Annotated in this window: 97 protein-coding genes, 1 tRNA gene and 2 pseudogenes (1 of these 100 only partly in view); 39 read left to right on the top strand and 61 right to left on the bottom strand. The window is 62.2% G+C overall.

The genetic code is table 11. The features are described from left to right. The 3 genes in view from xth to ACXYN8_RS01150 are tightly spaced (each overlapping or abutting the next) and all read left to right on the top strand, a layout consistent with a single transcriptional unit that may run on beyond the window. Positions 1-387, top strand: partial view of an exodeoxyribonuclease III gene (gene xth, locus ACXYN8_RS01160; protein WP_458887437.1) — the final stretch only. Its footprint begins 405 nt before the window's first position; 387 of the gene's 792 nt are visible here — the last part of the coding sequence; its start codon lies off the left edge, out of view; it ends in the stop codon at positions 385-387. After that, positions 336-1,445, top strand: a complete 1,110-nt coding sequence (gene ribA / locus ACXYN8_RS01155; RefSeq protein ID WP_458888877.1) for a GTP cyclohydrolase II — start codon at positions 336-338, stop codon at positions 1,443-1,445. The genes xth and ribA overlap by 52 nt, the downstream gene beginning before the upstream one ends. Beyond that, on the top strand, positions 1,442-1,942 hold the full coding sequence (locus tag ACXYN8_RS01150; protein ID WP_458887436.1) for a GNAT family N-acetyltransferase: 501 nt from the start codon (positions 1,442-1,444) through the stop codon (positions 1,940-1,942). The genes ribA and ACXYN8_RS01150 overlap by 4 nt, the downstream gene beginning before the upstream one ends. Here the strand turns inward: ACXYN8_RS01150 and ACXYN8_RS01145 are convergent, their stop codons facing one another. The 10 genes from ACXYN8_RS01145 to ACXYN8_RS01100 all read right to left on the bottom strand — a co-directional run bounded on the left by ACXYN8_RS01145 (position 1,943) and on the right by ACXYN8_RS01100 (position 12,556). Continuing rightward, positions 1,943-2,923, bottom strand: coding sequence for a right-handed parallel beta-helix repeat-containing protein (locus ACXYN8_RS01145; protein ID WP_458887435.1), 981 nt, complete (start codon positions 2,921-2,923; stop codon positions 1,943-1,945). It abuts the gene before it with no gap. 45 nt (positions 2,924-2,968) lie between these two features. Next, a complete protein-coding gene (gene fahA, locus ACXYN8_RS01140) occupies positions 2,969-4,234 on the bottom strand; it encodes a fumarylacetoacetase (RefSeq protein WP_458887434.1) in 1,266 nt (421 codons plus the stop codon). After that, the gene (hmgA, locus tag ACXYN8_RS01135; RefSeq protein WP_458887433.1) at positions 4,231-5,571 is read right to left on the bottom strand and encodes a homogentisate 1,2-dioxygenase; all 1,341 of its coding nucleotides are present in this window, start codon (positions 5,569-5,571) and stop codon (positions 4,231-4,233) included. Before hmgA ends, fahA begins: the two co-directional genes overlap by 4 nt. Positions 5,572-5,639: 68 nt before the next feature. After that, on the bottom strand, positions 5,640-5,972 hold the full coding sequence (locus ACXYN8_RS01130; RefSeq protein ID WP_458887432.1) for a hypothetical protein: 333 nt from the start codon (positions 5,970-5,972) through the stop codon (positions 5,640-5,642). Next, complete coding sequence (locus tag ACXYN8_RS01125; protein WP_458887431.1) at positions 5,917-6,501, bottom strand: DUF1989 domain-containing protein; 585 nt, start codon at positions 6,499-6,501, stop codon at positions 5,917-5,919. Before ACXYN8_RS01125 ends, ACXYN8_RS01130 begins: the two co-directional genes overlap by 56 nt. Next, positions 6,498-7,202 (bottom strand): guanitoxin biosynthesis heme-dependent pre-guanitoxin N-hydroxylase GntA, encoded by a 705-nt coding sequence (gntA, locus tag ACXYN8_RS01120; RefSeq protein ID WP_458887430.1) that lies wholly within the window; start codon positions 7,200-7,202, stop codon positions 6,498-6,500. The genes ACXYN8_RS01125 and gntA overlap by 4 nt, the downstream gene beginning before the upstream one ends. A gap of 84 nt (positions 7,203-7,286) precedes the next feature. Then, a complete protein-coding gene (locus tag ACXYN8_RS01115) occupies positions 7,287-8,840 on the bottom strand; it encodes a putative bifunctional diguanylate cyclase/phosphodiesterase (protein ID WP_458887429.1) in 1,554 nt (517 codons plus the stop codon). 7 nt (positions 8,841-8,847) lie between these two features. Beyond that, entirely contained in the window at positions 8,848-9,327 is a 480-nt protein-coding gene (locus ACXYN8_RS01110) for a response regulator transcription factor (protein WP_458887428.1), read from the bottom strand. Then, the gene (locus ACXYN8_RS01105) at positions 9,324-11,150 is read right to left on the bottom strand and encodes an ATP-binding response regulator (protein WP_458887426.1); all 1,827 of its coding nucleotides are present in this window, start codon (positions 11,148-11,150) and stop codon (positions 9,324-9,326) included. Before ACXYN8_RS01105 ends, ACXYN8_RS01110 begins: the two co-directional genes overlap by 4 nt. Beyond that, positions 11,147-12,556 (bottom strand): sensor histidine kinase, encoded by a 1,410-nt coding sequence (locus tag ACXYN8_RS01100; protein ID WP_458887425.1) that lies wholly within the window; start codon positions 12,554-12,556, stop codon positions 11,147-11,149. Before ACXYN8_RS01100 ends, ACXYN8_RS01105 begins: the two co-directional genes overlap by 4 nt. 133 nt (positions 12,557-12,689) lie before the next feature. Here ACXYN8_RS01100 and ACXYN8_RS01095 point away from each other — a divergent pair, with 133 nt between their 5' ends. From ACXYN8_RS01095 to ACXYN8_RS01080, 4 genes are all read left to right on the top strand, one after another. After that, on the top strand, positions 12,690-14,120 hold the full coding sequence (locus tag ACXYN8_RS01095) for a sensor histidine kinase (protein ID WP_458887424.1): 1,431 nt from the start codon (positions 12,690-12,692) through the stop codon (positions 14,118-14,120). 27 nt (positions 14,121-14,147) lie between these two features. Then, the gene (locus tag ACXYN8_RS01090) at positions 14,148-14,510 is read left to right on the top strand and encodes a response regulator (RefSeq protein WP_458887423.1); all 363 of its coding nucleotides are present in this window, start codon (positions 14,148-14,150) and stop codon (positions 14,508-14,510) included. 71 nt (positions 14,511-14,581) lie between these two features. Then, the gene (locus ACXYN8_RS01085; protein WP_458887422.1) at positions 14,582-16,006 is read left to right on the top strand and encodes an aminotransferase class I/II-fold pyridoxal phosphate-dependent enzyme; all 1,425 of its coding nucleotides are present in this window, start codon (positions 14,582-14,584) and stop codon (positions 16,004-16,006) included. A gap of 106 nt (positions 16,007-16,112) precedes the next feature. After that, entirely contained in the window at positions 16,113-17,342 is a 1,230-nt protein-coding gene (locus ACXYN8_RS01080; RefSeq protein WP_458887421.1) for an OmpW family outer membrane protein, read from the top strand. Positions 17,343-18,375: 1,033 nt separating this feature from the next. On the opposite strand, the gene ACXYN8_RS01075 is transcribed toward ACXYN8_RS01080, so the two are convergent. Both ACXYN8_RS01075 and ACXYN8_RS01070 read right to left on the bottom strand, forming a co-directional pair. Then, on the bottom strand, positions 18,376-18,516 hold the full coding sequence (locus ACXYN8_RS01075; protein ID WP_458887420.1) for a hypothetical protein: 141 nt from the start codon (positions 18,514-18,516) through the stop codon (positions 18,376-18,378). 519 nt (positions 18,517-19,035) lie between these two features. Beyond that, positions 19,036-21,072: a type I secretion system permease/ATPase gene (locus ACXYN8_RS01070; RefSeq protein ID WP_458887419.1), complete on the bottom strand. Its 2,037-nt coding sequence runs from the start codon at positions 21,070-21,072 to the stop codon at positions 19,036-19,038. A 777-nt stretch (positions 21,073-21,849) separates the two neighbouring features. Between ACXYN8_RS01070 and ACXYN8_RS01065 the strand changes: the two genes are divergently transcribed. From ACXYN8_RS01065 to ACXYN8_RS01020, 10 genes and pseudogenes are all read left to right on the top strand, one after another. Next, complete coding sequence (locus tag ACXYN8_RS01065) at positions 21,850-22,362, top strand: hypothetical protein (protein WP_458887418.1); 513 nt, start codon at positions 21,850-21,852, stop codon at positions 22,360-22,362. Between the two features lie 416 nt (positions 22,363-22,778). Then, the gene (locus tag ACXYN8_RS01060; protein WP_458887417.1) at positions 22,779-23,024 is read left to right on the top strand and encodes an ABC transporter transmembrane domain-containing protein; all 246 of its coding nucleotides are present in this window, start codon (positions 22,779-22,781) and stop codon (positions 23,022-23,024) included. Between the two features lie 366 nt (positions 23,025-23,390). After that, a pseudogene (locus ACXYN8_RS01055) lies at positions 23,391-23,699 on the top strand (ATP-binding cassette domain-containing protein); the annotation flags it as partial. A 49-nt stretch (positions 23,700-23,748) separates the two neighbouring features. Continuing rightward, on the top strand, positions 23,749-24,039 hold the full coding sequence (locus tag ACXYN8_RS01050) for a P-loop NTPase family protein (protein WP_458888930.1): 291 nt from the start codon (positions 23,749-23,751) through the stop codon (positions 24,037-24,039). Further along, positions 24,036-24,857 carry a hypothetical protein gene (locus ACXYN8_RS01045; RefSeq protein WP_458888929.1) on the top strand — a complete coding sequence of 274 codons (822 nt, stop codon included), beginning with the start codon at positions 24,036-24,038 and terminating at the stop codon, positions 24,855-24,857. The genes ACXYN8_RS01050 and ACXYN8_RS01045 overlap by 4 nt, the downstream gene beginning before the upstream one ends. Before the next feature lie 108 nt (positions 24,858-24,965). Beyond that, the gene (locus ACXYN8_RS01040; protein ID WP_458887416.1) at positions 24,966-25,532 is read left to right on the top strand and encodes an HlyD family efflux transporter periplasmic adaptor subunit; all 567 of its coding nucleotides are present in this window, start codon (positions 24,966-24,968) and stop codon (positions 25,530-25,532) included. Positions 25,533-25,712: 180 nt separating this feature from the next. After that, a complete protein-coding gene (locus tag ACXYN8_RS01035) occupies positions 25,713-26,324 on the top strand; it encodes a hypothetical protein (protein ID WP_458887415.1) in 612 nt (203 codons plus the stop codon). Between the two features lie 21 nt (positions 26,325-26,345). Beyond that, positions 26,346-38,774 carry a tandem-95 repeat protein gene (locus ACXYN8_RS01030; protein WP_458887414.1) on the top strand — a complete coding sequence of 4,143 codons (12,429 nt, stop codon included), beginning with the start codon at positions 26,346-26,348 and terminating at the stop codon, positions 38,772-38,774. Between the two features lie 567 nt (positions 38,775-39,341). Further along, positions 39,342-39,521, top strand: a pseudogene (locus ACXYN8_RS01025) (transposase); the annotation flags it as partial. A 94-nt stretch (positions 39,522-39,615) separates the two neighbouring features. After that, a complete protein-coding gene (locus ACXYN8_RS01020; protein ID WP_458887413.1) occupies positions 39,616-40,320 on the top strand; it encodes a hypothetical protein in 705 nt (234 codons plus the stop codon). 2 nt (positions 40,321-40,322) lie between these two features. Here ACXYN8_RS01020 and ACXYN8_RS01015 read toward each other — a convergent pair whose 3' ends face one another. The 6 genes from ACXYN8_RS01015 to ACXYN8_RS00990 all read right to left on the bottom strand — a co-directional run bounded on the left by ACXYN8_RS01015 (position 40,323) and on the right by ACXYN8_RS00990 (position 45,918). Beyond that, complete coding sequence (locus ACXYN8_RS01015; protein WP_458887412.1) at positions 40,323-41,429, bottom strand: hypothetical protein; 1,107 nt, start codon at positions 41,427-41,429, stop codon at positions 40,323-40,325. Between the two features lie 448 nt (positions 41,430-41,877). After that, a complete protein-coding gene (locus ACXYN8_RS01010; protein WP_458887411.1) occupies positions 41,878-42,942 on the bottom strand; it encodes a hypothetical protein in 1,065 nt (354 codons plus the stop codon). A gap of 485 nt (positions 42,943-43,427) precedes the next feature. Continuing rightward, a complete protein-coding gene (locus ACXYN8_RS01005; RefSeq protein ID WP_458887410.1) occupies positions 43,428-44,099 on the bottom strand; it encodes an RES family NAD+ phosphorylase in 672 nt (223 codons plus the stop codon). Next, positions 44,096-44,962 (bottom strand): hypothetical protein, encoded by an 867-nt coding sequence (locus ACXYN8_RS01000; protein WP_458887409.1) that lies wholly within the window; start codon positions 44,960-44,962, stop codon positions 44,096-44,098. Before ACXYN8_RS01000 ends, ACXYN8_RS01005 begins: the two co-directional genes overlap by 4 nt. A gap of 256 nt (positions 44,963-45,218) precedes the next feature. Further along, complete coding sequence (locus ACXYN8_RS00995; protein WP_458887408.1) at positions 45,219-45,434, bottom strand: helix-turn-helix transcriptional regulator; 216 nt, start codon at positions 45,432-45,434, stop codon at positions 45,219-45,221. Then, the gene (locus tag ACXYN8_RS00990) at positions 45,427-45,918 is read right to left on the bottom strand and encodes a hypothetical protein (RefSeq protein ID WP_458887407.1); all 492 of its coding nucleotides are present in this window, start codon (positions 45,916-45,918) and stop codon (positions 45,427-45,429) included. Before ACXYN8_RS00990 ends, ACXYN8_RS00995 begins: the two co-directional genes overlap by 8 nt. Before the next feature lie 346 nt (positions 45,919-46,264). Between ACXYN8_RS00990 and ACXYN8_RS00985 the strand changes: the two genes are divergently transcribed. From ACXYN8_RS00985 to ACXYN8_RS00975, 3 genes are all read left to right on the top strand, one after another. After that, a complete protein-coding gene (locus ACXYN8_RS00985; RefSeq protein WP_458888876.1) occupies positions 46,265-46,849 on the top strand; it encodes a lytic transglycosylase domain-containing protein in 585 nt (194 codons plus the stop codon). Between the two features lie 64 nt (positions 46,850-46,913). Continuing rightward, a complete protein-coding gene (locus tag ACXYN8_RS00980) occupies positions 46,914-47,465 on the top strand; it encodes a thermonuclease family protein (RefSeq protein ID WP_458887406.1) in 552 nt (183 codons plus the stop codon). Beyond that, complete coding sequence (locus ACXYN8_RS00975) at positions 47,456-47,650, top strand: DUF6961 family protein (protein WP_458887405.1); 195 nt, start codon at positions 47,456-47,458, stop codon at positions 47,648-47,650. The genes ACXYN8_RS00980 and ACXYN8_RS00975 overlap by 10 nt, the downstream gene beginning before the upstream one ends. Positions 47,651-47,786: 136 nt before the next feature. Here ACXYN8_RS00975 and ACXYN8_RS00970 read toward each other — a convergent pair whose 3' ends face one another. Both ACXYN8_RS00970 and ACXYN8_RS00965 read right to left on the bottom strand, forming a co-directional pair. Further along, positions 47,787-49,010, bottom strand: coding sequence for a tyrosine-type recombinase/integrase (locus tag ACXYN8_RS00970; protein WP_458887404.1), 1,224 nt, complete (start codon positions 49,008-49,010; stop codon positions 47,787-47,789). Positions 49,011-49,175: 165 nt separating this feature from the next. Continuing rightward, positions 49,176-49,262 (bottom strand) — tRNA-Leu (locus tag ACXYN8_RS00965). 191 nt (positions 49,263-49,453) lie between these two features. On the opposite strand from ACXYN8_RS00965, the gene ACXYN8_RS00960 reads away from it, so the two are divergent. Further along, the gene (locus tag ACXYN8_RS00960) at positions 49,454-50,389 is read left to right on the top strand and encodes a complex I NDUFA9 subunit family protein (RefSeq protein WP_458887403.1); all 936 of its coding nucleotides are present in this window, start codon (positions 49,454-49,456) and stop codon (positions 50,387-50,389) included. A 9-nt stretch (positions 50,390-50,398) separates the two neighbouring features. On the opposite strand, the gene ACXYN8_RS00955 is transcribed toward ACXYN8_RS00960, so the two are convergent. The 5 genes from ACXYN8_RS00955 to ACXYN8_RS00935 form a co-directional block, all read right to left on the bottom strand. Next, positions 50,399-50,854: an NfeD family protein gene (locus ACXYN8_RS00955; protein ID WP_458887402.1), complete on the bottom strand. Its 456-nt coding sequence runs from the start codon at positions 50,852-50,854 to the stop codon at positions 50,399-50,401. Then, positions 50,851-51,867 carry an SPFH domain-containing protein gene (locus tag ACXYN8_RS00950; protein ID WP_458887401.1) on the bottom strand — a complete coding sequence of 339 codons (1,017 nt, stop codon included), beginning with the start codon at positions 51,865-51,867 and terminating at the stop codon, positions 50,851-50,853. Before ACXYN8_RS00950 ends, ACXYN8_RS00955 begins: the two co-directional genes overlap by 4 nt. A 110-nt stretch (positions 51,868-51,977) precedes the next feature. Continuing rightward, the gene (locus ACXYN8_RS00945; protein ID WP_458887400.1) at positions 51,978-52,856 is read right to left on the bottom strand and encodes a dienelactone hydrolase family protein; all 879 of its coding nucleotides are present in this window, start codon (positions 52,854-52,856) and stop codon (positions 51,978-51,980) included. A gap of 96 nt (positions 52,857-52,952) precedes the next feature. Then, positions 52,953-53,807 (bottom strand): formyltetrahydrofolate deformylase, encoded by an 855-nt coding sequence (gene purU / locus ACXYN8_RS00940; protein WP_458887399.1) that lies wholly within the window; start codon positions 53,805-53,807, stop codon positions 52,953-52,955. Between the two features lies 1 nt (position 53,808). Beyond that, complete coding sequence (locus tag ACXYN8_RS00935) at positions 53,809-54,816, bottom strand: NAD(P)H-dependent flavin oxidoreductase (RefSeq protein WP_458887398.1); 1,008 nt, start codon at positions 54,814-54,816, stop codon at positions 53,809-53,811. Positions 54,817-54,957: 141 nt separating this feature from the next. Between ACXYN8_RS00935 and typA the strand changes: the two genes are divergently transcribed. From typA to ACXYN8_RS00915, 4 genes are all read left to right on the top strand, one after another. Then, positions 54,958-56,808, top strand: coding sequence for a translational GTPase TypA (typA, locus tag ACXYN8_RS00930; RefSeq protein ID WP_458887396.1), 1,851 nt, complete (start codon positions 54,958-54,960; stop codon positions 56,806-56,808). 219 nt (positions 56,809-57,027) lie between these two features. Beyond that, positions 57,028-59,247 (top strand): catalase/peroxidase HPI, encoded by a 2,220-nt coding sequence (katG, locus tag ACXYN8_RS00925; RefSeq protein WP_458887395.1) that lies wholly within the window; start codon positions 57,028-57,030, stop codon positions 59,245-59,247. A gap of 123 nt (positions 59,248-59,370) precedes the next feature. After that, positions 59,371-60,855, top strand: coding sequence for an aldehyde dehydrogenase family protein (locus tag ACXYN8_RS00920; protein WP_458887394.1), 1,485 nt, complete (start codon positions 59,371-59,373; stop codon positions 60,853-60,855). 91 nt (positions 60,856-60,946) lie between these two features. Next, the gene (locus ACXYN8_RS00915) at positions 60,947-62,494 is read left to right on the top strand and encodes a catalase (protein ID WP_458887393.1); all 1,548 of its coding nucleotides are present in this window, start codon (positions 60,947-60,949) and stop codon (positions 62,492-62,494) included. A 4-nt stretch (positions 62,495-62,498) separates the two neighbouring features. Here ACXYN8_RS00915 and ACXYN8_RS00910 read toward each other — a convergent pair whose 3' ends face one another. The 3 genes from ACXYN8_RS00910 to ACXYN8_RS00900 form a co-directional block, all read right to left on the bottom strand. Next, positions 62,499-63,419, bottom strand: coding sequence for a sensor domain-containing diguanylate cyclase (locus ACXYN8_RS00910; protein ID WP_458887392.1), 921 nt, complete (start codon positions 63,417-63,419; stop codon positions 62,499-62,501). A gap of 164 nt (positions 63,420-63,583) precedes the next feature. Then, positions 63,584-64,174 carry a helix-turn-helix domain-containing protein gene (locus ACXYN8_RS00905; RefSeq protein WP_458888875.1) on the bottom strand — a complete coding sequence of 197 codons (591 nt, stop codon included), beginning with the start codon at positions 64,172-64,174 and terminating at the stop codon, positions 63,584-63,586. A gap of 158 nt (positions 64,175-64,332) precedes the next feature. Further along, a complete protein-coding gene (locus ACXYN8_RS00900) occupies positions 64,333-65,613 on the bottom strand; it encodes an aspartate kinase (RefSeq protein ID WP_458887391.1) in 1,281 nt (426 codons plus the stop codon). Positions 65,614-65,666: 53 nt separating this feature from the next. Here ACXYN8_RS00900 and ubiG point away from each other — a divergent pair, with 53 nt between their 5' ends. Continuing rightward, positions 65,667-66,428, top strand: coding sequence for a bifunctional 2-polyprenyl-6-hydroxyphenol methylase/3-demethylubiquinol 3-O-methyltransferase UbiG (ubiG, locus tag ACXYN8_RS00895; RefSeq protein ID WP_458887390.1), 762 nt, complete (start codon positions 65,667-65,669; stop codon positions 66,426-66,428). On the opposite strand, the gene ACXYN8_RS00890 is transcribed toward ubiG, so the two are convergent. The 8 genes from ACXYN8_RS00890 to ACXYN8_RS00855 all read right to left on the bottom strand — a co-directional run bounded on the left by ACXYN8_RS00890 (position 66,425) and on the right by ACXYN8_RS00855 (position 70,613). Next, positions 66,425-66,940, bottom strand: coding sequence for a nucleoside deaminase (locus ACXYN8_RS00890; protein ID WP_458887389.1), 516 nt, complete (start codon positions 66,938-66,940; stop codon positions 66,425-66,427). The two genes, ubiG and ACXYN8_RS00890, sit on opposite strands and share 4 nt — an antisense overlap. Beyond that, positions 66,927-67,271: an ArsC family reductase gene (locus tag ACXYN8_RS00885; protein WP_458887387.1), complete on the bottom strand. Its 345-nt coding sequence runs from the start codon at positions 67,269-67,271 to the stop codon at positions 66,927-66,929. The genes ACXYN8_RS00890 and ACXYN8_RS00885 overlap by 14 nt, the downstream gene beginning before the upstream one ends. Before the next feature lie 131 nt (positions 67,272-67,402). Then, positions 67,403-67,867, bottom strand: coding sequence for a crossover junction endodeoxyribonuclease RuvC (ruvC, locus tag ACXYN8_RS00880; RefSeq protein WP_458887386.1), 465 nt, complete (start codon positions 67,865-67,867; stop codon positions 67,403-67,405). Positions 67,868-67,888: 21 nt separating this feature from the next. After that, positions 67,889-68,239, bottom strand: a complete 351-nt coding sequence (locus ACXYN8_RS00875) for a DUF3147 family protein (RefSeq protein ID WP_458887385.1) — start codon at positions 68,237-68,239, stop codon at positions 67,889-67,891. Beyond that, positions 68,239-68,982: a YebC/PmpR family DNA-binding transcriptional regulator gene (locus ACXYN8_RS00870; RefSeq protein WP_458887384.1), complete on the bottom strand. Its 744-nt coding sequence runs from the start codon at positions 68,980-68,982 to the stop codon at positions 68,239-68,241. Before ACXYN8_RS00870 ends, ACXYN8_RS00875 begins: the two co-directional genes overlap by 1 nt. 92 nt (positions 68,983-69,074) lie before the next feature. Continuing rightward, positions 69,075-69,941, bottom strand: a complete 867-nt coding sequence (locus ACXYN8_RS00865) for an alpha/beta fold hydrolase (RefSeq protein WP_458887383.1) — start codon at positions 69,939-69,941, stop codon at positions 69,075-69,077. Between the two features lie 17 nt (positions 69,942-69,958). Continuing rightward, entirely contained in the window at positions 69,959-70,207 is a 249-nt protein-coding gene (locus ACXYN8_RS00860; RefSeq protein ID WP_458887382.1) for a DUF2312 domain-containing protein, read from the bottom strand. A 91-nt stretch (positions 70,208-70,298) separates the two neighbouring features. Further along, positions 70,299-70,613 carry a DUF1244 domain-containing protein gene (locus ACXYN8_RS00855; RefSeq protein ID WP_458887381.1) on the bottom strand — a complete coding sequence of 105 codons (315 nt, stop codon included), beginning with the start codon at positions 70,611-70,613 and terminating at the stop codon, positions 70,299-70,301. 71 nt (positions 70,614-70,684) lie between these two features. On the opposite strand from ACXYN8_RS00855, the gene pyk reads away from it, so the two are divergent. Further along, positions 70,685-72,139 carry a pyruvate kinase gene (gene pyk, locus ACXYN8_RS00850; protein ID WP_458887380.1) on the top strand — a complete coding sequence of 485 codons (1,455 nt, stop codon included), beginning with the start codon at positions 70,685-70,687 and terminating at the stop codon, positions 72,137-72,139. 3 nt (positions 72,140-72,142) lie between these two features. Here the strand turns inward: pyk and ACXYN8_RS00845 are convergent, their stop codons facing one another. From ACXYN8_RS00845 to ACXYN8_RS00835, 3 genes are all read right to left on the bottom strand, one after another. Continuing rightward, entirely contained in the window at positions 72,143-72,664 is a 522-nt protein-coding gene (locus tag ACXYN8_RS00845; RefSeq protein WP_458887379.1) for a PAS domain-containing protein, read from the bottom strand. A gap of 69 nt (positions 72,665-72,733) precedes the next feature. Beyond that, on the bottom strand, positions 72,734-73,096 hold the full coding sequence (locus tag ACXYN8_RS00840; RefSeq protein WP_458887378.1) for a response regulator: 363 nt from the start codon (positions 73,094-73,096) through the stop codon (positions 72,734-72,736). An 11-nt stretch (positions 73,097-73,107) separates the two neighbouring features. After that, entirely contained in the window at positions 73,108-76,533 is a 3,426-nt protein-coding gene (locus ACXYN8_RS00835; protein ID WP_458887377.1) for a CheR family methyltransferase, read from the bottom strand. A gap of 250 nt (positions 76,534-76,783) precedes the next feature. On the opposite strand from ACXYN8_RS00835, the gene ACXYN8_RS00830 reads away from it, so the two are divergent. Further along, the gene (locus tag ACXYN8_RS00830; protein ID WP_458887376.1) at positions 76,784-79,093 is read left to right on the top strand and encodes a TonB-dependent receptor; all 2,310 of its coding nucleotides are present in this window, start codon (positions 76,784-76,786) and stop codon (positions 79,091-79,093) included. Positions 79,094-79,161: 68 nt separating this feature from the next. Here ACXYN8_RS00830 and gltX read toward each other — a convergent pair whose 3' ends face one another. From gltX to rpoB, 6 genes are all read right to left on the bottom strand, one after another. After that, complete coding sequence (gene gltX / locus ACXYN8_RS00825; RefSeq protein ID WP_458887375.1) at positions 79,162-80,514, bottom strand: glutamate--tRNA ligase; 1,353 nt, start codon at positions 80,512-80,514, stop codon at positions 79,162-79,164. 20 nt (positions 80,515-80,534) lie between these two features. Next, a complete protein-coding gene (locus ACXYN8_RS00820; protein WP_458887374.1) occupies positions 80,535-81,260 on the bottom strand; it encodes a hypothetical protein in 726 nt (241 codons plus the stop codon). Between the two features lie 7 nt (positions 81,261-81,267). After that, a complete protein-coding gene (locus ACXYN8_RS00815) occupies positions 81,268-82,923 on the bottom strand; it encodes an NAD+ synthase (protein ID WP_458887373.1) in 1,656 nt (551 codons plus the stop codon). A gap of 61 nt (positions 82,924-82,984) precedes the next feature. Beyond that, complete coding sequence (locus ACXYN8_RS00810; protein ID WP_458887372.1) at positions 82,985-83,773, bottom strand: hypothetical protein; 789 nt, start codon at positions 83,771-83,773, stop codon at positions 82,985-82,987. Between the two features lie 86 nt (positions 83,774-83,859). Then, entirely contained in the window at positions 83,860-88,173 is a 4,314-nt protein-coding gene (gene rpoC, locus ACXYN8_RS00805; protein WP_458887371.1) for a DNA-directed RNA polymerase subunit beta', read from the bottom strand. Positions 88,174-88,233: 60 nt separating this feature from the next. Beyond that, positions 88,234-92,418 carry a DNA-directed RNA polymerase subunit beta gene (rpoB, locus tag ACXYN8_RS00800; protein ID WP_458887370.1) on the bottom strand — a complete coding sequence of 1,395 codons (4,185 nt, stop codon included), beginning with the start codon at positions 92,416-92,418 and terminating at the stop codon, positions 88,234-88,236. A 364-nt stretch (positions 92,419-92,782) separates the two neighbouring features. Between rpoB and ACXYN8_RS00795 the strand changes: the two genes are divergently transcribed. From ACXYN8_RS00795 to rplL, 6 genes are all read left to right on the top strand, one after another. Beyond that, the gene (locus tag ACXYN8_RS00795) at positions 92,783-92,914 is read left to right on the top strand and encodes a hypothetical protein (RefSeq protein ID WP_458887369.1); all 132 of its coding nucleotides are present in this window, start codon (positions 92,783-92,785) and stop codon (positions 92,912-92,914) included. A gap of 18 nt (positions 92,915-92,932) precedes the next feature. After that, positions 92,933-93,478, top strand: a complete 546-nt coding sequence (locus tag ACXYN8_RS00790) for a DUF2975 domain-containing protein (protein WP_458887368.1) — start codon at positions 92,933-92,935, stop codon at positions 93,476-93,478. Then, positions 93,478-93,699, top strand: a complete 222-nt coding sequence (locus tag ACXYN8_RS00785; protein ID WP_458887367.1) for a helix-turn-helix domain-containing protein — start codon at positions 93,478-93,480, stop codon at positions 93,697-93,699. Before ACXYN8_RS00790 ends, ACXYN8_RS00785 begins: the two co-directional genes overlap by 1 nt. 83 nt (positions 93,700-93,782) lie before the next feature. Further along, positions 93,783-94,112, top strand: coding sequence for a hypothetical protein (locus tag ACXYN8_RS00780; RefSeq protein ID WP_458887366.1), 330 nt, complete (start codon positions 93,783-93,785; stop codon positions 94,110-94,112). A gap of 318 nt (positions 94,113-94,430) precedes the next feature. Continuing rightward, the gene (gene rplJ / locus ACXYN8_RS00775) at positions 94,431-94,946 is read left to right on the top strand and encodes a 50S ribosomal protein L10 (protein ID WP_458887365.1); all 516 of its coding nucleotides are present in this window, start codon (positions 94,431-94,433) and stop codon (positions 94,944-94,946) included. Between the two features lie 83 nt (positions 94,947-95,029). Beyond that, positions 95,030-95,407, top strand: a complete 378-nt coding sequence (rplL, locus tag ACXYN8_RS00770; protein ID WP_458887363.1) for a 50S ribosomal protein L7/L12 — start codon at positions 95,030-95,032, stop codon at positions 95,405-95,407. Positions 95,408-95,519: 112 nt separating this feature from the next. Here rplL and ACXYN8_RS00765 read toward each other — a convergent pair whose 3' ends face one another. The 4 genes from ACXYN8_RS00765 to ACXYN8_RS00750 form a co-directional block, all read right to left on the bottom strand. After that, positions 95,520-96,683 carry a DUF6683 family protein gene (locus ACXYN8_RS00765; protein ID WP_458888874.1) on the bottom strand — a complete coding sequence of 388 codons (1,164 nt, stop codon included), beginning with the start codon at positions 96,681-96,683 and terminating at the stop codon, positions 95,520-95,522. After that, the gene (locus ACXYN8_RS00760) at positions 96,683-97,030 is read right to left on the bottom strand and encodes a hypothetical protein (protein ID WP_458887361.1); all 348 of its coding nucleotides are present in this window, start codon (positions 97,028-97,030) and stop codon (positions 96,683-96,685) included. The genes ACXYN8_RS00765 and ACXYN8_RS00760 overlap by 1 nt, the downstream gene beginning before the upstream one ends. Further along, complete coding sequence (locus ACXYN8_RS00755; RefSeq protein ID WP_458887360.1) at positions 97,030-97,896, bottom strand: DUF6683 family protein; 867 nt, start codon at positions 97,894-97,896, stop codon at positions 97,030-97,032. Before ACXYN8_RS00755 ends, ACXYN8_RS00760 begins: the two co-directional genes overlap by 1 nt. A gap of 79 nt (positions 97,897-97,975) precedes the next feature. Next, the gene (locus tag ACXYN8_RS00750) at positions 97,976-98,605 is read right to left on the bottom strand and encodes a hypothetical protein (RefSeq protein WP_458887358.1); all 630 of its coding nucleotides are present in this window, start codon (positions 98,603-98,605) and stop codon (positions 97,976-97,978) included. Between the two features lie 234 nt (positions 98,606-98,839). Here ACXYN8_RS00750 and ACXYN8_RS00745 point away from each other — a divergent pair, with 234 nt between their 5' ends. From ACXYN8_RS00745 to ACXYN8_RS00730, 4 genes are all read left to right on the top strand, one after another. After that, positions 98,840-100,462 (top strand): pentapeptide repeat-containing protein, encoded by a 1,623-nt coding sequence (locus ACXYN8_RS00745; protein WP_458887357.1) that lies wholly within the window; start codon positions 98,840-98,842, stop codon positions 100,460-100,462. A gap of 127 nt (positions 100,463-100,589) precedes the next feature. Continuing rightward, on the top strand, positions 100,590-101,534 hold the full coding sequence (locus ACXYN8_RS00740; protein WP_458887356.1) for a hypothetical protein: 945 nt from the start codon (positions 100,590-100,592) through the stop codon (positions 101,532-101,534). A 102-nt stretch (positions 101,535-101,636) separates the two neighbouring features. Continuing rightward, on the top strand, positions 101,637-102,530 hold the full coding sequence (locus ACXYN8_RS00735; RefSeq protein ID WP_458887354.1) for an ankyrin repeat domain-containing protein: 894 nt from the start codon (positions 101,637-101,639) through the stop codon (positions 102,528-102,530). A gap of 109 nt (positions 102,531-102,639) precedes the next feature. After that, on the top strand, positions 102,640-103,017 hold the full coding sequence (locus ACXYN8_RS00730; RefSeq protein ID WP_458887353.1) for a hypothetical protein: 378 nt from the start codon (positions 102,640-102,642) through the stop codon (positions 103,015-103,017). On the opposite strand, the gene ACXYN8_RS00725 is transcribed toward ACXYN8_RS00730, so the two are convergent. The 12 genes from ACXYN8_RS00725 to ACXYN8_RS00670 form a co-directional block, all read right to left on the bottom strand. Further along, positions 102,978-103,628, bottom strand: a complete 651-nt coding sequence (locus ACXYN8_RS00725) for a hypothetical protein (protein WP_458887352.1) — start codon at positions 103,626-103,628, stop codon at positions 102,978-102,980. The genes ACXYN8_RS00730 and ACXYN8_RS00725 overlap by 40 nt on opposite strands. After that, the gene (locus ACXYN8_RS00720) at positions 103,625-104,020 is read right to left on the bottom strand and encodes a hypothetical protein (RefSeq protein WP_458887351.1); all 396 of its coding nucleotides are present in this window, start codon (positions 104,018-104,020) and stop codon (positions 103,625-103,627) included. The genes ACXYN8_RS00725 and ACXYN8_RS00720 overlap by 4 nt, the downstream gene beginning before the upstream one ends. 17 nt (positions 104,021-104,037) lie before the next feature. Next, positions 104,038-105,348: a FliI/YscN family ATPase gene (locus ACXYN8_RS00715; RefSeq protein ID WP_458887350.1), complete on the bottom strand. Its 1,311-nt coding sequence runs from the start codon at positions 105,346-105,348 to the stop codon at positions 104,038-104,040. Then, positions 105,341-105,934 (bottom strand): FliH/SctL family protein, encoded by a 594-nt coding sequence (locus ACXYN8_RS00710; RefSeq protein ID WP_458887349.1) that lies wholly within the window; start codon positions 105,932-105,934, stop codon positions 105,341-105,343. Before ACXYN8_RS00710 ends, ACXYN8_RS00715 begins: the two co-directional genes overlap by 8 nt. Then, the gene (locus tag ACXYN8_RS00705; RefSeq protein WP_458887348.1) at positions 105,931-106,314 is read right to left on the bottom strand and encodes a hypothetical protein; all 384 of its coding nucleotides are present in this window, start codon (positions 106,312-106,314) and stop codon (positions 105,931-105,933) included. The genes ACXYN8_RS00710 and ACXYN8_RS00705 overlap by 4 nt, the downstream gene beginning before the upstream one ends. Before the next feature lie 43 nt (positions 106,315-106,357). Further along, the gene (gene sctJ, locus ACXYN8_RS00700) at positions 106,358-107,146 is read right to left on the bottom strand and encodes a type III secretion system inner membrane ring lipoprotein SctJ (RefSeq protein WP_458887347.1); all 789 of its coding nucleotides are present in this window, start codon (positions 107,144-107,146) and stop codon (positions 106,358-106,360) included. 20 nt (positions 107,147-107,166) lie between these two features. Next, on the bottom strand, positions 107,167-107,583 hold the full coding sequence (locus ACXYN8_RS00695) for a hypothetical protein (RefSeq protein ID WP_458887345.1): 417 nt from the start codon (positions 107,581-107,583) through the stop codon (positions 107,167-107,169). A 1-nt stretch (position 107,584) separates the two neighbouring features. Next, on the bottom strand, positions 107,585-107,887 hold the full coding sequence (locus tag ACXYN8_RS00690; protein ID WP_458887344.1) for a hypothetical protein: 303 nt from the start codon (positions 107,885-107,887) through the stop codon (positions 107,585-107,587). A gap of 58 nt (positions 107,888-107,945) precedes the next feature. After that, complete coding sequence (locus ACXYN8_RS00685) at positions 107,946-109,118, bottom strand: SctD/MshK family protein (RefSeq protein WP_458887343.1); 1,173 nt, start codon at positions 109,116-109,118, stop codon at positions 107,946-107,948. Next, entirely contained in the window at positions 109,115-110,797 is a 1,683-nt protein-coding gene (locus ACXYN8_RS00680; RefSeq protein WP_458887342.1) for a secretin N-terminal domain-containing protein, read from the bottom strand. Before ACXYN8_RS00680 ends, ACXYN8_RS00685 begins: the two co-directional genes overlap by 4 nt. Before the next feature lie 125 nt (positions 110,798-110,922). After that, positions 110,923-112,905 carry an FHIPEP family type III secretion protein gene (locus ACXYN8_RS00675; RefSeq protein WP_458887341.1) on the bottom strand — a complete coding sequence of 661 codons (1,983 nt, stop codon included), beginning with the start codon at positions 112,903-112,905 and terminating at the stop codon, positions 110,923-110,925. Beyond that, on the bottom strand, positions 112,905-113,729 hold the full coding sequence (locus ACXYN8_RS00670) for a lytic transglycosylase domain-containing protein (protein ID WP_458887340.1): 825 nt from the start codon (positions 113,727-113,729) through the stop codon (positions 112,905-112,907). The genes ACXYN8_RS00675 and ACXYN8_RS00670 overlap by 1 nt, the downstream gene beginning before the upstream one ends. Before the next feature lie 632 nt (positions 113,730-114,361). Between ACXYN8_RS00670 and ACXYN8_RS00665 the strand changes: the two genes are divergently transcribed. After that, a partial coding sequence (locus ACXYN8_RS00665; protein ID WP_458887339.1) for an EscU/YscU/HrcU family type III secretion system export apparatus switch protein occupies positions 114,362-115,343 on the top strand: 982 nt, incomplete at its 3' end.

Here is a 115,343-nt window from a genome sequence, read left to right as displayed (position 1 = left end):
CGCTGGGCCGACGCGATCGACCGGCCCACGCTGATCGTGGGGGATTTCAACATCGCCCCGCTCGAAAGCGACGTGTGGAACCACAAGCAACTGCTGAAGGTCGTCAGCCATACGCCGGTCGAGGTGGAGAGCCTGCAACGCTTCATGGACGCGCATGGCTGGGCCGATATCGGGCGACAGCACATTCCCGATCCGGCGCGCTACTACAGCTGGTGGAGCTACCGCGCGAAGGACTGGAAGGCGAACGATCGCGGGCGGCGGCTCGACCATATGTGGGCCAGCCCGGAACTCGGCGCGCAGACCACCGGCCACCGGGTGATCGAACACGCACGCAGCTGGGACAAGCCGAGCGACCATGTGCCGCTGATCACGGATTTCGCACTCTGAACGAGGCTTCGCCCTCGCGGCGCGCGGCGCAGGCGGTCGATGCACTGCGCCACGGATGGCCCCTTGCCATAGAAGGCGCGCCGCTGCTGCAGCCGGTGGAAACCGCGTTCGGCGACATGGCCGCCGACACGATGCTGCTTTCCGCCAGCCGTGCCGCCACGCTGAAGCTGGCGAACCAGCGCGCTGCCGCCGTGCCGCGCCAGCCTGTGCTGATGCGCGCGGCAGAGCCGTTCGACCTGCAAGCGGCGCTCGCCGTGGCGGACCCCGCGCTCGACCTCACTGCCCCGATGAAAGGGCCGTTCAAGGCACTGGAGTGCCCTTGGGAGGAGCAGGCGCGCGCCGCGCTCGAACTGGCGCGCATGGCCGGGGTGCTCCCGGCGTTTCTCGTCGATCCGAAAGGCGCGGGCGAGCCGGTTGAGCTATCCGCCGGCGACGTTGCCGCCTTTGCCGATGCCGGAAGGCTGCAAATCGCCACCCGCGCCAAGCTGCCCGTCGCTGCGGCGGAAGGCGCGCGCATCGTGGCCTTTCGCAGTCCCGACGACACGCGCGAACACGTCGCACTGGTGATCGGGGAACAGCGCAGCGATGCCCCTCCGCTGGTGCGGCTCCATTCCGAATGCCTTACCGGCGACATTCTCGGCAGCCTGAAGTGCGACTGCGGACCGCAGCTCGATGCAGCGCTCCATGCCATGGCGGAGGAAGCCGGGAGGGGCGGCTGGGGCGTGCTGCTGTACATGCGGCAGGAAGGGCGCGGCATCGGCCTCGTCAACAAACTGCGCGCCTACCGGCTGCAGGACCAGGGCTTCGACACGGTGGACGCCAACACACGGCTGGGCCTGCCCGACGAAGCCCGCGATTTCCCCACGGCGGCGCGGATGCTCGAACTGCTCGGCGTGCCTGCGATCCGGCTGATGACCAACAACCCGGCCAAAGTCGCGGCACTCGAAGCGCACGGCGTGACCGTGGCCGAGCGCGTGCCGCATTCCCTGCCCGACAACCCGCACAATGCCCGCTATCTCGCGACCAAGCGCGACCGGGCCGGCCACCTGCTGCCGTGAGCGCGGTGCTTGTCCGCCCTGAGGCGCGCGGGGACGCATCCGCCGTCCGGGCGGTCCACGAGGCGGCTTTTGCCGGAGCGCCCCACGCCAGCGGGACGGAAGCGGAGATCGTCGACCATCTGCGCGCCCATGGCGATCTCGCGCTGTCGCTTGTCGCGGAAAGCGAAAGCGGCGTGGTCGGCCATGTCGCGTTCTCGCCGATCGACATCGCGCAAGGCCCGCCGGACTGGTTCGGCCTGGGCCCGGTGGGCGTGCTGCCGAAATGGCAGCGGCAGGGCATCGGCTCCGCTCTGATCGGACGCGGGATTGCAGATTTGAGAGAGCGCGGCGCGGGCGGCATCGTCCTGCTTGGCGATCCGGAATACTACGCCCGCTTCGGCTTCGCGCACGATCCGCAGCTGCAATATCCCGGTGCTCCGCCAGCCTATTTCCAGCGGCTGGTGCTCAACGGTTCCCCGCCCGCAGGCGTGGTCGCTTACGCCCGCGGATTTCGCTGATCAGCGACGGTCGCTGACCTTGATGCCGGACCCCAGTTCGTTCGGGCCGATCGCCACGCGGTCGTCGGTCCAATTGGCTATGAAGGTGCTGTTTCGCGAGACACCGGGTGCGAAGCGGGCGTCGTTGCCTGCGATCAGCAGACCTGTCGAATCGGTCTGCCGCCCTTCCGGCGCGATGGTGATGAAGGCGGAGTAATTCTCCTTCTCGCGCCCCTGCACGAACCAGTTGTTGCTGATCTGCCCCTGTGACCCGCCGGGCAGATCGATCATGTAGTTTGTCGCGCGACCCTTGCTGTCGTCGAAGCTGCTGGAAGCGATTTCGACCCGCTTTGCGCGAGCCTTCACATAATGTCCGCCGCGCCCCTGTTCGAACCGGCTGCGAGTGACGCGCAGCAGGCCGTATTCACCGACGTAGATCGAATGCGCGCAGCCGCCGGCTCCCTCGCAGGTGCCGAGGCGCGAGAAGGTCGACTTGTCGATGACGATGCGCGACTGTGGCGCGTTGTGGGTCAGAATGCCCTGCTGGCTATCCTGGAACCAGCTCTGCGCGACGGTCAGGTCTCCCTGTTCCAGCCGGATGCCGGAACCGTTGAAATCGGGCACTGCCATGTTGCGGAAGGTCATGCCGGAAACGCTCGCGCTGCGGCCGCGCAGCACAAGGGCCGCCTTGCCTTCGCACGTCACGCCGTCGAAAATCACCTTGCCCGGCTCGCTCGCCAGATAGCTGATTTCACCGCCCTGCTGAACCGCGCACTGACGGTAGGTGCCGGGCGCGATGGCGATGCTGGCGCTGCCATTGCCAACGGCGTTCACCGCGTCCTGCAACCGTGCGAAGCTACGCCCGCTTTCGACCACGGTAAACGGCCCCTGCGAGCCCTGCGCCAGCAGCGCGCCGGCGGGAATGGCCGCGATGGCCGCTGCGGCGATGAGCCACAGGGCCGGAGCAGGTGCGCGGGGCGCGGGATAGACAGAACTCGCCATCCCGCCAGAGTTAACCGGGATGGGTTAACGGCGCGCTAAGCGTGCTCAGCCCGCGATGAGGGCACGGCATTCGCCAAAGCCGATGCGGGCGAAGCCATCCTTTTCGGCGTAGGCAGACATTACCAGTTCGTCGCCGTCCTGCAGGAAGGTCCGCGTTTCGCCGCCCGGCAATTCGATAGCCCTCTTCCCGCCGCCGGTTATCTCGATCAGACTGCCGAGGCTGTCCTCGCTCGCGCCGGAAAGCGTGCCGGTTCCGTAGAGATCGCCCGCGTTGAGGTCGCAGCCGTTGGATGCGTGATGGGTGATCAGCTGCGCGGCGGTCCAGTACATCGCTTCTCCCATGGTGCCCTTGCTGAGGCGATGGGGCGCTTGCCCGGCCTCGCGCATGGCGCGGGTGGAAAGATGCACTTCCATCGTCACGTCGAAGCCGCCTTTTGCGCCGTCCCGCGGATCGTCGAGGTGGGGCAGAGGTGCCGGGTCGCCGGCGGGACGCTCCATCAGCGCGGTGCGGAACGGGGCGAGCGCGTCCGCCGTCACCACGAAGGGCGATACGGTGCTCGCGAAACTCTTGGCGAGGAAGGGGCCGAGCGGTTGATATTCCCATGCCTGGATGTCGCGGGCCGACCAGTCGTTGAGGATGCAAAGTCCCGCGATACGCTTGCCCGCCTCAGCGATTGGCACTGGCTGGCTGAGCGGATTATGACCTGCAACCCAGATGCCCATTTCCATCTCGTAATCAAGGCGCTGGCACGGGCCGAAGCTCGGCTCCTCCGCATCCGGGGCCTTTGTCTGGCCGCTGGGCCGCGCGACCGGCGTGCCGGAAACACGGATGGAGCTGGCCCTGCCGTGATAGCCGATGGGCACGTATTTGTAGTTCGGCAGCAGCGGGTTGTCGGGCCGGAACAGCGATCCGATGTTGGTGGCGTGTTCGATGCCGGTGTAGAAATCGGTGTAGTCGCCGACCACGAAAGGTACGTGGAAGGTACACTCGCCCATCGGCACGAGCGCCGGCGACAAGACATCGCGCTGCATTTCGTCGGTCAGTTTGCGGAACAGGTCCCGGCGCAATTCGCCAGCCTTTGCGGTGCCCCCGGCGAACAGGCGATTGAGCACGTCCGCGCCCGATGCGCCCTCCAGATGGTCGGTGAGGTCGAGCACGAAGTCCCCGATTGCCGCGCCCGCCACCGGCCCGCCGCCGCTGTGCGAGAACACGCACAGGGGCAGGTTCTGCACCGGGAAGTCATGGTGGCCGTCGGCCCCCTCTACCCAGCAGCGTGCATCGATGTCGTGAGTAAAATCGGTATCGGTCATTCGGTAATCTGTCCTTTCGGGAAGCCCTGCCAGCAGTCGTCGTAGTCCGATTGCAGCAGTCGCTCTGCCAGCGCCGAGGCAGCAGGGCGCAGGACCCACCGGCTCTCGAACATGAAGGCGAGCGTGTCGTCGAGTTTCTGGGGCTGGAGGTCTGCCTCCATCGCGCGGCGCGTCGAGGCCACGTCGGGCCCGTGCGCGCCCATCTGGTTGTGGAGGGATGAACCCCCGGGCGCAAAGCCGCCGCCCTCTTTCGCGTCGTATTCCCCGCGTACCAGCCCCATGAATTCGCTCATGATATTGCGGTGGAACCACGGCGGGCGGAAAGTGTCCTCGCCCACCAGCCAGCGAGGCGGGAAGATCACGAAGTCGCAATTGGCGGTGCCCGCAATCTCGCTCGCGCTGGTCAGCACGGTGAAGATCGAGGGGTCGGGATGGTCGAAACTGATCGAGCCGATCGTGTTGAAACGCGCAAGATCGTAGCGATAAGGCGCGGAATTGCCGTGCCATGCCACCACGTCGAACGGGCTGCGATCGAGCGTGGTGCAGAAGAACCGCCCCTGGAATTTCTGGATGACGAGGTGCGGTTCCTCGCGATCCTCGAACCACGCGACCGGTGCTTCGAAGTCCCGTTCGTTGGCGAGCGAGTTTGCGCCGATCGGCCCGCGTTCAGGCAAGGCGAACGGCGCCCCGTAATTTTCACAGACATATCCGCGCGACGGGCCGGCCACCGCCACGGCGAACTTCATTCCGCGCGGAATGACCGCGATGTGGCCGGGCGGCACTTCGAGACGGCCGAGCTCGGTCGTGATCGACAGCGCGCCTTGCTGCGGCACGATCAGCATCTCGCCATCCGAGTTCTGCATGACGCGCCGCTGCCGGTCGGGATAAAGCGTATCGGAGTTCCGCTCCTTCGCGCCTTGCTCGGCCCAGTCCATCGCGGTGTTGCACGCGTACAGATGCACGGCGATGCCGCTCATCGTCGCGACATCGCCATTGGCGGCCCAGGTCGTCATCCCGTCGATGAAATCGGTCGGTTCGCTCGGGAACGGAACGGGGTCCCAGCGGAGGCGATTGGGTTCAGGAAATTGCGGGATCGGTCCTGAAAGCCATTCGCGCACATCGCGGTAGGGCGAATAGGGCCGATGATCCGCACTCGGCCGCAAGCGGTAGAGCCAGCTGCGGCGGTTCTCGCCCTTCGGTGCCGTGAAGGCCGAGGTCGAGAATTGTTCAGCGTAAAGGCCGTGCGCGGGCCGCTGCGGCGAATTGCGCCCTTCTGGCAGCGCGCCTGCCACCGCCTCGCTGGCGAAATGGTTTCCGAAACCGGTTTGGTATCTCATGAAACTAGTTTTAGCATGGCCTTCCCGCCTAAGGAACGGGCAAGTTCACCATTCGGTCCCACGAGGACTTAGGCCGCGTCGGCGGCTGGCTTGCCGTCTTCCGGTTTCGGATGGATGAGGTAGCGATAGACGCCCCACAGATTGATCGCGAGCAGGCACAGGTTCTGCCAGCCGATCCCGCTCGCATCCTCGCTCAAGAATCCCCACCCGACCAGCGCCAGCGAAGCGGTGACGAACAGGACGAACGCCCATCCCGTCACGCGGCAGCTGACGTCGGAGGCGACCACGGCGGCTGCTATGACCGCGGCAATCGCGCCGTACCATTGGAGCAGGTCGAGCACTGCGTCAGCCCGCCTCCACGCGATAGTCGATCGGCTTGAAGCTGCCGCCGTTGGAGGCATAGGCGCTGCAGGCCGTCAGTCCGATCACCAGGTCCATCTCCGCCCGCAGGCGAATGAAATCCCCGGCCACACTGGTCGGCGGATCGACGGACAGCGACCCGTCCGCCTTCAGCGGCACATTCATGAAGACGTTGAACGCGGTCGGTATGGCATCGGACGCCACGCCATAGGGCAGCAACGCTTCCGCCAGATTGCCGAAGCAACCGCGATGGAGGGGTTTGTCCGGATAGAAGTGCCGGAACGTGTCGTAGGAACACGGCGTCAGCAGGAAGTCGTGCGTCCCCACCGTGTCCTCCACGATGGTCAGCATGACGCTGGAACGGTTCGACCACAGCCTGGCGCCCGTGGTGAGCTTGACCGTTTCCTCGTAATCGAAGGTCCGCCCGTTGGAGATGATTTCCCGCGGGTCGGAACGTGATACGGCGATCAGATCGCTTACCTGTCCGCCATCGGGATCGATCACGGTGAGTATCTCGCCCTTCGACAGTTCGATGGCGACACCGGTGCGAGGCTCTATGCGTTCGGTCATGAGCCCCTCGGATCGCTGAAGGGGCACGTCCAGTCGTCGCCGACCTGCCGGCCGCTGTACTGGCGCGCCTCGCTGCTCTCGCCGTGGCGCGACAGCATCGGGTTGATCGAGCCATCGAGCCGCTCGTCCCGCGTCAGGATTGTCTTGCGCATCTTCTCGTAACGCTGCTGTTCGCGAAGCTGTTCGAACTGTTCGTGCAGGTTGAACACGAGCGTCGGATAGCGGGTGCGGCGTGCGGTGCGTGAAGCGTTGGGATGCAGGCCCACCACGAAGTAGGCCTGGCTACCGAAGCTGAGGGAGAAATGCGGGTCCGCCGGATCGCTGCTGACATTGGCGCTGTATTCCTGCCCGCGCCAGCCATCCTTTGCGGCAAGCGATTGCAACCTCTCCCACATCGCCGCCTCGAACTGTTCTTCATTGAGGTCGAGCGGTCCTTCGAACACCACGGCGAGGCTGCGAAGACCGCTGGGATCCTTTTCGTACGCGCGGCCCCAGTCGAGCAGGCGGTCGTGTATCTTGATGTCGTTCCACGCGCTGGTCAGCGACCATGCGGTTTCGATCTGGAGATTACCCGTCGCCAGCGCGGACTTCGCGCCGACGCAGGGGAATGCCGCTTCCTCGATATGGGCGGTCAGGGCAGCGGCCAGCCGGGGATCGCGCGCGGACAATGGCCCGTCTCGCAGGGATGTTTCCTCTTCCATGCCGCGTAAGCGCACCAGCGAGTGCTTCGTTTCAACAACAAACAAATCTTAGGCGGGATTTAGCGGGGCCGTATCCGTCGGCTCTCAGCTCGCCTTGCGAAGATTGCCCGGTTCCGGCTTCACATCGTCCTGCGCGCGCTGTTCCTGCATCCGCCGGGCAATCTCGTCCCTCACCATCGGCAGGCCGAGGTAAAAGCCCTGCATGTAGTCGCAGCCCTGCAATTGCAGCATCCGCGCCTGCCATTCGGATTCAACGCCCTCGACCACGGTCTGCATCCCCAGCGTGTGGCCGAAATCGATGATCGAGCGGATGATCCGCGCGGCTTTCTCGCTGCGGCCCAGCTCGTGGATGAAGGAACGGTCCAGCTTCATGCCGTCGAGTTCGAAGTTCTGCAGGTAGCTGAGCGAGGAATAGCCGGTCCCGAAATCGTCGAGCCACACCTTGATGCCCACGGCGCGCAGGTGATCGACCGCTTCGCGCGTGGTGGTGATGTCCGCGATCAGCACGCCTTCGGTTATCTCGAGAATCAGCAGGTCGGGCGAAGCGCCCTTGCTGATCAGCTTGTCGATGACCCTGTCGGCAAAATCCTGGTGGCGGAAGTAGATCGGCGAGACATTGACCGCGACGGGCATCTGCAGCGCCTTCGCCGTGTCGAGCGCCTCGTCGAGCGTCCAGTCGGTCAGCCGCACGATCTGGCCGCTGTCTTCCGCGACCTCGACCATCAGCGCGGGCGAAATGCCGTTGAGCGCGCCGCCGTGCGAACGCAGCAGCGCTTCCACCTTCTCGATCTTGCCGGTGCGCGAATTGATGATCGGCTGGTAGTTGAGCAGGAAACGTCGTTCGAATTCCGACTGGCCAAGTTCCGCGCGGATGGTGTTCTCGCGCATCTGGCGATTGGACAGCAGATCGTCGAAGATATGGTAGCCGCCATTGGCGACGCCCTTCACCTCGTACATGGCGAGGTCGGCACGGCGCAGCAGTTCGTCACCGCCCTGCACCGCCGGATCGCCGATCGCGATGCCGACCGAGGCGCTGACCTGCACGGATTTTCCGGCGAGGTCGTAGGGTTCGCCGATGCCCGCCACCAGGCGGTCGCCAACGCGCCGCGCGTCGAGTTCGTCCTTGTATGGCAGCAGCGCGGCGAATTCGTCACCGCCAAGGCGCGCGAAGCCGAGCGAATCTTCCTCAAGGATCTCCGCCGCGCGCAGAGCGACTTCCTGCAGCAGCAGATCGCCGATGTCATGGCCGAGCGTATCGTTGACTTCCTTGAACCGGTTGAGGTCGAAGAAGATCAGCATGACCATCGTGTTGGCCGAATGGGTTTCGGCCAGGTCCGACAGCGTGCGGTTGAATGCGGAACGGTTGAGCTGCCCGGTCAGCGGGTCGCGGCCCAGCTTGACGACCGATTCCGCGAGGTTGCGCTGCAACTGGCGCTTGTCCTCTTCCAGTCCGCGGATGAAACCCGTCAGGCCGATGCCGCCCGCAGTCAGCGCCAGTGCGCCGCAGACGGCAAAAACGCGCGCGAGCAGCACCTGGTCGAATACCAGTGCCAGCGAACTGCCCGCCAGACCTGCGCCGCCGAGGAGCAGCAGACCCGAACAGTATTCGGTTAATAGGGCTTCCAATCGTTGGAACATGGGGCGCTCAGACGCTTCTCGCTTCCATCAGGCGGCGCAGCTGTTCGGCCGCGCGCTTCTTGGTCAGGTGCGATTCGCTTTCCAGGGTGGTGACCCGCTCCGACTGAGCGAGATGGGTCGACATGCGCGCGCGCAGGATTGGCAGGCTGATCGGCTTCACGACATAGTCGTTCGCCCCGGCCTCGATCGCCTGCACGACGTCGTGTTCCTCACCCATCGCGGTGCACATGATGATCGGGAGCTGCGAAGCGGAGTAGTCCTTGCGTATCTGGATAAGCGTTTCCAGCCCGCTGAGGCCGGGCATCATCCAGTCGAGCAGGATGATGTCGGGCCGTGCGTCGCTGACGATCGCGATCGCGCTGGCGCCGCAGTCGGCGGACTGGACCGCGTAACCGGCGGACCGCAGGGTCCGCTCCAGCAGCACGCGATTGTCCTCGATATCGTCGACGATGAGGACGTTCTTCTGGGACTTGCGCACGTCGCTCACGCCACTGCCTCCCACAGACCTTCTGCAATTTCGCGCGGAGCGGCGCTGCCCTTGAGGTAGTAGCGCGCACCGGCCTCGATCAGGCGGCTGTGTTGCGGGGCGGAAAGGTCCGCGCCCGAAACCACGATCAGCGGGATGGAAGCGAGCGCCTCGTCCTTGGAAAGCAGTTCGATGAACTCGAATCCGTTCAGCTTGGGCATGTTGAGGTCGAGCAGGATGGCCTTGGGCGCGTGAGCGCGCACGGCAGCCAGTCCTTCTTCCCCATTAGAGGCACGGCGCGGCGTGAAGCCAAGGCGGCGGATCGTGCGGTCGAGGATTTCCACCGCGTCCTCGTCATCGTCGATGATCAGGACATCGCCGCTGCGTTCCTCGTCATAGATCGCGATGAGCGAGCGCAGCTGCGATTCGGAGACTGGTTTGCGGACCACATCGGTCGCCCCCGATTCGAGGCCGCGGGCACGGTCGTCATCGACGGTCACGATCAGGATCGGCGTGCATTGCATACCGGGAAGCTGCCGCAGTTCGGGCAGGATCTCGTAACCCGAACGACCCGGCATGAGAGCGTCGAGCAGGATGATGTCCGGCTTGATCCGCCGCGCGATTTCAAGGCCGTCCGCGCCGTTGTCAGCCGACACGACGCGGTAACCTGCCCGCTGGACCCAGCGCGAAAGCAGATCGATGGCCGCAGCGTCGTCGTCTATCACCAGCACGGTGCGGCGACCATCGTCGCTGCGCTGCGGGATGCGGTTGCTGTCGAGGGGATGTGTCACGGGCGAGGCCACTTCATAGCGTTTGTCGATTGGAAAGGTCATTTTGTACTGCACCGTGTCGGGCGAAAGCCGGACACAATCGATGGAACCCTCGACGGACTTCAGCAGCGCGTCGGGAACTTGCGGGATGGATTCCGGCGAAATCTGGTCGCCGCCCGCGGCAATCGGGGCAGCGGTGAAGGCGACACACAGCTTGCCGCGCTCGTCCTGCGGCTCGATCACGTCGATATGCGTCGTTCCGCCGGGTGCCCGGGTGGAGCAATGCTCCACGATACCGGCAAGCAGGCGGGTCACCTTCTCGCGATTCCCGAACACGGTGCGCTGCGTGTCGCGCAGTCGGGGCGCGATCGTGACGGAGCTTCCGTCGCCCACGTCCTTGCGCGCGACCAGATCGATCATGCGGTGCAGGTCGAACGGCAGCGCATCGTGCATCGCGGGCCGGGCGCGCGTATCGCCCTGCGAGAGAAGGTCGTCGATCAGGCTGAGCAGCGTCTGACCGGCATCGCGAATACGGCGCAGGTCGCGGCGGCGAGTCTGCGGGTCTGCATCGAGGTCTTCCAGCAGGATCGACGAATAGCCGAGCACGGCATTGAGCGGCGTACGCAGTTCATGGCTGAGCTTGGCAAAGAACTTCGCCTGCTCGGCTTCCTGCGAATTGAGCAGCGTCTGGGTGTATTTGCGCTCCACACTGGCATTGCGGAAAGCGCGGGTCGCAGCCTTGAGCTGCGCGTCGGCCTCGTCGATCCAGCGGCTCGAATCCCCGGCGCTCGTGGCGCGGTAGTCCATGGCGACAACCAGTTCCTGCAAGCTGATCCTGAGGCGCGAGAATTCGCCCGCGCGCTGGCGTGCGGCGGTCCAGGCCCAGACGGCGATCACGGACAGCATGATCGCCACGCCGAGCGCGAAGGCCGGAACGTCCGCGCCGCTGACGCGGCCAGACATCGCCAGCGGAACGAGGATGGCGGCGGCCCCGCCCCCGAGCGCTCCGGACGCGAGCAGCATCCGGCGCGCGAAGGATCGCAGGACCATCTTCTTGAGGAAGGCGTCGTTCATGCTGCCTGTGCCTCGGTTTGCTGATCGAGAGGGGCCAGCGGCTGCGCCTCGCGCAGCGCCGGGATCCGGATGGTAAAGCTGGTCCCGACGCCGAATTCGCTGCGCACGGTCACCGTGCCGCCCATCATCTCGACAAAGCGCTTCGTCAGGGCAAGGCCAAGTCCGCTGCCGCCGAACTTGGTCGCAGTATCGTCTTCGGCCTGGCTGAAGTTCTTGAACAGGCGCTCCACCCCGTCGGGCCGCATTCCGATGCCGCTGTCGGTCACTTCGAGCGAAAGCCACTCGCCGTCTTCCTCGCGCGCGATCAGCGCGGTCAGCATGATCATGCCCTTGGTTGTGAACTTGGCGGAATTGGACAGGAGGTTGAGCAGCGACTGGCGGACCTTGAGCGCATCGAGCTGCACCACGCCGAGATCTTCGGGAATGTTCAGCACCAGCCGGTTGTCGCGCTTCTTCGCCAGCGGCGTGGTCGTCGCGATCACGTCGGACAGCAGATCCTTCACGTCGACGGGTTCTGCCTTCAGGTCGATGCGATTGCTCTCGATGGAAGACAGATCGATGACGTTGTTCACCAGCGCCAGCAGGTGACGGCCGGCGGCATGGATGCGGCCAAGGTCCTGTGCCTTGCGTTCTGCATCCGCTCGTTCTTCCCAGTTCTCCTTGAGCATCTCGGTGTAACCGATCACCGCGTTCAGCGGCGTGCGCAGCTCGTGGCTCATCTTGGCGAGGAAGATCGACTTGCGCTTGCTGGCCTGCTCCGCCTCGGTCATTGCGGTGCGGAGTTCTTCCACCCGGTGACGCTGATCGATCGTTTCCTGCTCCAGTCGCAGCGAGACGCGCATCACTTCCTCGTAGAAGAGGCACATCATCGTCATGTAGGTCAGCGCCGCGAGGATGGAGAAGGTGTTCGGCAGGACGAGCGCTTCCTGTTCGACCAGTTCAGGGAAATCACCCAGCGCGATTCGCGCGACCGTGAAGGCGAACAGCTGCAGGGCGATGCCTACCAGCGCCTGCGTGATCGAATTCGCGAGGTAGAAGAAACACAGCACCATCGCGATCAGGAACCACGGCAGCAACGGCGAGCTGATGCCGCCGAAATAGAATGACCCGAACAGCGACAGCCCGACCAGCATCTGTACGCTGGCCATCGCCGCGGCTTTCATGCTGCCCGTGTAGCGAAGGATGAAAGGCACGGCGAAGAAGCTGGCAACGCCGAGTTCCGTGACCCAGAACTGCCAGATGTCGTCATGCAGGTTCAGCAGCAGAAAGGCCGTCACCGTGTGGCCCATCAGCGGGCCGACCAGGTGCAGCAGCACGAAGTTGCGAACCATGGCCACGTCGCTGTCCGACGCGCGGATCGACTGGGGAATGAACCAGTCGAGAATTTTCACAACATAGGCGGCCATACGTACCCCTTCCACTCGTCGGGGTCGTAGCTAGGCGCAAAGCCTTAAAAATACCTCAAAAGCCCGTTTACCAATATTCAAAATCTCGCCCCTATCCAGTGCCTCAACGGGGTTAACGAAGGGGCACGGGTACATGAGCGTTCTTGAAACGGGCTCGCGCTGGACGCTGAGCGCCCTTCTCGACCATTTCATTCCGAAGACGATGCTGGCCGATACGGAGCAGCATCGCCGCGCGCGCATGTTCATGCTGAGCCATGCCTTCGGGCCGATCCTGGGCAGTTCGCTGCCGGGCTATCTCTACGTCATGGGCATCGTCACCGATTACCGCGTACTGGTGTTCTTCCTCTCGATCATGGCCTTCTGGCTGTATCCGTTCGCGCTCAAGGCGACCGAGCGGTATCGCCTGCTGGCCTTCCTGTCGGTGCAGAACCTGTCCTTCTGCGTCGTCTGGGCGTGCTATTCCTTCGGTGGTCTGCTTTCGCCATTCCTGCCGTGGACGCTGATCATTCCGCTGCTCTCGTTCCTGTACCTTCCTTCTGTCGGGTGGGTCCGTAACGTGCTGCTGGCGCAGTTGCTGATGAATGTCTCGATCCTGCTTTACCTGTGCCTCGGCCCGGTGACCCTGCCCGCGATCGACGTCGACGAACTGCAGGTGATCGGCCTCATCTCCATGGCCTCGGTCGCCATCTATTTCGCAATGATGGCGCTGTATTTTGCGAAGATGTTCAACGAGCAGCGCGAGTTCGGACGCGAGCTGAACCAGCTGGTGACCTCCTCCGACAACCTGCGCAACATGACGACGCTCGCCGAACAGGCCGGCGCCGCGAAGGCCGACTTCATCGCCAGCATGAGCCACGAGCTGCGCACGCCGTTGAACGCCATCATCGGCTACAGCCAGTTGCTGCTCGAAGAGGCAGAGGACGAAGGCGACCTGGAGGGTTCGGAAGACCTGACCCACATTCACAAGTCGGGCACGCACCTGCTCTACCTGATCGATCACATCCTCGATTATTCGCGGATCGAAGCGGGGCGGATGCCGGTCAACCGGACGGCAGCGTCGTTGCGCTCCGCCTTCCCCGCGTGGCAGGCCGAGATCCACAAGCGCGCCAAGACGGTCAAGCTCCAGCTTGCCGAAGGCGTGGCGCGTGACCAAGTGATCCTGGCCGACTGGGGCGCGCTGAAGGCGATCGTGTGCAACACTGCGCTGGGCGTTGCCGCGACCGATCCGGAAGCCTCCATCACCATCTACCTCGAAGCCTGCCAGGACGAACGCCTGCTGTTGGGCATCGAGCAACGCGACAGCGACGGGCAGCTGATGCCGATCGAGCTTCGCAACGAGATTTTCGAGACGGCGATGGATGTCTCGCCGACGCAATACGGCGGCATGGGCATCGAGCCTGCTCTGGCGCTCAAGTACATCAGCCTGCTGCAGGGCCGCATTCTGGACCCGCGCGAGCGCCAACCAGCCGACGCCCTGTGGATTTCCTTCGCTGCGCCCCCCGCCAGCGAAGATGCGGCCGACGACGGCATGGCTTCGGCCAGCCGTATGCCGCGCGCCGCCTGACCCCTCATTCATACCCGGAGAACCGACGTGCCGAGTGTCCTCATAGTTGAAGACAATGAAATGAACCGCGACATGTTGAGCCGCCGGCTGCAACGCAAGGGCTGGACCGTGCACCTCGCCGTCGACGGGCCGGACGGCATCTCCGCTGCCACCACGCATTTGCCCGATGTCATCCTAATGGACGTCGCGCTGGGCGAAATGGACGGGTGGGAAGCCACCCGCCAGATCAAGGCCGATCCCGCAACCTCGAACATTCCCATCATCGCGCTGACCGCACACGCCCTCGAAAGCGATCGCAAGCGCTCGGTCGAGGCGGGGTGTTCGGAGTTCGAAACCAAGCCCGTCGATATCGTCCGGCTGCTCGAGAAGATGGTTCGGCTAACAAATTAACCAATTTCCTTTTCCAGAATTTCAGTCGCGTCCGTGCAGTGACGCCAGAATTATCAAAGGTGGATTTTGAGATGTCTGATTCGGAACGTTTCGACGCGCTGTCTGGCAGCATGAAGGATTTCCGGCACCTCGCCGGGTCGAACCTGCTGGGCCGGGTAGGCGCATTCTACGACTGGCAGGAAGAACGCCGGAAGCTCGGCGTGTGGCCGCTCGGTCGCTCGACCGAGAACGGGGCTTTCAGCCGCTGCACCGCGCGCACCGACAATGGCGAGCTGTTCGCCGGCGTCAACTTCGCCAGCCAGGACTATCTCAGCCTCAATTCGCACCCCGAAGTGCTCGAAACCGCGATCGCGACCATGCGCGAACATGGCGTGCACTCGGCCGGTTCGCCCGCGCTCGTCGGCAACACCTCCCTGTCGCTCGCGCTGGAGCGCAAGATCGGCGACTTCCTGGGTTATGACAACGTCGCGCTGTTCCCGACCGGTTGGGCCGCGGGCTTCGGCGTGATCAAGGGCTTGGTCCGCGCCAACGACCACATCGTGATGGACGCGCTCAGCCATGCCTGTTTGCAGGAAGGCGCCAATGCCGCCACCCGCAACATCCACCTGTTCCGCCACAACAATCTGGAACACGCCCGCGAGAAGCTGGCGAAGATCCGCGCGAACGACACGCAGAACGGTATCCTCGTGGTGACCGAAAGCCTGTTCTCGATGGATTCCGACACGCCCGACATCGCGGCGATGCAGGAACTGGCGCATGAATTCGACGCCGTGCTGGTGGTCGATGTGGCGCACGATCTCGGCAACCTCGGCCCGACGGGTCGCGGCTTGATCGAAGCGCAGGGCATGATCGGCAAGGTCGACGTGGTCATGGGCAGTTTCTCCAAGACCTTCGCTTCGAACGGCGGCTTCGTCGCCGCGCGGGGCCGGGCGCTGAAGGAATACATGCGCTATTACAGCTCGCCCAACACCTTCTCCAACGCCATGTCGCCGGCCAATGCCGCCATCGTCGGCAAGGCGTTCGACATCGTCGATTCCGCCGAAGGTGCGAAGCTGCGCGAGAAGCTGATGCGCAACATCCTCATGCTGCGCGGAATGCTCGGCGGGTGCGGGATGGAAACCTATGGCGATCCGTCTGCCATCGTGTGCGTCAAGATGGGCAGCGAGGCGCTTGCCCGCCTGACCAGCCGCCAGCTGCCCGCCGCAGGGATGCTCGCCAATCTGGTCGAGTTCCCCGCCGTGCCGAAGGGCCAGGCTCGCTTCCGCCTGCAGGTGATGGCGAACCACACGCAACACGACATCGTCGACGCCGTGCACCGCCTGTCGGCTTCCAGCGACATCGCCGAGAGCGAGCTGACCGCGCTGACCGAAGGTCGCACCACGATCGAGAAACTGTCTCAGGTGCTGCCGAAGTTCAACGTCCCGGCCGACTACGAAGAAAAGAAGGCGGAAGCCGTCGCGGAAAAGCCCGGCAAGTCACGCCGCGCGGCTGCGTAGGGTTTACTCCGAATTAACCAGAAGCTGGTAAGCATTTCCCATACGGAGGAAATCTGAGATGAGGAATACTATCAAACTCGTGTGCTCTGCCGCCATCTGTGCGGCAATGGCCACTCCGGCCATGGCGCAGGAAGCGGGCGAAGTGAATGTCGCCGCGTCCGTCGCCCGCACGAAGCTGATCGACAAGGGTGAAGTCTTCACCAACGGCGTCCAGGATCCCGAAGCGGCCTACGAGACCCGTGAAGCCTATCACTCGGTCGTCACCGTGGAGTATTTCCCGGTCGACAAGATCTCGCTCGTCGGCTCGATCTCGACGCCGCTCACGACCAACAATATTCCGGCCGGCTCGCTCGCCGGACTGCCGAACCTGGGCGATGACGAGTTTGTCATGGCGACGGCGGGCGCCGCATTCTACCCGGTCAAGGGCGCGATCCGCCCCTATGTCGGCGGCGGCATCGCCTTCCAGATCACCACGCAGGAACGCGACGGCCTGGCCGTCGATCTCGACATTCCCAATGCCCATGGTCCCTACGTCAACGCCGGGATCAAGGCTTCGGTGAACCGCAATCTCGACGTCTTCTTCGATGCGCGCAAGGCGTGGTATTCCACCGCGGCGACCGGTCTGCTCCCGCTTGACGAGACCTACACATCGTTCGCAGACGTTCTCGCCAATGCGGAACTCGATCCGTTCACCTTGCAGCTCGGCCTGAACACGCGCTTCGGCCACAGCGGCGAAGACACTGCCGCCCCGGCGCCGCGCCAGGCGGGCGACATCGTGCTGAAGGGTGGCATTACCAATCTGCGCCTGCGCGACGAAGTCGACCTCAGCGTCGGCGGCGCGCCGTTCGCCAATGCCGGTCTCTCGACGTTCGAACACCAGACGGTGTCGGTGCAGGCCGGCTATTTCCTCACCGATGCGCTGGCTCTCAATGCGACGCTCGGCTTCCCGCCGAAGATCAGCGTCTATGGCGCAGGCTCCATCGGCGCGCTGCCGATGCTGGGCAAGGTCCGCTACGGCCCGACCGTATTCACGCTTCAGTATCACTTCCCGACCAGCGGCCGCGTGCGGCCCTATGTCGGGGCGGGCGCTGCCTACATGATCGTCTTCGGCACGAACGACGGCGCCTTCGAAAACCTCGAGATCGAGAACGATCTGAGCCCGGCACTGGAAGCCGGCGTGGACTTCGCGGTCAGCGCGAAGACCGGGATGTTCGTGGAAGTGAAGAAAGCCTTCCTCCGCCCCACCGCCACCGGCAACTTCCTTGGCGCCGACGTGATCGGCGACACGAAGCTCGACCCGCTGGCCGTGACTGCCGGGGTGTCATTTTCTTTCTGAGAGTGAAGTGGTGCCCCATAGACGATAAAGATGGGCACTCAAATCTTTGGAGAATATTCGTCACTCTGCCTCGCTGACGTCCGCTTTGCGCGCTAATCTCGGCCATTCCAGAATCTCGCGCCATGACCCGTAAGCTGCCGTTCGCTCGAGATTGAGCAGTTGGCAGCTATGCGCCCCAATATTAGACGTTCGAGGCCGCTACCGAACAACCCGAAAGCAGAATGTCCGTTTTCAGCATGCAATCGCTGAGGCGCTATCGTCTGAAATTAGGGTGGAAAGCGGACATCCGGTTGAATGACGCGATGCGAAGCTTAACGGTTACGAGAGCGGCGCACTCCTTCGGCAAAAAAGGGTGGGTAAGGGCAAGCCGCACGCCATCGCGCAAGGCTCGGATAAATTGCTAGCACCTGTTCCGACCAATCTGGGGCATTACCTTCTAGAAGGATTGAGCTGCCGACCCGCCGAGTCACCTCTCCTTTAGGGCGATAGGCAAGGATCGCGAGATCGCGACCGTCGAAACGCGTACCTTCCGGCCAGATAACTAGGTTATCGTAACGGGTCGCCCCCGCCCCACGCACGAGAACAAGGCACTCGCCGCGGCGTTCGAGAAAGCCCTCGGCATTTGCTGTCACCGCCCCATCCGCATGATAGAGAGGTAAGTCGACCAACGCGGGAACAGATGCGGGCGAGGGAAGCGTGCCACAGTTGGCGAGAATCAGAAGAAGTAGGAAAGTAGGAGTTCGACGCATGACCGAGAAACGCTTTAGACGCTAATCGGGTTCACCAGAGTCCGATGTTTCACTCTAGAACCAGCCAAGTCATAATTCTGGATCAGAAGGAAAACGAACATCGGTAACGCCCACAGGTGATGTGAGGTCTGAAATGGGGTCGCCTCCAGAATGGCTGCTGGTGGCGAGAAACCCTCGCTAGCACAATGTCCGGTTTCGGCTCAAACCGTGGCAAAGCTGCCAGTCCGGTACTCGGAGGCTCGCCCCTGTCGACGAACGTCAGATTATAGGGTGGTTTTCGGACTCTAGGCAGCACCTACAAATTTGCCGAGAGCGTAAGCCCATTCTCCTCCAAAACGAAGGCACGAATAAATGCCGATGAGCATAAAACCGCCGTAAAGCATACCCTTCGAGCGATCCGCTTTCGATTTACGCTTCATCTCCATGCTGCTCTCCTCGTGCTTCCTAATTCACTGCATATCATCGCTCCAGAACGTCAACAACGGGGTCGTCAGCAGCTAGGCTGCTTTTGCAGCGTTTCCCCGATTAGCAGTCGGTCGACTTTCAGTAAGGTAGAATTGAGCTGGAAGAGCCGCAATTAGGGTGGAAAGCTGACATCGGCCCTGTGTCAGTCCACCTTATCGTATCGAACTGACTTGCTACGGTCGAGGGAGGACAAGTCGACCGTGAGGCCGTGTTGATTGGTGCAGATTGCATGTAACTAGGCTGTGGAACCACAACCAAATCGCATCTTCCGTTGAGGTCCACCCGTGGCGTCGAGGCTGTCGCGAGTATGTTATCGCCCTTTATTCTTATCAGATCGTATGAAGTCTGCCCCTCGGGAGTGAGTAGCGGATTGCCTCTAATGACGATGTCGGGGCAGGATGCAGCACGATACGTGCCCTCAACCTCTTCAACGCTGATGGTTGGCGGGCTCTGCGAACATGAAGCTACGCCTAAAGCCATCAAGATAATGCACGCCCAACCGTGCGCCCTTCGGCGATGGCCAAAAGGTTGTTCTGGATGATTTCCTCGCTCTCAGCGTCGAGCGCGCTGGTCGCTTCATCGAGGATCAGGATACGGGGGTCGGTGATCAGCGCGCGCGCGATCGCAAGCCGCTGGCGTTGCCCTCCCGAGAGGTTCGCCCCGCGTTCTTCGATCACCGTGTCATAACCATGAGGCAAGGTAAGGATGAACTCATGCGCGCCGGCAAGTTCGGCGGCAGCTATTACCTTCTCCATCGCGATGGTCGGATTGGCGAGCGCGATATTTTCGCGCACCGTACGATTGAAGAGGATGTTCTCTTGCAGCACGACGCCGACCTGCCGCCTGAGCCAGGCAGGGTCGACAAGCGCGAGATCGGTTCCGTCGACCAGCACCCGGCCCTGTTCGGGCACATAGAGCCTTTGCACCAATTTGGTCAGCGTCGACTTGCCTGAACCCGATGGTCCAACGATGCCCAGCATCTCGCCCGGTGCCACATCGAGATTGATACCGCGCAGTGCTTCGGGCGCATCGGGGCGATAGCGAAAGCGCACCTTGTCGAACTCGACCCGCCCCTTGATCGGCGGTAGGCTTGCGCGGTTGGGGTTGTGCTCAGGCTCGGCAGGTGCATTCAAGATATCGCCCAAACGGTCGACCGAGATGCGCACCTGCTGGAAGTCCTGCCACAGCTGCGAGAGCCTCAGGATCGGCTGTGCGACGCGGCCAGCCAGCATGTTGAAGGCGACGAGGCTACCCACGGTCAGTTCGCCCGCGATCACCGCTTTAGCGCCGAAGAACAAAATCGCCACCGTGGTCAGCTTGCTCACAAGCTGGATTAAATGGCTGCCCCAGTTGGAGAGCACGGTCACATCAAATCCGGTGTTGATGTAGCCTGCGAACTGCTTCTCCCAGCGGTCGCGCATGCGTGGCTCGACCGCCATCGATTTAAGCGTGCCGATACCGGTGACTGTTTCAACAAGAAACGCCTGATTTTCCGCACCGCGCTTGAATTTCTCGTCGAGCCGGGCGCGCAGCGGCGGAGTAATGAAGACCGAGATTCCAACATAGATCGGGATGGTGAGCGCGACGATCAGCGTCAGCAACGGTGAGTAGAGATACATCACCGCGAAGAAGACGATGGTGAAGAACAGATCGATCACCACCGTGACTGCGTTGCTCGTGAGGAAGTTGCGAATATTCTCCAGCTCACGGACACGCGCCACACTGTCGCCCACGCGTCGCGCCTCGAAATAGCTGAGCGGCAACGCCACCAGATGCCTGAACAACGCAGCCGATAGTTCTGCATCAACCCTGTTCGAGGTATGTGCGAACAGCCAGTTACGCAGGGCCGAGAGCAACGTCTCGAACACCAGTACGGTCGCAAGGCCGATTGCCAGCACTTCGAGCGTGGTCATCGACTGGTGCACCAGCACCTTGTCGATCACCAGCTGAAAGAAGATCGGCGAAGCGAGCCCCACGAGCTGCAGAAAAAAGCTGCCAACCAGCACGTCGCGCAATGGCTTGCGGTATTTTACCAGTGCCGGAATGAACCAGCTGATGTCGAAGGCGCGCTTTTGGCCGGCTATGTGCTCGCGGCTTGTCATCAGCAGCAGAGCGGCTTCGCCGCCTGCCAGCGCAAACTCTGCCTCGACCCGTTCTTCGGACCAGATCTCGGGACGCTGACTGTCAGGTTTCAGCACCATGTGCCGCACCCCATTGTCGCCGCTCTCGTCGACTTTCAGCAAGATAGCGGTACCGCCATCACGCAATTGCACCAGCGCCGGTAGAGGTAGCTTGGGGAACTCGCCTGGAGCTGCGCGCTTGCGCCCGGCAATCAGCCCGAGCTTCTTGGCAACGCGGATCAAATCATTGAAATCGTACGGTCGATCACCCTGCCCACGATCGTGATGGATCTGTGCAGGTTCAGCAGGCACCCCCAGAAACTGCGCGAGCAGCACAAAGCTCGCAAGTGCCGCGTCGGCGGGGACCGCCGATGGTTTATCGTCCGAATCTGCCATGAATCTCTTCGACCCCAGAGCCATGCACTATAGCTTAGCGCCGATGGCGCAAGGTTCTTCTAACGCAAACCTGCTTTAGCGACGATTTCCGATCCTCCTCTAGGATGATCGGTCCAAAGGCGGCTCCCAAGCTTGCGCATACGCACGTAAATCGCCGGTCTAGCAGCCGCTTAGACGATAGGGGGTGCGCGTGAGTGCCGGCGTTGAACCGGAGGGGTGAACGCGCGATGCTGAGGCTTGGCGACCTGCTCTGGTCGAACGAGCGACGCCGGCGCGTTTTGCGGTTCATCACCGGCGTGCCATGGAAGTTTGCGTGCTGCTGGTGCTCTGGCTGACCAGCACTGCCTTGGCATTGGCGTCCTTGCCCCACTCCTCGTTTTACTGAGGCCGCAGCCATGCGCCGATCACGCTGGGCATCGCACTGCCTGCCCTGCAACGCCATTAGCAGTGGGCGCTGGCGAGGCCGATGAGCCAGGTGCGGCGACCGAACATGATAATCCCTTCGCGCTTCAACAATACGGCGGCGCAATCGCAGCCGCAGCCGCAGCGCGATTCGATTTTGTAACCATTCCAGGCAAGTCAAGAATCGCGCAGGTGGTCTTAGTGCTCATCTCTCGCTGTAAGGCCGGACCGAACACCAGCGCCATTGCAATGGCAAATTGTCGAATGTGTCTCGAAAGTCACAGTGACAGAGTCCCAGAAGCTTTAGGTCAATCAGTAACTTGTCAGAAACTTTGCCCGCTCTAATCCGATTTGGCCAATCATGAGGGGGCAATTATGAAAGTATTGAATGTCGTCGTCGCGGCTGTCGCGGCGATCGGTCTCGGCGGATGCGCCACCGTGCTTAACGGCACCAACGTCGATTTCGCAGCGGACACCCGCCCGGACGGCGCGCTGGTGAAATACTCGAACGGCGCATCGTGCACCACACCTTGCGCGCTGGAGCTCAAACGAAAGAACGATTTGCGCGCTGACATCACGCTCGATGGATACAAGCCCACCTATGTGCTTCTACAGTCGAAGCTTGGCGGCAGCGCTTTCGGCAACATCCTTGCCGGCGGCGGTGTTGGCGCGATCGTCGATGGATCGAACGGGGCGAGCAATCGTCTCTATCCCCGCCCGCTGATCGTGCGCCTCGCGCCACTAGGCTCCGATGAAGGCGCAGTGCTGCTCGACAAGGACGGCAACGTCACGAAGACCGTGCGACAGCACAATGACGAAGTGCGCGTCGATGTTGCCAAGACGATTGGGCCGAAACTGGCAGGTCTCGAGGGCAGCGAGCCGCAATAAGACTTTATCACAGCAAATGAGGGCGGCGAGGCTCTAGCTTCGCCGCCATTTACATTGCGCGAACCCAACACCTCAAAGCGCATCAGTGTGGCCGCAATCATAGCGTGCTCGATGTCGTAACCTTGCCGACTGGGAAAATAGAATGGCGAATGGCAGTCGCGCCGACGGTATTGCGTCGGATGAGATCGCTAGACTGAGGGATGAGGAAGAAAATCCCCGGGCCTCGCCCTGACAGCCATCGTTGATTTCTATGTATGTGATGACGACGAAAGTCGCCAGCGCGCGAATGGGCGTGCTCGAGCCGCATATCGACAAATGGCGTCAGCGGAAGCCGAGCTCACTGCTTAAAGGAACTTCAGGCTTACGCTCAGGCGGCACGACAGCAGATCGCCGATTGGGTATCGCCGCTGCTCACCTTGATCGTCGCGCTCACCATTCCGGTCTATATGACGATCTCCATATTTATCACCCCGCCCCTGCTCATCCGGCTCGACGAGGAGTCCAAGCGCGGTGCGGAGAACCAAGCATTTCTGGTCGAAACCGTCATCGGGATCGGGACGCTCAAGTCGATGGCTGTCGAACTGCGCATGCGAGACCGATGGGAAAGGCAATTTGCCGGTTATGTTCGAGCGGGATGGGACGTCACCGTGCTTTCGACCTGAAGCAGTCACGTCATCCAGCTGGTTTCCAAGCTAACCACGGTCGCCATACTGTTTTTTGTTGCACAAGCTGTTATCCGCGGCGACCTAAGCGTTGGTAGCTTGGTCGCATTCAACAAGCTGGCCGGTCGAGTGGCCCAGCCCATCCTTCGCCTGTCGCAATTGTGGCAAGATTTTCAGCAGGTTCGGATATCGGTCGACCGACTGGGCGACATCCTCAATGCTCCCGCCGAACCCGAACACAATCCCGGCCGCGCCAGCCTTCCACCCATTCGCGGAACGATAACATTCGACAAGGTCCGGTTTCGATACCGGCCCGATGCGCCGGAGGCATTGCGCGGCGTGAGCCTGGAGGTCGCAGCGGGAGAAATGCTCGGGATCGTCGGGCCGTCAGGGTCTGGCAAATCAACGCTTACGAAGCTCGTGCAACGGCTCTACGTGCCCGAACAGGGGCGCGTCCTGGTGGATGGTACAGACCTCGCGCTGGTCGATCCGGCATGGCTCCGTAGGCAGGTCGGAGTGGTCTTGCAGGAGAATATCCTGTTTAATCGAACCGTGCGCGAGAATATTGCCCTCGCTAACCCGACCATTGGAATGGAACAGGTAATAGCCTCTGCACAAATGGCAGGCGCGCATGAATTTATCCTCACGCTACCCCATGGCTACGACACGATCATCGAGGAACGCGGCGCCAATCTGTCGGGAGGCCAGCGGCAACGGCTGGCCATTGCACGCATTGATCACCAATCCGCGCATTCTGATTCTCGACGAAGCGACCAGCGCACTAGACGCCGAGAGCGAGGAAATCATCCAGGCCAATCTCGGGCAAATTGCGAAAGGGCGCACGGTCCTCATCATCGCGCATCGATTGTCCGCAGTGCGGCCATGCGACCGGATCATCACGGTCGAAGATGGCGCCATTACGGAGTTCGGCAGTCACGCGGCATTGCTCAAGGCCGGGGGCCGGTATGCTCAGCTCCATGCCAAGCAGGATGGCTATGCAGAGGCGAGGGCGTGAGCTGGTTTTCCCAAAAATTTCCGGGCCTAACTCGCCATATCGGCATCGCGAAGGAAAGCTGGCGACTGCAGAACCTCAATAACAAAGCGTTCGAGGCAAAGGAAAGCCACGAGTTTCTTCCTGCCGCGCTTGAAATCATCGAAAAACCGCCAAGCCCCGGACTTCGATGGCTGTTGTGGCTCTCCTGTGGGCTGTTTGTCCTCGCATTGATCTGGGCGACAATCGGTAAGGTCGACGTGGTTGCGGTTGCATCGGGCAAGACAGTACCGGATGGAAGCGTAAAGATTGTTCAGCCGATCGAGATCGGCGCGGTGCGCGCGATCCATGTGAGGAATGGCCAGTTCGTGAAGAAGGGCGAACTGCTGATTGAACTTGATCCGACGCTGGCCAGCGCCGACGAAGCGCAAAGCGAACAGTCGCTAATGTCGGCGCAGATTGTCCAAGCCCGTAACGACGCCCTGCTTGCGCATGTCGAAGGCAGGCCCGCACTTTTCGCTGCTCCCGTCGGAAGTGCGTCTGACATTATACGCACGGAGCAAGCGTTCATTCGCAACGCCATCGCGCAATACGAAGCGCAAAGCGCAGCACTGACACAGCAGCGCGCAGAGAACGCCGCTGAGCTGCAAGCGTCTAGCGCCGAAATCGCCAAGCTTGAGGAAGCCCTGCCCTATATCGACCGGCAAATGAATGCCCGCGCAGAGCTCGCCCAAAAGGGTTATTACTCTAAACTCAAACTGCTCGAATATGAGCAACTGCGCGCCGAGCACGTACGCAACATCGAAGTCCAGCAAGCCAATCGGGCACGTGCGATCGCATGAATTGGACGGCTAGATGCGGAGCTAAGGAGCCTGCGCGCGAACTTCGGCAAGACGGCAGTTACCAATCTCGCGGAAGCCAACGATCGCGCCAGTCTTGCGAGCGAAGAGTTGCGCAAGGCCGAGCGCCGCCGCCAGTATCAAGAGCTGCGCGCGCCGGTCGATGGGGTGGTGCAGCAGCTGACCGTGACGACCGTGGGCAGTGTCGTGCAACCCGCGCAGCCGCTGATGGTGATTGTGCCGTGCTCTAAGGCCACGGAGGATAGGGCAAGCTGCAACAGCAGCATCTCGGTCGAAGCGTTCGTCCAGAACAAGGACATCGGATTCGTGAAGGTCGGACAGCGCGTCGCGGTCAAACTCGAAGCATTCAACTTCACCGATTATGGCCTAATCGAAGGCACAGTCGTGGACATCAGCCGCGATGCGATCGACCAGAGCGATGCTCCTGCTGGCAGCGTGCGCGACGAGAATGGTCGGCCCGTTCAACCGGGGCTGGTCTATGCTGCAAAGATCAGCCTGCCTTGCGAACCCGGTAATCCCGAGCGCGCGCCGCTCTGCGACCGTGTCCAACCGGGCCTTGCTGTCCAGGCCGAGATCAAAACCGGCCAGCGGCGGATTATCCAATATCTGCTCTCACCCATCCGCCAAGCGCTCGGTGAGGCAGGGCGGGAGCGGTGAGCACATCTCGAAAGATATCCAACGGTGCGCCGAACTTTACCTAACCGTAATGGGTGCGTGCAATCTTCAGGGGCATGAACCAACATTCTTCGGCCATAGAGCTCGATCACATAAGCTGTGCATTGCTGCTTGCATTCCACTTTGCTTCTGGCAGGTTCATATAACGAGAGGGGAAACGTTATGGGGCCATCCGATAAAAGCGAAGGCTACAAGCGCGTTTGTCAGATTTTGTTAAGGCTCGGAATCGCGTCTTCGCTCGCTCTAGCGCTTCTAGCCTGCCCGAGACCAAGCACAGATACCTGGCAGCCGCTAGATGCACATGGAGCCGATGATACCTCGGCGACGTCCGAACAGTTTGTAATCCACCCCGAGTCTGTCATTTCTCTCCAACTCTCATTTAGTCCAAAGGCTCTCTCTTATCACTCAGCCGAGAACCTGCCAGATGATGCAGAGAGTTATGGCCGGCAGCGGTCTCTACGAGAAGCGCAGTTGTGGGGAAAGAAATTTGCTTCTAGCGATTTCCCTTCAGCCTTAAATTTTTCCGGAAATCCTGTCGAGAATGACGGGAAAAATTTGATAGTCACGATCAATTACTATGCTGAAGATAATCCAGACAAATTTTTTTCTGAAGTGACTTTTCGTCAAGGACGGCTTTTCATGAAGAAGCGCTTTGAACCATCACGCGGCCCGAGGAATAGTATTCCAGGATCGCCCGGCCAAAAATCGCTATCCTCGCTCTATGGGAAAGTTAATGCCTTTTTGTCAGATTTCCTCCGGAGCCACCATAGATAACATCCAATCAAGGAATTCTACATGGTCATGATTGCTAGCCAATCAATCTCTATTTTTGATCGTGCAAAGGCTCCTGCATTTGCTGAAGATGGCTCTGTTACCTATGCGTATTATCGTGCTCTTCCACCATATTATCCAGTCGCAATCTCGGAGTTGGTTACCTCCGATAGAGAGACTTTTCAGCTGGGCGAGTTTTTCTTTGATTTAACGGAAACTAAGTTCGCATCGCTGATCGCTAGAGCAATCGCGGAAACGATTGATAGTGTAACAAAGTTTGCTTCAATTTCCATAGTTCCGTCTGAAGAGGTTCTTGGCGATGTGAACTTCGCCGGAGATGGGCAGCGAGGTCATTTTCAAGGTAATAGTGGTTTATTTACGGCCATTTTCGGAGACACGCACCTGAATGGGCAATCTGGTACCAGTGATATCTGGATTACCCAAAAAGCGTTTGATGATGGTTCCGCTGCAGTATTTTGGACGGTTGTTCACGAGTTCGGCCATGCCCTCGGCCTTACCGATTTTACTGACAGCGAAACCACTCAAAAGCACTCCATAATGTCTTACTATGAACATGAAACTAGCGGCAGTAGAGTTTTTGAGTTTCAATTAAGTGACATTGCAGCTCTCCAGTATATTTATGGTTCAAGCAATTCTAGTTCGACCGATGATTCGTATAGCTATGGCGATTTTGTTGATTTTTTGCCGGGCGCTTCGGGCGAACAGGCACGCCATTTCTCTTTATGGGACTCGGGTGGTCAGGATGAAATTGACCTACGAGCTTCTGCTGGTTCTGTGTTTGTGGACTTACGGCCTGGGCATTTTTCGTCGATTGGGCCGTCCAGCGGCGTCACTATCACCTCAGGAAGTGATGAAATTTCGATCGATAGTTTCGGTATCGAGAACGTCTCATTGGCGTTCGGGACATACATTGAGGACGTTGTTGGTTCCGATCATAACGATTTAATTGTTGGGAATCTTTTTGCGAACAATATCAACGGTGGAGACGGGGATGATCTTCTCTTCGGCGAAGGCAAGGCTGCTCAGGGTGCCGGAGGACTGCTCGGTTTTGGGGGCCTAAGCGGTAGTGACGGCGACTACACAAGGATCAGCAAGGGTCGCCTCCAGCCACGTTCAGTCAGCGTAGGGGGAGACACAATCGACGGCGGCAGAGGTGATGACGAAATTCACGGTAGCCGGAGTGATGATCGACTGACAGGCGGCGAAGGCGCTGACCGGCTTTATGGTGGCCGGGGTGACGATACACTCTATGCGGACAAAGAAGATACCGTCCTAGATGGCGGGTCCGGAGAGGACACAGTCGATTATTCGGACTCCAATGAGGCGATAGACTGGGGCGCTGATTCAGCAACAATCAAAGATATCGAGCGGATCATTGGCAGCGATCATGATGACACGTTTGAGCTACCCTCCGGCAGCTCTGGCTTGGTCAAGATCAACGGCGGTGCTGGAGATGATATCATTCGTGGGAATGATGAGACCAACACCCTGGAAGGGGGCGATGGGGACGATGACATATGGGGTGAAGAAGGTGACGATTTCATCTTTGGTGGTGATGGTGACGACAGAATTGAGGGCGGCGATAGCTTCTACGCGCTGGCTTCGGACAAGGACACCATCCTTGCTGGATTGGGCGACGACATTATTGATGGCGGTGCCGACGACGATGAAATCGATGGCGAGCTAGGCAATGATCGAATTCTAGGTGGTCGCGGAGACGACAAGATACTCGGCGGGGTTGGCAATGATATCCTAGTTGGCGGTTTTGACGAAGACACACTTCGCGGCGGTGCTGGTAACGACATCTTGGATGGCGCCCAACAGGACGGTCCTAGTGGCAACCCATTCGATGGAACATCACCCGACCAGCTATGGGGCGGTGCGGGCAATGATACATTCCTGACGAACAACGGTGACGTGATCCACGACCCAGATCGTGGTGATCGGATCAAATTTGAAGGCGTTTTGCTGACCGGAGGGACTGAGACCGAAGAGGGGTCCGGAATCTTTAAATCCGGCGATGGATTTACCTACACATTGATTGGTTCAGATCTCCTCGTCGAAGACGACGACATTTTTACTGATAGCATCACGATCAAGAACTTCACCAATGGCGTTGCCGGCATTCGCCTCAAGAAAGAAGAAGACGAGCCCGATGACGATGTAGCGGAAGAGCAACGCGACCCGCTGATCATCGACCTGAATGGCGATCGCAATGTCGTAACCGGCCTGGCCGCGAGCGCGGCCTATTTCGATCTCGACAATGACGGGTTTGCGGAGCGCGTCGCCTGGGCGAGCGCGGCCGATGGTTTCCTTGTCCGCGACCTCAACGGCAATGGTTCGATCGACAACGGCTCCGAAATGTTTGGGACTGGCCAGGTCGATCGCGATGCAGGCGAACTGGTTGAGCGAGGCGAGGCGGGCTTTGCGGAACTCGCTTTGCTGGATTCGAATGGCGACGGGGCGATCACCGCGGCAGATGCCGAATTCGACACGCTGCGTGTCTGGGTCGATGCGAACAGCGATGCGGCAACCGACGAGGGTGAGCTGGTCACGCTTGCCGAGCTCGGTATTGTCTCAATCAGCTTGGCGACCGAGAAGTCGGATCACTTCGCGATTGACGGCGACTCCTCGACAGTGACGCGAGCGTCGAGCGTCGGCTTTTCCGATGGATCGACCGGCACAATCTACGATGTCTATCTTTCGATCGATCAATATGATGCGCGCGAGATCGTTGATCCAGCGCTCGAACTAAGCCAGGTCGAGGACCTTCCCAACATCCTTGGTTCCGGTTCCCTATCGGACCTGCATGTCGCAATGGCGCGCGATCCGGGCCTCGAAAACCTGGTGCGTGAACTGGCAACGCTCGATCCGAGCCGCGCGGGTGAAATTCATGAGCGTGTGCAGCAGATCATTGTCCGCTGGACGGGCGGCGAGGGCATCGATCCGGAAAGCCGCGGCAAAACGATCAATGCACGGTGGCTCCATGCGATAGAGCAGATTGGCGGCGATGGGTTCAACCAGGCTGTTGTCGGCATGAATCCGCGCGTGGACGCGGCCTCGCTGCTGATCGAAGAGTGGTCTTCGCTGGTCGATCGAGTGACCGCAAGGCTGCTGGGTCAAAGCGCGCTCGGTGCGCAACTAATGCCGGATGCAGTGTTTGAATCAGGTGCAAACTATGTCGTGGCGGATGGCGCGACGCTTGACGGAGCGCTCGCGGATGCTGTGGCGCAGGCGCCGACGGGCCGCGACGAACGCTTGCGTTACTGGAAAGCAATATCGGGCACTGTACGGCAATATGCCGTCGCTCTGGGTGTCACCGAAACCGAAATCGATTCTGCGCTGGACTCAATTCTTGCCGGTCAAGGTGTAGACCTGACCGGCGCAGAAATACGTGACGCACTGCTTGTCGGCGATGCCAGCGGTGTCGGGATGGCAACGCGACTAAGCCTTATAGGGCGAGACCTCTACCCTGGTGGCCGCGTCCTAATCGCGGACGGTGCGGATGTGGTGCTTGCTGGTCTTTCGCGTGACGATCGGCTCATAGTTACAGATGCAGTCAAGTCTCTAAGTGTCGTCGGCGAAAATGGTGGCGCTGATACTATTGAGCTCGCTGGTTGGTCGCGTGACACTACCTCGGTCACCTCTGAAATTCTGACGCTCAACACTAGCCGCTCAGACGGCACCGTCCAGTCCATCATTGGTATCCGGTTGGAAGATGGCGAGCGCTCGATTGATTTTCAGATCAGCATTTCGAATGGCGCATTGACATCTCCAGTCGATCGCATCGAATTTTCTAATGGCGAGAGGGTTCCTGTTTCGGATCTGATCTCCGATTCTGGGAACCTGGCCATTGGCGGACGGGGGCCAGAATACAGTTTTGCTGTTAGTAACGAGGACCAGTTTCTGATCGGCTTGGGGCCGTCGGATCGGTACTCGGTAACCGCCACAAGCGGCGTCGATTGGATTATTGAGGAACGTGACGAAGCTTCTCCCGCAGACCAGATTTTTGTCGATGCCAACCTGTCCGATGCGATCCTGCGGATATCTGGGGCACGCGGCCAAGACTTGACGGTCGGGGTCGCAGGCGGTGGATCGGCGACGATCGGCGGTCAGTTCTCCGGCGCGGGCATCCAAGTCGAAACATTCGTTTTTGCCGATGGCGCAACGCTCACGGCGAGCGAAATCCATCAGTTGCTGACCACTGGTGCACCGGATACCGAGATACTATCGGGCACTTATCTTGACGATGTGATCGACGGACGCGGCGGCAGCGACATCTTGCGTGGCGGACATGGCGATGATCGCTACATCGTACGCCCAGGCTATGGACTGACGACGATTGACGATCTGCAAGGCGATATCGTTATCGAATTCGACAGTTCGGTGCTGCGCGACAATCTGGACTTTAGCGTCGTCGGCTCGGACTTGAACGTGGTCGACCTTTCGACGGGCGATCGCATCGTCGTTAGAGGCTCACAGTCAGTGAGCAACACCACAATTGAGATCGGCGGCGCGACAATCAGTCCGGCGGCCATCTTGCTCGAACAAGCCTTGCTTGCCGGAACCACAACCAGCGGTACGATCTATGGGACTGCTGCGAACGAAAGCCTGACAGGCACCGACGGTGCCGATCTGATTGTTGGCAATGGTGGCAACGATTTCCTTGATGGTGGTCTTGGAAATGATACTTACCATGTGAGCGCTGGAAACATCCAAATTTTCGATGAAGGTTTCGGGTTCGACACGATCACGGTCGACAGCGCCTATTCCCTCGAAGATCTGACATTCGTCGAAAACAGGAACGGCTCGCTGATGCGTTTGCGCATCGGCGGGAGCGACATTCGTATCGATCTGAGAAACCGCGCGGATTATTCAGATGGTACCGCTGTGCCGGGCGAGGCGGATATTGAGCGGATAGAATTTGCCGATGGCCGAGGCGTGGATTTGGCAAATGGGCAAGTCCTGACTGGCGGTGACGGTGATGACATTCTGTTCACCTACGCGCATAGCCGGCAGACATTTGCACCAGGTGCCGGAAACGATCGCATTTTCAGCCTCAACGGGTGGCACGAAGTCATGCTGACCGAAGGCTTTGGGCACGACGAGTTCTTTGATAGATCGTACGATAACAATAACTTTGAGTTTTCGGGGATCGCTTTCGACGAGAACGTAACGTTCCAGCGCTCCGGCTATGACCTAGTCATTTCTGTTACCGCCGATGACAGCTTGACGTTGAAGGGTATTTTCGAGCCGCTGAGAAACAGCGTCCGCAATAGCTTCCTTCGTTTCTCTAACGTCGCGCTCTCGTTGAGTGACGTTGTGTCGCAAATGGCTGTCGCTACCGATGGCGATGATCTTCTGTTCGGCCGCGCGGACCTCGCCGGAGGCGCTGGCAACGACGTTCTTATCGGCACTCGCGACGCAAACAACTACGTGTTCACTCGCGGCGATGGGCACGACACCATCAAAGAGCAAGACAGCATCTTTGGTTCGGACAATATCGTCGATACACTGACGATGCAGAGTATCGATCGCGACGATGTGACATTCGCGCGCAGTGCGTCCGATCCGCTGTCATTGGTCATCACGATTAAGGATACGGGCGAGACCCTGACCCTCGACGGCACTCCGTTCGATGAGTTTGAATACAACGTTGAAGACTCGCTTGGAGATGGCTTCTCGCGCGGCGATGTGGCCGGAGCCCATTGGGTCGAGCGAATTATCTTTGCCGATGGCAGCGAGCTGTCGCAGCGCGACATTGAGCAAATCGTCCACGACAGCGAGCGAACCGAAGGATCGGATACGCTTTACAATTTCGGGACCCCAAGCAGCCAGTCGGCGACGCCTCAAGGTAGTGTGCTTGATGGCGGTGCTGGTGACGACATCTATATCAACCCGTTCCGCGAAATCCGCGTACGGATGAGCGCCGGCCAGGGCAGTGATGTTATCCGTAATCTCCAGGCCGAGCGTGTGACGGTGAATATCGAGCTGCAAGGGTTGAGTGCCGAGAAGCTTGCGGCATTCAATGAGTTTCGAAATGGTAAGGCAGTAACTGTCCTACGCGCCACCAGTGGCGAAGAATTGGTGATTGAGGGTCATTTAGATAGCGATGATCCTGTTGGGTTACGCCTGCGCATAACCGATGAACTAGGCACGAGCCACACTGTCGATCGCGAAGGCGCCGTGATCGACGACGCGCCAGCCACCAATGAGGCGGATGTTCTCAGCGGTCGACTCGACTTCGAGTCGGAAGGCGAAGACTTCGGCGAGTACATCGAGTTTGATGACGTCTTGGAGCCTGGCCGAGGCGACGATACCGTGTTTGGCCGAGGTGGTTCGGACACGCTGGTGTTCAACCTTGGAGACGGCATCGACCAGCTGCTGGGAAGCGGAACATATCACGTCTCGCTTGGGCAAGGTTTCGATGCGAGTGAACTGGAATTTTCGTGGTTAGGCGATGGTACCGAAAACGTCCTGATCTCCTTCAACGATCGCGGTGATGGGATCATTGGCGATGCGGACCGCATCGAAAACGTTGCTTATGCGGATGGCACAATCGTTGAGTTTCGCAATGGCGGCGAAGGCGGGGTCATCAATCTGTCGCCGTCGTCCTTCATCATCGAGAACCAGTCGAGCGACGATGAGTTTGTCGCTCTCAATGGCCGTGTGCGCCTCGCTTTCGGAGCCGACACTGGCATCGACAGCTTTTATGACGACTTCCTCTCGGATGGTGTGGCTGAAACGAACCCTGCAGAGCGAGGTTGGGCACAAAACACAATCGAACTGCGCGGTGCCAGTGCGCTGAGTGATTTTGAGTTCGTGCAGGATCTATCCTCGCCTGGCGACTTGGTGATCCGTAATTTGTCCACCGGTTCGACTATGCGAGTCGTCGGCCAGTTCCTCGGCGAAGATCCCGAAGGTGAGGTATGGATCGATATTGCGCGCGATGCTGGAGGTGCGCCCGACTGGAGCACGTTGGACCTCAACAATGACGGCATCGCAGACGTTTCGTTTTTCGACACCGATAATGACGGCCTACCAAATTGGGAGAATCCCGATGCCGATGGCAACGGCACACCTGATTGGCAATCGTCGACCAACACCGTGCTTGATGTCGATGGTGACGGTGTCGCTGACGTCATTGCATATGATGACAATGAAGATGGTACATTCGACGCTTTCGACATTCTTGGACCTGGCGGGTCGCTGGACGACACGGTCATTTTCTATGACACAGATGGCGACAATGTTGTCGATCGATTCGGAACCTTTTTCTCGCCCGATGCACCGCTCCCGCTCAATCCTGACGGATCAGTCAACTGGGCTGCGGTCGATGCGAACGGTGATGGCGTTTCCGACGTCGCGATTATCGATTTGGATGGTGACGGCGCGCCCGATTGGGACAATCCAGATATTGACGGCGATGGTACGCCCGATTGGCTCGAGCGCACGGTCGAAAGCTTCTTCAGCGGAAGCGGCGGATTCCTTGTAAGATCTATCGATCTCGTTAGCGGCGAGCCTCGCTACATTGTCGATAATTTCAGCCAGCGCATTGTTGTGCGCGATAGCGATAACGACGGCACTCCGGATCAATACGCGATCGACGATAATTTCGACTTCGTCCCCGACCCACTGGAACGCGACTATGTCGTCAATGAGTTCATACTGCTGGCTGACAGCCGACGCTATGAATGGGAAGAAATACTTCCTCGTGTGATCCAGCGCGACGAGAGCGGCACGCAGCTGCCAAATGTCGTCGACCTGGCATCGGGCAGGCCGCAGCCGACCGAAGGTGCCGACCGCTTGCTCGTCCGACGAGGTGAGACTGTCGACGCGCTCGGCGGCGATGACGTACTGTTCTTGCGCGATGGGCAAGCGACGGTTCGCTTTGGTGCAGGTTCGGGCCACGATATTGCCTACGATGCAGTGAATAGCCAACCGCTGCGCGGCAATGTTCTCGACCTTTACGATGTAAGTTCTCTGGCAGAAATCGAAGTGCTCACCTCGCCCGATGGCGGGGACCTGGTTATCAAACTCCGCGCGACAGGCGAGACCATCCAGCTGGTCGACCAGCTCGCCGAAGACGAGTTTGGAATCGCAACGCCGCTTATTGACGAGTTCCGCCTGTCCGACGGGACGGTGCACTCCTGGCAAGTCGTGCTGGGCCTCGTCAGCGGCATCGAAGGCGTCGGCGATGCGCTACTGACCGGCGATCCAAACGGCTCGGTGCTCGATGGTGGGACCGGGAACGACGTCCTCAACGGCGGCAGCGGCGATGATGTCTACGATTTTGGCCTTGGTTATGACCAGGACACGATCCGCGATACCGGAGGCAACGATCTCGTTCGGTTTGGTGCAGGTATTGCCTTCGACGATCTGGCGTTTTCGCGCAGCGGTCCGAATTCCGAAGACTTGCTTGTCGAAGTGGTAGGTCTTGAGCGGCTGACAGTCACTGTCAAAGGTCAGTTCGGTAGCGACGCATCGAGAATCGAGACATTTGCCTTGGCCGATGAAACCGAGTTCTCCTGGTTCGATGTCCAGCGAGCGGTCATCGCGCAAGAAAGGACCGCGAGCGACGATGAGATCGTCGGTTTCGCTTCGGCTGACCAGATCGCCGGCGGTGCAGGAAACGACATACTCCAGGGCGGCGCTGGCAATGACCGGATCGATGGAGAGACGGGCCGCGATACCGCTGTGTTCCGCGGCTCACAGGATGAGTATGAAGTCACTGTAGATGGCGACCGCGTAATGGTGCGCGATCTTATCGAAGGTCGTGACGGGAACGATACGCTGACCAGCATCGAGGAACTCAATTTCCTCGGCGATGGCTCGACGCTGCTCCTGAGTGCCGAGAACACGGCTCCGGAAGCGAATGGTGCAAGCTTTGTGATCGGCGAAGATGCAACGCTCGTGATCGATCGCTCCACTCTGCTTGCCGGTGTGAGCGACCTTGACGGGGATACTGTCGCGCTTTCGTCTTTGTCCGAGTTTGCCAATGGAACGGCGTGGATCGGTTCTGACGGTCAGATCCGTTTCCGACCCGATCGCGATTTTGCGGGCGATGCTGGTTTCAGCTTCACCGTTGCTGATGGCAATGGTGGCACCGCCACGGCGCAGGTCGCGATCACCGTCGAAGCCGCGAACGATGCTCCGAGCATCGCGCTTGAGGTGGAAGAGCTTACAATCTTTGAGGATTCGGCTCTCGATTGGCGCGTTCCGGATGGTGCGATCGGCGACGTTGATGGTGACGCTCTGTCGCTCACCGCAAAGTTGGCTGGCGGAGATCCGCTTCCTGCATGGCTGACGTTTGAAGGTGGACGTTTGTTCGGTACGCCGCCTGCCGATTTCAACGGCACAATCGATCTTGAGCTTATCGCGGATGATGGCGCGGTTTCGACGAGCGCTGGAGTTCGCGTAAACGTACTGGCAGTGAACGATGCTCCACGCATCGCGCAAGACCCGAGCGACGTACCGGTTCGGCCCGGTGAAGCGTTCGACTTTACGCTTGCGGCAACAACCTTCAGTGATCCGGAAGGCGACGCGCTCAGCTACCAGGTGGTTGCGGTCGATGGCGGTGACCTGCCTACCTGGATCTCGGTCGATGGACTGCGTGTCTTCGGCACTGCTCCGGCAGAATTCGGGGCACCGATTGAAATAGCTGTCGTTGCGAGCGATGGCCGAGCGGCGAGCGCGGCAGCGTTTTCGCTGTTCCCCCAACTCAACACAGTTCCGCAAGTGGGCAGCCCGCTACAGGATGTGTCGACTGAGGAAGATGCGCCCGTCAATTTCGCCATCCCTGGCGACGCGTTTGTCGATGCCGACGGTGATGTGTTGACGTTGACCGCGGCTCGGTCGGACGGCAGCGCACTGCCGGTATGGCTTACCTTCGATGGAGTAAGTTTCACGGGGACGCCGCCGCAGGACTTCAATGGATCGATCGAACTCACCGTGACCGCGAGCGATGGCGAGTTTTCGGTTGCGAGCGGCTTCACGCTGACAATCGATCCGCTCAACGATCAACCCGTGCTGCTTCAGCCGGTGGCCGACCAGATGTCCGCAGAGGACGCGCCGGTCTCGTTCGCGATTCCAGAGGGAACCTTCGCGGACATCGATGGAGACGCGTTGACCCTGTCCGCGACGTTGGCGGATGGAAGCGATCTTCCTGCGTGGCTGAACTTTGATGGAACTGTCTTCACCGGCACACCGCTGCAGGATTTTAATGGGTTCCTCGATCTGAGAGTTAGCGCGACAGATGGTGATTTTTCAGCAGCAGACGAATTCCGCCTGACTATCGACCCGGTCAACGATGCGCCTGCGGTGTTGCAGCCGATCTCCGATTTTGAGCGGCTTGGCGCAGAAAGCCTGTCGATCGATTTGTCAGATGGCGTGTTCGCGGATGTCGACGGTGACGATCTCACCTTCGCGGTGACCCTTGCCGGTGGCGCGGCATTGCCCAGCTGGTTCACTTTTGATGGAACAGTGCTTTCTGCCAACGAAGTTCCCAATGAGAACGCCGTGATCGACCTAGTGGTTACGGCGTCGGACGGCACCTTGAGTGCAAGCGACGAGTTCACGCTTACGCTCACGCCCAACAACACAGCTCCAGTTGCGTCCGATGACGGCATATTCGTGGGCGTGCAGGCGCAGGATCTGGTGATCCTTGCAAGCGACCTGCTGGCAAACGACACCGACGCTGACGGCGATCCACTGACCATGGTGTCGCTCGACTCCACCGGCGCAGGCTCGGTAGCATTCGATGCCGAGGGCAATATCGTCTACTTGGTCGATAGCACTTTCACCGGCTCCGACACGTTTAGCTACACGGTGTCGGACGGAATCGAGACGTCGACCGCTACGGTTTCGGTGCGTATCGACAGCATCTACGAGGGCTGGTCGCTCGGCACCGATGGCGATGACAAGCTGTTCGGCAACAACAAGGCGACGAATCGCCTGTTTGGCGGCTTGGGCAACGATCAGGTCAAAGGCGGCAAGGAAGAAGACTGGCTCGCCGGCGGCAGCGGCAACGACAAGGTCCAAGGGCTCAATGGCGACGATCACTTGTGGGGTAATGACGGCGATGACCAGCTGATCGGCAATGGCGGGTTTGATACAGCCTATTACTTCGGCGCGCGTTCGACCTACTCGATTGTAACCGCCAACGGCACAGTCTCGGTGGTCGACAATGCCCCTGGTGTCGATGGCGATGATGGCACCGATACGATCGAAGCGATCGAACAGCTGAGCTTCAAGAACGGGGAGACCGTTTCCGTGGTCTCGCCGATTATTCTCGACATCGATGGTGGCGGGATCGAATTGCTGTCGGCTAACGAAAGCCATGCGCAAATCGATTTGAATGGCGATGGCATTGCCGACAAGACGAGCTGGATCGGTGGTGGCGAAGGCTTCCTGTTCCTTGATCGCAACGGCGATGGGACGTTCTCGGATGCGAGCGAGTTCTCGTTTGTCGACGACGCCGAAGGTGCGCGGACCGACCTTGAAGGCCTCCGCGCGTTCGATAGCAATGGCGATGGCATCCTGTCGGCGAGCGACGCAAGATTTGCAGAGTTCGGCGTGTGGATCGACGCGGATGGCAATGGCCAGGTCGGAGCGGGTGAAACGCAAACCCTGACGCAGATCGGCATCGAGTCCATCGGCCTCGGCGGCTCGGCGGTCGAAGGCAGTGTCGAGTTTGGCGAAGTCGCGGTTATCAACGAAGGCTCATTTACGTTCGCTGGTGTACGAACAGCCGGTTTCTACGACGTCGCGTTGACTTATTTTGAGGGCAGCCTGCCGGAGCGTCGCTATGGGAAGCGGCTTGAGGCGCTCTTGTCCAGTGGCCGTAAACGGTTCGATCGGTGGCACTCGCGTCATCAGGAGCCATGGTTCGATGTTTTCGGCGAGCGTTTCCAAGTCTGCTTTCCTTTCGGCGAGTTCGAGGCAACGTTCGGCGTGGCACTCAATGATCACGAAGCTGCCCCTGATCGCGCATTTTTCCACCAACTTGAAATTGGGCAGAGCTCTCAACGGCCGCAGGTCTTGCCAACCGAGGCGGTGCAATTCGACCAGCTGGTGGCGAGCGAGCATAATTTCCCGAGTAATGTTGACTTCATTGACAGTGAAGTCTTGCTCGGACGTGCTTCATTACGACAAGGAATGGGTGCTTTCGTCAACGCAGCGCGCCTAGCTCGAGAAAACGCACTTGCTGGTACAAACCGGATGCGAAAACAGCCCATACCTGAACTTACCGGGATTCCGGCGGAGGATCTCGAACTGGCTCCGGCAGATCAAAAGTATCCCGCAGATTTGGACATCGAGAAGCGAGTTGCTCTCATCTCGCAGAGTTTAGCTGCGTTTGGAGCAAGGTCAGCAATGGATTGGCGAGCCAGCGCTCGAAACGAACAAGGGCCAACCGATTGGTACGCATGCTAAAGGCACCCTGGGCGCCTCGCAGAGTTTGTGGCGTGAAGAACCCATAGCAGGTCTTCACCAGGGAGCCCGTACATTTCTCGGGGCTGCCCAAAACCGCGGTTGGCGGCGTAGTTCACAAGCGACCTTGAGGACGGCCATGTTATTGCAAGAGATAGAAAGATCGCGACTATCGGCCGTTGTCCCAATCACCTGCTCGAACACGGGCCCTCAACTTCGCGATAGGATGCTCGACTAAAGCAACCTTACACATCGACAAGGCTAATGTCGCAGATATCGACGCTACAAACCAAGTTGCCCCCTGCAGGCCCGCCGCCTTCATCCAGACAGCCAGCGGGAATGCGCAAGGAAGACAGGATACGCCATATCGCCCATCCATCGCGATAAGGGAGTTGGCGCGGCGACGAAATCGTCCAAAAAGCGAGATAGGCAACGAGCGGAGCAGAAAGTTATTGCATCCAAACGAGGTAAATCTCGTCCCTCTGTCCCCCGTCAGCACCTATGGCAAGATTTGAGGTTGTGATTTAAGGAGGATTTGGGATTCGTCGTAGTGACGAAGGAACGAGGACGATGCCCAAATCCTCAAGTTCTAAATCGCCTGCCGAGCAGGTGGTAAAGGACATTCGCCGCAAGACCCGTCGGCACTTCTCCGCCGAAGATAAGATCAGGATCGTGCTCGACGGGCTGCGTGGTGATGACTCCATTGCCGAGCTGTGTCGCCGCGAAGGGATCGCTCAAAGCCTCTACTACCTAACTGTCTCAAACCAAGACTGTCAGGATAGCTATGGCCAAGATTTAACGAATACTGTTGCCGGTCGATAGCGATGCGCCGGAATCTTGGATTATGGCCCTGCAATTCACCGAGCAAATTAACACTGCCAGCACGCCGAGTGTCAGTGATGTTGTTCTGCTTCTGCATCTGAAGGACAATCTGCGCCATACGGGCCTAGCTGGCATGATGGACAGCGCGCATAGCAAGATGCTCTATGATGGAAAGCAGCTTACTCTGCCTTCCGGCGCAAAGCTGCGCATGGAAACCAAGCGCAAGCTGTCGTTTGGGTTCTCGCGCCCCACGACCATCATTGCGTTCTATGCGAATGACGAAATTCTTGAACAGGTCGATGGCTTGCGCAACGTGGCCGGTGTGGTCGCCGTACCTGAGTATCTTGGCTACGCAAGTGAATGGAAAGCACGATGGTCGCCCCTAGTCCCTGGCGAAAAGAGGGAGGAACCCGCCGCGATCATCGATGACCCGGTGATTGAAGCAGCCATGAAATCGCTTTCCCGCCTCATTAATAAGAGCAATGGCATCCTAGTGCCTCGCGACAAGGAATGGTCGCAAGAGACCCTGCGCATTCTTCGCAACAAGGGTCACACTACCGACCCCGCCAACTTGAAGTCATGGGCAATTCGTGACGGTTGGCAGGTGAAGGCAGCCGGTGAACTCGCCACCATCGCCAAGAAAATCTTTGACATGAAAAGCAAGCCGAGCCTTGCTAAAATCCATGACCCGCAGGGCAAATACGAGCGCTGGCAGAAAGGCGAATAGGCTTAAGGGACCACAACCTGCCCGTCCTTTTCCGTGTGAAAACGAACGGTGAATACGTCGCTGCCATCCTCAGCCCTGGCGGTGATGCTGTGAATCGTCCCGACAGGTTCGTTGTGCTCGAAATGCGTCATCGCATTTTGCAGCATGTGCATCGCCATTTGGGTTGTGACCTTCGTGCCGGGTAGCTTGGCGACGAGCTCCCGCTTACGGATGAATTCCTGTTCTGGGATGCGATAGAGATATTCGATTTTCATGGTAACATGTGCTCCCATCTGCCCTGCTTCGTCGAAGTGGCGCTGTCCGTATTTTTCCGCAAACATCGGCTCTGCGGCGTCGTGCCCAATGGCCTGAGCAATCCCTACGGCGAACCAGGCAAGGCTCTCCGCTTCCTTTTGGCTCTTGGAACTCCATGCCTTGAGTTTTCGCTTGTTCGCATGGAAGTAGTGACCGCGGCGCTTGACCAAGTGTTCAATGACGCTGTGCGTTGTGGAGTTGCCAGCTAGTAAGTTATCTGTCTCGGAGTGCTGTGCATTCTTAGGCCGCTGCCAAGTCGCTACCTCTTGCTCAATAATCTCGACAAATCGAGTATGTGACTCCAGTGCAGAAATTAGCTGATTTTGTCTGGACTCGCCATTGCCATACATGGTCTCGATCAACAGAAATGAATAACGAAACGAGTCGATATATCGCTCGCTTCCCAGGTTCTCGCGCGCCAAATGGGCAAGGCTCGCTTCATGCTGGGGCGCATCGCCATTCTCAGCGGCCATGATTGCTCGCGTGATAAAATCGTAGGTGATGGGGAGCGGTCTGTGTTCCTGCTTCCCAAGCTCGAATGAGTGAACGACAATGCGTTCTGCCTCTTCGTCCGTTTCCGCTTCATGATGAATCGAAATACGGTTCAATTCGAGTTCGGTGCTGAAATAGCATTGCAGATATGAGAACGCGCGGTCCAAGTGGTCACGAACCTCAGCGACGAAGTAGTCATCGCCGGTGATCGTCGCTTTGACTGGTCCTTCGAGAGTGTCATCAATGCGGAATGCGAGTTCGATAGGGCAGCCCGATTTCTCGAACTCAATGGCCGTTACAAGACCATCCTCATCCTCAACCATTCGGGCAGTCCCTCCAAGCAGGGGAATAGGCCAATGGTCGGGGAGCCTCATGGGGCGATCTAGGGGAAAAACGTAGCGAACTTTCATATGGGCAGTATGGAGATGGCGAGCCGAAATGAAAGCAACGCCTCCATGCTAACCGCGTACTGCCGAACTCGCAACTCAATCCAGCGTAGCTCACATGGTTGTATGGGCGTTGCTTGCGAGCCTGTTCAACCAAGCCGGCTGACGTCCGCTTTACCTCTAAGGCCTACTCAGGCGGACAGTCGATTCCTCGCCTCATGAACGGCTAGCATATTGATCACGGCGGTGATGTCCGCTTTGGCGACCGAACCGCCTAAAACCTGCCTGGCGGCTCCCGGCCCAACAGTTGCCCTCTACGGCTGCTCTTGAGCGCCGAAACTGCCCACAGGAATTGGCGGCTGCGGCGGTTCTTAAGGCACAATAATTATCGTGCCTGAGCAGTCTTATGGGCGGGCTCTCGCTTGGATCGCAGCCAAGCGAAGCGCTCGGGGTCCTGGTCGAGCAGGAATGCTCGTATGCGATCTTTCTCCGGATCGGGCATGCGAGCCAGCAACGCCTTGATGTCTTGGTCGACTGTTGCCTTGGCAGCCCCCCGCTGCTCGGCTTTCATAAACCACGCGTGACCGGCAATGAACTCGCCCAGTTCAATGTGAACGGCTCCAAGGAGCGTGCAGGGTCGGTAGTCGCTCGGCACTAGTGCGTGCGCCTGTTCGCCCAGCGCTTTGGCCTCAGCATGACGATTGACTGCTCTCAAGGCTGCGCCACGTGTCGTTGCCAAGGCCGATCGCACCTTGGGTGCTGATGTTGCATTCGCGGCCAGCGCGTCCTCGGTGAGGGAAATAGCAGATTCTGGTTGGTCACCTTTACGCCAGTGGCTGCTAGCGTTGACTGCAGTCCAAGGATCCCTGGTTTTGCGCCAGCCAGCAGTCAGAACTTCGGCTTCAACCAAATGCCAAGCGGCTGAAACCTCATCGGTCCAATAGCCTCCTGTTTCCGTTTGAAGCCACACGACGTCCTCTGGCCGCAGTCGTTTCCCCTTAGCCAAAGCTTTCAGCAGCCGAATGACGCGCGGATAGTGCTCCGGCTCGATGGCTCCCAACTTGAACTTCCGGCGCAGCTGCTTGGCCTCTTGCCGGCGCTTGTATCTCGGGTCACTGAAGATCGCGGCACTTGCCGCAGCGCGTTCAGCTTGGCACCTTGCTTCTTCAGCCGCTGCCTCGCTGGCAGCAATCTCAGCCTTATCAATGCGATGTGTGCGCTCAATGGCAGCCTCGCGCTTGAAATTGTCCAAATCGGTACGGCCGTCGACCAGCGCATGGAGGCAATGCAGCCCATTGGCCAAAAGGTAATCTCGGGCCAGCTCGCTAACGGGGGCCCCTGCGTCGAATTTTGCAAGAATGCCGTACAGCCGGGCCCCGATTTTCCGCGCACCAGGCAAGTCATCGACCAGATATTTTGTGGCTAAGCTACTTTGTTCGGAAGGGAGCATAGGAAGCGTGTAGAACCATTGTCCTACAGAATCCTTTTAATGCATCTAAGACGGCAGGGGCGCAGAGTGATGGTGTGGCAAGAGTCCGTCTCTCACACTTCCTCGCCTAAAACCAGACAGGACGCAATCGGCCCAGTTCCAGACCTCGTCAAAGGTACATTGGGAGCTAATGCGGGCCGGGACGCGAGCCTCGACACCAAGCGCTTCAGAATTTTCGTTACACGTCAATTGGTTGGGCGAACATCACGATAGCTTTTTTGGGCATCACTTTCAAATTTTCAGCTGATCCTTCCTGGTCTCACCCAGATGTTGTTCGCGTTCCATTTGGAACAAACTCGCTACGGCAACGTCAGCAAAAAACAGCAATTTTCATGCGTGCCTTTTAGCCCACTGATCTCGCCAAAATAGAGCGTCACCCGCTCTGCGCTACGTAACTTATGCGTTTAATGGGGAAGCGGCGGATGCAACTCCGGAATATGGTAGCCTTAGGAATGGACAATAGTGATGCCTGCGCGTTCTCCCAGTTCTCTAACGGCTTCAAGGGCTGCTGCATCGTTGATGATTGAAACTGAGGTCACTGTATCAAACAGTGGCGCAACTTGATGATCGCCAAAAAACATATACGCCCTGTCCTCATCGAATTGGCGCGACATCCACATCATTCCAGCGGAAGAGCCCGGAGCCTCGTAGATCGCTTGGGCCCAAGGCCTCGTCGTTGAATAGGACGACGCAGGACAATCAATCAACTCACCCCGTGCAAGCGAGAGCTTTTTCAGGTCTGCGCTGAACAGCTTGGTTACCTGAATGTCTCGCACCAGCTCAATTACAGAATAATGCAGCGCCGAGATCTGCGACATGCTGACGGTTTTGAAGCGGGCGTCCGGAGCTATGTCGTGAAAAATGGTCTCGAACGCGGCACACCCCAAAGATGCACCGCCGTAGAGCGTTGGAATGTACCTTCCTCCCGAACGGAATGGTGCAAACCTGCTTCCGATCTTGCCATTCTTGATGTCGATGGCGGCTCCTGGATTAAATTCCGTTGGCCCGAATTTCCCGTTGTGAATGCGGTGGATTTGGAGTCCGGACCCAAGATTGGCATAGTTGAAACCAAGATCCGGCGAAGGGTTTTCGATCGCTCTGACCTGTGGCCTGTTCATCCAAAGTGCTCTCCGACCGTGGACTTCGCGGCCGTGACGAGCGCATCAGCGTTGTCGAGCATGTCAACTGGTGCCTTGCCATCTAACCACTTGTTAGACGACACGAACCAAAACGCCGTTTCCCACGGACCAAGGGCTCCGTCGAAAATTTCCAAGACCTCACCCACAACTTTGCGAGGTTCTCCGTGCTCGAACTGAAAGGCCGGGAAACGCTGCATGCCTTTGAAATCGACTGCAAATATTTTACCAGCCTTTTTCCAGCGCTGGGCAAGGCTATGCGGATTCGTCGTCTTCCTCTTTGACAAATCATGGATTTCGGTCGCCTTATAGGTATCAAATTCCTCAAAGAATCGAAGCCGCAATTCTGCGTTGGCTTGGTCGATCTTGCGGCGCGGCGCAGCTAGTGGATCATTTGCCTCAGTTAGAACATTAAGCAGACGCTCAATGTAATCCTTAGACTGCTCATCCCTTACTTTTGGCAGGTGTTCCCGAACTTGAGAGGCTAGTTCGAGTACGTTTTCGTCAATGAAAACAACCTTCCGCCCCGGGTGTCTATGTTCGAGGGCTGAAATGGCCTTACGCACTATGACAGTCGTGGCATGGTCTGCAGTTTTGGTAGGAGTGCCGCGCTTCGCAGGCGACCGCCCCTTACCCTTCACGATGCTCGACGAGATGATTTTATCTGCATCGACGAGCCTCAGGCGTCCGCCAGAAATCAGCTCGTGTACCAATCCTTCGACAAGGACGTTGCCCCCGGCCACGCCCTGATCCCTGGTCTGTTCTTTTGTCTGCATAGCGCCTACATTGGTAGTTCCGTGAGATAAAGCAAGCACTAACGATTCTAAAAATTGTTGAAAAGCCACCCGTGACGGCTCGAACGAAGTTTGCGGTCAACCGTGATAAGCGCGCAACAGACTGACCGTTTCGATATTGTCGCATGCGGCAAGAACGCAGCGGGTTTTATAGGGCGCGATTGGGACAAAGGCACCGCCCCTCAGGTCCGGACACTCCTCTAACAGCAACGCGGGCTTGCCGGATCTTGCTTGGATTTCCAGTGCGTTGCCATCGTCGCCATAGGTGCACCTCATCAAAAATCCGCGGCAGGCTGAGGGACCGCGATCAACGCAACCGAGATGAAATCCAGGCCTGCACATCTTCTTCCGCCCACGCCACCGAGTATCCACCCAGCTGCACCGGCTTCGGAAACTTGCCTTCGCTCATCCAGCGGTAAATCGTCGAACGGCCAAGTCCGACACGATGCTGAACCTCGGGCAGGCGAATGAGCCGCGTCACCCGGCGGGGCTCTGTCGCTTCCTTGTCGATCCCTTCACCCACGATGGCCTCCTTCGACACCGGCGAAGACATCGCCAAGCAGGGCGTCCTTACGTTCGAGCTCATCGATATGATCGGAGAGCAGCCGTGCAACCCGGTGTGCCGTGCCCTTGGCCCAACGCGGCTTCACGTCATGAACCTGGTTGCCGAGGACTCGTTCGAGCGCCGAGGGCAATTCGCCGGAAAAGTCCTCGAAGAATTGCGCGAGGTCCGATTGCAGCCAGGCGATCGCGTGATCTCCGCTGCTGACAAGGAAAAGAAGCAGGTGTGCGTGCGGCGCGACACCGCTCGCTGCGAGAATGCGCAAGGCTTCACCGAGGCTGGCTGAGCGTTCGCCGCCAAGGACGCGACGCAGGGCATCCTTGTGGATCTGCGCATCGCGCGCGATGTCGCAGCGGGCACGGCCGCTGGTTTCGACAGCTGCTACAAGCAGCCGGGCGAGATCGGCGCGAACCTGTTGTTCGGCAAAGAGCGCCATGTTGGTCATCGATGAATCCTTTTCTCAAGATGTGATCGACTCACCGGCTAACCGCGAAGGAAGCCTGTAGGAAAACGAAAAGAACATCTAGAGAACATAGAGGAAGGGACGAATCAGCTTCCCTCGATGATTCGCGCGAATTCCGTCCGCACCAGCGCAGATCGCGGCTCGCATCGCTCAGAAGCCGGCACAGTCGGCGCTGCTCCGCGATCAGCCTGCGCGAATCCCGGCCAGCGCAACTCCCGATGTCGCTTTTTGCTTGGTTGGCAGCCCCAAAATCCAGTTCCCGATTTCCTACAGGCGCATGTTCTTTTTATGTTCTCTTTCGATTCGAATCAATGGAGTACAAATCGAGATGACCTGCCTCAATCGTCTGACCGCGATAGCGGTCGCCTGTCTGGGGATGATCGCGACCTCCTCACAGCAAGTCCGCGCGCAGGATTTCACCTTGTTCGAGCACGCGATCGTTCCGCCGAAGACTGACCAGCAGCCGGCAAGGCAATATCTTCCTGCAATCTACCAAGCAGAGCCAGCAAACGTATCCTACCGGGAAGGCCTGTATATGGCCGCAATAGCCGAGGCCGAGCGCCGGTACGGGCTTCCGACCAACCTGCTTCGTGCTCTTATCTGGGCTGAGTCCCGCTTCAATCCGATGGCCGTGAGTCCAGCGGGTGCTGCCGGGCTGGCTCAGCTTATGCCGGCCACGGCGCGAGAAATGGGCGTCCGTAACCGTCATGACCCTCTTGCATCGATCGACGGTGGCGCCCGGTATCTTCGCGATATGTTGGACCGGTTCGACGCGGTCCACCTGGCCTTGGCTGCTTACAATGCTGGCCCAGGTGCCGTCTCCCGATCACGCGGCATTCCCAACAATGGTGAAACGCCGCAATATGTCCGATCCGTGTTGGGACGTTGGCAAGCAATTGGTACGTACAATTGACGAAACTACCTGATTTCCGGCTATTGTCTGAAATCACGTGCCGGAATGAAGACGGACAACGCCAGTGAATGAGACCCCCGGTGAGCTGTTCGACTTTCGCAAGGCGTTGAAGGCACAGAAGCGCCGGAAGTTGAGAAAGGAGATCGCGTTGGGTTTGGGAGCATTCGCGATCGTATTTGCTGGAGGGATGCTGGCACTCAACTGGCCAGTCCATGACGCCAGCCTTGCTATCGACGATCAGTACCCTCAGGCTTTATTCCAGCAAGCAAGCTCCCCACAATTCGACATCTGCGGATCCGTCCGGCGCACATGCGTCGTGGATGGAGATACCTTCTGGCTTGATGGCGTAAAGATCCGCATTGCTGACATCGATACACCCGAGATCAGCGAGCCTCGTTGCGATTATGAATACCAACTCGGCATGCGCGCGACGCATCGCCTTGTCGAATTGCTGAATGGCGGGCCTTTTGAACTGAGGACCATCGGAAGCAGAGATGAGGATCAGTACGGTCGTAAACTGCGGGTTGTAACGCGCGGCGGCCGCTCGCTTGGCGATAAGCTGGTCAGCGAAGGGCTGGCGCGGACCTGGACCGGGAGACGTGAGCCATGGTGTTGAACCGCGATCAGGAATTGTGGGCCGTCGCACTCTGGGTCGAAAAGAACCATGGCGAAGAGGGAACCGCTTATATCGCGCAACAAATCCAGCGGCTATCCAACGAAGGGGACGAGGCAGGCATAGCAACGTGGAAGACTGTTGCTGAGCGCTTCGTTCAACTTAGCTGCCAAAGCTCTACGAACTGAGGCTCGGCACGATGCGGAATTGGCTTAAGGTCTGGGGCATCAGAATTGAGTTCGCCGTGCTGGCGTCAGTGTCCCTGCTAGGGCTGGTCCTGAGCCTTCAATCCTGCATTGGCTGAGAAGAAATTCGATCTTCCGATCAACCCTTCGCAAACTTCCCCATGATGACCTTTCCTCCTGTCCGCAGCTCATCGAGGTAGTCGCTCCACCATTGAGCCATTCGCACGCGCTCGTCCCAATGCTTGCCGCGATGGTAGATGCCACGCACAACATTGCTGTCGCCATGTGCCAGGGCACGCTCGATCGCATCGGGATTCCAAAGGCCCGACTCGTTCAGGAATGTCGATGCTGTCGCCCGGAGTCCGTGCGCGGTGACTTCTTCTTTCGAGTATCCCATGCGACGGAATGCGGCATTGAGCGTGTTTTCACTCATGGGACGCTTGGAGCTGCGCGCAGATGGGAAAACATATCCTTCGCGGCCGAGCATCTCGGCCAGATCAGTGAGATAGCCTCTAACCTGCTTGGAAAGCGGGACGGCATGCGCTCGGCGCGCTTTCATTTTACCGGCAGGGATCTTCCAGACCCCTTCGACGAGGTCGATCTCATGCCATTCGGCGTGCCGGAGTTCGCCGGGGCGTACGAACACATGCGGCGCTATCTGCAAAGCTAACTTCGTCACCATGTAGCCAGTGAAGTCGTCGATTGCGCGCAGCAGCCCGCCTAGCTCGGTGGGCTCGAGAATTGCTGCATAATGCGTGGCTCTCGGCGTTACGAGAGCGCCCTTCAGCATACTGGTCGGATCGGATTTGCAGCGGGTGGTAGCAACACCGTAGCGAAACACGCGGCCTGCGAACGAGCGGCATTTCTTCGCAGTCTCGTGCTTACCGGTGGCTTCCAGCCGTTTGAGGGGAGCCAGGACTTCGAACGGCTCGATCTCGTTGATGGGTCGGTTCCCGATGGCAGGCGCAAGCTTGTCGAGGAAATAATTGGCCTTGACGATCGTGCCATCGGCACGGCCATTCTGGACCATCATCTGTTCAATATACTCACGTGCGACGGCCTCGAACGTCTGTGCAGAAAGGAACTCGGCGCGGATTCTCCGCTTCCGCTTCTCAAAGGCCGGGTCGCCCCCTGAAGCAACAGCTCGTCGTGCCTCGTAGGCTTCGTCTCGCGCTTGCTTGAGACTGATGTCTGGATAGCTGCCGATGCAGAGCTTCTTTTGCGCGCCGCCGATCCGGTATCGGAATCGCCAAAGTTTGCCGCCGGTGGGCGTCACCTCAACATATAGGCCGCGCTCGTCGGTTACCTTGTACGGCTTATCCTTGGGCTTGAGTGCGCGGAGGCGAGTATCTGTCAGCGGCATGTGGGGGCCTTTTCATCTGGGCCTTTGCGAAACGGCCTCAAAAGGCCCACAAAAGTGTCTGGAACCCCCGAGAACAGGCGGGACGATCCGGAACGATCCAAGGGCCAAATCCCTAGGATTTCTGCGGGTTTTATAGATTATTTGGGAGAACGTGAGAAGAACAAATGGTGCCCAGAAGAGGACTCGAACCTCCACGCCCTTGCGAGCGCCGCCACCTGAAGACGGTGCGTCTACCAATTCCGCCATCTGGGCACACAGGCGAGGCGCGTCTTCGTTGCGCGTCCCGCGGGTAGGAGGGCGCCACTAGCTAAGGGCATGGCACGCTGTCAATGCGGATTTGCGCCGCACGTCACCCAATTCGCATCAGCCGCTTGCGTGGCCGCCGGCATTCTTGCAAGGGCTTGCCTTACGCAACGCCATCCAACCGAAGAGATATTCGGCACATGACTGACTCACTCGCAGGCAAGCTCGTCACCCTTATCGGGGGCAGCGGCTTTTTCGGCACCCACATCGCGCAGGCCCTGCTGGAGCGTGGCGCGCGGCTGCGGATTGCCAGCCGCAATCCCGAAAAGGCGCACAAGCTGAAACCGCTCGCCAATCTGGGGCAGTTGCAGCTGGTGCGCTGCGACGTCACCAGGCCGGATTCGGTGCGGGCGGTCATGCGAGGGACCGACATGGCGGTCTACATGGTCGGCAGCTTCAGTGGCGACCTGGAGGCATTGCACGCCAAGGGCGCGCAGATGGCAGCACAGGCGGCGACGGAAGAAGGGGCTTCGGCTTTCGTGCAGATCACCGCGATCGGAGCCGATCCGCAAAGCGACGTCGAATATGCCAGGACCAAGGGACTTGGAGAGCAGCTCGTTCGGGAGGCATTCCCCAAGGCGACGATACTGCGCCCCTCCATCCTGTTCGGCCGTGACGACGAGTTCGTGAACATGCTCGCTGGGCTGATCCAGAGCTTCGCCGTGTTGCCGGTGTTCGGACCGGAATCGCGGCTGCAATTGCTTCACGTGGACGACGCGTCGGACGCGGTAGCAGCTGCGCTGGGCGATGTCGGCACGCATGGGGGCAAGACCTACGAGATCGGCGGACCGCAGGCCATTTCCATGATGGAACTTCACGAGATGCTGGCAGAGGCGCAATATCGCCAGCGCACTTTTGTGCCGGTGCCGGACGCGGCCTCCGGATTGTTTGCAGCCTTGCCGCTCACGCCGATGAATACGCAGCAGTGGAAGCTGTTGCAGCAGGGTAGCGTGCCCGGCGGAGAACTGCCCGGCATTGCCAGGCTCGGCATAAACCCGCGCCCGATCGGCTTGTTGCTGGACGACTGGATGACGCGTTACCGCAAGCACGGCCGCTTTGCCGAGCGCGTGGCCTGAGGGCGAGGCCTACGGGGCGGACACACGCTCCACCAGCAGGATCGAACCGTCGCTGCCGATGATGCGCACGCGCTCTCCCGGCACGGCATCCTCGCCCTTGGCGAGCCATTCGCTATCGCCGTGACGGATGCGGCCCGTGCCGCCGTCGATGGCGACGGTAACGGTCGCCGTGTCACCCACCAGCCTTGCGCCGCGACGGTTCATCAAGGGATCGGCATCGTGGATCGGGTTGTCGCGCAGATAGCGGCGCCCGATGAAGACCGAGGCCATCGCCAGCACTGCGAACAGGACGATCTGCACCGGCAGGCCGACCGGCAGCATCCAGGCGACCAGCCCGGTGATGATCGCCGCGCCCGCCAGCCAGATCAGGAAGACGCCCGGCACCAGCATTTCCGCCGAGCCGAGGATCAGCCCGATCGCCAGCCAGACCCAGTGGGCCTCGATCGTATCCAGCCAGTCCATCATTCACCTCCGCCGGGATTGCCGCCCGGATTGCCACGCGTCGGCGGTACGCTCGTCTGCGCCGGTCGTTGGCGCACGGGCGTATCCACCGTCGTACCGGGCGTGAAGTCGCCGAGCGCCTCCTTGGCCAGTTCGCCGATCCCGCCGAGGGTGCCGATAAGCTGGGTCGCTTCGACCGGGAACAGGATCGTCTTGGCATTGGGCGAAGTGGCGAAGGCCTTGATTGCCTTGGTGTATTCCTGTGCCACGAAGTAGTTGATCGCCGCGCTGCCGCTGTGGGCGATGGCGTTCGAGACGAATTCGGTCGCCTTGGCTTCTGCCTCCGCCTCACGCTCGCGCGCCTCGGCGTCGCGGAAGGCGGCTTCGCGGCGGCCTTCGGCCTCCAGAATGGCCGCCTGCTTCTGCCCTTCGGCGCGCAGGATGTCGGACGCGCGCTCACCCTCGGCGTCGAGGATCTCGGCGCGCTTGAGGCGTTCGGCCTTCATCTGGCGCGCCATCGCTTCGGAGATGTCGCGCGGCGGGCGGATATCCTTGATCTCGACGCGGGTGATCTTGACCCCCCAGGGCGAGGTCGCGTGATCGACGACCGAAAGCAGGCGCGCGTTGATCTCGTCACGCTTCGACAGCGTTTCGTCGAGGTCCATGCTGCCCATGACGGTGCGCAGGTTGGTGGTCGTCAGCGCCATGATCGCGGCGTAGAGATTGGCGACTTCGTACGCCGCCTTGCCCGCGTCCAGCACCTGGAAGAACACCACGGCGTCCACGCCCACCATGGCGTTATCCTTCGTGATGATTTCCTGGCCCGGAATGTCGAGCACCTGTTCCATCACGTTGACCTTCTGGCCGACGCGATCGATGAACGGGATGATGAAATGAAAACCCGGCTCGGCGGAAAGGGTGAACTTGCCCAGCCGCTCGATCGTGTAGACATAACCCTGCCGCACGACCCGCACGCCCATCGCGACGAACAGGATCGCGATCAGCAAAATGGCGAGCAACGTAATCAGAAAACTCATGACTTCCCCCAAGACAATCCGTCCGAGGGAGAGATTAGCGCGCAGGGGGGCGCAGGCAAGCAAAACCGGACCGCTTTACAAGCGGCCGGTCATGCCTGGACTGGGGTGAGCTAGAGCGCGGCGGAGTAGGTCGCGAGCAGGCGGCCCCACGCGCGTTCCGCAGCATCACGGTCGTAGGCCGGGGAATCCGGCACGCACCAGCCATGGTCGGCGGGATAGACCTCGATCTCTGCCGGCACGCTCGCCGCGGCAGCAGCATCGCGCAGCGCGACCTTGTCGCCCGGTGCCTTCTCGTCGTCGTTCTGGGCGATGGCGAAAAGGTAGCTGGCAGGCGCATTGCTGAGCAGCTTGTGCGGGCTCATGTCGCTGTCGGTGGCGAGCCCGCCGCCGTGGAAGCTCCCCGCTGCCTTGACCCGCGATGGCGCGGCATAGGCGCTCCAGACGGTGAACGGTCCGCCCATGCAATAGCCCTGCGTGCCGATGCCGCGCGCGCTATCGACCACGTCCTGCCCGTCGAGCCAGGCGACATGTGCCTTGGCGTCGGCGACGATCGCCTCGGCCTTCAGCTTGTCACGCCAGGGGCCGACTTTCTGGAAGCCTTCTTCGGAACGAAACGCGGCAAAATCGGTGAACTGCTCGCCTGCAACGTCGCGATAATAGGGGTTCACCACCAGCACGGCATAGCCGGAACTGGCGAGGCGGCGAGCCATCATGCGCTTGGCTTCGCGCAGCCCTGCGATATCCGGCCAGAAGATGACGGCAGGATGCTTGCCGGTGGCAGGATGGACGAAGAAGCCATCGACCTGCCCGCCGGGTCCGGCATAAGTGACATTGCCTTCGGAAAGACCGGCGGCATCGCCTTGCGCCTCCGTCATGCCGGCACATGCGGCGAGCGTCGCTGCCCCGCCCAGCACGCCGAACTGGCGGCGCGACAAGCCTTTCGCTTTCGCGTCCTTGTCCCAGCCGGTGAGCATTTCACTGTCGCACATTGTCGTTCTCCCTTGTCCCGTCGCGCCCAAGGTAGTCTGCCGTGCTGCGCTGGCAAGGTGCTTGTCGGTCCGTGCCTTGCGACTGGAACGCGCAGGTCAGTCCCTGAACACCACGGTGCGCTTGCCGTTCATGAGCACCCGCTCTTCCAGATGCAGGCGGACGGCTTCGGCGAGCACCCGGCGCTCGATGTCGCGGCCCTTGCGGACCAGTTCATCAGGCGTGTCGGCATGGGTGATCCGCTCGACGTCCTGATGGATGATCGGCCCCTCGTCGAGATCGGCGGTGACGTAATGCGCGCTTGCCCCGATCATCTTCACGCCGCGCTCGAACGCCTGATGATAGGGTTTGGCGCCCTTGAAGCCGGGCAGGAAGGAATGGTGGATGTTTATGCAGCGTCCGGCGAAATGCGCGGCCTGCTCGTCCGACAGGATCTGCATGTAGCGGGCCAGCACCACCAGCTCCGCATCGACCTCTTCAGCCAGCGCGCGCACCTGCGCTTCCTGCTGCTCCTTGATCTCGCGCGTGACCGGAAGGTGGTGGAAAGGCAGGTCGCCCAGCGGGGTATGCGCAATCGCCTCGCGCGGGTGGTTGGAAACGATGGCTACCGGCTCCATCGCCAGCTCGCCGATTCGCCAGCGATAGATCAGGTCGGCCAGGCAGTGATCGAACTTGCTGACCATCAACATGACCCGGCGCGGACGGTCGCGGAGTGCCAGCTTCCATTCCATGTCGTGTTCGCGACCCAGACCGGCAAATTCACCGCGCAGCGCTTCGCGCGCGGCCGAGCCGGGATCGAACTCTATCCGCATGAAGAAGCGATCAGCCTCGCGGTCGTTGAACTGCTGCGCCTCCAGGATGTTTCCGCCGCGCTGGGCGAGGAAGCCCGTCACCAAGGCGGTCAGTCCGGGCCGGTCGGCGCAGGACAGGGTCAGGACCAGCGGGTCGGCCATTTCAGCGCCGCGTCAGCGCGTTTTCGCTCTGCGCCATCAGCGAGGCGATGATCGCGGCGACCGGTTCTTCTTCCTTGACCATGCCGACGCTCTGCCCGGCCATCAGGCTGCCGTTCTCCACGTCACCATCGATGACCGCGCGGCGCAACGCGCCCGCCCAGTAATGCTCGATCTGCAACTGCGCTTCGGCCATCGCGATTTCCTCGCGGTCGAGGATACCTGCCACTTCGCGCTGCTTGGCGGTGAATTCCTCGGTACCCTTGTTCTTAAGCGCGCGGACCGGAATGACGGGCAGGCGGGCATCGACCTGCACGCTCGCAACCGCGTCGCGCGCGCTGGCGCGGAAAAACGCCTTCTTGAAGTCGGGATGCGCGATGCTCTCGGTCGCGCAAGCGAAGCGGGTGCCAAGCTGCACGCCGACCGCGCCCATTTCCAGATAGCCTGCAATCGCCTCACCCCGGCCAATTCCTCCGGCCACGAAGACGAGGTGATCCTCCGCCAGCGCGGGCAGGAATTCCTGTGCCAGGACGCTGGTGGAGACAGGCCCGATATGGCCGCCCGCCTCCATCCCCTCGATCACTAGCGCATCGCCACCGCTTCGCAGTAATTTCTTGGCCAGCGCCAGCGTGGGCGCGAAAACGATGACCTTGGCGCCGAATGCCTTGATCGCCTCCACGCTGCCCTTGGGCGGGATGCCGCCGGCCAGCACCACGTGGCTGACACCGTGCTTCGCGCAGACGTCGATCAGGTCGAATATCTGCGGGTGCATGGTGATGAGATTTACGCCGAACGGCTTGTCCGTCATCGCCCGGGTCGCCGCGATTTCCGCATCGAGCAGGTCGGGCGTCATTGCACCACAGGCGATTACGCCAAAGCCGCCGGCATTGCTGATCGCGGACACCAGGTTGCGCTCCGACACCCAGCTCATCGCCCCGCACAGGATGGCATGTTCGCTGCCGAGGAAATCGATGCCGCGCTGCATCAGCGCCGTGGTTTTGGTGTAGTTCATGGCGCGCGGCGTTAGTCGGCGGGCGACGCGCGCGCAAGCGGCAGGCGCTAACTACCCTTGTTGCAGCGCAACACGCCTGCTAGGGGCGCGCGCAACTTGATTCAGCGCCATGTGGCGCATCCGTTCTCGAAAGACATCACAATGGCCTCCACGCCCCAATCGCTGCGCAACGTAGCGATCATCGCCCACGTTGACCACGGCAAGACCACGCTGGTCGACCAGCTGTTCCGCCAGTCCGGCACCTTCCGCGACAACCAGCGCGTGGAAGAACGCGCCATGGATTCGAATGAACTGGAAAAGGAACGCGGGATCACCATTCTCGCCAAGCCGACCAGTATCGAGTGGACGCCCGAAGGCGGGCACGAGCCGTATCGCATCAACATCGTCGACACGCCGGGCCACGCCGACTTCGGTGCCGAGGTGGAACGCATTCTCAGCATGGTCGACGGCGTGATCCTGCTAGTCGATGCCGCGGAAGGCCCGATGCCGCAGACCAAGTTCGTGACCGGCAAGGCGCTCGGCCTCGGTCTGAAGCCTATCGTCGTCGTCAACAAGATCGACCGTCCTGACGGGCGCGCGGACGAGGTGCTGGACGAAGTGTTCGACCTGTTCGTCAACCTCGACGCCAATGACGAACAGCTCGATTTTCCCGTCCTCTACGCTTCGGGCCGCTCCGGCTATGCGAGCGAGGACATCGACGCGCGTGACGGTGACCTGACGCCGCTGTTCAAGAAGATCGTCAGTCACGTGCCGGAGCCCGATCTGGATCCGGACGGCGCCTTCGCCATGCTCGCCACCCTGCTCGACCGCGACAATTTCCTCGGGCGTATTCTCACCGGCCGCGTCGAAAGCGGTCGGCTGGAAGTCGGCATGCCGATCAAGGCGATGGACGTGCACGGCAATCTGGTCGAAGCCGGTCGCGCGACCAAGGTCTTCGCCTACCAGGGGCTGGAACGAGTCCCCGTGCTGCACGCGCGCGCCGGTGACATCGTCGCCATCGCGGGCCTGACCGAGGCGACAGTTTCCAACACCATCTGCGATCCCGACGTCTCTGCGCCGATTCACGCGCAGGAAATCGATCCGCCGACGCTCAGCATGACATTCGCCGTCAACGACAGCCCCTATGCGGGCCGCGAAGGCGACAAGGTGCAGAGCCGCGTCATCCGTGACCGGCTGGAGCGTGAGGCCGAGACCAACGTCGCCATCCGCGTCACCGAAAGCGCCGAAAAGGACGCCTTCGAAGTCGCTGGCCGCGGCGAATTGCAGCTCGGCGTGCTGATCGAGAACATGCGCCGCGAAGGTTTCGAGCTGTCGATCAGCCGCCCCCGCGTGCTGTTCCGCGAAGAAAACGGCGAGCGGATGGAGCCGTATGAAACCGTCGTGGTCGACGTTGACGACGACTATTCCGGCACGGTCGTCGAGAAGATGGCCCTGCGAAAGGCCGAGATGACCGACATGCGCCCCAGCGGCGGCGGCAAGACCCGCCTGACGTTCAGCGCGCCCAGCCGCGGGCTGATCGGCTACCACGGCGAGTTCCTTTCCGACACGCGCGGGACCGGGATCATGAACCGCCTGTTCGAGAAGTACGGCCCCCACAAGGGCAAGATCGAAGGCCGTCAGAACGGTGTCCTCATCTCCATGGAACAGGGCGAGGCGCAGGCCTACGCGCTCAACACGATCGAGGAACGCGGCGTCCTGTTCATCGCCCCGAACCAGAAACTGTACCAGGGCATGATCATCGGCGAGAATGCCAAGCCGCAGGATCTCGAGGTCAATCCGCTGAAGTCCAAGCAGCTGACCAACTTCCGCGCCAGCGGCAAGGACGACGGCATCCGCCTGACCCCGCCGCGCAAGATGACGCTGGAACAGGCGATTGCCTACATCCAGCCGGACGAACTGGTCGAAGTGACACCGCAGTCGATCCGCCTGCGCAAGCGCCACCTCGACCCGCATGAGCGCAAGCGCGCTTCGCGGAGCGCCGAAGCGGCCTGATCGGCCGACCAGCCGCAGTCCATCGCCGGAACCCGGCCTGCGCGCTTCGCGTATCCTGATCGGCTGCCCGACAGCCGTGTCGCCTGACCGCCTCAGACGATTAGTCCGCTCCATTTAATCGATTGGACTAATCAGGCGCAGGCGGTCACTGTGAGCAAAGCAATCCTAGCGAGTCGTGCGCGGCTCGCTCCCAAACCTTGCGATCAGGAGAGACTTCATATGGATATGAAAACCGGCGAGATGAGCGGCGGCTGTCCGTTTACCGGCAATGGCGACATGCGTGCGCTGTTCGGCCGGACCAACCGCGAATGGTGGCCCGACAGCCTCGATATGTCCCCGCTGACGCAGGACGGCCGCACGGTCGATCCGATGGGCGAAGACTTCAACTACTGCGAAGCGTTCAACACGCTCGATTACAATGCGCTGAAGGCGGATCTGACCGCGCTGATGACCGACAGCCAGGAGTGGTGGCCGGCCGACTATGGTCACTACGGTCCCTTCTTCATTCGCATGGCGTGGCACGCTGCGGGCACCTATCGCACCGGCGACGGTCGCGGCGGCGCTTCGAGCGGGCAGCAGCGTTTTGCTCCGCTCAACAGCTGGCCCGACAACGGCAACCTCGACAAGGCCCGCCGCCTGCTGTGGCCGATCAAGCAGAAGTACGGCAAGAACATCAGCTGGGCCGATCTGTTCGTGCTGACCGGCAACGTCGCCATCGAAAGCATGGGCGGCCCGGTGTTCGGCTTCGGCGGCGGCCGCAAGGACGTGTTCGAGCCTGAAACCGTCTATTGGGGCACGGAAGAACAGTGGGTCGACGAAGGCGTTGCAACCCGCATCATTCCCGACGAAGGCAAGGCGCTGGAAAACCCCCTCGCCGCGATCCAGATGGGCCTGATCTACGTCAACCCCGAAGGTCCGGGCGGCAATCCGCACGATGCAGAAGGCATGGCGCGCGACATGCGCGAAACCTTCGCCCGCATGGCGATGAACGACGAGGAAACGGTCGCGCTGACGGCTGGTGGCCACGCCTTCGGCAAGTGCCACGGTGCCAAGCCTTCCGACACGTTCGGCAAGGCGCCTGAAGGCGAAAACCTGCACACCATGGGCTTCGGCTGGCTGACGGACCCGGAAGAGATCGGCAAGGGCCACATCACGACTTCGGGCATCGAAGGCGCTTGGACGCCCAACCCGACACAGTGGGGCAACGATTACTTCCGCCTGCTGTTCAAGTACGAATACGAACTGGTGCAGTCGCCTGCCGGTGCAAACCAGTGGACGCCGATCAATCCGGAAGAAGCCGACATGGCGCCGGACGCACGGGACCCGAACAAGAAGGTTCCGACGATCATGACCACTGCCGACATGGCGCTGAAGCGCGACCCGGAATATCGCAAGATCTCCGAACGCTTCCGCGACGATCAGGCGGCGCTCGACGATGCCTTCGCCCGCGCATGGTTCAAGCTGACCCACCGCGACATGGGCCCCAAGGTCCGTTACCTCGGCCCGGACGTGCCCAGCGAAGACCTGATCTGGCAGGATCCGATCCCCGCCGGCACGAAGCCTTCGGACAGCGCGGTCGCCGACTTCAAGAAGGCTGTCCTCGACAGCGGTCTTTCGGTTCGCGAACTGGTCAAGGCAGCATGGGCTTCGGCCAGCACCTATCGCCGGTCGGACCATCGTGGCGGCGCCAATGGCGCGCATGTCCGGTTCGATGCGATCAAGAACTGGGCGGTCAACGATCCCAACGAACTGGGCAAGGTTCTGAGCAAGCTCGAAGAACTGCGCGGTGACCTGTCGATGGCCGATGCCATCGTGCTGGCAGGCGCAGCGGCGGTCGAAAAGGCTGCCAAGGATGGCGGCTTCGACATCACCGTGCCGGTTTCGACCGGTCGCGGCGATGCCACCGAAGAGCAGTTCGATGCCGAGAGCTGGGAGCCGCTGGAGCCCTTCGCCGACGGTTTCCGCAACTATCTCAAGACCAAAGCTTCGGTGAAGACGGAAGACATGCTGATCGACCGGGCGGACCTGCTCGGGCTGTCGGTTCCGGAAATGACCGCACTGCTGGGCGGGATGCGTGCACTGGGCGCCGTCAGCGACCATGCCAAGCACGGCCACCGCATCGGCGTCCTGACGGACAGGCCGGGCGTGCTTTCGAACGATTTCTTCGTCAACCTGCTCCACATGGGCACGGTCTGGGAAGTGGTCGACGAGAGCGGCGACGAGGAATTCGTCGGCAAGTGCCGTCTCAAGGGTGAGGAAAAGTGGCGTGCCACGCGCACCGATCTCGTCTTCGGTTCGAATTCGCAGCTTCGCGCCGTGGCCGAAGTCTATGCGGAAAACGGTAATGAGGAAAAGTTCGCGCGCGACTTCGTCAAGGCGTGGACGAAGGTCATGGAAGCCGACCGCTTCGACATCGAATACGCCAAGTACAGCAAGTAAGCGGAACACCCGCATGCTTTGACCCCGAGCCCCCTCGGGTCGCAGGAAGCCCCCGGCAGCGATGTCGGGGGCTTTTCTGTTGGCGGGCAGGGAAACCTAAGGCCGCACGAGGATTGGTAAGGCATGAGCAAAACCTATCAGAACCTCGACCGTCTCCACATCGCCGGCCAGTGGCGCGAAGGATCGGGAGAGACCATCGCCAATATCTGTCCGTGGGACGAAACCACCATTTTCGAGATGGCCAGCGCCACCGAGCAGGACGTTGCAGAAGCCTGCCAAGCCAGCCTCGAAGCGCAAAAGGAATGGGGCGCCCTGCCGCCGGCTGCCCGGGCCGCCAAGATGCACGCGATCGCAGACGTTCTCGAAGCCCGGAAGGTCGAGATCGCGGCATGGATCGTGCGCGAGGCGGGCGGCACGAAGCTGAAAGCCGCGCTCGAACTGATGCTGGTGACGCAGGTTGCCCGGTCCGAAGCCGCGACCCTGCCCTACCTTGCGCAAGGGGCCATCGTGCCGGAGGACATCCCCGGAAAGGAATCGCGCGCCTATCGCCAGCCTGCCGGTGTCGTGGCGTTGATCAGCCCGTGGAACTTCCCCCTTCAGCTTACCGCGCGCACGCTGTTCCCCGCCCTCGCGCTGGGCAATGGCGTGGTGATCAAGCCTGCCAGCGATACCATCGTGACAGGCGGAACGATCTTCGCTGCCGTTTGCGAGGAAGCTGGGCTTCCCGAAGGGCTCGTTGCGGTCCTTCCCGGTTCAGGATCGACTATCGGCGATGCGCTGATCCGCCACCCGATCCCCTCTGTCGTCAGCTTCACCGGCTCCACCCCTGTTGGCAGGGGCGTGGGCAAGGCTGCGCTCGACGGAGAGAAGATCAAGCCGGTCGAGCTGGAGCTTGGCGGCAACAGCCCGATCGTGGTGCTCGACGATGCCGATCTCGATCTTGCGGTCGAAGCGAGCGTCTGGGGCAAGTTCATGCACCAGGGCCAGATCTGCATGATCGCCAACCGTATCGTCGTGGAAGACGCCATCTACGACGAATTCGTCAGCAAGTTCGTCGAGCGGGTGAAGCAGTTGCCGGTCGGAGAGCGCGACAATCCGAAATGCTTCATCGGTCCGATCGTCAACCGCGACCAGTTCGAGAAGATCAACGACATGATCGCCAAGGCCAAGGATCAGGGGGCAACCTGCGCTCTTGGCGGAGAGAGCGATGGCCTCGTCATTGCGCCCCACGTGTTTACCGATGTGGCCGAGGACAATTGCCTGGTCGCGAACGAGATCTTCGGCCCGGTCGCACCGATCCAGCGCGCCCGCAATGAAAGCCACGCCCTCGAACTGGCGAACGCGACGGAGATGGGCCTGTCGAGCGCGGTGTTCAGCCGCGACGAGGGCCGGGCGCTGGCCTTTGCAAAGCAGGTCCAGGCAGGGATGACGCATATCAACGACCAGACCGTCAATGACAGCCCGTTCGCGCCCTTCGGCGGGGTCAAGAATTCGGGCATCGGTCGGTTCAACGGGCAATGGGCGGTCGATGCGTTCACGGTCACCCGCTGGATCAGCGTGCAGCACCAGCCGCGCCAGTATCCGTTCAGTGCCGACGACATCGGATGACCGAACGCAACGGCTGATCGCATATTGAGGAACGGGCGGGCGGCAAGGCCGTAGGGATATTGCATGCGCTTCGCGCAGAAAGGATTCACTCATGAGCAAAACCGTCCCCCCCACCACCACCGATGCCGGCATCCGGGTTCAGAGCGACGAACATTCGCTGACCGTTGGCCGCGACGGGCCTATCGTGCTCAACGATCACTACCTGATCGAGCAGATGGCCAACTTCAATCGGGAACGGATTCCGGAAAGGCAGCCTCACGCCAAGGGCTCAGGCGCGTTCGGCTATTTCGAGACCACGGCCGACGTTTCCAAATACACCAAGGCCAAGCTGTTCCAGCCGGGTGTGAAGACCGAAACCGCCATGCGCTTCTCGACCGTCGCAGGCGAGCGGGGCAGCCCCGATACGTGGCGCGACCCGCGCGGTTTCTCGGTCAAGTTCTATACCGAGGACGGCAATTTCGACATGGTCGGCAACAACACGCCGATCTTCTTCATCCGCGACCCGCTGAAATTCCAGCACTTCATCCGCAGCCAGAAGCGGCGGGCCGACAACGGCCTGCGCGACCACGACATGATGTGGGATTTCTGGACCCTGTCCCCGGAAAGCGCGCACCAGGTCACGTACCTGATGGGCGACCGCGGCGTGCCGAAGAACTGGCGCGAGATGAACGGCTATTCCAGCCATACCTACATGCTGATCAACGAGGACGGCGAGAAGTTCTGGGTCAAGTTCCACTTCCATACCGACGTCGGCGAGATGAGCGGCAACGCCCACTTCACCCAGGACGAAGCGGTGAAGAAGGCAGGCGAAGACAGCGACTATCATCGCCGCGACCTGTTCGACGCGATCCACAAGGGCGACTATCCCAGCTGGACGCTGAAATGGCAGATCATGCCCTATGACGATGCGGCGACCTATCGCATCAACCCGTTCGATCTTACCAAGACGTGGCCCCATGCCGACTATCCCCTGATCGAGGTCGGCAAGCTGGTTCTCAACGAGAACCCGGTCGACTGGGACACGCAGATCGAACAGCTGGCGTTCGAGCCGAACAACATGGTGCCCGGCATCGGCCTGAGCCCCGACAAGATGTTGCTTGCACGCGGTTTCTCGTATTCCGATGCCCACCGCGCGCGCCTTGGCGTCAATTACAAGCAGATCCCGGTCAATTCGGCCCGCAACGCCGAGGTCAACTCCTACAGCCGCGCCGGACAGGGTCGGACCGTCAATGCCGTCGATCCCGTCTATGCGCCCAACTCCTACGGCGGCCCGGCGGCCCAACCGCAGGTAGGGGGCGAAGCGACCTGGCAGTCGGACGGCGACATGGTGCGACAGGCCTACACCCTGCGCGAGGATGATGACGACGTCAGCCAGCCGCGTGCTCTGATCAACGACGTGATGGACGACGCGCAGCGCGACCGGTTCGTCTCCAACGTCGCCGGGCACCTCGCCGACGGCGTCAGCGAGAAGGTGTTGGTCCGCGCGTTCGATTACTGGAAGGCCGTCGACCAGAAGATCGGCGAACGGATCGAAAAGATGGTCCGTGACAAGATCGGCGGCAAGTCGGAAGCGCCCGGCATGGCCAGCGCCCTCTCCATCAGCGGAGAAGGCCAAGCCATGCGCGAAGCCGCCGAATAAGCTCTTACCCGCGCATCGCCAGCTGTTTCACGCGGCGGTGCGCGGGGGTGGCGACCCCCGGACCACGGGCATTGGCGGCGACCAGCCCAAGCTCGGCCTGCCGCAAACTCTCGTCGGCCGAAACGGCGATCGCCCCCACTCCGGCATTCGCGGTGATGCCGCTCGCATCCTGCCTCTGCACGCGGGCAGCCTTCGTCAGATCCCCCACGATGCGCTCGGCAACGCGCAGTGCTTCGTCCACGCAGCCATCGGGCAGGATCAGACCGAAGGTCTCACCGCCGGTACGACCCACGATATGGCTGCGAGTCACGCGTTCGCGGAGAAACCCTGCTACCGCGCCGAGCAGGCGGTCACCCGCGCTTGCGCCGAAGCGCAGATTGATAGCGCTGAGACCGTTGAGCCTGATCAGCGCGACGGCACCGCCCTCGTCCCGTCGCGCGAGGTGGTTGAGCATCGCGATGAAGGCGCGGCGATTGGCAAAACCCGTCAGCTGATCCGTCACCGCCGCCTGGAACAGACGGTCGCGCAGGCGACGTTCCCGATCGACGCAGCGCAACGCGGCGATTGCGCCGACCAGATTGCGCGCGCCGTCATGCAGCGGGCGCAATTGCAGGACATACCAGCTGGCCGTCCCCTCGACAGTGCGTAACTGCACTTCCGTCCAGGCGCCGCGCAACTGACCTGACAACACGCCGCTGACATGGCGTTCGAGCCGCTCGACGTGGGTCGGAACCGCGAGTTCTGCCAGCTTGGGTCCAATCAGCCGCGCATCGAGCCTGAGCCCGATCTGATCGGTCCCACCGGCTGCGTGCTGGACGAACCCGCGCGGATCGCATCGTAGAAAAATATCGCCGCCAGCTTCCGCCAGCAGGCTGCAAAAGGCTGCCCCCTCCTGCAAGGACAGCCCAGCCCCCTGTAATGTCATGCCCCGCATCCAATTTGCATTCGCCAAAGACGAACAGACGCAACATCGAATGACAACCCGAAGAAAGTTATACTTGTTAGTTAACTGACTTTACTGTGATTCGATAAGTCTTTTATTAACCATCAAGGTCGCTTTGGCGAGTCATTTAAGTGCGGGCAACTCGGTCACAATTCGATGGCGATCTTCACTTTGCCAACGTCGACATTATACGCGTGGGCGATCTGCTCCCGACTGCGTGCGACCAATTCGGCCGCCCCTGCGCCGCGCCGGGGGTTCCGAAGGACGTCGGCGGAGACGCCCAGTTCGCTCGCCAGGGAATCGATGCGGTCGTCCTGCGGGCGTGATTTGCCCTGCTCCCACGCCCAGACCGTCGGCTTGCTGACGCCCAGGCTGTCGCCAAGCTGCTCCAGCGTCAGGCCGCGCTCCCCGCGCAGGCGGCGCAGCATGGCGCCGAAGGATTCGCCGATCGGCCCGCCGTCGTCCGGTTCGAGACCGAGCGCGGTATCGCTGCGGAGCTGCGCGGCGCTCAGCGTGCCTGCGCTCAGCGGTTCGTCGAACTTGCAGCCGTGCAGGCTGCCGCTGACCCATACGACCGTGGCAGAGGTCACCCCGGCCTGCGGCAGGTCGATATCGATGGGATCGCCGACCGCGAGCTCGCTCGCCGTTTCCAGCAACAGCCCGGTGGTCGAGGCGTTGTGCACCTTGACCGCGACCGCGCTGCCTTCAGGCAGGGCGCCGGTGGTTTCGAACCGCAGGACACGGCGCTGGTCGCTTCGACCGGCGGCGTTTTCTTCGAGATGGGCAGTGACTGACAGCGAACCGACTCCTTTTCATTCGGGAGTCGGCTGCGAGAGTTAAGATTGGGTTAGCGCGGGTTTGCCAATGCGCCGAACCGTGCCGGGCGGCTGACGCTTCAGGCCGCTTCGTCCGCCGCGTCGAGGCCGTAGGCCGTATGCAATACGCGCACGGCGAGTTCGGTCTCGTCCTCGTCGATCATCACGCTGACCTTGATCTCGCTGGTGGAGATGGCCTGGATGTTGATGCCGCGATCGGACAGCGCGCGGAACATGGTGGCGGCGACGCCTGCATGGCTCTTCATACCGACGCCGACGACGCTGATCTTGGCGATGTGGCTATCCGTGATGATGCGGTTGAAGCCGATCTCGCCGCGCTTGTCCTCGAGCAGGGCCTGCGCGCGGGCGAGGTCCGCCTGAGGCACGGTGAAGGTCACGTCGGTCTCGCCCTTGTCGCGCCCGACGTTCTGAATGATCATATCGACATTGATGCTGGCGTCGGCCAGCGGGGCGAAGATATGCGCCACCGCGCCGGGCTTGTCCGGCACGCGGGTGAGGATGATCTTCGCTTCGTTCTTGTCGTGGGCGATGCCGGTCACATGCTGGCGTTCCATCTCGCCTGTCTCCACCAATTGGTTCATTTCCTCGTCGCTGACGATCAGCGTGCCGGGGATTTCGTCTGCCGGGGTCGCATCGTCATCGATGAAGCTGGAGAGCACCTGCACGCGCACCCCTTCCTTCATCGCGAGGCCGACGCTGCGGGTCTGGAGCACCTTGGCTCCGACGCTCGCCAGTTCGAGCATTTCCTCGTAGGTCACCGCCTTCAGCTTGCGCGCTTTGGCGACGATCCGCGGGTCGGTGGTGTAGACGCCGTCGACGTCGGTATAGATGTCGCAGCGGTCGGCCTTGACCGCCGCCGCGACCGCCACCGCCGAAGTATCCGATCCGCCGCGGCCCAGGGTCGTGATGCGTCCCTTGTCAGACACGCCCTGGAAGCCGGGGATGACCGCGATCTCGCCCGCTTCCATCGCCGCGATCATGTCCGGCGCATCGATCGTCGCGACGCGCGCCTTTGCGTGGGCTTCCACCGTCTGGACGGGCATCTGCCAGCCGAGCCAGCTGCGCGCCTTGCAGCCCATCGCCTGCAAAGTGAGCGCGAGCAGGCCGCTCGTCACCTGTTCGCCGCTTGCGACCACGACATCGTATTCGGCCGGATCGTAGAGCGGATTCGCCTCCCGGCAGAAGTTGACAAGCCGGTCGGTCTCGCCCGCCATGGCGCTGACCACCACGGCGACCTCGTGCCCTGCGGCCTGCTGGCGACGCACGATACTGGCCACCCGGCGGATACGTTCCGTCCCGGCCATGCTGGTGCCGCCGAATTTCATCACGATACGGGCCAAATCCGTGGGCCTCCGTGCTGGAATGCTGGTGGTGAGGCTGCTAGCCAGAGCGAATGAGCGATGCAACACGCGTGACACCAAGCAAAACTTCGCCCGCTGCAACGATCCGCCCGCACGAGGCGGCGCATTTCGGCGCGCTGGCCAGGGAATGGTGGGACCCGAAGGGCTCCTCCGCCATGCTCCACCGGCTCAATCCGGTGCGGCTCGGCTTCGTGCGCGAGGCGATCGACCTGCACTGGGCGGGCGATATTGACAATGTACGCCCGCTGGCGGGCAAGAGCGCGCTCGACGTCGGCTGCGGGGCCGGGCTGCTGTGCGAACCACTGGCACGGCTCGGCGCCGAGGTGACGGGCGTGGATGCCTCGCCCGAGAATATAACGGCGGCTGCGACTCACGCGGCGGGGAGCGGGCTGGCAATCGACTACCGGGCGGGAGAGCTCGGCGAGATCGGCCTCGGCCAGTTCGACCTCGTCACAAGCATGGAGGTGATCGAGCACGTCGCCGACAAGCCCGCCTTCGTCGCCGCGCTGGCGCAGCGCCTTGCGCCCGGCGGGCTGATGGTCCTGTCCACTCCCAACCGTACGCCGCAGTCGAAGCTGCTGCTGGTCGAGGGGGCCGAACTGCTCGGCATGATCCCGCGCGGGACGCATAACTGGTCCGATTTCGTTACGCCGGAGGAACTGGAAGTGCTGCTTGCCGCACAAGGGCTTGCGATGGGCGAGCCACGCGGCATCGCGTTCTCGCCCGGCAAGGGGCTGCATCTGTCTGGCGACCTTTCGCTCAACTACATCGTCACCGCGCACCGGCGCGCCTAGTCGTTGGCCTGCTCGCTCTCCGGCACATCGTCGTCGGGGCCGTAATACAACCGCGCGCATTCGGCCGCGAGAATGCCGCCCACCAGTTCGAGGTCGTCCTTGTATGCGTCGGCCACGAAATCGAGCGTCGAGAGGTGGCGATCCTCGAAATACATCTCGTGTACGTCGTCGCGCCCAGCACCGTAGACGATGCGTGATACACCCGCCCAGATGCTGGCAAAGGTGCACATGCCGCAGGGTTGCAAGGTCGAATAGAGCGTCGCGCCCTTGATCCGCATGTCGCCCACCGCTTCGCCGCCAGCGCGCAAGGTGACGATCTCCGCGTGGGCGGTCGCATCGCAGCATTCGGCCGTGCGGTTCACGCCGCGCGCGACCTCCCGGCCGTCGCGCACTAGGACCGCGGCGATCGGCGTGTCGGCCGGATCGGTGCCCTTTTGCGCCACCGCATGATCGTGGGCGGCACGCATCCAGTCCTCGTCGGATCGTTCAGGCGCATGGTCAGGCAAGCGCATTTTCCCATTCGCTTTGAGTGAAGCCGACGAGCACGCGCTGTGCCTTTTCGACCACCGGGCGCTTGATCATGCTGGGATGCTCTTCCATCAGCGCAAGCGCCTTTGCCCGGTCGATGTCTTCCTTGTCCGCTTCGTCGAGTTTGCGGAAGGTCGTGCCCCGGCGGTTCAGCAGCACTTCCCAGCCCACCGCATCGGCCCAGCGGGACAGCGCCTCTCCGTCCACGCCTTCCTTCTTGTAGTCGTGAAATTCGTAAGCGATGCCCTGCGTGTCGAGCCACTTTCGCGCCTTCTTCACGGTGTCGCAATTCGGGATGCCATAGAGGTCGATCAAGGCGCGTTCCTTCGGGTCGGTCGTGTTGGATGGAACACATGGAACTGTGTTCTGACAGGCAAAACTCCGGAGTGTCTCGCCGTGTTCCGGAGCAGGCGATAGCCTTCCCACCGGAAACCCAGGAGAGCCGGCTAGGATAGGTGCGCGTCGGCGATTGCCACGGCCAGCGCGTCCGCCGCATCGGCCCCGGCTATGGCGGCACCGGGCAGGAGAACTTTCAGCATCGCCTGCACTTGCTGCTTCTCTGCCGCGCCGCTGCCGACCACCGCCTTCTTCACCAGCCGCGCCGCGTGTTCGCTGACACTCAGCGAGCCGCGGCCGCAGGCGGCCAGCACGGCACCGCGCGCCTGAGCCAGCTTCAGCGTCGATTGCGGGTTCTTGTTGACGAATACTTCCTCGCACGCGGCGCGGTCGGGCGCATATTGCCCGATCACTGCGAAGATCGCGTCGTGGAGATGGTGCAGCCGCTCTGCCGGGGGAGCCTTGGCGTCGGTCTTGACCTGCCCGTTCGCGACATGGGCGATGCGGCTTCCCTCCGCACGGATCACGCCCCAGCCGGTACAGCTGAGCGAGGGGTCGAGACCGAGGATCAGCATGGCTGCATCAGGCCGCAGCGTTCACAGCCGCAGGCCGAGGCGCGGCCCGAACTGCAACATGGCAAAATACAGCGCCACCGTGAGCGCGCAGCCCGCCGCCAGCGACAGCCAGAAGCCCGCGCCATGCCGCAGCAGGACCGGGATCAGCAGGAACATCGGCAGGCTCGGCAGGACGAACCAGAAGGTCGACTGCGCGTGGACCGCCATGTTCTCCGCATCCGGTCGGGCATGCCACAGGAAGACCATGCCGAGGATGGAGACGAGCGGAAGGCTCGCCACCAGCGCGGCGAAGGTCGGCATCCGCCGCCCGATTTCCGCAATGGCCGCGATCATCGCGCCGGCAAGCAGCGCCTTCGCGACCAGGCTCCACATCAGTCGAGCTTCGCCATCACGTCGTCGGGAATTTCGTAATTGCCCCACACGGTCTGCACGTCGTCATCGTCATCGAGCATATCGACCAGCTTGAGCAGCGTGCCCGCGCCCTTTTCGCCGAGTTCGACGGTGATGTTCGGCTTCCACGCCAGCTTCACGTTCTCCGCTTCGCCGAGCGATTTTTCGAGCGCTTCGGCAACTGCGTGCAGGTCTTCCGCCGCGGTCCAGATGGTGTGGCCGTCCTCGCTGCTCTCGATGTCTTCCGCGCCCGCTTCCATCGCGGCTTCGAGGACTTTTTCCTCGTCGCCCGCGCTGGCCGGATATTCGATCAGGCCGAGCCGTTCGAAACCGTGCTGCACGCTGCCCTCGGTGCCGAGATTGCCGCCGTTCTTGGAGAACGCGGTGCGCACGGCGGTGGCGGTGCGGTTGCGATTGTCGGTCAGCGCTTCGACGATCAGCGCAACACCGTCGGGGCCGTAGCCTTCGTAGCGCACTTCCTCGTAATTCTCGCCATCTGCGGCGTTCGCCTTGTCGATCGCGCGCTGGATGTTGTCCTTGGGCATCGACTGCGCCTTGGCCGTGTTGACCGCCAGGCGCAGGCGCGGGTTCATGTCAGGATCGGGCGTGCCCATTTTCGCCGCCACGGTGATTTCGCGGCTGAGTTTGGAAAACAGGTTGGAGCGCTTCTTATCCTGCGCGCCCTTGCGATGCATGATGTTCTTGAATTTGGAATGGCCTGCCATGGCTGCAAATCTGTCCGCTGGAAATGGAGGGAATGTCTGCGCTGCGCCCTAGCCCAGCACGCCGCTCCGGGCAATATCGTCGGGAAACGGACTCAGGCAGCGGGCTCGGAAACCGGCATCGTCTCGCGCAGGAAATCCACCACCGCCCCGTTGAAGGCATCGTTGCGGTCGCCCGCGACCATGTGGCCCGCCTGCGCGATGTCGGCGATGCGCGCCTGCGGCACCTGCGCGCTGAACGCATCGACACCCGCCTGCGAAACCATGTCGCTTAGCATTCCGCGCACGACCATCACGGCGATGCCCGGACTGGCGGCCAAGGTGTTCGTCGCCTCGTCGAGCGATTTGCGGAAGTCGCGAGGATCCTCGATCCCGAACTGCGCCGGATCCCAGTGCCAGTAGAGCCGGCCGTCGTCCTTCAGCCGCAGGTTCTTCATCAGCCCGCTGGGGTCCTTCGGGCGCGGGCGTTCCGGATAGTAGGCCGCAACCGCATCCACCGCTTCCTCGAGCGAGGCGAAACCATCGTGATGCGAATTCATGAAGCCGACGATGCGCTGCACGCCCGCCTTCTCCAGCCGCGGCACGACATCGACCAGCACCAGCGCCGCGGGCGTCAGGCCGAGGCCGATGCCCTGGATAGCGGTCAGCCCGCCCATGGACGCGCCGACCAGCGCGTAGGGTCCGTCGTGCCCGGCGATAACCGCACGGATATCCGACACGCGCGATGCCGGGTCGTAGGCCTTGCTGGCCGACCAGTCGCTTTCCCCATGGCCGCGCGCGTCGAGATTGACGACGCGATACCCGGCTTGCGCCAGCGAGGTGAGCGCCTTCGCCCAGCTGTGCCGGGTCTGTCCGCCGCCGTGCATCAGCAACACCAGCGGCGCACCTTCCGGCCCGCCGGCGTCGCCGACCAGCGTCAGCCCGTCATCGGTTCGAAAGGTGGTGCGGGCGAAGACCGTCATGGGGGAAGCGCCCCGCGTCAAACCATGCCGAGCGCGGTCTTGTAGGTGTCGAGCACCATTTCCTGTTCGCTGCGGTCGTCGGGCTTCATTTTGCGCAGGCGCACGATCTGGCGCATGATCTTGGGATCGTAACCGACTGCCTTGGCTTCCGCATAGACGTCGCGGATATCGTCGGAGGTGCCCTTCTTCTCTTCTTCCAGACGCTCGACCCGCTCGATCAGCAGGCGCAGGCGGTCGTCGGTGGCATTTGCATCGGTATCGGCCATGAGTGTGTGAATCGCTTTCTGTCTCGTGTCAGGGGGGAATCAGTGGCCGCGCGATAGAGGCTCGCAGCCGCGCGGTGAACCCGCCTCTTCCCTAATCCACGCGGTTTTTCGCGACGCTCGCTTCCATCGCCGCGATCTGTGCCTCCGTCGCGGGGGACTGGCGCGTGGCCTTCCATTCCTCTTGCGGCATTGCGTGGATCAGTTCGCGCGCCTGTGCCTTGTCGCCGTCATATCCGGCATCGCGAATCCAGTCGGCGAGGCAGTTGCGGCAGAACCCGGCCAGACCCATCAGCTCGATGTTCTGTGCATCGTGCCGATGGCGCAAATGGCGCACCAGACGGCGAAAGGCGGCGGCGGCCACGGCATCGTCCAGCGTGTCGAGCGGGTCGGGTGAATTCGTATCCATTGCAGGTCGGTCCTTGCTGTCGCGGGTTTAGCGGGTTGTCTTGCCGGTGCCCTGTGGCATAGCCGCTGGCCATGGCAAAGCTCGACCCCCGCGGCCGCAAGGTCAAGATCCTCGCAACCGTCGGCCCGGCGAGCCGCGATCCCGACATGCTGCGTCGCCTGGTCAAGGCGGGGGCCGACGCCTTCCGCCTCAACATGAGCCACGGCGCGCATTCCGACCACGCGGAAAGCTTCAGGGCGATCCGCGCGCTGGAAAAGGAATTCGCCCACCCCATCACGATCCTGTGCGACCTGCAGGGGCCCAAGCTTCGCGTCGGTACCTTCAAGGACGGGCAGGCGGTGATCCGCCACTCCGGCCATTTCACGCTGGATACCAATCCCGAACCGGGCGACGAGAACCGCGTCCACCTGCCGCACCCGGAACTGTTTGGCATCCTCCAGAAGGGCCAGCGGCTGCTGATCAACGACGGCAAGATCCGCCTCAAGGTCATCCGCGCAGAGAAGGACGCGATCCTGTGTTCGGCGGAAGTCGGCGGGGTGATCTCGGATCGCAAGGGCGTCAACGTTCCCGATGCCGAAGTGCCGATACCCGCGCTGACCGAAAAGGATCGCAGGGATCTCGCCTTCGCGGTCGAACAGGGCGCCGACTGGATCGGCCTCAGCTTCGTCCAGCGTCCCGAAGATCTGGCGGAGGCGCGCAAGTTGATGGGCGGCTACGGCTCGCTCTGCGCGAAGATCGAGAAGCCGTCCGCGGTCAAGCGGCTGGACGAACTGCTCGAACTATCCGACGCCGTGATGGTCGCGCGCGGCGATCTGGGCGTGGAGCTGAACCCCGAAGAAGTGCCGCCGCTGCAGAAACGCATCGTCAACGCTGCCCGCACGGTGGGCAAGCCGGTGATCGTCGCGACGCAGATGCTGGAAAGCATGATCGAAAGCCCGGCCCCGACACGCGCGGAAGTCTCCGACGTTGCGAATGCGGTTTACGACGGGGCCGACGCGGTGATGCTGAGCGCGGAAACGGCGGCAGGGCAATGGCCCGAAGAAGCGGTCACCATCATGGACCGCATCGCGACGCAGGTTGAGCGCGATGAAAGCTACCTCGCCCGCGTCCGCTTCCTCGACACGCCGCCCGATCCGACCACTGCCGATGCGCTGAGCCATGCCTGCATGACCATCGCCGACACCGTCCCGATCAAGGCCGTGGTGGTGTTCACCGGATCGGGTTCGACCGCGCGCCGCGTCGCGCGCGAACGGCCCAGCGTGCCGATGCTGGTGCTGACCCCGAGCATGCGGACCGCGCGGCGGCTCGGCCTGCTGTGGGGCGCGCACGCGGTTGCCACGAAGGACATCGGCAGCTTCGAAGAGATGATCGCCAAGGGCAAGCGCATGGCGCTGCGTCACGGCTTCGGTTCCGCAGGGGCCAAGGTGATCGCGCTTGCCGGCGTCCCCTTCGGCACACCGGGATCGACCAATCTCCTCCACGTCGTCTCGATCAGCGGCAAGGAACTCGAAGGCCGTGAGGACTGACGCTCAACCCGCCCTGGTCAGCTCGTTCAGGGTAAGCTTGGTCTGCGCGATATTGGCCGCGGCGCTGGCCAGAAGGTCTATCGACTGATCCATGATCATGTTCTGGTCGCGCATGAAGCGGCCGACCCGCGTATGCGCCTTGGCAAGATCCTCGTCATACTCCGCCAGCTGTTCGGGAGCGCGCGCCGTGGCGTCGAATTGCGAGGCGAAAATGTAACGCGTCTTCCCATCCTCCCCCGCGATCTGCGAGAGGTAGACGAGATTGACGAAGGGTGATCCGTCCTTGCGGAAATTGACCAGCGAGCAACGCAGTTGCCGCTTGCTGGTTTCGCCGGTGATGAAGCGGCGCATCCGGAAGCGCGCGTCCTGACTGCGCAGGTCCTGCTGCAGAAAACGGCAATTCTGGCCGATGATCTCTTCCGCGGCGTAACCCGACAGGTCGCAGAAGCGCTGATTGACGTAGATCAGCGGCTGATCCTCGATCGCGCAGCTGGAGATCGTCAGCGCGATGCGCGCCTGGTCCATGTATCGGGCCAGCTCGGTCGCGGCGAATGCGTCAGCTTCCCTGATGGTCCGTTCCTCTGACCAGTCCGATCATGCAGAAGTATGCGCCTGCTGCACTCCGGCGAGCAAGGCGGCTTCGAGATCGGAGCTGGGGCATGGCTTGCTGCAATAATAGACCGGCGTGTCTTCCGGCTGCGGCTGCCATTCGTTGTCGTCCATGTGCCCCGAATGGAACACGATCGGGATGTTGTGGCCTGCCAGCTTCTCCGCGACGGCGATGCTGCTGCCGTCCTCCAGCCGCAGGTCGAGAATGGCGAGATCGGGCAGCCCTTCGTCGAGCGCGGCTATGCATTGCGCGACGCGGGCGAACGGACCGACCACTTCGCCGCCCAGATCTTCCACGATGTCGCACAGGTTCATGGCCACGATCGCCTCATCTTCGGCGATCAGCACTTTTCGCTGGGCTAGTTCGGCTGGACACCCACCGGTTCCAGATCCAGGTCTATCGTTGCGGTCCATCCCTGCCCGGTCTCCGGATATTCGATCTTTGCGCCTAGCTGCTGCGCGGAATAGCTTACGAGACGAGTTCCGAAGCCTCCGCTGCCGTCGCCTTCAGGCGCGGCGGAGGTGCCGGTTTCCGTCCACGCAATTCGAACGCCGTTGCCTGTCACCCGGTTCCACGAAATTAACAAATGTCCATCGTCCTGGCCGAGCGCGCCGTACTTGACGGAGTTGGTCGTCCACTCGTGCAGGATCAGGGCCAGCGGCGTGATCGCTTCGATCGGAACTGCCACCGAAGGCCCTTCGATCGCGATGGCACCGCTGTTCAGATGCGCTTCGAGCGACCCGCGCACGAGGCCCTCCAGATCGACTTCCTGGTCGCCGGGCTGCTGGCTGAGCGAGTGCGCGCGACCCAGCGCACGGATGCGGTGGCTGACTTCGTCGGCAAGCTGACGCGGCGTATCGGACGTGCGGGCGGCACCCGACACGAGGCTGGAAATCACTGCAAAAAGGTTCTTCACCCGGTGGTTCATTTCGCGCAGCAGGAACTCGCGCTGTTCGGCAAGCTGCGCTTCGGGGCTGACGTCGTAAGTGACGCCGATCAGCCTCTTTTTGCCGCGCTCGTTCCCATCCTCGACCAGCCGGCCCAGGCCGCGCAGGTGGCGGGTCTTCCCGTCGGACAGGCAGATGCGGAAGCTGGCCTCGTAATCGCTCTCGCCAGCGATGGCGCGGCGCAGCGACGCCTCGACCCGTGAACGATCGTCAGGATGCACACGTTCGAGCAGCCGCTCGATATCGTGGGTTTGCTCCCCTTCCAGGCCCATCAGCTCCAGCTCCGTCGCGTCGAGCACGGTCACCCCGGTCTTGATGTGGTATTCCCACACCCCGATCCGCGCGACGCGAACGGCCAATTCGAGCCGACGCCGTTCCGATTCGAGTTCGGACTGCATCGCCAGCGCGTCGGAGATATCGGTGAAGACCAGCGTCGCCCCTTCGACGGTTCCGTCCTTCAGGCGGTACGGCAGGACCCGTAGCGACCAGTGCTGGCTGCCGTCGCGAGAGGTAACGGTGCGCGCCGAAACATCGCTGCCGGTCATGGCGCTGCGAACTTCGTCCATGATGTGATCGTCGTCGATCCGGCTCGACACTTCCGTCAGCGCCCGCCCCCTGTCCGACGGCTTGAGCGGATAGATTTCCGTCGCGGCGTCGGTGTAACTGCGAACCCGAAGGTCGCCATCGACCACGATTACCGCAAGCTGCGTGGAGCCGAGGAAGTTCCGCATGTCGGAATTGGCGACGGTCAGTTCGTCAACCTTCGATTTCAGCTCGTCGTTGACCGTGGAAAGCTCCTCGTTGGTGGACTGGAGCTCCTCGTTCATCGACATCATTTCTTCGTTGGAGCTTTTCAGCTCCTCGTTCGCGGTTTCCAGTTCCTCGACTGCGGAACGCAGCCGGTAACGGGTCAGCCGCAGCTCATCCTCCAGCTGCTGCACGGTGGAATCGCTCGGGCCGAGATCGATCAGGTCCTCGTCGTTCCCCGGCTCAAACGGGGCGGCGTCACGGAACACCAGCAGCAGCGTGCCATCCGGCAACGGATCGGCGATCACGTCGACCTTCTGGCTGCCGAACTCGGCCTGGACGGACACGTCGCGGCTGATCACGCGCTGCCGCGTTTCCACCGCCTGTCGCATCAGCGACGACAGCTTTTCGCGCAGGCCCTGACGCGCGATGGTCGGCGCGTAGATGCGCCGCGCGCCGGGATTGGGAAATTCGAAATACTTCGAGAGACGCCCGCTGGACGAGAGGATTTCGCCGGCCTCGTCCACCGTCATGCTGGCCGGCGCATAGCGTTCGATGATCCGGCGGACGGGAAGGTCCTCGTCCCAGTCGGGCTGCCTTTCGCGCGGAACGCGAGCCGGGCGGGCCCGGTTTGGTGCAGGCGCATCGATGCTGGCCGGCAGGTCGATCGGATAGACAGATCGGCCATCGGTGCGCTGGAACAGCCGCGCCTTCTGGTCGACCGGCTCGAACATGTCCTCGTGGCGCCCGATGCTCTCCGACGGGCCGAGCAGAAGGTAACCGCCCGGACGGATGGCGTAATGCAGGATCGGGAAGACCTGCTTCTGCAAGCGGTCGCCGAAGTAGATCAGCAGGTTGCGGCAGGAGACGAGATCGACCTTCGAAAAGGGCGGATCCTTCACCAGGCTGTGCGAGGAGAAGCGGATCATGTCGCGCACCTTGGGCGATATCTCGAAACGCCCGTCGTGGCCCACGGTGTAGTGCTCGCGCAGATTGCTTGGAATGTCGGCCAGCGCCGCATTGGGGTAGCTGCCGGCCCGCGCGATATCGAGCATCCGTTCGTCGATGTCGGTGGCGAAAATCTGCACGATGGGGCGGAATTGCCGGCCGCGCATCGCCTCGGCAAAAAGGATCGCGATGCTGTAGGCTTCCTCGCCGCTCGAGCAGCCTGGCACCCAGATGCGCAGCTCGCGCGACGGAGTCGCCTTTTCCACCAGCGGTTCGATCACCTTTTCGCGCAGCGTCTCGAAGAATTCGGGGTCGCGGAAGAAGCGGGTGACGTTGATCAGCAGGTCGCGGAACAGCGCCTCGCACTCGTCCTCGTCGCTGCGGATCCGGGCGAGATATTCGTCGGGCTTCTGGATCTCCAGCACCTGCATCCGCCGCTCGATCCGGCGCACGAGCGTAGACCGCTTGTACCCGGCGAAATCGTGACCGATCGCCTTTTTCAGCGTGTCGCACATCTCGTCGATATGAGTGCTGACAACCTCTGCCGCCTTCTCGCGGGAATCGCTTTCCTGCCGCCGGTCGAAGAAGCGCTGCAGCGTGTCGACGATCTCTTCGGGCGGCTTGACGAAATCGACGAGTCCCGTGCCGACCGCTGAGACCGGCATCCCGTCGTACCGCGCGGTGTCGGGTTCCTGCACCACGCACAGCCCGCCGTGTTCCTTGATCGCGCGCAGCCCGATGGTGCCGTCCGCGCCGGTGCCCGACAGGATAACGCAGGCCGCGCATTCGTGCCGGTCGAGCGCAAGGGATTCGAGGAAATCGTCGATCGGCCGGCGCAGGCCGCGCGGCTGTTCGAACTCCTCAAGCTCCAGCACGCCGTTCGCGATGCCCAGCCGGAACCCCGGCGGGATGATATAGATCTGCCCCGGATCGACCCGCTCCCCGCCCGCGATCTGGCGCACGGGCAGCTTGCACGCACGCGTCATCAGTTCGGCCAGCATGCTTTCGTGGTTCGGGTCCAGGTGCTGGACGATCACGAAGGACATGCCGACGTCCGGCGTCACTTCCGAAAGCATCTGGCGCAAGGCTTCCAACCCGCCAGCGGAGGCGCCGACACCGACGATGGGAAGCTGGGCTGTCATGGGATCAAGTCTCTCGATATCACGCTAGTCCTAATGCCAGGCATCGTGGTGCACAATGCCATCTATGTTAGGCAAAACAACGCGGCGGCATTCTGGTGCCCGGCGACGCAATGCTGAAATGTCACACTTTAAGGCAAACGCGGAAACGCTAGCAACTCTGCGGTTTGCAAGGCGCTTGCGCTCCTTTAGACGCCACGCCCGTCTGCGCGGGCCCCTCCCGGCGGGCGGAAATGAGAGAGAGATACCAGACATGATTAGCAAAGTTTCGCTGGCAGCGATCGCGCTGTCGGGCGCAGGCATGGCAGCCCCCCTCGCAGCCCATGCACAAGACGCTGAAGCCAGCGCAGAGGCAGAAACGCAGCGGGGCAGCGCGCTCGACAGCCTGAACGTCATCGTCGTCACCGGCACCAAGACGCAGGACGCCGAAGACGTGCAGGACGTGGCGCTGGCCGTCACCGCCTTCAACGCGGAGACGCTCGACGCGCTCAAGGTGCGCGACGTCCAGTCGCTGACCTATTCCGCGCCGAACGTCAGCCTCGACCAGGTCGGCACCAGCCGCGGCACCGCGAACTTCTCGGTCCGCGGTCTCGGCATCAACAGCTCGATCCCCTCGATCGACCCGACCGTGGGCGTGTTCGTCGACGGCGTGTACCTGGGCTTCAACGGCGGCGTCGTGTTCGACCTGTTCGACCTCGACAGCGTGGAAATCCTGCGCGGTCCGCAGGGTGTGCTGTTCGGCCGTAACGTGACCGGCGGCGCAGTGCTGATCAACACCGGCAACCCGACCGACTATTTCACCGGCAAGTTCCGCGCCTCGGTCGACGGCCCGTGGCTCGACGACGGTCGCGGCGGCTCCAACTACACCGCCAGCGGCGTGGTTTCCGGCCCGATCGTGGACGACACGCTGTTGTTCAAGCTGGGCGGCTACTACAACAAGGACGATGGCTACTTCCTCAACCAGTTCGACGATACGAACCACGGCGAGGCGGAAACCAAGATCGTGCGCGGCGCGCTGGAAGGCCGCTTCGGCGGGCTGAACCTGCTCGGCAAGATCGACTACTTCACCAGCGAAGGCGACGGCCCGTCCGGCCAGAACCGTGGCTTCTTCGACCGTGACAGCTTCGACATGGCCATCGACGAGAAGGGTTCGTACGAGAACGAGATCTGGACCGGCTCGCTCAAGGCCGAACTCGACGTCGGCCCTGGCACGCTGACCAACATCTTCGGCTATCGCAACTACTCGGCCGAAACGCTGGGCGACATCGACAGCTCCCCCTTCTTCCTGTTCCATTCAGGCACTGAGACGGAGCAGGAGCAGTATTCGAACGAACTGCGCTACGCCGTCAGCCTGAACCGGCTCGACCTGACGGTCGGCGGCTTCTGGTTCGACCAGAACATCGCCTACACCGAAACACGTGACCTGCCCCCGCTCAGCGCGCTGACCTTCTACGGCGGCGGTGCGCAGGACCATCAGGTTCTCGGCGCCTTCGCCAACGGCAAGTTCGCCCTGACCGATGCCCTGTCCGTCATCGCCGGTATCCGCTGGAGCCGCGAGGAAAAGAGCGCAGACGTGACCTACATCCGTCCGCGCCCGGCCTGTTCGGTGGTCGACGGGACCTGCCCGGTCACCGGCACCAACCCGTTCATTCCGACCGAGAACAACGGTTTCTCGGATGACAACAGCTGGTCGAATTGGTCGCCCAAGCTGGGTCTGCAGTACGAATTCGATGCCGGCCAGGTGTACGGCCACTGGACCCGCGGCTATCGCAGCGGCGGCTACAACTTCCGCATCACCAGCGCTTCGATCTTCGAAAACGTCGTTGTCCCGGCCACCGGCGGCAACTTCAGCTTCGACGAGGAAAAGGTCGACAATTACGAGATCGGCGGCAAGTTCCAGACGGTCGACAATGCCCTGACCCTCAACCTCGCGGCCTATGTCACCAAGATCACGGACATGCAGCGTGAAGTGAACCAGAGCTCGCCGACCGCCGGCGTCTCGCAGTTCATTCTCAACACCGCCGACGCGACCATTACCGGCGTCGAGGCGGAGGCCCGCCTGCGCGTGTCGCCCAGCCTGCTGTTCACCGGCAACATCGGCCTCATCGACGACAATTATGACGAAGTGCGCTTCGACATTTCCGGCGATGGCGTGATCGACGATGCGGACCTCGACCTCCGCCTGCCGCGCGTTCCGGAAATGACCTGGGGCTTCGGCTTCATTCACGAACTGGACCTCGGCAACAGCGAGATCATCAGCCGCGCAAACCTGCAGTATCGCGACGAGTTCGCCTACACCGACAACAACTTCGGTTACATCCAGGACGCGGTGAACGTCGATGCCAACATCACGTGGAACACGCCCGTCGATGGGCTGGCGCTGTCGGTCTACGGCAAGAACCTGCTCGACGAAGTGCAGGTCGGTGGCGACACGCAGCTGCCCTTCGGCGGACCGCTGTCGAACGGCGTGAACCGTCCGTTCGACTACTACCCGGCTGCCGGCACGCTCTCGCCGCTCAGCAAGGGCCGTCAGGTCGGCGTGGAAGCCACCTTCCAGTTCTGATCCCGGAACTGCGGACACAGAAAAGGGCGCTCCCTCGCGGGGGCGCCCTTTTTCGTGGGGTCAAAGGTTCAGGCGGAGGCAGCGGCGGACAGGCGCGCCCTTGCCTCGTCCTCGCCGATCAGCGGCAGCAGTTCGGCCATGTCGGGCCCGTGGTCGCGCCCGGTCAGCGCCTGACGCAGCGGCAGGAACAGCGGCTTGCCCTTGCGGCCGGTGCGCTCTTTCAGGGTTCCGGTCAGCGATTGCCAGGGCGCGCCGTTCCATTGCAGCACCTCCGCAGCCGCGGCCAGGAAGGCCCGGTCCTCGTCGGAGAACGCAGGCGGTTCGATCGGCCCGGTGACGACCTGCCACCATTCGATGACCTCGCTCGCCTTTTCGAGATTGGGGCGGATGGCGTGCCATGCCTCGGGCGTGAAGCCTGCGGGCAGATAACCCTTCACTGCATCGAATGGCAGCTGGTGGACGATCTGCGCGTTGAGCCGCGCCAGCTCCGCCTCGTCGAAGCGCGCCGGGGCGCGCCCGAAGGTCGAGAGGTCGAATGTCTCCAGCAGCGGTGCAGGGTCGAGAAACGGCTCGACCGGCTGGCTCGTGCCAAGCCGCGCGAGCAGCGAAACGATGGCCATCGGCTCGTAACCCTGTTCGCGAAACGCATCGCATCCCAGCGAGCCGAGCCGCTTCGACAGCTTGCCCTCGGCACCCACGAGCAGTGCTTCATGCGCGAATTCCGGTAGCGGTTTTTGTGCAGCGAAACCCGCAGCATAAAGTGCGGTAAACATCTGTATTTGCACGGCAGTATTCGAAACGTGGTCCTCTCCGCGCAGCACTTGCGTAACGCCCATTGCAATGTCGTCCACCGTGCTGGGCAGCATGTAGAGCCAGCTGCCATCGGCGCGCCGCACAACGGGATCGGACATCTGCGCAGGGTCGAATTTCTGCAATCCGCGCACACCATCGTCCCACACGATAGGCGCGTCGTGATCGAGCTTGAAACGCCAGTGCGGTGCGACACCTTCGGCATCCTTCTCGGCGCGCTCCGCTTCGGTCATTTCCAGCGCGGCGCGGTCGTAGATCGGTGGCAGTCCCCGCCCCAGCTGGATTTTGCGCTTGAGCTCAAGCTCCTGCGCGGTCTCATACGCCGAGTATATGCGTCCCGCTTCGCGCAGGGCCTCGAACGCGGCCTCGTAATGCGCGAACCGCTGCGACTGGCGCTCCTCCCCGTCCGGGGTCAGGCCCAGCCAAGCAAGGTCCGCGCGGATCGCCTCGACATATTCCTCCCGCGAGCGTTCCGCGTCGGTGTCGTCGATCCGCAGCAGGAACTTGCCGCCCGCGCGCTTGGCAAGCATCCAGTTGTGCAGCGCGGTGCGGATGTTGCCGACATGAAGACGCCCGGTGGGCGAAGGGGCGAAACGGGTGATGACACTCATGCCCGCCCCTATAGGCTTTCCTACGCGAGATTGAAGCGCGCGCGCACCTTGGCGATTTCGTCGCGATAGGCGGTGATGGCCTTGCGATCCTCATCCGACCCGTGGGCGTCGATCCACGGCTGAAGCTCCGCAATCTCGTACAACGCGATATCGATGTGGCCGGGCAGCGTCTCCAGCGCGTCGAGCTTTTGCGCCTCGAACTGCGCGACATATTCCGGCGGGAGATTCTTTGGCTGCTTGCGCCCGGCGACGCGCCACTGGTCCTTCGTCCGCGCCATCACCTTGTGGAGATGCTGGCGGATCAGCTGCACGGCCAGCGCGCCCTCCCCATTGGCGACGAAGCCGTCGAGCGCCATACGGGTGCGTTCGTCCAGCCAGTTGGAGAAATGGAAGCCATCCCGCGCCCGCAGCCAGTTGGCGACCTGTTCGCTTTCACGCGCGTCGATGTAGCGCGCGATCAGCGGCATGGAGATCATGTGACCGTCATCGAGGAATATCCGCATGGCCTGCGCCTTGGTGATGTCGCCGGTCTTGTGAAGCGCCGTGGCCGCGTTGCTGACGCGCTCGTAATCCTGCCGGAACCCCTTGAAACGCAGCTCCGCGCGATTGGCAAAGTCTCGCGCCAGGGCGACGAGATCGGCGGGCGGCGGCGGAGGGGGCGGATCGACCCCGAACAGCCGTCGCTCCATGTCGGAGAGGGGGCGGTCCGGGTCGCCCTCAGGCTCTGGCATGCCCGCGCTGGTCATGCCGCGCTCATCCGCTGCGGAAGCTGTGCGTGATGGGATAACGTCGGTCGCGGCCGAAGTTCTTGGTACCCAGCTTCACACCCGGTGGGGCCTGTCGCCGCTTGTATTCCGCGACGTGGAGCAAATGCTCGATCCGCTTCACCGTGTCCCGGTCCAGCCCATCCGAGACAAGCTGGTCGATGCTCTTTTCCTGCTCGACAAGGCCGTAGAGGATCTTGTCCAGCACCTCGTAGGGCGGGAGGGAATCGTCGTCGCGCTGGTCGTGGCGCAGCTCCGCGCTGGGCGGCTTGGAAATGATTTCCGGCGGGATCACCACCCCTTCGTTCCCCAGTCCCAACTTCGGGCGGTGCGAATTGCGCCACGCGGCGAGGCGGAACACGGTCATCTTATAGGCGTCCTTCAGCGGGTTGTAGCCGCCCGCCATGTCGCCGTAGATCGTGGCATAGCCGACGCTCATCTCGCTCTTGTTGCCGGTGGTCATCAGCATCGGGCCAAACTCGTTCGACAGCGCCATCAGCGTCACGCCGCGAATGCGCGACTGGATGTTCTCTTCCGTCGTATCGACTTCGACATCGGCAAAATCCTCTGCCAGCATCGCGTCGAAGCCGTCGACCGCGGGCTGGATCGGAATGGTCTCGTGCCGGCAGCCGATCATCTCGCTGCATTCGCGCGCGTGGTCGAGGCTGGCCTGGCTGGTGAAGCGGCTCGGCAGCATGACCGCCCACACCCGCTCCGGGCCCAGCGCGTCGGCGGCAATGGCAGCGCACAGCGCGCTGTCGATGCCGCCCGACATGCCCAGCACCACGCCGGGAAAGCGGTTCTTCTCCACGTAGTCCCGCAGCGCGAGGACCATGGCGTTGTAAACGTCTTCCGGATGTTCGGAGAGCGGGTGCAGCTCGCCCCGGTCGCAGGCCCAGCCATCGCCGGCGCGGGTCCAGCGCGTCTCCGCGATCTGTTCCTCGAAATCGCGCATCTGCCAGGCGAGCGAACCGTCGCCGTTGATGACGAAGCTCGCGCCGTCGAAGACCAACTCGTCCTGCCCGCCGACGCGGTTGAGATAGGCCATGGGGATGCCGGTATCGATCGCACGGCGGCGCGCGACATCCTCGATCCGCAGTTCGTCCTTGTCGATTTCGTATGGACTGCCGTTGATGCAGACGAACATCCCTGCGCCGAAGTCCGCGAGGTGACGACACACATCGGGGTGCCAGATGTCTTCGCAAATTGGCAGGCCGAGCAACGCGCCGCGGAAGCCCACCGGCTCCGGCAATGGACCGGGCACGAACAACCGCCCTTCGTCGAAAGTGCCGTAATTGGGGAGTTCGTACTTGAACCGGGTGGCGACCACCTTGCCCTGGTCGAGCAGGGCGACGCCGTTGTGCAGGGCCCCATCGCGCACGAAGGCGCTGCCGACCAGCATGGCAGGGCCGCCATCGTTGGTGGCGCGCGCCATCGCTTCCAGCTCGGCAGCAGCGCGATTGACGATTTCGGGCTTCAGGATGAGGTCTTCGGGCGGATAGCCGATCAGCTGCATTTCGGGGAACACGACGAGATCGGTCTTGCCCGCGCCCTTCCTCACTTCCAGCATCTGTGCGGCATTGCCGGCGATGTCGCCGACGCGCTGGTTCAATTGGGCAAGCGTAATCGAGAGCGTATCGGTCATGGGGGCGGTGATGCCGTGAAGCCGCGACCCGCGCAACGCCTAAGCGGTGCTGGCAGCGCGCTTATCGCCGGATCAGCACGACGCTCCTCCCGCCGCCGCGGATGACGACGCTGGCCGGATTGACCCATTCGATGGTGTTTGACGCGGCCATAGCCTCCCAGATTTGCGGAACCTCCGGCGGGAAGCCGATTTCGCAGACCATATCCGGCGCCTCTCGTGGGGCGAGACGGAACGTGACGCCATCAATGGAATAGCTAACCGACTGGCCCGCGCACCCCGGCTCCCACCAGATCTGTTCGAAGTCGGCCTCGACCGGCAAATCGTTGGAGAGAGCCTTTCCATCAATGGATTCGACGGTCCATGCACCGGTGAGGTCGGCCGAGCGGGATGCCTTCTCCTCGGCGGACGGTATGCGCTTCAGTTGCACCGTGCCGCCGGGGCCGGAGAACCACAGGCCGGAACGCACGAAGCGTACCGTGTCCGCCCGGTCGAACGCGGCGCTGATTGCTTCTTCGCCCGGCGCGAGGGAGCGGGCGCACATGGCGACGGATTCGCCATAGTTGAACGGGCCAGTGGCGATGCTCTCGCCCTGACGGGTGTAAGACCAGTCGTCGTAGATGCACTGCGAGACGAAATTGATGCGGTCGGCGCCGATCGTAACGGTCGGGTCCGAACCTTCAATCCCGATCACCGGCTCCGCCTCGTTGACGTAGATGACCATGTAAGTGCCGGCGAGCGAACGCTCCTCGGCCGGCTTGGCCTGCTGCGGTGCCTCTCCAGCCGGAGACTGCTCCACCGGCGAACATCCCAGCAAAACGACCGATGCGAATGCCGGACCGAACTTCACCACCGCGTCTCTCCTGTCCTGAATGCAAAAGGGCCCCGGACGATACTCTCGTCCGGGGCCCTTGAATGCCAGTCAGGCTGAACCGCGGATTATTCCTCGGTCGCTGCGCCTTCGTCGCTGGTCTGCAGGTAATCGCCGGCGTCGGCATCGGTGCCGTGGGTTTCACCCTCGACACGCGCCAGCGGATCGTCGCCCAGCGCCGCTTCCGGACCCTGCGCGAGTTCGGCTGCGTGCTCTTCTTCCGCCGTGTTGGCAGCGACCAGAGCTTCCTGCGTCTTCTTCCATTCGGCACGGATCGCGGCGTCGCGGCCCGATGCGGCGATGCGCACCCGGTTCATGCCCGCGCCGGTACCGGCGGGGATGAGACGGCCGACGATGACGTTTTCCTTCAGGCCGATCAGCGTGTCCTTCTTGCCCTCGACCGAAGCCTGGGTGAGCACGCGGGTCGTTTCTTGGAAGGACGCCGCCGAGATGAACGAACGCGTCTGGAGCGAGGCCTTGGTGATGCCCAGCAGCACCGGCTTGCCCTGCGCCTTGCGCTTGCCCTTCGCCAGCTTGGCGTTGGTTTCGTTCATTTCCGCGTAGTCGACCTGTTCGCCCGGCAGCAGCGTGGTGTCGCCGCCATCGGTGATCTCGACCTTCTGCAGCATCTGGCGAACGATCACCTCGATGTGCTTGTCGTTGATCTTCACGCCCTGCAGTCGATACACTTCCTGGATCTCGGCCACGAGGTATTCTGCCAGCGCTTCCACGCCCAGGACTTCGAGGATGTCGTGCGGGTTGGGCGAGCCGGAAATCAGCGTATCGCCCTGCTTCACGAAGTCGCCTTCCTGAACGTCGATGACCTTGGTCTTCGGGATCAGGTACTCGACGGGTTCACCCTCCTCGGGGATGATCGCGATCTTGCGCTTGGCCTTGTATTCGCGGACGAATTCGATCTTGCCGGAAATCTTGGCAATGATCGCATTGTCCTTCGGAATACGTGCTTCGAACAGCTCGGCAACACGCGGCAGACCGCCGGTGATGTCGCGGGTCTTGGCGGCTTCGCGGCTGGCACGAGCGAGAATGTCGCCCGCTTCGACCTGCTGACCGTCTTCGACAGAGAGCGTGGTGCCCGGCGCCAGCATGTAGCGCGCGGCCTCCGTATCGTCGCCCTTCTTGCCCGAGCTTTCGTCGCCCATCAGGGTGAGGCGCGGACGCAGATCGTCCTTCTTGGAACCGCGAGCCTGAAGCTCCGTCACCACGCGCTGCGCGATGCCGGTGGCGTCGTCCACACGCTCTTCCAGTGTCTTGCCTTCGACAAGATCCTGATAGCGCACGATACCCGCAGTTTCGGTGATGATCGGCAGCGAGAACGGATCCCACTCTGCCAGACGATCGCCTTCCTTCACCTTGGAGCCGTGTTCGAACATCAGCACGGTACCGTAAGGCACCTTGTGGATGGCGCGTTCACGGCCTTCGGGATCGATCACCACCATCTCGCCCGAGCGGGCGAGCGACAGGCGGCGGTTCCGCTTGTCGGTGATGGTCGGCATGTCGCGATATTCGACCGTACCGTCGCTGATCGATTCGAGGTGCGAGGTTTCGTTGACCTGCGCCGCGCCGCCGATGTGGAACGTCCGCATCGTCAGCTGGGTGCCGGGTTCACCGATGGACTGCGCGGCGATCACGCCGACAGCCTCGCCGATGTTGACCGGCGTACCGCGGGCAAGATCACGGCCGTAGCACGTACCGCAGACGCCCTGTTCCGCTTCGCAGACGAGCGGCGAACGGATCTTGGTCTGCTGGACTTCGGCAGCCTCGATCTCGGCGACCATCGGTTCGTCGAGCAGCGTGCCCGCCTTCACGATGACTTCGCCGGTCGCGACGTTGACGATGTCTTCCGCCGTGGTGCGGCCGAGAATGCGCTCACCCAGCGAGGCGATAACCGAGCCGCCCTGGACGATGGCACGCATTTCCAGCGCGTTCTTGGTCTTGCAGTCGTTCTCCACGATGACGCAATCCTGCGACACGTCGACGAGGCGGCGGGTCAGGTAACCCGAGTTCGCCGTCTTGAGCGCCGTGTCCGCCAGGCCCTTGCGGGCGCCGTGGGTGGAGTTGAAGTATTCGAGGACGGTCAGGCCTTCCTTGAAGTTCGAGATGATCGGCGTTTCGATGATCTCGCCCGACGGCTTGGCCATCAGCCCGCGCATACCGGCAAGCTGCTTCATCTGCGCCGGCGAACCACGCGCACCCGAATGGCTCATCATGTAGATCGAGTTGATCTGCGCCTCGCGGCCGTCATCGTCCTTCGGACGCGCCTTGATCTTGTCCATCATGGCGTTGGCCACGGTGTCGCCGCAACGGCTCCACGCGTCGATCACCTTGTTGTACTTTTCCTGCTGGGTGATCAGGCCGTCCTGGTACTGCTGCTCGTAATCGGCAACCAGCGCCTTCGTTTCCTCGATCAGGCCGTCCTTCTCGTGCGGGATGATCATGTCATCCTTGCCGAACGAGATGCCCGCACGGCAGGCGTGACGGAAGCCCAGCACCATGATGGCGTCGGCGAACAGCACCGTGTCCTTCTGGCCGGTGTGGCGATAGACCTGGTCGATCACGTCGCCGATTTCCTTCTTGGTGAGAAGGCGGTTGACGACGTCGAACGGCACGGTGTGGCTCTTGGGCAGGCACTCGCCGATCAGCATCCGGCCCGGCGTGGTTTCCACGCGAACCATGACTTCCTTGCCGCTTTCGTTCGTTTGCGGAACGCGGGTGTGGATCTTCGAGTGGAGCGTCACCGCGCCCACTTCCAGCGCCTGGTGCACTTCGGCGATGTCGGCCAGCACCTTGCCCTCGCCCGGCTCGCCTTCGCGGTCCATCGAGAGGTAGTACAGGCCCAGCACCATGTCCTGCGAAGGAACGATGATCGGCTTGCCGTTGGCGGGCGAGAGGATGTTGTTGGTCGACATCATCAGCACGCGCGCTTCGAGCTGGGCTTCCAGCGAAAGCGGCACGTGGACGGCCATCTGGTCACCATCGAAGTCGGCGTTGAAGGCCGAGCAGACGAGCGGGTGCAGCTGGATCGCCTTGCCTTCGATCAGCACGGGCTCAAACGCCTGAATGCCGAGGCGGTGGAGCGTCGGTGCGCGGTTCAGCAGGACCGGGTGTTCGCGGATGACTTCATCCAGGATGTCCCAGACTTCCTTGCGTTCCTTCTCGACCCACTTCTTCGCCTGCTTCAGGGTCATCGACAGACCCTTGGCGTCGAGGCGGGCGTAGATGAACGGCTTGAACAGCTCGAGCGCCATCTTCTTGGGCAGGCCGCACTGGTGCAGCTTGAGTTCCGGACCGGTCACGATGACCGAGCGGCCCGAATAGTCGACGCGCTTGCCGAGAAGGTTCTGGCGGAAGCGGCCCTGCTTGCCCTTGAGCATATCGGACAGCGACTTGAGCGGACGCTTGTTGGCGCCGGTGATGACGCGGCCACGGCGACCGTTGTCGAACAGCGCATCGACCGATTCCTGAAGCATGCGCTTTTCGTTGCGGACGATGATGTCCGGCGCACGCAGTTCCATCAGGCGCTTCAGGCGGTTGTTGCGGTTGATGACGCGGCGATAGAGGTCATTGAGGTCCGAGGTCGCGAAGCGGCCACCGTCCAGCGGCACCAGCGGGCGCAATTCGGGCGGGATGACCGGCACGACTTCGAGGATCATCCATTCGGGGCGGTTGCCCGAATCGATGAAGCTTTCGACGACCTTCAGACGCTTGATGATCTTGGCGGGCTTGAGCTTGGACTTGGTGGTCTCAAGCTCTTCCATCAGATCGTCACGCTCACGCTCGAGGTCGAGTTCCATGAGCATGGTCTTGACCGCCGCGGCGCCGATGTCGGCGGTGAAGGCGTCTTCGCCATATTCGTCCTGCGCGTCGAGCAGCTCGTCCTCGGTCAGCAGCTGGAACTTCTCCAGCGGCGTCAGGCCGGGTTCGGTGACGATGTAGCTTTCGAAATACAGCACGCGCTCGAGCTGCTTGAGCTGCATGTCGAGCAGCAGGCCGATGCGCGACGGCAGCGACTTGAGGAACCAGATGTGCGCGACCGGCGCGGCCAGTTCGATGTGGCCCATGCGCTCGCGGCGGACCTTGGTCACGGTCACTTCGACGCCGCACTTTTCGCACACGACGCCCTTGTACTTCATGCGCTTGTACTTGCCGCACAGGCACTCGTAGTCCTTCACCGGACCGAAGATGCGCGCACAGAACAGGCCGTCACGCTCGGGCTTGAACGTGCGATAGTTGATCGTCTCGGGCTTCTTGATCTCGCCGAACGACCACGAGCGGATGCGTTCCGGCGAAGCGATGCCGATCTGGATCTGGTCGAAGGTCTCCGGCTTGGAGAGCTGGTTGGTGAATTTGGTCAGTTCATTCATGACTTAAATCCCATTCGGGTAATTTCTCACAGGCGGAAGCGGGAGGAGGCGTGGCGCCCCCTACTCCGCCGCGATCTGCATGCCGTCGTCGCCCTCTTCGTCACCATCGGTGAAGCTGGAGAGTTCGACATTGAGGCCGAGGCTGCGCATTTCCTTGACGAGCACGTTGAAGCTTTCCGGGATGCCGGCGTCGAAGGCGTCGTCGCCCTTGACGATCGCTTCGTACACCTTGGTGCGGCCGACCACGTCGTCGGACTTCACCGTCAGCATTTCCTGCAGGGTGTAGGCCGCGCCGTATGCCTGCAGCGCCCAGACCTCCATCTCGCCGAAGCGCTGACCGCCGAACTGCGCCTTACCGCCCAGCGGCTGCTGGGTGACGAGGCTGTAGGGGCCGATCGAACGCGCGTGGATCTTGTCGTCCACCAAGTGGTGCAGCTTCAGCATGTAGATGTAGCCCACAGTCACCTTGCGGTCGAACGCATCGCCGGTACGGCCGTCGAACAGCGTGACCTGACCCGAGGAATCGAGCCCAGCCTTTTCCAGCATGGCCGACACGTCCGCCTCGCGCGCACCGTCGAACACCGGTGTGCCCATCGGAATGCCGTGACGCAGGTGACCGACCAGCTCGACGATTTCGTCGGTCGAACGCGACTGGATGTCGTCGGCGTAGTTCTCGCCATAGATGTCGACCAGACGCTCGATCACGGCGGTAGGCGCCTTGGCCTTTTCCGGATCGGGGTTGGCCTGACGCCATTCCTCGAGAGCTTCGGTGACCTGCTGGCCCAGACCACGCGCCGCGAGGCCGAGGTGGGTTTCGAAGATCTGACCGACGTTCATGCGGCTCGGCACGCCCAGCGGGTTCAGCACGATGTCGACCGGCGTGCCATCTTCCATGAAGGGCATGTCCTCGGCAGGAAGGATGCGCGAAATCACACCCTTGTTGCCGTGGCGTCCGGCCATCTTGTCGCCCGGCTGCAGCTTGCGCTTCACCGCGACGAAGACCTTGACCATCTTGAGCACGCCCGGTGCCAGTTCGTCACCGCGTTCGAGCTTCTCCTTGCGGTCGTCGAACTTGTCCTTGATGGCCTTGATCGCCTCGTCGTACTGGCCCTTGATCGCTTCGAGACCGGCCTGGCGGCTGTCGTCCGCAACCGCGAACTTGAACCACTCGTGCCGTTCCACGCCGTCGAGCACCTCGTCGGTGATCTCGCTGCCCTTCTTCACGCCCTTCGGCGCCGCGCTGGCGGTCTGGCCGACAAGCATGTCGCGCAGGCGATTGTAGGTGGCGCGGTTGAGGATGTTGCGCTCGTCCTCGCTATCCTTCTTGAGGCGTTCGATCTCCTCGTTCTGGATGGCGCGGGTACGATCGTCGATCTCGATTCCGTGGCGGTTGAAGATGCGAACATCCACGACCGTCCCGGCGACGCCGGGCGGCAGGCGAAGCGAGGTGTCGCGCACGTCGCTGGCCTTTTCGCCGAAGATGGCGCGCAGCAGCTTCTCTTCCGGCGTCATTGGGCTTTCGCCCTTCGGCGTGATCTTGCCCGCCAGAATGTCACCCGGATGCACTTCGGCGCCGATGTAGACGATGCCCGCTTCGTCGAGGTTGCGCAGGGCTTCCTCGCCGACGTTGGGAATGTCGCGGGTGATGTCTTCCGGACCCAGCTTCGTGTCGCGGGCCATGACTTCGAACTCCTCGATATGGATCGAGGTGAAGACGTCGTCCTTCACGATGCGTTCGCTGATCAGGATCGAGTCTTCGTAGTTGTAGCCATTCCACGGCATGAAGGCGACGAGGCTGTTCTTGCCCAGTGCCAGTTCGCCGAGATCGGTCGAAGGACCGTCGGCGATGATGTCGCCGGTCTCGATGATGTCGCCCACCTTCACCAGCGGACGCTGGTTGATGCAGGTCGACTGGTTGGAGCGCTGGAACTTCTGCAGCGTGTAGATGTCGACGCCGGGATTGCCTTCGTCGACTTCGCCGCTGGCGCGGATCACGATACGGCTGGCGTCGACCTGGTCGACGATGCCGCCGCGCGTGGCGGAAATCGCCGCGCCCGAATCGCGCGCCACGGTTTCTTCCATGCCGGTGCCGACGAACGGCGCCTCGGCGCGCACCAGAGGCACGGCCTGACGCTGCATGTTCGAGCCCATCAGTGCGCGGTTGGCGTCATCGTTTTCCAGGAACGGAATGAGCGATGCCGCGACCGAGACGAGCTGCTTGGGGCTGACGTCCATCAGCGTGACCTGCTCGTTCGGGGCCATCACGAATTCGCCGTTCTGGCGGGTCGAGACGAGTTCCTCGATGAATATGCCGTCCTTGTCGGTGTCGGCCGAGGCCTGCGCGACGGTGTGCTTCTGCTCTTCCATGGCGGAAAGGTAGGTCACGTCGCCCGAGACTTTGCCGTCCTTCACCGAACGGTACGGCGTCTCGATGAAGCCGTACTTGTTGACGCGGGCGAAGGTCGACAGCGAGTTGATCAGGCCGATGTTCGGGCCTTCCGGCGTTTCGATCGGACAGATGCGGCCGTAGTGCGTCGGGTGAACGTCGCGGACTTCGAAGCCGGCACGCTCACGGGTAAGACCGCCCGGCCCGAGCGCCGAAACGCGGCGCTTGTGGGTGACTTCCGACAGCGGGTTGGTCTGATCCATGAACTGCGAAAGCTGGCTGGAGCCGAAGAATTCGCGCACGGCAGCCACGGCGGGCTTCGCGTTGATCAGATCGTTCGGCATTACGGTGCTGACGTCGACGCTCGACATCCGCTCCTTCACCGCGCGTTCCATGCGCAGCAGGCCGACGCGGTACTGGTTTTCCAGCAGCTCACCCACCGAACGCACACGGCGGTTGCCGAGGTTGTCGATGTCGTCGACTTCGCCCTTGCCGTCCTTCAGGTCGACCAGTTCCTTCACCACGGCGAGGATGTCTTCCTTGCGCAGCGTGGTGACCGTGTCTTCTGCATCGAGGTCGAGGCGCATGTTCAGCTTCACGCGACCCACGGCGGACAGGTCGTAGCGATCGCTGTCGAAGAACAGGCCTTCGAACAGGGCTTCTGCGGTTTCCTTCGTCGGCGGTTCGCCCGGACGCATGACCTTGTAGATTGCCTCGAGGCCTTCCTCGCGGTTCTCGGCCTTGTCGACCTTCAGCGTGTTGCGGATCCACGGGCCGGTAGTGACGTGGTCGATGTCGAGCAGTTCGAGCTTGTCGACCCCGGCATTGTCCAGCTTCTCGAGGTTCTCAGGCGAAACTTCGTCGCCCGCCTCGATGTAGATGCGACCGGTCTTCTCGTCGATCAGGTCGACGCTGGCGTAGCGGCCGAAGATTTCCTCGGTCGGAATAAGCAGGGTCTTGAGACCGTCCTTTTCCGCCTTGTTGGCAGCGCGCGGGCTGATCTTCTGACCGGCGGGGAAGATTTCCTCGCCCGTCTTGGCATCGACCAGCGGGAAGGTCGGCTTCTGGCCGCGCCACTGCTCGGGATTGAAGGCGATCTTCCAGCCTTCGCCCGCCTTGCCCGACGCGCGTTCCCAGGTCACCGTGTCGTAGAAGTGCGCGAGGATGTCCTCGGCGTCGAGGCCGAGGCCGTAAAGCAGCGCGGTGACCGGCAGCTTGCGCTTGCGGTCGATACGCACGTTGACGATGTCCTTCGCGTCGAATTCGAAGTCGAGCCAGCTGCCGCGGTACGGAATGACGCGCGCGGCGAACAGGAACTTGCCGCTGGAGTGGGTCTTGCCGCGGTCATGGTCGAACAGGACACCGGGCGAACGGTGCATCTGCGACACGATCACGCGCTCGGTGCCGTTGATGATGAAGGTGCCGTTGCCCGTCATCAGGGGCATGTCGCCCATGTAGACGTCCTGCTCCTTGATATCGAGGACGCTGCGGGTTTCGGTTTCCTGGTCCACCTCGAACACGATCAGGCGCAGCGTGACCTTCATCGGAGCGGAATAGGTGATGCCGCGCTGGCGGCATTCGGTAATGTCGTACTTCGGCGGCTCAAGCTCGTAATGGACAAAGTCCAGCTCGGCCGTGCCGGCGAAGTCGCGAATCGGGAAGACGCTGCGCAGGGTCTTCTCAAGGCCGGACACGTAATCGATCGCCGGATCGGAGCGCAGGAACTGCTCGTAGCTCTCGCGCTGCACCTCGATCAGGTTCGGCATTTCCACCACTTCGTGGATGTCGCCGAAGATCTTGCGGATGCGGCGCTTCTTCGTACCGGTCGCGGGAACGGAAGCCTTGGATTGAGTCGCCATGGAAATATGTCGCCTTCGCGTTTCGAATTCATGTTCTGGCGCGGGGGTGCTCACGACATGCGAAAAGCCGCGATCGCCCTCCCTGATCCGGGAGGCGGCGGCTCTATGAGGCGTCGTGAGGCCGGCAGGCCGATCATCCTGATGAAGCGCTGCGCGAAGTCGCTTCCTGTCTCGATCGGTGCCGGATGTGAAAAGCCATATAGGATTCGCGGCGCCACTGGTCAACCGGTGCGACGATCGGACCAACGCAATTGCGCTATACCGCAGAACGATACCCCGAATATTGTTTTTCGATATTATCGTTTGACAATAAGACCGACTCGCCATATTGAATATCGATATTGCCAATCAAGGATATCGATAAATGGCCCGTTACAGCAACAACATCGTCGCGGCGCTCGCCGCTGTCGTCATTGCGCTCACCAGCATGTCGGCGCTGATCGAAGTTCCACCAGCAGCGGCGGGCACCTACGCCGCCGCCCCGCTGCTCGCCTGACCGATGGAGAACAGTCCCATGAAAACCGCACTCAAAGATCCGCTGCTGCTGTTCGCAAAGGCCGTCGCCATCTTCCTGCAAGGGGTGATGGCGCTAGGCGGCGCGATCCTGGCGCTCGTCATCCTCGCTGCCCTGTTCGGGCGGGGCAGGATCCTCGCCGAGATATCCGGCAAGATCGGAGAGGCTGCTCCGGCTGGCTTCTACCCCGCACTGATCGGCATCCTGCTGGTCGGACTCGCCATAGTGGCGCTGCTGTTCTTCTTCTTCGACAAGCTGCGCCGCATCATCGGCACGGTGGGCGAAGGCGATCCGTTCCAGCCTGAAAACGCCAGGCGGCTCAATATCATGGCGTGGCTGATGCTGGCCGTGCAATTGCTGTTCATTCCGGCGACGGCGCTCGGCCTGATCCTGGCGCAAGTGGCCGACGAGATGGATAATGTGGATATCTCGTCCGACGGGAGCGTGGATATTTCAGGCATATTGCTCGTCGTCATCCTCTTCATCCTCGCCCGCGTGTTCCGCAAGGGCACCGAAATGCGCGAAGAGCTGGAAGGAACCGTGTGATGCCGATCAACGTCAAACTCGACGACCTGCTGCACGAACGCCGCATGACTCTGACCGAACTGGCGGAACGCGTGGGCCTCACCCTCGCCAACCTGTCGATCCTCAAGACCGGCAAGGCCAAGGCGATGCGCTTCTCCACGCTGGAGGCAATCTGCCGCGAACTCGACTGCCAGCCGGGCGATCTGCTCGGCTATGAAGCGGAACGTTCTGGCGCAGAATGAAGCGCTGCGGGAACTTAGCGCGAATATGGCGATTTTGTGGCATAACCTCCCGGCGCAGTTCGTCGGGGCAAAGGAGAAAAGACATGAAGAAGATCATTCTCGTCGCCCTTCCCGCAACGCTCGCGCTGGCCGCCTGCAACAGCGAACCGGCCGAAACCGAAACCGCTGACGCGACGATGGAAGCCGAAGACACTGGCATGGCCGATTCCTCGATGGAAGGCACCATGGGCGAAGGCGCTGCCGGCACCGCAGAGGCGGCCATGACCGAAGAAGAACGCGCCAAGGCCCTCGATACGAGCGCCGAGATGGACGAAGAAATGGCCGACCGCGTCGAGGATTACGACGAAGCCGCCGCCGACCGTCTCGAAGCTTCGGCCGAAGCCAAGCAGGAACAGCGCGACGCGATCGACTGATCTGTCCGCACGCAAGCCGAGCTTGACTCGGAAAGCAAAACCCTTAGAGGCCCGCCACAGAACGGCGGGCCTTTTTGGTTTGTCCGTTCATCCGTCCGAGACAGCTGCTGGCCGGGATCTGCCCGACCTTAATTTGCAGCCTAGACGGGGAAACGAGATTTTCGCCGGGCCTTTTGCAGGCCCAGCAGATCGGCGTGATGCGTCACGCACCTCCTTCCCCAGACGCGGACCAATGCCCCCGGTGCATCAGCGCCGCGGGAAACGTGAGCCGGTCGTTCGCCCTCCAAAGGCGTTCGGCCATTAGTGAAGGAGTATGGCATGGATCGTTCGCAAAAGTCCGATTCGGTCGCCCAGCTCAGCGATGTCTTCAAAGAGGCAGGCGTGGTCGTCGTGACCCGCAACCTCGGCCTGACGGTGGCCCAGTCCACCGATCTGCGCTCGAAGATGCGCGAAGCCGGTGCGTCCTACAAGGTCGCGAAGAACCGCCTCGCCAAGCTCGCCCTGAAGGACACCGACTACGCCGGTATCGAGGAATATCTGAAAGGCCCGACGGCCATCGCATATTCCACGGACCCGGTTGCCGCCGCCAAGGCTGCAGTCGAATTCGCCAAGACGAACGAGAAGCTCGAAATCGTCGGCGGTTCCATGGGCGCGCAGGTGCTCGACGAAGCAGGTGTGAGGTCGCTGGCCTCGATGCCCAGCCTCGACGAGCTGCGTGGCACGATCGTGGGTCTCATCAACGCGCCGGCGACCAAGATCGCCCGCGTCGTCAACGAGCCCGCGGCCAAGCTTGCCCGCGTCTTCGGTGCCTATGGCGCCAAGGACGCTGCCTGAATTTCTCAGGCGCAAGCGGTTCGAAGCATACGAAACGAAACATACCGGGGCGCTGATGCCCCGATCTAATGGAGTGATACATCATGGCCGACGTAGCCAAGCTTGTAGAAGAACTGTCGAAGCTGACTGTCATGGAAGCCGCCGAGCTTGCCAAGGCGCTGGAAGAAGAGTGGGGCGTTAGCGCCGCCGCTGCTGTTGCCGTTGCTGGTCCCGCCGCTGGCGGCGCCGGTGATGCGGCTGCTGAAGAGCAGACCGAATTCGACGTCATCCTGACGGGCGACGGTGGCAAGAAGATCCAGGTCATCAAGGAAGTCCGCGCGATTACCGGCCTGGGCCTGACCGAAGCCAAGGCGCTGGTCGAAGGCGCGCCGAAGCCGCTCAAGGAAGGCGTGAACAAGGCGGAAGCCGAAGAAGTGAAGGGCAAGATCGAAGCAGCTGGCGGTACGGTTGAACTCAAGTAATTGGGCTCAGTAAGCCCCAGCGCTTACGCTTCGATCCGTCACGGATTGCGAAAGGGCGTCACCAGCAATGGTGGCGCCCTTTTACTTTCAGCACCAAATCGGCTTGGCCAACTCAGCCGCTTCGCTTTCCAAGCCAGAATGCTCCGCCCAGCGCCAGTGTGGCGAGCGCCCCCGCCGCGGCGTAGGTCGCCGGGCTGACCGCGTCAGCCTGCGTGCTGGCGAGCGCGGGCGCGTCTTCAGGCGAAACACTGGACGCATCGGCCCCCTCGCGCGGGACGAAGCCCTGCTCGGTCAGCACCATGGTGTTGAGATCGAGCCCGCTGGAGAGCGCGCCCTTTTTTGCTGCCTCTGCCAGCTGAGCGAGCATCTTCGGCTGGTTCGCCGATTGTTCGAGCGCAGTATTCAGCAAGGTCGCCTGCACCATCAGCGCCTCGGCATATTGCTGTTTCCCGGCATCGTCCGCCTCGGCAAAGCCGGACGTCGCGGCAAAAGCATTGCGCGCCTGATCACGCACCGCAGCGATGGTCGCTGCAGGCGGCGTATCCTGACGCTGGTTGGCGACCAGCCATGCCGACATCCACCATAGAGCGTAGGCGTCTGCGATGTTGGCGGGATCAAGCCCGTAGGACTGCATCACGCCGCCGATCTCGTCGATCAGGTCGGGCTGTGATGCAAAAAGGCGGGCGAGATCAGCTTTGGCAGGTTCGCGTGTTTTCGCGACGAAGGTGGCAAGGTTAGTGCTGGTACGTTGAGGTAATGTTCGGAAGTTCAAAACGTCTGCTGGATTACGGTCTGGCACATCCGCGCTGCCGCCAAAAACCTGATCGCTTGCCGCCCACGCCGCCTCTTGCTGCGTGACGTGGTCAATCGAAACAGTGTTCGTCAGCACGCCCATGTCAAAAACTTGCGCGTAACCGAAAGAGCCGGTCGCAATAAAACCGATGACGACGACTGCCCTGACGAGGCGGCTCATATGGCGCGAATCGCGACCCATCAGATCACCCCCGCTGACAGTAAAACAGGGCGCAGCATAACATTGCGCCCTGCCCAGATCGATACCTTTGCGACGTCGCCTCTTACGAGCTATGGTCGATAGACCTTCGCCGAGAGATTTGATCGCCTTGTTCGTCGCGTTCATCTTGATGCCGAACTCCTGAGATGCGGCACCAAATTTCGCGGTCTTGTCGGGTGTCTTATCGGTGATTTGACCGGCCAGAGATTGCACCTGGCTTGCCTTGGCGTTCAGTTTATCGCCAATGATCGAAGCCAAAGCCATCAGCACTGGCGCATGACCCCGCCCATCTGGGCCACAATGTCCGGCTGGGTGGAAAAAAGCCGCTGGAGGTCGTCGGCGGCAGCGGTATCCCTCTCCCGCGTCCGCTCGACGAACCCTGACAGATTGCGCGATGTACGCCGCCGGTCGTAGCTGAAATCGAGGTCGGCAACTTGCTCAGTCGCGTCGACGGCAGAAGGGTCTGCGACGATTTCCTCGACACTCTGCGTGGCAGCTTCGATGTTAGCATTGGCGATACCGGATGAAATAAATGCGCCATCCATGTCCTGGCCGTGTGCAGGAGTAGCGAGCAAAAGATGCAGCGCAACGATAGCGAGTATTGCGCGCATCAGCCCGTTTTTCCGAAACTCCGACCGACAAAAAATGCCACCGCGATGCCTGCTCCGGCGACGACTGCCAGGCCTAGATACGTTGCCGCTCCATCGGTCTGTTCGGTCGCAAGGCTGACATTGCGCTCATCCGACGCATCGGCACCTTCGCGCGGGACGAAGCCGTTTTCGGTCAGGACCATCGTGTTGAGATCGAGCCCGCTGGCGAGCGCGCCCTGTTTCGCTGCCTGCGCCAGCTGGGCGAGCATCTCCGGCTGGTTCGCCGATTGTTCGAGCGCAGTGTTCAGCAAGGCCGCCTGCAACATCAGAGCCTCGGCATATTTCTGTTTCCCGGCATCGTCCACCTCGGCAAAGCCGGGGGTGGCGGCAAAGGCATTGCGCGCCTGATCGCGCACCGCCGCAAAAGTCGATTTGGTCGGCGTATCCTGACGCTGGTTGGCGACCAGCCATGCCGACATCCACCATAGAGCGTAGGCGTCTGCGACGTTGGCGGGATCGAGCCCGTAGGACTGCATCACGCCGCCGATCTCGTCCATAATATTGGGTTGAAAGGCAAACAGTTTTTCGAGCTCCCTCGCGGCGGCCTTGTCTGTCGCTGCCGTCCGCTCGACGAATTCTGCCAGGTTCTGGCGCGTTCGGCGCTTGTCGCGACGATAATCGAGTGACGGCGCGCCACTGGCGGCAGGTCCCGGGGTTTCATTCAGGACCACATCGGGGACGGAATTTGAATCCCGCAGCGCAGTTCCGATGGGATCGTTCCCGGTCGCACCTGAGATGATGTGGCCGAAGAAGTCCTGAGCCAATGCTGGAACCGCCATCAATGCGACCGGTCCACAGACGGCAGCCAGGAAGTAGCGGTGTTTCATATAGCACCTGTAATTGGCTGCGAAGGCGACGGGGGCAGCATAGGCCGCCCCCGTGTATCTTTCAACTTTGAAGCAACTGTTATTGTTTGCGAGCCATCGTGGACAGACCCTCGCCGATCGTTTTGATCACCGTACTGGTCGACTGCATCAGGTAAGAGAATTCCTGTCCGGCGACCTGAAGGTCTGTAGATGCCTTGATCGAGCGGTTTTTGCCTTGCTTGTCGAGGGCGCGCGCCATGGTATCCATATCCTGTATCTTGGAATCCAGCGCCCTTGCCATGGCGTCGGCGATCTTCTGCAGCCAGCTGCCCTTGCCCTTGCTGCCGGCGCTCTTCGCGCGCTCCTTGCCTTCGGTCATCGCTTCGCCGAGCTTGAAGATAAGGTTGTTAAGATCGTCGTTGGCCGCCCGTTCGAGGCTTGCCTGGTCACGGAGCGAGAGGTTCGATTCGCTCGCGAAAGCGCTGACGGCCTCGCGAACGTTTTGACGGGCCAGCCCCGGCATCCCCATCTGATTGGCAAAGGACGCCTGCGCCAGATCGATCATCGGCTGCGGGAGACCCATTCGCTGGCCGATTTGCTGGAGGGCGTTCATTGCGATTTGCGATCCGATGGTCCGCATGGCCAGATTGGCCCATCCGGCCGGGCCCATTGCCAGAGACGCCAGATTGACGGGGTTAACCAACGACCGAGCAATACCGAAAACGTTCATGACCTTACCTCCTTCGAACATGGATATTGTCAGGGCGGCTCATCCGCCTCGCAGCCTTTGTGGCAAATCGTGGGCGCTCGGCGTATCGGCAGAATGCAGAGGCGAGGTCTGCAAATCGTATAGGCGCTGCCGAAGCATCGCGAATGCGCGCCTCTGCCGCACGCTTGCAACCTAAGCCTTGCAATCCTCGCGATAATCCGCAGCCTCGCAGGCCGGAGTCGCAAAGGATTGCCAATGAAGCCCCCTCTCATGATTAGCGTCCGGTCAGGGCTGGCCACACTCATGGGTGCTCTGTCGCTCGCCGGAGCTTCGCCCGCTGCCGCACAGCAACGCGAGGACGGTATCCTGGGCGACGACTTCGCCCGTGATGCCGGCACGATCGTCGTCACCGGGGAGCGCCCGATCGGTCGCGACCTGTTCGAGCCGGTCGAACTCCCCGAAACCTCCTGTCTCGTCAGCGCGCCGGAGATCGGCGCCGAGGAACCCGGCTTCACCATCGACGCGTCCGACCTCAAGAAGATCAGCCAGCTGGAGCGGCTGCGGAAGCGGACGCGCGCGGGTACGATCTTCGTCTCGGGCGGAAGCTTCGTCGGCCAGAAGGTCCGCGATGCGCAGCTCTACGACATGTGTTTCTTCGGCACGGATTTCAGCCAGACCGACTGGACCGGCTTTTCCGGGAGCGGGATCGGCTTCGTGGACAGCGATCTGACTGGGGCGAGAATGGCGGGCACGGTGATGCCGTTCGTCCTGCTGCGCGACAGCAAGCTGGCCGAGGTCGATGCGCGTCAGGCGCGGTGGACCAATGGCCAGATCGACGGCGGCTGGGAAGGCTCGGTCCGCAATCTCGACCTGTCGGGGGCCGACCTCACGGGCTTCCGGATCGAATGCGGCACCGACCCGGTCAACGGCTGCCCGACCGAGCGCGAGGGCATGTCGCTGTCAGGCGCGAACCTGCGGCGAGCAAGCTTTTTCGCCTTCTACTGGCCGCAGATGAAGCTCAACGGCGCGACCATCGACCAGACCGAACTCTCGCTCGATCACTTGCCCTACCTGCCCGCGGCCCAGCTTGTCGGCCCCGTCGTCCTGCGCTCCCCGCGCCGCGCGATCATGCTGTTCCCGACCGAGGCGCGCGCCCTTGCCGAAACCGGCCTTGCGCTGGACAGGGCGAACGACCCATGCGCCAGTGGCCCGACCGGGGCGCTTGCCGTCGCCTGCCAGGTTCCGGGGAGCGATACAGCAGCCTTGCTCGGTGCCGTAATTCGGCTGGAAGGCGCGGCAGCCAATTCGCGCGGCTATGCCGGAAGGCGCAACGCCTGGCTGGCCAGCCGCGATGCCTGCCTCGACCTTGCCGATGACGAGGCAGTGTCGGCATGCGTGCTGGCGGCCTATCGCGCGCGCGAAGAAGAATTGCGCGGTGCGACGGGCGGCCCGGCCTGGCTCGACAGCGAGGGCTATCGCCTGTTCCTCTCCAGCGAGGCTGCCTTTCCGACCGCCAGCGACAATCCCGGTCTTTACAGACGGGTGCTGCCGATCATGCTCGATACCGCCGTCGCGGCGCTGATCGTGCGGATCGACTCTCGCGGGCGGATCGACGCCAAGGGCGTGACCGAGGGCGGTTGCAGCTTCGAAAGCGCGAACCTGTTCTACGATCCGCGGACCGACACGATCTCGATCCCCGCACGCTCTCGCCGCCGTGCTGCGGGCGAGCGGCTGATCGCTTTCACAGGCAGCGATGCCGAGGTACGGCCCGAAGGACTGGAGCGGCTGGGCGCCTGCGCCGGGGAAAGCGACTTTCCCCGCCTGCGCGCACTGCGACTGGGCGAACAGGTGCTGGCCGATATCTACGCGCGTTTCTGAAGGCGGTCCGCAAAGGGCTTCCCCTATACGAAACGTATAGCGACAATCGCCCGCCTGTCGTGGGATGATGCACGTCAGCATCCGACTCGTGAAAGTCCATGAAAGGCGGACAATGGAAGTTTCGCGCATGAACTCCATCGACCCGGCACGCTCCGGTTCGCATTTCGCGCGCACGTCGTCCGCAATCGCTGCGGCGAGCGATTCGCGCATCGCGGCAGCGCGGCAGGCCCTCGCCAGCCGGGCGCCCGATCCGGTCGGGCAAGCGCGGCTGCTGCAAACGGCCGTCACCGGCGCGATAGCATCGGCAGTCGCACCTTTCGCTCCTGCGACCACGGCAGCAATTCCGCCCGCCCCGTCGACGCGGGAACTCGCCGCGATGGCGCACGCGGTTTATACGCCGGGCGCCGCGCCGCCTGCCGGATGGAGCATCGCGTCTGCAGCGCAACTCGCCGAAGTCGGCCTGACGCCCGAAATGCTGAGCTCGCCGACATCCGAGTTCCGCGCGGAGGTCTACGCGCGCGAGATAGCGGGCCAGACCAGTTTTACCGTCGCCTTCCGCGGATCGCAGAGCGCCAGCGACTGGCGCAGCAATCTGGGTCAGGGCGTCGGTATTCGTACCGATCACTATAACCGGGCGCTGGAGATCGGACGGCGGCTGATTGTGCCGGAGGGGTCGCGCGTGACCATCACCGGGCATTCGCTGGGTGGCGGACTGGCATCGGCAGCCGCGCTCGCGGCGGAGCTCGATGCGACGACCTTCAATGCCGCCGGACTTTCCGACACGACGCTTTCCGATGCACGTGCCATCGCGGCGCGCGACGGCACAGTGGATATCCCCGATATCAGCGCCTTCTACGTCCGGGGCGAAATCTTGTCGGCCCTGCAGGACGGCGGCGACAGGGTGATCGGCGGTTTGCTCGGCGGAATTCCGGGCGCGATTGTCACCGATCTGCCCGAAGCCGTTGGCACCCGGATTGCACTCGATCCGGTCAGGCCCGAAGGCATGGGCTGGTGGCAGGACCACGCGGTCAACCGGCACATGATGGATTATGTCATCTCCAGCCTGCGCTAAGGCGACGACAGCTCGCTTGCCCTCGATGAGCTGCGGCGGCTTGGCCTCGCCGGCTTCGGCTTCTATGTGTTGCCGAACATGAGACGCCTTGCAGCCTTGGGAATGGTCCTGGCTCTCGCCCCTGCAATCGGGAGTTGCACAAGCGTGAATGGCGGATCGTCCTGTTTCGAACGTTCCCAGCCCGTGCTGCCGGTGGCAGAGGCTGTCCGGCCGCGCCTGACCAACGGCGAGGCTGGCAGGCGCATTTTCGATGCCGTCGCTGCGGGAGACATCGAGGCTGTCGAAGCAATGGTTCGCAGCGATCCGAAACTGCTCTCCACCCATCGCCGCCTTGCCGAGGGGGAGCGACCGGCCAACGGCAATGCGGGTGACCTGCTGGTCTTCGCCGTCGCTCGCTGCGATGCGCGGATGGTCGGCGCCCTGCTGGAACTGGGCGCCGATCCGGACGGGACGCCGGCAGGTCTGCCGCTGACGCTCGCCGCGCTGGCGGACGACCCACTGATGGCAACCATGCTGTTACAGGCCGGGGCCAATGCCGACGCCCATACGCCGGACACCTCCACGCCTTTGCGTGAGGTACTGTATTTCGAGCGCAGCGATGCCGTCGAGTTGCTCATTCGCGGCGGCGCCGACGTGAACCGCGCCGACGCCGTCGGCGGGACACCGCTGGAGGCCGCCCTGACCTTTGCCGACTACAGGTCGGCGGAGATTCTGATGCGCGCCGGGGCCAATCCCTGGCAGGTCGCGAACAAGGGCACCCTGCCCGCAGCACTCCTTGTTTCGCCGGCAAAGGAAGGCGGCGACGAGACGATTCGGCAGCGCTTGCTCGAACAACTGCGTGCCAACGCGCCGAGCTGGCCTCCACCCTCCGCAACGGAGGTAACTCGCAACGTGCTGGCGGGCAGCTGGCCCACCCCGGCCATGCAGGAAGGCGGCTTCGTCGTAACCGAGCAGGCGCTGGAATCGATGCGACGCTCTGCCAGGGCCGGTCGGTGATTCGGGCTGGAGTATCGCCTTGGTAGGGCCGGTCCGGTCATCTGGTATCGGCGCAATCGGCGCCGTTCGCGGGTCCAGCAGCCGGTCCGGTTCGCCTGCCGGTGGTTCGATGCGATCACTCGCCGGCCGGATTGCCGAGCGCATGACGCGCGAGTTCCGCCTGTTCGACGAGCGCGAAGGCGGACGCGGCCGCCACCAGCCGGAAGCGGAGGACATCTACGAGATTCGCGCGCTGGCCGGCACACTTTCCGGAGACCTCGGCGGGCGTCCCGTCGACGAAGGCCGACTCGCCCGTTCGCTTTCCGACTTCGCGCAGGAGAGCGCCTCGCTCTTCGCTGCGCGGCCCGAGGCGGCATCGCTAGATGCCATCGCTCGCGCCATCGCTGCGCGCGAACCGGCGCAAGCGCAGACACTGCATTCGGTCGATACGGCTTTGGGCCAGATCGATCAGACGACGCGCGACATCGCGTCGTCCCGGCCCCGCTGAGACTTCGCCTCTTCAAACCGCAGCTCGTCGACACGGAAATCGCGTCGCCGCAGCGCATCGACGAGGGCGAAGCGCACCTGGCCTTGCTGCAAGGCCGTCAGCCGGGGATCGAGACCGCTGACGCGAATGGCGATGCTGCCGTCGGCGCCCATCCGCAGATGCGCCATTTGCGCCGTAGACCCGGCGGCGAAATGCACCTGCGCCTCCGCGCCGGCGCTGCCCGGGCGCGCTTCGGCGATCTGCGCCGCGATACGATCGATCGTCGCGCGATCGAGCTGACCGTACCGCTCCGCCGAAACTTGCTGTCCGGTTGCAGCCTCCGCCTGTTGCAAGGCGAGCAGGGCGCCGCCCGGTGCGCCTTCCCCGCGCTCCCGCTCGCCATCGCCCCGGTCCCGGCTCGCTTCCTCGCGCTGCTGGCGGAATGCCGCATCGCGCATCGTAGTTTCGAAGCTCCCCCGTCCGCTCTCCCGCTCGAGCCGTTCGGCAAACCTCTCGCCCAGCGCGCGTTGTTCGGCGGCGCGGCGTGGCGGGTGTTGCCGGGGCGATGGCGCGGGCGGATCGTTCGGCTTCGACGACGGAGCGGCCCGCCCGGCTGAAGTCACCTCGCTCATGCCTCTTCCTCCTTGCACTCCAACGCATGATCAGCGCGGCGTCTGAGGTGAGCGGCCTGCCGGTTCACGATCTTGCCGCGTTCGCGCTCGCGTTCGTGCAAATGCCGCGCATGGTCGTACTGATCCTGCGCCCGGCGTTCCTGCTGCACCGATTCACTGCGCCGCTGCAATGCGCCGCTAAGCCTGTCGCGCGAAATCTGACGCCATAACAATGCCTGCGGGTCGGATGGATCGTCGAAGAAGCTGCACTCTGCATCTTCCGCCCCATGTCTGGCTTCCGCAGCCTCCCGCTCGAAGTTACGGCGCTGCGCCGCTACATGATCGAGCCGCTGGTGCGCGGCGCACCTTTCACGCTCCGCCCGGCGTTCCCGCACATTCGCGATTCGTCGCATCTGATCCTGCTGCCGCGTCACAGGATGGTTTCCCCGATGGCGCGAAGCCGCGCGACCGTGGTCGTGGCATCGCTCGCCTCATCCGGCGTCTGGCGCAGCAGGGCGTGGATGGCGTCGCGTTGCTCCAGCGCTGCGTCGGCGAGCAAATCATGCCCTGGTTGGTATTCACCCATCTGCAGCAGCAGTTCGATGTCGGACAGTTTCGCCAGCATAGCGCGCACCGCCTCTGCCGCCGAGACCTGGCCGGACCCGGCGAGCTTGCGGAACAGACGCGACTGGCTGGCCGGTATATCGATCGCGGGATAGTGCCCACGCGCGGCCAGCGCGCGGGACAGGTGGATATGCCCATCTAGCAATGAGCGCACCTCTTCGCCAACGGGATCCTCCTCCTCGCCCTCGGTGAGCACGGTGTAGAGCGCGGTGATCGTGCCGTTCGCATCGTTGCCGGCGCGTTCGAACAGGCGCGGAAGTTCGGCGAAGACCGATGGCGGCAGGCCGCGCCGCACGGCGGGCTCGCCTGCTGCGAGGCCGATTTCGCGCAGAGCGCGGGCGAAGCGAGTGACGCTGTCCATCAGCAGCAGGACATTCCTGCCCTGCGCGCGAAACCCTTCGGCAATGGCGGTTGCGGCCCGGGCAGCGCGCACCCGCTCCATCGCCGGCCGGTCCGAAGTCGCGACCACCACGACGGAACGGGCGAGGCCTTCTTCACCCAGCGCATCGCTGACGAACTCGCGCACCTCGCGGCCGCGTTCGCCGATCAGGCCGATGACGATCGCATCCGCCTGTGTATGCCGCGCGAGCATCGCCAGCAAGGTTGATTTTCCCGCTCCGGCGGCGGCAAAAATACCCATCCGCTGGCCCTCGCCCAGCGTCAGCAAACCGTCGATCGCGCGCACCCCGCTTGCGATCGGGCGATCGATCGGGCGGCGCTCCATCGGCGAAGGGCTGGCGGCGCTGAGCGGGCGGTCGGGCAGCGCATCGACCGGCCCCTTGCCGTCGATCGGAAACCCATGCGCGTCGAGCACCCGCCCGAACAGGCTGTCGTTTGCGGGCACGCGATCCGCCCTGTCGCGCAGCACGACTTCGGCATCGACCGCGATGCCGCGAAGCTCTCCCATCGGCGTCAGGATCATGTCGTCGCCGTCGAAGCCGACCACTTCGGCACCCAGCGGCTCGCTGTCGTCGGACGGGACAATATCGACGACGTCGCCGATCCTGCCGCGCGCGCCGCGCACCCGCAGTGTGGTCCCAACCGCGCCGACCAGCCTCCCGCGCCGCTCGAACAGGGGTGCGCGAAGCCCGTCAGCCAGAAGTGCGACTTCAGCCATTCCGAGTATCCGCAAGGCCCCAGCGTCGGCGGAGCGCCGCAAGCTGAGTGTCGAGATCGGCGATGATCCGGCCATCGCCCACCACGATCCGGCACTGCATCGGAGCGAGCGCGGCGTCGGCTACTACGCTCACCGAATCTTTCCCTTCGAGACTGCGGGCAACCTGCTCCGCCACGTCGGGGGAGACTATCACTTCCACCTCGCTGGCCCCGGCCCGGACCAGCGCCTGCCGGACGAGGCCGGTTGCAATCTCGGCATCCTCGCGCCGGCCGATCAGCAGTTCGACTGCCTGCATGGCGGCCTCCACCGCCTGCCGCTCCCGCCGCCGGTCTTCTTCCGCCATGTCCCGCCGCAGCGAATCTGTAGCCAGCGCCAAAGCCTCGCGCATCTCTGCCAGCGCTTCGGCTCGGCCGGCCTCGTAGCCTTCCTCGCGTGCGCGCCGGGAAAGCTCGGCAGAGCCGCGCTGCAGCGCTTGCGCTTCCTCAAACAGTTCCGCCGCGTCACGGAACCGGCGTGCCGATTGCGCCGGGATGCGTGCAGACTGCAATTGTAGCACCTTGTCGCCGGCAAGCATCGTGACCTTCATGCGGCAAACTCGCGATTGGCAGATTGCATGCATATGTCGTGTGCGATGGCCGCGAGCGGTGCCAACTTGGCAGACCTGGCCGCAGCCGCCAGCAAGATCTCGCCGCGAGCTGCCAATTCGGCCGGTAGCGGGAGGGACGCGGGCACGTCGGGCAACGCAAGCTCGTCGATCTGCGCGTCGCAGACCCTGTCGAACGCGTCTTCACCGACACAGGCGGCGAGCCGCGCAAGGCTGGGTCCGTGAAGCTCCGCATCGATTGCTTTGCGCGCGGCGAGCAGCGCCAGGACCCGCGCGAGTTGAACCCGCAATTCGCCGCTGCACGTTTGCCAGGCAGGCGGGCGGACAACATCTGCGAAGCCGGGCACGATTTCGCCGCGCATCCGCGCCCCGAAACGCGCCGCGCGCCCGTCTGAGCTGCCTGCGTCAGCCACGGGAGGGATCGATACGTCCGACGGCGGTCGAACTGGACGATGGCCGGCCAGTCGCCCGGTTCGCATTCCTGCGCCCGGCCCAGAACCGCCACCCGCCGACGGTCAGCAGCGCGACACCGAGCAGGCTCGCCACGATAAACAGCACATCGGCGAACCGATCGACCAGCGTTGCATCAGGCGCCGCCGGAGCGGGCTTTGCCTCCGTCATGGCGATACTGACCTTGTCGTATTCAAGGCCCTCGATGCTGTTCGTCACGAGCGCCTTGATCGCTGCCGTCTGGCTACGCAAATCGAAACCTTCGCGATATTTGACAAATACGGATGCGGACGGCGGATTGGCGACGCCGGAAAGGGCATCGGCTTCCGGCATGGCGAGATGGACCCGCGCCTCGACCACGCCGTCGAACTGGCTGATCGTGTTGGAAAGTTCCTGGCTGAGACCGTAGACGAGCCGTGCCCGCTCGGCGAGCGAGGACGAGGTAAAGCCTTCCTTCTTGAACACCGTGCCAAGCGATTCGTAGCGTTCGCGCGGCAATCCGTTGTCGCGCAGGACATCGACCGCGCGGGAGAAATCGCCCGTTCCGACTTCGACGGAAAATGCGCCTTTTTCGCCAGCGACTTTCGCTGCGTCGATCCCCGCCCGGTGGAGCGCAGCGATCATGTCGTTCGCTTCGCCCTCATTGATGTCGCGATACAATTCTTGACCGCTGCATCCCGCAAGCGCGGCGGCGGCACATAATGCGAGCAGGCCACGCGAGAGGAGGCTGCGTCCTTGCATCATCGGATCGGTCCTTTCCCGCATCAGCCCTGCTGGCGGAACAATTGCTGCACGCCATCGGCGCTGCGGTTGGCGATGTTCGAGGTGAGCTGGCACTGGAACATGAATTCCTGGCACTTCATCGTCAGCTGCACGATCTCGCCGGGCGTAAGCTCGCCATTGCTGGCCTCGGCAGTGCGGGCGTAATCCGCCACCGAGCGAGCCTGCGTGTCGATTCCGTCGAGCGCGACGAGCAGTTTGCCGACCGGCGCCGGCAACCCGCCGTGGGCGATCCCGCCGGGCGCGGAGGCCCGATCGAGCGAGAGGGCAAAACGGTTCGCCTGCGCCTCGCTCGCTCCCGCCCCGCCCGATCCCGCAGGACCGAGTTCGACGAACCGCGTGTTGATCTGCGAACCGGTCATGGCGGAGATCGCGCCGCCGAGCAGCGATGCGTCGGCCATCTCAGCTCTTCCGTGCCATGGTTTCGAGCGCCTTGGACACGCTGTCGAGCGAGGTGTGGCTCGATTGCGCCATGAAGCTCATTCGCATGGATTCGGCGGTGAGCTTGGTAATCTCCGAGGGCGAATCCGATCCGTTCTCACTGCTGATTACGCTCGCCTGCGATTCGATCTTGGCAGCCTGGTTGTCGAGCGCCGAGCCCCACGAACTGGCAAAGGCTTCGAACCAGTTCCGGCTGCGGCCGGCAGGCTGGAACGAGGTGGTGCTGGACAAGTCGGCCAGCATGCGTCCCGTGATATTCGACATTGCCATTCTCCTTCTCAAAACTCGTTTCCCGCAGAAATTCGCGGGTATTTCACGAAGTTCACATCACCAGAATATCGCGCAGGCCGTCACGCTCCACCGTCAAACTGCCTTCCCCGATCTCCACGATCCGGTGGCCGGTGGGCAAAGCCGCCCCGGCGAACCAGCGGGTTCCGTCCTCGGTCACGATGTAGCCGGGATCGCCGGCCACGAAGCTCGCCGCGCCGTATCCTGGCGCGTTGAAGAAATAGGCCAGATCCGCCTCGCCTGCGCCCGGACGCTGGGTGAAGCGTATTGCACCCAGACCCGGGAGATCGCGGCGCAGCAGGCCTGTCAGTTCCGTCTGCCGGTCGCGAGGGAGGAAGGCAGCCTCGATCTCCAGCGAATCGTTGCCGGTCACGCGTACGTCGCCCTCGACATTCTGCGCCGTCAACAACTCGCTGGCAGCCGCCGCGGCAGCGCTCGCAGTTTCGACCTTGACCAGCGCTGCGGGATGGTTCGCTCCGGCCCAGCGGCGCAGGCGGCCGAGTTGCGCCTCGTCCCGCAGATAGCCGGCAATTGCGACCTGCCCGCTTTCGCTCTGCTCCACCGAAAGTCCGGCGAAACCGGCTGCCGCCAGGTCGCTGCGGACAGTCTGCGGAGACTGGCTGTACTCGCCCGTCAGCCGCGCGCCGAAATGCGAGCCGGCCGCGATGCACAGCAGGGCGGCTCCACCCAGCGCCATCATCCGCGGGCCTATCTTCGAACGCGACACGCGCGCGCGCGCAGGGCGAGAGCGCAATTCGATACGCTCGGCAAGATCGGTCGGCGGACATTCGGCGACTTCCGCAGGCAAGGCTGCCTCGCTCTGCTCTTCGGCAATAGTCTGCCCCGCCTCGGACCAGCGCGTTTCGTCGTCGGCACCCACTGCAAAATACAAATCGCCGATCCTGACGGGCAGATAAGGCTCCAGCCGGATCTCCTCGCCGACACCGATGTCACGTCCGAGCACCTGCACCGAACCGGCCTGCACGCGAAGCGTGGGTCGCGCCGATGCCGTTACCAGCCACAGCGCGCACCCCCTGGTCGAGCGGTCGCGCAGCACGATATCGTTTTCGAAACTGTGCCCGATCGCCAGCCGCCGTCCCTCCGGGAGCCGATGCTCAGCACCCTGCGAGCGGCCCGACAGGACGCGCAGGGTTAGCGGCAACTCGCGCGCTGCCGTTTCTGCTGGCATCTGGGTGAGGGCATTCATCGCGTTCTCCGCCGGATGGGTGCGTCGCCGCGCAGCTGCTCGATCGTCAGCGGCTCGACCTGGTTCGACGCGAATGTCGGCGAGCCGAGGTTGCTGATGCGCGGCGTCAACAGGAACAGACGCTCGACATGGTCTTCACCCTTGCGCCGCTTGCGGAACGCCTGGCCAAGGACGGGGATATCACCGAGCAGCGGCGTCTTGCTCTTGCTGTCAAAGCTACGTGTGCTGGTCATTCCTGCCAGCAGCACGCTCTCGCCGTGGCGCACGACCGTCTGCGTCGCGATTCGCGGCCCCGCCGCCGTCGGCACGCCATCGACGACCAGCCCGTTCAGCTGCGTATCGCTGATCTCCAGCTGCAAGCGGATACGCATGTCGCCGCCATCCTCGATCGCGGAGGGCCGGATACGCATGGCGAGGCCATAATTCACGGAAAAGGCGTCAACCTCGCGCTCCCCTTCCAGCTTCACGACCTGCTGGGTGGTGATATCGAATGTGGCGACCTGGTTGTTGGCGGTCGACAGCACGGGCCGGGTCACGACGCGCAGGGCGCCGCGCCCTTCGAGCGCCTTGATGCGGGCGAGGAAAATGTCGCCGTCGCCGCTCAGATACCCGCCGGTGATGCCGCCCGGACCGAGGTTGGGACCCCCGCCGAACAGCATCGCGAGGCTTTCCAGCCCGAAGCCGAAGTCGAGGCCGAGCTCCTGCAGCCGCGAGACATTGAGTTCGAGGATCGTGACCTGCGTCTCGACCATCAGCGGCTCAATATCGAGGTTGGCGATCAACTGTTCGTAGACCTGCATCGTTTCCGGGCGGTCGCGCACGATCACCGCATTGACGGTCGGATCGGCGGAAATGCGGGGGCCGTCGAGATCGGGGCCGCTGCTGCCGCCGTCCTCGTCCTCGTCGCGAGAGAAGTCGCGGTCCGAGGCGCGGCGATCGCGCAGGCCGTTGAGGCCGCTGATGGAATACTCGTTGCTCGCGCCCGAAGTGACGAGGCCGACCTGGCGTCCGTCCCCCATCTGCTCCGTCAGCAATGTGGCGACGCCAGGGATCACGGTCAGCCGGTCGGAGGAGCGGACCTCCCGGTCGGCGGCATCACGATACTTGAGGTAGAAGATGCGAACTTCGAAGGGGCTGCGCCGCCCGGCGTTGCGGATCACCTCGGACCGCACGCTGGCCCGGGCAAGGGGAGCACGTACGAGCGGGGACGCGATGGCCGAATGAGCCAAAGCCTTTTGCGGGACCGGCTGGATCACCGGCGCGGCCTCGGCGGCAGCAACGCGCGCTGGAGCCTGCAGCTTGCCTGCCATGCCTTCCAGCCGGTCGAGGAAGGCGGGCACGCCGGTCGCCATAACCAGCCCGTTCCCGGCACGGGCGCGGTTGACGTCGCCGGTCATGTTCAGCCGCTCGGCCTGAGCGACGAGTTCGCTTGCGGCGGACGTCTGGATGGAACGGCTGGCAACTTCGTCATTGCTGTAGATCCGCACCACGCCGCCATCCCAGTAGGCGACCAGACCGTAGGCCCGCGAGATCGTGCCCCAGATCTGTTCGGGCGGGCCGCGGAAGATGCCCTGCACCTTGCCTTTCACCTGCGTGCTCACCTTGGCGCGTAGGCCGGCCTCGCTGAACAGGTCGGCGACGAAATCGCGCACGTCCTGCCCGCGCGCGCTGATTGACACCGGCTTCGCGGTAAACGGTGGCTCAGACGCTGTCGCCGCTGCGGGAGCGAGCATGAGACTGGCGAACAAGGATGCCACGGCGATATGCGTGGCCTCGGGAAAACGGACAAGCCGGGTCAGGGGGATCACTCTGCTGCCTCCAGAAAATCGTCGTCGCTGGCCGCAGACCGGTGGGGGACCAGATCCGGAGCGATGTCGAGCTGCCGCACCACGTCGAGCGGGACGGCGGGGTTGAGTTCGTTGAAGCTGATCACGGGCACATCGAACAGGTCGGCGGCGCACACGAGCCGCAACGGACGCCGAAGATCCTGCGCGGTAAGCACGGCGCGGGCTCCGCCTTCGCGCACTTCCTGGCCGATCAGCCTAACGAGATGGCGCATCTGCAGCGGATCGATCGCCAGCCGCGCCTGTCCATCGATCGCTGTCATGGTGGCGCGAATGGTGTCTTCGGCCCGGGGACCGATCATCATGACGGGAAGTCGGCCGTCGACGCACAGCGGCGCGACGATATTGCGGCGCAGAGCTACACGCACACGCTCCGCAATCGGCCCCGCATCGCGCTCCACCTGCCCGGCCGTGCCGATGGCTTCGACGGCGTCGCGCAAATTGCGAAGGCTGACCTGCTCGTCGGCCAGCATCCGCAGCACATCGACAATCGTCTGCATGGAGACGGAACGGACTGCTTCCTTGACGACTTCGGGATGGGTCTCGCCCAGCCAGTCTAACAGCGCGGTTGCCTCCTGCAGGCCGAGGAAGATCGACAGGTTGCGGCGCAGCAATTCGCCCACGAAAGCCGGCAGGCGGTCGTGCAGATCTTCTGGAAGCTCGTGCGACGCACCGAGCGGGGCGTCGAAAGCGACGAGTTCCCAGCTACCCGCAGCTCGCTCCGCCGCGAAGTGCTGGATCCGCAGCGCTGGCAACGCAACGCCAGAGGCGTCGTGCACGGCGACCCTCGCGGCATCGACCGATGCGGCAAGACGTTCCATCTCGCCGGCGGTCATCGCGCCGGGCGCAATATAAAGCACCAGCGGATCGATACGCGGCGCAGCTCTCGCCTCGAGAAAGATTTCTTCGGGAGCCGGGCGCGCTGACACATCGCCGCCCGCAAGCTTCCGCCGCACCAAGGGACCGGTGACAGGGTGCCGCCAGACCCCTGCCGCCACCAGCCCCAGGCCCAGGGCAAGGAACACGGCAAGCGGGAAGCCGGGGATCAGGCCGAGCACCAGCGCGATCACCCCGCCAGTTATCAGCGTACCCGGCTTGTTGCCCACTTCGGCGAAGATGGCTGGTGCGAGATCGGGATTGACCTCGGGATCGTTGCTGCGCGTGACGAGAAGGCCTGCAGCCAGCGCGCACAGGAAGGCGGGTATCTGCGCCACCAGTCCATCGCCGATGGTGAGGATCGAGAACACGCTCGCCGCCTCGGCTAGCGACAGCCCGTGCCACATCGTCCCAACGGCCAGCCCGCCGAGCAGGTTGATGACGACGATTACCACAGAGGCGATCGCGTCGCCCTTCACGAACTTCATGGCCCCGTCGAGGCTGCCGTAGAGCTTGCTCTCCTGCTCGATCAGATTGCGCTTGGCCCGCGCCTCGTCCTTGGTCAGCAGGCCGGAGCGGAGATCGCTGTCGATCGAGAGCTGCTTGCCCGGCATGGCATCGAGGCTGAAACGGGCCGACACTTCCGCAACCCGTTCCGACCCCTTGGAGATGACGATGAACTGGACGACGGTGATGATCAGGAAGACCACCAGTCCGACCACGATGTTGCCAGCCGCGGCCGTCTCGCCGAATTCGCGGATGATCCGCCCCCCGTCCATCTCGGTCAGGATCATGCGGGTCGTGGCGACGCTGATCGCAAGCCGGGCGACGGTGGTAAACAGCAGGATCGAGGGGAAGGTCGAGAAATCGAGCGGTTGCCGCACCCCGATGACCGCGACGAGTAGCAGCGCGCCGGCGGTGAGGTTTATCGCGATGAACACGTCAAGCATCGCCGGCGGCACCGGCAGGATGAACATGGCGAAGATCGCGATGAGCCCCAGGATGACCACCATCTGTGCGCCCGGCAGCATGCGTGCAGCGCGATTGATGGTGGCGGCGAGGTCCATCAGAAATTCACCGCCAGGCCGCTTTCACCGGCGAGCTTGGAATAGATCGCCTTGACCTTCACGACGTAGTCGCGCGTTTCGCGATAGGGCGGGACACGCATACCGTGCTTGCGGACCGCACCCTCCCCTGCGTTGTAAGCCGCCAGCACCAGATCGACGTTGCCATCCATCCGCTGCCACAACTGCCGCAGCAGCTTCGCTCCGGCATCGATATTGCTATCGGGGTCGAACAGGTGATCGGCATTGGCGACACCCAGCATGCGCCCCGTCCCCGGCATGACCTGCATCAGCCCGCGCGCCCCGGCATGACTGACAGCCCGGGGCCGATAGCGCGATTCCTGCGTGATGACAGCATGCAGCAGCAACGGATCGACGCCATGGCGGCGGGCCGCCAGCGCGATCTTCTCGTCGAATGGCGTGGTGTAGCTTTGCGGACGCAACGCAAGGATAGCTTCGGCTTCTCCATCGCCATCTGTGTCAAGGAGGGCGGCCTCGCCAGGCTGAACGACCGGCTCGACGAACGAACCTGCTGCCGGCACGATTGCAACGACGCCGCCATCGGGACGCATCACAGTGCGGGTGCGCGGTTCCGAGCGTGGCTGGCCCGATGCGCTCTTGTTCTTTTCCCGCAATGGCTTGCCATTGGTCAGCAGCATCTGCCCTTCGCGGTCCAGCATCGTGCCAGGGTCGTCGTAGTTCCAGTCGACCGGTACCGGAGCAGCGCGGTTGGCGCGGTGGGCTGGCGATTCGATGATGGAGGCTTCCGGGCAGTGCCCGATGAGGCCTTCGAACTGCCGCAGGGAATCAAGGTTCGCAACCCGCACAGGCGCATCGATCGGACATTCGCCGGGTCGCTCGATTGGCTCCGGTTCGCGCTCCTTCGCCGTTGCGACGGAAGGGAGGCAAGCGAAACTAACGAGTATTAATTTGACTAATTTTAGACAGGATTTCTTGTGCTGTTTGCGATCACGCCAGAAAAAGCGCGCAGCATTACTTCGTTCAAAACGAACCATGCGACCTCCCTCCAGACAATTTGTCTGGACCGACCCGTAGAAACCCAGTCTCGAGAACCCGCGAAGCATCTGCCCTGCTTGCGCTTTGGGCTCTGCTGTCGATTATTACCGATCATGAAGAAACTTTGAAGACAGAACCGCCCGACCTGTCGAATCGCCATATGCCTATGATTTAATTGAATTTTAACGAAAGATATGCACAGATTTGCCTTTTCGGTTCACCGTAAACCGATGCCATTTCATCGTCCGTCCCGTGTTCTGCCGGAACCACTTTCCTTCGAGTCGTTTTCGTTTCGTTTGTGAGTAATTCTGTTCATCGTTGACTTTAGTGCCTGCTAGAGGCTTACCTCCAAACAACGTCCGGGCTGCCCCCCGGGGATTCGGTATCGCCATGCCCGAACTCGGGTGCTGCGATGACAAGCTGAAGACGCATTGGGGGTCGCATGGCAGACAAGGACAAGGGCGGCGACAAGACCGAACTGCCCACTCCGAAAAAGCTTAAAGACGCGCGCGAAAAAGGCGATATCGCCAAGTCACGCGAGATTACCGCTGCGGTCGGCACGTTCGGCTGGCTGGCCGTGGTGCTGGTGCTCGGCTCTGAAATCGCAGGCCGTATCGCTACCTATTCGGACCGGGTCGTCATCGCCGCGGCATCCGCCGATTTCGCGGGAGTCGCTTCCGGTTTCGCCCTCGAAGGCGTACTGCTGCTAATAACCGTGGTGTGCATGGCGATCCTGCCGATTACGCTGCTTAATACGATCTCTGAGTTGCTCCAGACCCGTGGCCTGTTCGCGACGAAGAAACTGACCCCCAAGTTCGAGAACCTCAATCCCGCCGAAGGGTTCAAGCGCCTATTCGGCAAGCAGGGGCTGGTCGAACTGGTGAAGACGCTGGCGAAAGCGACGGCCGTCGTTGCCATTGTCTGGCTGGTGTCGCGATCGCATCTCGACGGGATGGGCGAAATGCTCCTGCCCGCCTCGCTCCCCTTGTGGGAAGACGGTGCGGGCGCGGCGGCTGCGATGTCGGACGCAGACCTCACCCTGGAGATAACGCTCAAGGTTCTGGGTGCCGTCGCGGTGGTATTCGCCGGCGTCGCCGTGCTCGACGCGGCTTGGACCCGGCACAGCTTCACACGCCGCATGATGATGAGCCGCCGCGATATCAAGCAGGAGGTCAAGCAGGACGAAGGCGATCCGCACATCCGCTCCCACCGCAGGCAGCTGGCGCAGGAATGGGCGCAGGGCGGCGCGATCGCGGCGACCGGCAGCGCCACAGCCCTGCTCGTCAATCCGACGCATATCGCGATCGCGCTCGACTATTCGCCTGAAAAGGCGCCCGTGCCGGTGGTCGCCGCGCGCGGCGAAGGTTCGGTCGCGCAGGCTATGCGCCAAGAAGCGGAGCGCGCCGGCGTGCCGATCGTGCGGC

This window comes from Altererythrobacter sp. CAU 1778, assembly GCF_054482795.1.
Note: the sequence above shows the minus strand (reverse complement) of the source record. Positions and strands in the feature narration are given on the sequence as shown.

What these genes read in the sequence shown, in the direction of transcription:
- ACXYN8_RS01145 (WP_458887435.1), bottom strand. Translation starts at nt 2,923, where the DNA reads ATGGCGAGTTCTGTCTATCCCGCGCCCCGCGCACCTGCTCCGGCCCTG.
- fahA (WP_458887434.1), bottom strand. Translation starts at nt 4,234, where the DNA reads ATGACCGATACCGATTTTACTCACGACATCGATGCACGCTGCTGGGTA.
- hmgA (WP_458887433.1), bottom strand. Translation starts at nt 5,571, where the DNA reads ATGAGATACCAAACCGGTTTCGGAAACCATTTCGCCAGCGAGGCGGTG.
- ACXYN8_RS01130 (WP_458887432.1), bottom strand. Translation starts at nt 5,972, where the DNA reads ATGCCTCCAACGGCGGCAGCTTCAAGCCGATCGACTATCGCGTGGAGG.
- ACXYN8_RS01125 (WP_458887431.1), bottom strand. Translation starts at nt 6,501, where the DNA reads ATGACCGAACGCATAGAGCCTCGCACCGGTGTCGCCATCGAACTGTCG.
- gntA (WP_458887430.1), bottom strand. Translation starts at nt 7,202, where the DNA reads ATGGAAGAGGAAACATCCCTGCGAGACGGGCCATTGTCCGCGCGCGAT.
- ACXYN8_RS01115 (WP_458887429.1), bottom strand. Translation starts at nt 8,840, where the DNA reads ATGTTCCAACGATTGGAAGCCCTATTAACCGAATACTGTTCGGGTCTG.
- ACXYN8_RS01105 (WP_458887426.1), bottom strand. Translation starts at nt 11,150, where the DNA reads ATGAACGACGCCTTCCTCAAGAAGATGGTCCTGCGATCCTTCGCGCGC.
- ACXYN8_RS01100 (WP_458887425.1), bottom strand. Translation starts at nt 12,556, where the DNA reads ATGGCCGCCTATGTTGTGAAAATTCTCGACTGGTTCATTCCCCAGTCG.
- ACXYN8_RS01095 (WP_458887424.1), top strand. Translation starts at nt 12,690, where the DNA reads ATGAGCGTTCTTGAAACGGGCTCGCGCTGGACGCTGAGCGCCCTTCTC.
- ACXYN8_RS01085 (WP_458887422.1), top strand. Translation starts at nt 14,582, where the DNA reads ATGTCTGATTCGGAACGTTTCGACGCGCTGTCTGGCAGCATGAAGGAT.
- ACXYN8_RS01080 (WP_458887421.1), top strand. Translation starts at nt 16,113, where the DNA reads ATGGCCACTCCGGCCATGGCGCAGGAAGCGGGCGAAGTGAATGTCGCC.
- ACXYN8_RS01075 (WP_458887420.1), bottom strand. Translation starts at nt 18,516, where the DNA reads ATGGAGATGAAGCGTAAATCGAAAGCGGATCGCTCGAAGGGTATGCTT.
- ACXYN8_RS01070 (WP_458887419.1), bottom strand. Translation starts at nt 21,072, where the DNA reads ATGGCAGATTCGGACGATAAACCATCGGCGGTCCCCGCCGACGCGGCA.
- ACXYN8_RS01065 (WP_458887418.1), top strand. Translation starts at nt 21,850, where the DNA reads ATGAAAGTATTGAATGTCGTCGTCGCGGCTGTCGCGGCGATCGGTCTC.
- ACXYN8_RS01035 (WP_458887415.1), top strand. Translation starts at nt 25,713, where the DNA reads ATGGGGCCATCCGATAAAAGCGAAGGCTACAAGCGCGTTTGTCAGATT.
- ACXYN8_RS01030 (WP_458887414.1), top strand. Translation starts at nt 26,346, where the DNA reads ATGGTCATGATTGCTAGCCAATCAATCTCTATTTTTGATCGTGCAAAG.
- ACXYN8_RS01020 (WP_458887413.1), top strand. Translation starts at nt 39,616, where the DNA reads ATGGCCCTGCAATTCACCGAGCAAATTAACACTGCCAGCACGCCGAGT.
- ACXYN8_RS01015 (WP_458887412.1), bottom strand. Translation starts at nt 41,429, where the DNA reads ATGGTTGAGGATGAGGATGGTCTTGTAACGGCCATTGAGTTCGAGAAA.
- ACXYN8_RS01010 (WP_458887411.1), bottom strand. Translation starts at nt 42,942, where the DNA reads ATGCTCCCTTCCGAACAAAGTAGCTTAGCCACAAAATATCTGGTCGAT.
- ACXYN8_RS01005 (WP_458887410.1), bottom strand. Translation starts at nt 44,099, where the DNA reads ATGAACAGGCCACAGGTCAGAGCGATCGAAAACCCTTCGCCGGATCTT.
- ACXYN8_RS00990 (WP_458887407.1), bottom strand. Translation starts at nt 45,918, where the DNA reads ATGACCAACATGGCGCTCTTTGCCGAACAACAGGTTCGCGCCGATCTC.
- ACXYN8_RS00985 (WP_458888876.1), top strand. Translation starts at nt 46,265, where the DNA reads ATGACCTGCCTCAATCGTCTGACCGCGATAGCGGTCGCCTGTCTGGGG.
- ACXYN8_RS00975 (WP_458887405.1), top strand. Translation starts at nt 47,456, where the DNA reads ATGGTGTTGAACCGCGATCAGGAATTGTGGGCCGTCGCACTCTGGGTC.
- ACXYN8_RS00970 (WP_458887404.1), bottom strand. Translation starts at nt 49,010, where the DNA reads ATGCCGCTGACAGATACTCGCCTCCGCGCACTCAAGCCCAAGGATAAG.
- ACXYN8_RS00960 (WP_458887403.1), top strand. Translation starts at nt 49,454, where the DNA reads ATGACTGACTCACTCGCAGGCAAGCTCGTCACCCTTATCGGGGGCAGC.
- ACXYN8_RS00955 (WP_458887402.1), bottom strand. Translation starts at nt 50,854, where the DNA reads ATGATGGACTGGCTGGATACGATCGAGGCCCACTGGGTCTGGCTGGCG.
- ACXYN8_RS00950 (WP_458887401.1), bottom strand. Translation starts at nt 51,867, where the DNA reads ATGAGTTTTCTGATTACGTTGCTCGCCATTTTGCTGATCGCGATCCTG.
- ACXYN8_RS00945 (WP_458887400.1), bottom strand. Translation starts at nt 52,856, where the DNA reads ATGTGCGACAGTGAAATGCTCACCGGCTGGGACAAGGACGCGAAAGCG.
- purU (WP_458887399.1), bottom strand. Translation starts at nt 53,807, where the DNA reads ATGGCCGACCCGCTGGTCCTGACCCTGTCCTGCGCCGACCGGCCCGGA.
- ACXYN8_RS00935 (WP_458887398.1), bottom strand. Translation starts at nt 54,816, where the DNA reads ATGAACTACACCAAAACCACGGCGCTGATGCAGCGCGGCATCGATTTC.
- typA (WP_458887396.1), top strand. Translation starts at nt 54,958, where the DNA reads ATGGCCTCCACGCCCCAATCGCTGCGCAACGTAGCGATCATCGCCCAC.
- katG (WP_458887395.1), top strand. Translation starts at nt 57,028, where the DNA reads ATGGATATGAAAACCGGCGAGATGAGCGGCGGCTGTCCGTTTACCGGC.
- ACXYN8_RS00920 (WP_458887394.1), top strand. Translation starts at nt 59,371, where the DNA reads ATGAGCAAAACCTATCAGAACCTCGACCGTCTCCACATCGCCGGCCAG.
- ACXYN8_RS00915 (WP_458887393.1), top strand. Translation starts at nt 60,947, where the DNA reads ATGAGCAAAACCGTCCCCCCCACCACCACCGATGCCGGCATCCGGGTT.
- ACXYN8_RS00910 (WP_458887392.1), bottom strand. Translation starts at nt 63,419, where the DNA reads ATGACATTACAGGGGGCTGGGCTGTCCTTGCAGGAGGGGGCAGCCTTT.
- ubiG (WP_458887390.1), top strand. Translation starts at nt 65,667, where the DNA reads ATGAGCGATGCAACACGCGTGACACCAAGCAAAACTTCGCCCGCTGCA.
- ACXYN8_RS00890 (WP_458887389.1), bottom strand. Translation starts at nt 66,940, where the DNA reads ATGCGCTTGCCTGACCATGCGCCTGAACGATCCGACGAGGACTGGATG.
- ruvC (WP_458887386.1), bottom strand. Translation starts at nt 67,867, where the DNA reads ATGCTGATCCTCGGTCTCGACCCCTCGCTCAGCTGTACCGGCTGGGGC.
- ACXYN8_RS00875 (WP_458887385.1), bottom strand. Translation starts at nt 68,239, where the DNA reads ATGTGGAGCCTGGTCGCGAAGGCGCTGCTTGCCGGCGCGATGATCGCG.
- ACXYN8_RS00870 (WP_458887384.1), bottom strand. Translation starts at nt 68,982, where the DNA reads ATGGCAGGCCATTCCAAATTCAAGAACATCATGCATCGCAAGGGCGCG.
- ACXYN8_RS00865 (WP_458887383.1), bottom strand. Translation starts at nt 69,941, where the DNA reads ATGACGGTCTTCGCCCGCACCACCTTTCGAACCGATGACGGGCTGACG.
- ACXYN8_RS00860 (WP_458887382.1), bottom strand. Translation starts at nt 70,207, where the DNA reads ATGGCCGATACCGATGCAAATGCCACCGACGACCGCCTGCGCCTGCTG.
- ACXYN8_RS00855 (WP_458887381.1), bottom strand. Translation starts at nt 70,613, where the DNA reads ATGGATACGAATTCACCCGACCCGCTCGACACGCTGGACGATGCCGTG.
- pyk (WP_458887380.1), top strand. Translation starts at nt 70,685, where the DNA reads ATGGCAAAGCTCGACCCCCGCGGCCGCAAGGTCAAGATCCTCGCAACC.
- ACXYN8_RS00845 (WP_458887379.1), bottom strand. Translation starts at nt 72,664, where the DNA reads ATGGACCAGGCGCGCATCGCGCTGACGATCTCCAGCTGCGCGATCGAG.
- ACXYN8_RS00835 (WP_458887377.1), bottom strand. Translation starts at nt 76,533, where the DNA reads ATGACAGCCCAGCTTCCCATCGTCGGTGTCGGCGCCTCCGCTGGCGGG.
- ACXYN8_RS00830 (WP_458887376.1), top strand. Translation starts at nt 76,784, where the DNA reads ATGATTAGCAAAGTTTCGCTGGCAGCGATCGCGCTGTCGGGCGCAGGC.
- gltX (WP_458887375.1), bottom strand. Translation starts at nt 80,514, where the DNA reads ATGAGTGTCATCACCCGTTTCGCCCCTTCGCCCACCGGGCGTCTTCAT.
- ACXYN8_RS00820 (WP_458887374.1), bottom strand. Translation starts at nt 81,260, where the DNA reads ATGACCAGCGCGGGCATGCCAGAGCCTGAGGGCGACCCGGACCGCCCC.
- ACXYN8_RS00815 (WP_458887373.1), bottom strand. Translation starts at nt 82,923, where the DNA reads ATGACCGATACGCTCTCGATTACGCTTGCCCAATTGAACCAGCGCGTC.
- rpoC (WP_458887371.1), bottom strand. Translation starts at nt 88,173, where the DNA reads ATGAATGAACTGACCAAATTCACCAACCAGCTCTCCAAGCCGGAGACC.
- rpoB (WP_458887370.1), bottom strand. Translation starts at nt 92,418, where the DNA reads ATGGCGACTCAATCCAAGGCTTCCGTTCCCGCGACCGGTACGAAGAAG.
- ACXYN8_RS00795 (WP_458887369.1), top strand. Translation starts at nt 92,783, where the DNA reads ATGGCCCGTTACAGCAACAACATCGTCGCGGCGCTCGCCGCTGTCGTC.
- ACXYN8_RS00790 (WP_458887368.1), top strand. Translation starts at nt 92,933, where the DNA reads ATGAAAACCGCACTCAAAGATCCGCTGCTGCTGTTCGCAAAGGCCGTC.
- ACXYN8_RS00785 (WP_458887367.1), top strand. Translation starts at nt 93,478, where the DNA reads ATGCCGATCAACGTCAAACTCGACGACCTGCTGCACGAACGCCGCATG.
- ACXYN8_RS00780 (WP_458887366.1), top strand. Translation starts at nt 93,783, where the DNA reads ATGAAGAAGATCATTCTCGTCGCCCTTCCCGCAACGCTCGCGCTGGCC.
- rplJ (WP_458887365.1), top strand. Translation starts at nt 94,431, where the DNA reads ATGGATCGTTCGCAAAAGTCCGATTCGGTCGCCCAGCTCAGCGATGTC.
- rplL (WP_458887363.1), top strand. Translation starts at nt 95,030, where the DNA reads ATGGCCGACGTAGCCAAGCTTGTAGAAGAACTGTCGAAGCTGACTGTC.
- ACXYN8_RS00765 (WP_458888874.1), bottom strand. Translation starts at nt 96,683, where the DNA reads ATGGCTTTGGCTTCGATCATTGGCGATAAACTGAACGCCAAGGCAAGC.
- ACXYN8_RS00760 (WP_458887361.1), bottom strand. Translation starts at nt 97,030, where the DNA reads ATGCGCGCAATACTCGCTATCGTTGCGCTGCATCTTTTGCTCGCTACT.
- ACXYN8_RS00755 (WP_458887360.1), bottom strand. Translation starts at nt 97,896, where the DNA reads ATGAAACACCGCTACTTCCTGGCTGCCGTCTGTGGACCGGTCGCATTG.
- ACXYN8_RS00750 (WP_458887358.1), bottom strand. Translation starts at nt 98,605, where the DNA reads ATGAACGTTTTCGGTATTGCTCGGTCGTTGGTTAACCCCGTCAATCTG.
- ACXYN8_RS00745 (WP_458887357.1), top strand. Translation starts at nt 98,840, where the DNA reads ATGAAGCCCCCTCTCATGATTAGCGTCCGGTCAGGGCTGGCCACACTC.
- ACXYN8_RS00740 (WP_458887356.1), top strand. Translation starts at nt 100,590, where the DNA reads ATGAACTCCATCGACCCGGCACGCTCCGGTTCGCATTTCGCGCGCACG.
- ACXYN8_RS00735 (WP_458887354.1), top strand. Translation starts at nt 101,637, where the DNA reads ATGGTCCTGGCTCTCGCCCCTGCAATCGGGAGTTGCACAAGCGTGAAT.
- ACXYN8_RS00730 (WP_458887353.1), top strand. Translation starts at nt 102,640, where the DNA reads ATGCGATCACTCGCCGGCCGGATTGCCGAGCGCATGACGCGCGAGTTC.
- ACXYN8_RS00725 (WP_458887352.1), bottom strand. Translation starts at nt 103,628, where the DNA reads ATGAGCGAGGTGACTTCAGCCGGGCGGGCCGCTCCGTCGTCGAAGCCG.
- ACXYN8_RS00720 (WP_458887351.1), bottom strand. Translation starts at nt 104,020, where the DNA reads ATGCGACGAATCGCGAATGTGCGGGAACGCCGGGCGGAGCGTGAAAGG.
- ACXYN8_RS00715 (WP_458887350.1), bottom strand. Translation starts at nt 105,348, where the DNA reads ATGGCTGAAGTCGCACTTCTGGCTGACGGGCTTCGCGCACCCCTGTTC.
- ACXYN8_RS00710 (WP_458887349.1), bottom strand. Translation starts at nt 105,934, where the DNA reads ATGAAGGTCACGATGCTTGCCGGCGACAAGGTGCTACAATTGCAGTCT.
- ACXYN8_RS00705 (WP_458887348.1), bottom strand. Translation starts at nt 106,314, where the DNA reads ATGCGCGGCGAAATCGTGCCCGGCTTCGCAGATGTTGTCCGCCCGCCT.
- sctJ (WP_458887347.1), bottom strand. Translation starts at nt 107,146, where the DNA reads ATGATGCAAGGACGCAGCCTCCTCTCGCGTGGCCTGCTCGCATTATGT.
- ACXYN8_RS00695 (WP_458887345.1), bottom strand. Translation starts at nt 107,583, where the DNA reads ATGGCCGACGCATCGCTGCTCGGCGGCGCGATCTCCGCCATGACCGGT.
- ACXYN8_RS00690 (WP_458887344.1), bottom strand. Translation starts at nt 107,887, where the DNA reads ATGTCGAATATCACGGGACGCATGCTGGCCGACTTGTCCAGCACCACC.
- ACXYN8_RS00685 (WP_458887343.1), bottom strand. Translation starts at nt 109,118, where the DNA reads ATGAATGCCCTCACCCAGATGCCAGCAGAAACGGCAGCGCGCGAGTTG.
- ACXYN8_RS00675 (WP_458887341.1), bottom strand. Translation starts at nt 112,905, where the DNA reads ATGGACCTCGCCGCCACCATCAATCGCGCTGCACGCATGCTGCCGGGC.